We start from the raw sequence: 115,343 nt of genomic DNA on the forward strand, positions 1-115,343 counted from the left end.
TGGTTCTCGAAGTTCGAGTAGGTGTGGACCACGTACCATTTCATCGCCATTACAGCTTCCCCCACACGGCCGGCAGCCACTCCACCATCAGGTTGTAGGCGGCGGTGTCGATGCAGAAGAGGATGACGGCGGCGACCAGCGAGGCCACGACGACGGCCATGGTCGACGCCTTGGTCTCCGACCAGGTCGGCCAGGTGACCTTCATCAACTCCGAAGCCACATCGATGGACAGCGCGTGGGTGCGCGGGTGGAAGTACGCGCCCACCGCCAGCCCCACGGCCAGTGCGTAGCTCACCAGCGTGGACACCTTCCAGTCCAGGCCCTCAAGAAGGACCGGGTCGCTCCAACCGAAACGGCCCCACAGCAGCCCGAGCAGACGCTCCAGGAAGAGGGCCAGGACGATGCCGGCGAGAAGGTAGAAGATGACCACGAGCCGCTTCGGATCCATCGCCGAGCGGTTAGCCTGCTGGCTGGCCTCTGATGCCGTCGCCATGGTGCCTCACGAGGTACTGCGGATGCGAATTCGCGGGACTGCGGAAACACAGGAACCCCCGGCACCTCCTGGTACCGGGGGCCCCGCGACTACTGAGAGTTGGCAGGCCAGGAGGGATTCGAACCCCCAACACGCGGATTTGGAGACCGCTGCTCTACCGTTGGAGCTACTGGCCTAAAACCTTCTCTGAACTACCGACCTAGACCTTGCCTTCTTTGTGGTCCTGGTGCTTGCGGCAACGAGGGCAGAACTTGCTCAGCTCGAGCTTGTCCTGGCTCTTCCGCTTGTTCTTCGTGGTCGTGTAGTTCCGCTCTTTGCAAATAGTGCACTCGAGCGAAATGATGGAACGATTGCCCTTCGGCATGACCTACCTCACCAGATACGAGAAGGGAAGGCTACTACAACGCAGCCCTCCCCTCGAAGAAATCGGGACAGTGTGCCCGGCGGCCTTGCGGCCAGCCCGACACTACTCGACGACTTCCGCCACGACGCCGGCGCCCACCGTGCGGCCACCCTCGCGAACCGCGAAGCGCAGCTCCTTCTCCATCGCCACCGGGGTGATGAGCTCCACCTCGATCGCGATGTTGTCGCCCGGCATCACCATCTCGACGTTGTCCGGCAGCTTCACCGAGCCCGTCACGTCCGTGGTGCGGAAGTAGAACTGCGGACGGTAACCCTTGAAGAACGGGGTGTGGCGGCCGCCCTCTTCCTTCGACAGCACGTAGATCTGCGCCTTGAACTTGGTGTGCGGGGTGATGCTGCCCGGCTTCGCCAGCACCTGGCCGCGCTCCATGTCCTCACGCTTCAGACCACGCACCAGCGCGCCGATGTTGTCGCCCGCCATGCCCTGGTCCAGCAGCTTGCGGAACATCTCCACGCCCGTGACGACCGTCTTCTGCGTCGGACGCAGACCGACGACTTCCACTTCCTCGCCGACCTTGATGATTCCGCGCTCCACGCGGCCCGTGGCCACCGTGCCGCGGCCGGAGATGGAGAACACGTCTTCCACCGGCATCAGGAAGGGCTTGTCCGTGGCGCGCGCGGGCGTCGGGATGTAGCTGTCCACCGCCTCCATCAGCTTCAGGATGGCCGGCTCGCCGATGTCGCTGGTGTCACCCTCGAGCGCCTTGAGCGCCGAGCCGGGGACGATGGGGATGTCGTCGCCAGGGAACTCGTACTTCTTCAGCAGGTCCCGGACTTCCATCTCCACGAGCTCGCGCAGCTCGGGGTCGTCCAGCATGTCCACCTTGTTCAGGAAGACCACGATGTACGGAACGCCGACCTGGCGCGCCAGCAGGATGTGCTCGCGCGTCTGCGGCATCGGGCCGTCCGCCGCCGAGACCACCAGGATGGCGCCGTCCATCTGCGCCGCGCCCGTGATCATGTTCTTCACGTAGTCGGCGTGACCCGGGCAGTCGACGTGGGCGTAGTGCCGGTTCGACGTCTGGTACTCCACGTGCGCGGTGGAGATGGTGATACCGCGCTCACGCTCCTCCGGCGCCTTGTCGATCTGATCGTACGCCAGGAAGGTGGCGCCGCCCGTCTTCGCCAGCACCTTGGTGATGGCGGCCGTCAGCGACGTCTTGCCGTGGTCCACGTGTCCGATCGTGCCGATGTTCACGTGGGGCTTGTTACGCTCGAACTTCTCCTTGGCCATGACACTCCTCAAAAAATAAATGGAGCCCTGAACCAGGATTGAACTGGTGACCTCATCCTTACCAAGGATGCGCTCTGCCAACTGAGCTATCAGGGCTTGGCGATGCTGTGACTACAACATTTGGAGCGGGAAATGGGATTCGAACCCACGACATTCAGCTTGGAAGGCTGACGCTCTACCAACTGAGCTATTCCCGCAATTGCCGAGTGGAGGGAGATGGATTCGAACCATCGAAGGCGTAGAGCCGGCAGATTTACAGTCTGCTCCCTTTGGCCGCTTGGGTATCCCTCCGGATATTCACTTGTCCTACTACATCCCGGGCCCTCATCCGCGGCCCCGTCCTACCTGGCCGGCGGCGGGATTTGAACCCGCGACCTACTGATTACAAATCAGTTGCTCTACCAGCTGAGCTACACCGGCACTCATCCGGTACTGCGACTGCCGCCCTACCCCACGACCTCGGCTCCGTCAACCACCCGTCACCGCCCTGAGAGGGGCGCCCTTCTAAGATTCCCATCCGCCCAAGTCAAGGAGATTGATCCTGAACTTCAACTACCGGCGGCTGGGAGCCGTGCCCCGCTGACGGGCGACCTCGTATAACAGAATACCGGCGGAAACGGATGCATTCAGTGAACCCACCTGACCCGTCATGGGAATCCGGAGCCGGAAGTCGCAGTGCTTGAGCACGCCCTCCCGGACACCGGCCCCTTCCGCGCCCACCACGAGCGCCAGGGGCCCGTCCAGCCGGGCGCTCCACATGGGCTCCGTGGCGTCGACATCCGCCGCGGCGACCCAGAGGCCCGCCTCCTTCAGCTCCTCGAGCGAGCGGGAGACGTTCACCACGCGCGCGATGCGGCTGTGCTCCACCGCTCCGGCCGAGGCCTTGGCCACCGTTCCCGTGACCTGCACCGCCCGGTCCTTGGCAATCACCACCCCGTGAGCGCCCAGGGCGTCCGCGGACCGGATGATGGCCCCCAGGTTGTGCGGGTCCTGGATTCCGTCCAGCACCACCACCAGCGGGGGCTCCCCGCGGGCCTTCGCCGCGTCGAGGATGTCCTCCACCTCGCAGTACTTGAAGCCGCGCAGCTCCACCACGACGCCCTGGTGCACGCCGCCATCCGCCAGGGAGGCCAGCCGCTCGCGGGTGACCTTCTCCACGCGAATGCCCGACTCACGGGCCCGACTGAGCAGCTCCCCCGCCGCGCGGGCGCCGAGCTGCCCTTCCACCAGGAACAGGCGCTCGACCTCGTCCGGCCGGGCGCGCAGCGCCTCCAGGACGGGGTTCACCCCGTAGACGAAGCGGGAGGCCTCTCCTCCACCCCGCTCCGCCCTGCTGGCACGGGGGGACGCCACATCATTCCCGCGCTCGCCGCGGCCACCCTTGGAAGAACGCTCAGACATGGGGACTCAGAGAACCTCGACAGGAAGAGAGAAGGTCTTCTGCTGACGGGCGCAGATCTTCTCCGTGCAGATGAAGAAAACGAGCTTGGCGTCCAAGGAGCCCTTCCCCGCCGACGCGGTCGTGAAGGGGACCACGAAGCGGGGATCCGCGAAGGCCTGACCTTCCGCCTTCTTGGCCACCGAGTCGGACAGCACCAGCTTCTCCTTCGCCGGCGTCAGCAGGGTGCCCTTCACCTCGAGCCGCAGCGGCGCCTCGTCGGAGACATGCGCGCCCTCCTTCGACTTGATGGTCAGGACGAAGGACCCCGTCTCTCCTGCCTTGACCTGGGCCGAGGTGCCCTCGGTGGAGACCTCATACAGCGAGGCGGGATCCACATCCGCGGCCAGTACGGGCGCGGCGTAGGTCACGACCGCCATCAGGGCAGCCAGGGGCGAAAGGCGTCGACGGTGAAGCATGGGCATCTCCAGGAAACGAGGGCTGCGTATCACGCTTGAGACGGGGGCTGCCGTCTTTCTCTTCACGTGCTGCCTTCACCCGTCCGGCTCCGGCGCCCTGGGCCCTTCCGCTCCACGGGTGCTGGGGCCACCGCGGCGGGCAGCGGCAGGCCCGTCGGAGGAGACAGGTCCGGAACCGACACGGGCGGAGCGCCAGCCACGAGCGCTTCCGCGCGAGCGATGATGAGCGACGCCAGGTCCACGCCCGTCGCCGCCTCCATCTCAGGAAGCGCGGGCGAGCTGTTCACCTCGAAGACCTTGGGCTGCCCCTGCACGTCCAACAGGTCCACCGCGGCCACTTCGAGCCCGATGAGCCGAGTGGCCTTCTCGGCGGTTGCCCGCTGAGCGGCGGACAGCTCGTGGACCTCCAAGCGGGCGCCCTTGATGAGGGTGTGCGCCAGTCGCCCCGGGCGTGGCCGCCGGCGAACCGCGGCCACGGCCTGGCCGCCGACGACGAGCACTCGGACGTCGAGCCCCGAGCTCTTCACATACTCCTGCATGACGAGGTTGTGCCCCAGCCCCAATACGGCTTCGAGGGCCGCCTCCAGGGACTGGAGGCTCTCGCAGACCATGACGCCGTGCTTCTCCTGTCCCTGCAGCAGCTTGACCAGGACCGGCACCCCACCGAGCAAGCCCACCATCTCCTTCAGGTGCGCCGCATCCCGGGCCATGACCGTCCCCGGAATGTCGATGCCGTGCGCGGAGAGCAACTGCAGCGAACGCATCTTGTTACGCGACTGGGCGATGGACTGCGCGTTGTTGACGAGCGGTATCCGCGCGAGCCCGAACTGGTTCACCACGGCCAGGCCGTAGGTGTTGATGGACTGGGCGATGCGAGGGAGCACGACGTCCGTGGGGGCCAGCTTCTTGCGCCCGTAGTAGAGCGTGGCGCTGCGCCCATCCAGGTGCATCTGCACGCGGAGTGGGTTGAGGACCCGCACCCGGTGCCCTCTGGCGCGCGCCACCTCGACAAGTCGTCGGGTCGACGGAATGGAAGCGGAGCGCGAGAGGATGGTGGCTTTCATGAGCGGGGCGGCCGTTCCGGGGAGCGAGGGACCTATAATCCTCGCCCCGCGCCGGGTAAAGCCGCCCCGCGTACCGCAGGGCTACCGCTGACGGATGGCCCGCACTTCAATCTTCACCGGCGACTCCGGCGTGGAGTTGAGGATGCGCTGGCACGTCTCCCCCGTGAAGAGCACGCCCGCCTCCTCAAACGACCAGGTGCTGTCGCTGGACGTGGTGCGCACACCGTCGACATAGACCACGAGCAGCTTGGGGTCGGACGGGCGCTGGGGCCCTTCCAGCGGGATCAGGCAAGGCTCCGGGTTGACGACCGCCTTGCTGATGTCCTCGAGCGCCTGGGCCAGCTCGGCCTGGTTGGCGGCCTGGAAGAAGGCGCGGTTGCACAAGCCCGTGGTCGGATTGCACGTATCGTCCGCGCCGCAGGAGTTCTGCGCGTCACACTGCCGCGCGAACCCACCCGCGCGGGCCATGGCGTTCAGCACCGCCGGACCATCCCCCGTCGCCGTCTCCGAGCCGAACCCAATCACGATGGTCTTGACGCCCCGGTCCGCCAGCGCCCGGACTTCCGCCACGGAGGCGTCCTCGTCCAGGCAGCCATTCTGGAGGTAGCCACCCCGGCAACCGTTGCCCGCGATGGTGCACTTGCACCGCTCGATGTCCGTCCCTTGGTTGGCGTTATTGGCGTTGCAGTTCGGAAGGCCGTCCGTCAGCAGAATGACGAAGTTCGCCCGGTCGGGATCCACGAGGCCCGCCTGCTCACGCACGAACCGCAGGCTTCCACTCGTCGGAGTGCCACCCACGGGCTGGCCAGGACCGCCATTGGGGATCTGCTGCAACAGGGTGTTGATCTCGTTGGCGTGAGCCAGCAGCGAATCATCGTCCTCTTGCGCAGGCAGCGTCTTGAGGAGCGCGCTGGGCGTCGACTCGCGGCACAAATCCGCGACCCCGGATCCTCCACGGGTCTCAGGATAGGTCGTCAGCGCGAAGCGCACGAACGGACCACTGTTCCTGAGGAAGTCAGGCACCACGGCCTGCAACGCGGTCCAACGCGTGGGGCAGATGTCGACGTTGCAGACAGCGTCGTAGCCACAGGGAACCATGGAGCCTTCGAACTCCACGTCGCACGACGGCCCCGGATTCACGGGGAGCGTCATCGACCCCGAGGTATCCACCAACATCATGATGTTGGGCTTGCTCCGGCGGGCGTTGATGACCTCCTCGACCGTCGTCTGCGCGATGGCCAGCGGCTCCACTGGCTCGAAGTCATAGGTCTGACAGGCCAGGACCACGGCGCCGACAGAGAGCGCACTCAGGAGGGGCAGCTTGGAGCGCATAGGCAGTGAATTCCTTCTGCTACTGGGGGACGCGGGGCTTCCCGCGTGGCCGGGGTTCTCCAATGGGGGGTACGGCGTGACGACAGGTTACCGCGTCATTCCGGCCGGGCGCTACAGCATCCACTGAGTGATTCCGCGCCGTTTGGATGCCACTGCGACGTTACAGCCAGGGCTGACGCCATGAGCGGAGCAGGAGGCAGTCAGGCACGGAGAACGTGGGACCGGCGCCCACCCCCTACAGGGTGAGGATGCGTGCCCCATCGGTCAGTCGCCACAGCGAGGCCATGCCCATGACCTCGTCCAAGGTGCCCGACAGGGCCTCGGGTTCGAAGCCGCAGATGCGCACCGTGGTGTCACAGGCGATCAGCCTCGCGCCCAGCGAGCGCGCTTCCTCCAACATCCTCGCCGGTGCCAACACCCCGAGTGACTCGGCGCGCGTGGACTCCTCCTGCTCGCGCTCGGTCGCAGGCTCGCCGTAGGCGCCCCGCACGAGCAGCCGCAACGCATCGAAGGCGAAGACGAAGTACACCTCGTCTCCCATCGCCGCGGCGGTGATGCCCATGGTGGCGGCTTGGAATGCTGGCTCGTACGTCGCGTGCTGTAGGAAGAAGAAGACCCGACCTGACATGACGCGGCGACCATAACGGGGTTCCCGTCCAGCCGCGGCACCGATGACGTATAAACCGTGTCGTCCCCTCCCTTTCCGGGAAGCCCCCCATGACGACCTCCCCTCCCCCACGTCCTGGCTCCGTTCCCTCGCGCTTTCGCCGTCGCCCCCATTGCCGGCCCGCGATGCTCTGCGCGGTGCTGCTCGCGAGCTCCGGAGGACTGGCGCGGATGCACACGACTCCCACGTCGGAGCCCCCCATCACGACCGGGGCGCCCTCTCCGGGCAGCGACGTTCAGGCCCAGGTGCTGGCGCTCCTGGAGGATCCGAGAAACGCCGCGTCGCCCGAGGCCGAGTGGAAACGCTTGGGCCCCGCGGCGGTCCCTGTCCTGTCCGAGCTCGTCATGAACCCGTCCGCGCCCCCCTACCGCCGGACGCGGGCCGTGTCCTCCCTGGCCCTGGTGGATCCCACCGGCGCGGCGATGCCACTTCAAAAGGTGCTCGAGGACGCGAAGGCCCCCGCCGAGGTGCGCGCGAGCGCGGCTGGCGCACTGGGCCTCTGCCTGGGGCTGGATGCCATCCCCACGCTCATCTCCCGGTTGGAGGATCGGGAATCGGAAGTCCGAGAAGCCGTCGCCGTCGCCCTGGGCCGGCTGGGCGGCAAGGAGGCTCGGCAGGCATTGGAGGACCGGCTGCCCTTGGAGGAACGCGCCCTGGTCCGGGAGGCCCTCCAACGAGGACTCACACTCGTCGAGCCCTGAGGCACGAGGGGCCCGCTGACTCCGGGCTCGCGTCGGCCCGGGGCTTCCATTAGATGGAGGCCATGCGTCCCACTGTCCTCCTCTTCGACATCGATGGAACCCTCGTGACCACTGGCGGCGCGGGGCGCCGCTCCATGGAAGCCGCCTTCGAGAAGCTGCACGGCCGCCGGGATGCGTGCGACTCGTTCGCCATGTCGGGAATGACCGACCGGGCCATCGTCCGCAAGGCCATGCAGATCATCGGCGTGGAGGACTCCACCGAGGCCATCGACGCGGTCATCCATGCGTATGTCACCCACCTCGCCGAAGAGGTGCACAAGGTCGATGATCAGCGCTACCGCGTCTTCCCGGGCATGCGTGAGGCCGTGCTGGAAGCCCGCTCCCGACAGGGGTTCGCGGTGGGCCTCGGGACGGGCAACGTCCGGACAGGCGCCCGCGTGAAGCTGGAGCGCGTGAGCATCTACGACCAGTTCGGCTTCGGCGGCTTCGGCTGCGACAACGAGGACCGCACCGAGCTGATTCGCTGCGGCGCCAAGGCGGGCGCCGCCCAACTGGGCGTTCCCATGGAGGAGTGCCGGGTCGTCATCATCGGGGATACGCCCAAGGACGTGCATGCGGCCCTGGGCATCGGCGCCGAATGCATCGGCGTGGGCACCGGCACCTTCAAAATCGAGGCGCTCATCGAAGCAGGCGCCACGGCCGCCTTCCCCGATTTCTCGCACCCCGACGCGATGGCGACGCTGCTCGGCGGGCGCTGAGGCCCCTGCCCGGCCGCTCGGTGTCTTCCGCCGGGTGTGCTATCTCCCGCCGCCCTTCCGAGGAGCCGCCGCATGTCGTCGACGCTCGAATCGTACGAGCTCATCCGCTTCGCCGAAGCCTTCGAGGCTCGCCTCGCCACCGCGGGGGAGATGCTCACCAGCCGCCCCGGGCTCGACCCCGAAAAGGGGTGGCTCACCACCGCGCTGGAACTGGTGCGCACCGCGCGGGCCCCGACCGAGGGCGTGCTCGACCGCGTGAAGGACCTGCCCGAACTGGAGGAGGCCCGTGAGGAATACGCGTTCCACCAGCAAGGGCTCTGGGTCGATGCCCTCGAGAAGCTGCACGCTGGCATCACCTTCACCGCCAGCAGCCGCGCGCCCGTCATCGAGGCGCTCTTCCCTCACCTGAAGTTCCCACAACTGCGCCGCGCGCCCCGTGAGGCCGTGCTCGAGTACGCGACGTCCTACGAGCGGCGAACGAAGAGCGCGTATGTGACGCGCATCGTCGCCCGGGACGACTTCGCGCTCGTGCGGCCCGTCATGGAACAGGTGCTGGTGGCCCATAACGCGTGGCGGACGAGCCATGAACCCGGACCGCTGACGCTGGAGCAGGAGGGCCTGCTTCGCGAGGAGTTGGTGAGCCTGGGCCGGAAGCTCGAACAGTCGCTACGGCAGGCGCGGCTTCTGGCGGAGGCCGCGCTCGTGCCCGTGCCCACCGTCTACGAGGCCGCGGGCCTGCACCTCAAGCCCAAGCGTCGCGCGGGACGGGGGCTGTCGCTCGCCGATGACGCGCTGGCTGGCTTCGATGACGCCGGGGACTCCATGGAGCCCACCGAGGCGGAGCTGGCTGAGGTCGCGGCGCTGGATGCGGGAGGTGACGTCGCGCCCCCGGCGGGCACCGCGTTGGGAGAAACGACCACGGCCGCCACGGCGTCCGGTGACGGACGCAGTCCCGAAAGTGCGCAGCAGGAGGCCGCTGGGACAGCCAGCCCGGCTCCAGCCGAGGCCTCATCCGAGAAGGGCGACGGCGCCGCCACCGCGACGGAAGGCGTCACCGGGGCGGAAGCCTCCGCGACCACCAGTCCCGAGGCGGCTGCGCCCACCACGGAGGGCGGAGCACCGAGCCCTCAGACCGAGACTTCTGCTTCGCCCCGGGACAGCGCCGTGGAGGCGCATGACGGCGCGGAGGCAGCCCCCAAGGCGCCTGCGTCGCGCGCCGGGCGCCGGGGACGCAAGAAGGCGGAAGCGCCCGAGCCCGTTGCTCCCGAGGCCGCGCCCTCCCCAGGAGAGGACGGCGCGCCTCGCGCCAGCACGAAGGGCGATGCCGGGGCGGACGACAGCTCTGGAACGCATGCAGGTACTGCGCAGGCGTCCCACGCCAGCCCTCAGGGCGATGCCGGGGCGGACGACCGCACGGGAACGCGTGCTGGTACGGCACAGTCGTCCCGCGCCAGCCTCCAGGGCGATGCCGGGGCGGACGACCGCGCGCGAACGCGTGCTGGTACGGCACAGGCGTCCCGCGCCAGCCCCCAGGGCGATGCCGAGGCGGACGGCAGCACAGGAACGCGTGCTGGTACGGCGCAGTCGTCCCACGCCAGCCCCCAGGGCGATGCCGGGGCGGACGACCGCACGGGAACGCGTGCTGGTGAGGCGCAGGCGCCCCGCGTTCGAAAGAAGAAGGGCGCCTCGCCGTCCTCATCCACGACCGAGTCAACGTAGAGGACACCTGGCCATGGCGGACGTCGCGCTTCCCATCGATCCCCTGCTGCCGGACATCGTCTCTACCCTGCGTGGCGCGCGTTCGCTCGTGCTGGAAGCGCCCCCTGGCGCGGGGAAGACGACGCGTGTGCCTCGCGCGCTCGTCGAGGCGGGGCTCGGAAACGGGAAGGAGATCATCGTCCTCCAGCCCCGCCGGCTCCCCACCCGGCTCGCCGCCCAGCGCGTGTCCGAGGAACTCGGCGAACGCGTGGGCGAATCCGTCGGCTACCAGGTCCGTTTCGAGGATGTCCGCAGCGCGAAGACACGCCTCTCCTTCGTCACCGAAGGCGTGCTCGGCCGCCGCCTGCTCACCGACCCGAAGCTCCGGGACGTGGGCATCGTCGTCCTCGACGAGTTCCACGAACGACACCTCTCCGCTGACATCTCCCTGGCCCTCCTGCGCCGACTCCAGGAGACGGCCCGGCCCGACCTCAAGGTCGTCGTCATGTCCGCGACGCTGGAGGCCGAGCCCATCCGGGCCTACCTCGGCGGGTGCCCTTCCCTTCGTTCGGAGGGCCGCCGCTTCGACGTCAGCGTGGAGTACCTGCCCGCGCCCGATGACCGGTACCTGGACCAACAGGTGCTCTCCGGCCTCAAGCGCGTCTTCACCCAGGGCGTGGACGGCGACGTGCTCGTCTTCCTCCCCGGCGCCGGAGAAATCCGCCGCACCCGCGACGCCTGCGCCGAGTTCGCCGAGCGCCACGGCGCCGACGTGCTCCCGCTGCACGGCGACCTGTCTCCCGCCGAGCAGGATCGCGCCGTCCGCCGCAGCACAAGGCGGAAGATCATCCTCTCCACCAACGTCGCGGAGACCTCCGTCACCATCGACGGCGTGGCCGTGGTCATCGACGCGGGTCTCGCTCGCGTGGCGTCGCACTCGCCCTGGTCCGGCCTGCCCACCCTCAAGCTGTCCAAGGTGAGCCGCGCCTCCGCCATCCAGCGCGCGGGCCGCGCCGGCCGTACGCGCGCCGGCCACTGCCTGCGCCTGTACACCCAGCACGACTTCGACGGACGACCCGAACAGGACGCTCCGGAGATTCGCCGCATGGACCTGGCGGAGACCGTGCTCTCCCTGCGCGCCTCCGGCATCACCGACCTGGGCGCCTTCCCCTTCTTCGAACCCCCACCGCCCGCGTCTCTCGATGCCGCGGAGACCCTGCTGCGACGGCTGGGCGCCGTGGACGCCAAGGGGCGCGTCACCGACGTCGGGGAGCGGCTCCTGCGCTTCCCAGTCCACCCCCGCCAGGCGCGAATCATCGTCGAGGGTGAGCGCCGGGGCGTGGGCGCGGAATCCGCCGTGCTCGCCGCGCTCATGGGCGAGCGCGACATCCGCCGCGAGGCCCGCGCCAACCTGGGCCAGGGAGGCCGCCCGGCAGCGGTCGTCAGTGGCCCCTCCGACCTGCTGGAGCTGTTCGAACGCTTTCGCGAAGCCGAGCGCACCGGGTTCGCCTCGGGCCGCATGCACTCGCTCTCGCTGGAAGCCGGGGCTGTGCAGTCCGTGGACCGGGTCCAGAAGCAACTGCGGCGCGCCGTGCGCTCCCAGGGTGAACGCCCCCGCCGCCCCGAGGACGTGGAACAAGCGCTGATGCTCAGCGTGCTCGCGGGCTACCCGGACCGCGTCGCCCGCCGGCGTCGCCCGCGCGCCCCCGAGCTGCTGATGTTCGGCGGCGGCACCGCCACCCTCTCCGAGGTCAGCGTCGTCCAGGACGCCGACCTCATGATTGCCGCGGACGCGGAGGAACGGCCCGGCAAAGGGGCCGTGGTGCGGCTCGCCAGCGCGGTGGAGCCGGAGTGGCTGCTCGACCTCTACCCGGAGACGCTCGAGGAGGTGGACACCCTCCAATGGAACGCCGAGGCCCGGCGCGTGGAGCGACTCACCCGCTTGTCCTACGGCAACCTGGTCCTGGAAGAGACGCGCGCCCCCGCCCCCGCCTCCGAGGCCGCCGCGCGGGTCCTCGTGGAAGCAGCGCTGGCCGCGGGACCTGGGAAGTTCGCGGATCCCGAAGCGCTGGAGCAGTGGCGCACGCGCGTGGCCCTGCTGGCGGAGGCCTTCCCCGAGGCGAAGTTCCCCGCCGTCGATGACACCTTCCTGCGCGACGCCTTGGCCTCGCTGTGCTCGGACGCGCGCAGCTTCAAGGACCTGGAAGGCGTGTCGCTGCTGGACGCGCTCTACGCGCGGCTCACCTCCGAGCAGCAACGCCTGCTGGCCTCGCATGCGCCGGAGCGCGTGACGCTGCCGGGAGGCCGGGGCGTCAAGGTCCACTACGAGCCGGGCAAGCCGCCCTGGGTGGAGTCACGCCTGCAGGACTTCTTCGGAATGGCGCAGGGGCCCAACGTGTGCGCGGGCCGCGTCCCGCTGGTGCTGCACCTGCTGGCGCCGAACATGCGGGCCGTGCAGGTGACGACCGACCTCGCGGGCTTCTGGGAGCGGCACTACCCCGCCATCCGCAAGGAGCTGTGCCGCAAGTACCCTCGCCATTCGTGGCCGGAGGATCCGCGGCATGCCCAGCCGCCCGCCCCCCGGCCTCCACGGCGGTGACGCCCGTCAGAAGCGCTTGTGCATCTCCAGGTGCTCCATGCCGGCTTCCTCGAAGACGCCGCCGACCGCCTGGTAGCCGTGCTTCTTGTAGAACTCGAGCGCGTAGAGCTGCGCGTGCAGCATGATGCCGTTGACACCGCGCCGCTTCGCCTCTTCCTCCAGCGTCGTCAGCAGCATGGAGCCCACGCGCGCCTTGCGGTGTGACTGGAGCACCGCCATGCGACCAATCTGGCCCCACGTGCCTTCCTGATTCGCCGGAGCCTGCGGCAGCATCACCAGCCGCCCGGTGCCAATGGCGTGACCGCCCTGGTTGGCGATGACGTGGTAGGCGTGCGCGTCCTCGGCGTCGCGCTCGATGCCCTCGGGAACCGCCTGTTCCTCGATGAACACCACCTCGCGGATGGCGAGCGCCTGCATGAGCTCCGCCTCGTTCTGGATCGGAGTGATGGAGACGGGCGCGGATGTGTCCGTGGGAGAAGCCATGTCGCGGGCAAGGTACACAAAAGCCCGCGAGGTCAACAGGCGGAAAAAGCACCGTGGCGGGCCGGGATTCCGCTCTCAGGCCCCACCTGCCCGCCGAGGGTGGCTGGCTGCCCGGCAGGCGCCAGGCCCGTGCTAGGCTGGCGCCCGCCATGCGCTTCAATCGACTGCTCGCACTCGTCCTGACCTTGTCGGCCCTGCCTGCTTTCGCCCAGCCGGAGGTCTTCTTCGGCAACGGCCAGGCTCCCGTCTTCCGTGAGGAGGACCTGGACAAGCGTTTCAGCCGGTCGAAGTTGAACCAGGGGCTGAAGCTGGGCACCCAGGACGCCGGGTGCGCCCAGGTGCTGGGGGCCATGCTCACCCTGCTCGGGGAGACCGGCGTGTTCCTCCACAAGCGGGATGAGAACTTCATGCTGGACCCCGTGCTGGTGAACGCCCTCAACACCCAACTCGTCAATCAGCGCTTTCCCGGCAACGCCTTCCTGGTCGCCATGGTCCGGCGCGTGCTCATCGACCGGAAGCTGCCCCAGGACTGGCTCATCACGGCGCAGGCCCTGGCCCCGTACTACCCCGCCATCGACATGGGCCGGCTGCGCTTCCTGGCCAATGGCGTGCAGCCCCTGGACAGCTTCCTGCTCACCCTGCCCGCCCTGCGTGAGCGCTACGACCAGGAAGTGAAGCGCGCCACCTCCGTGGGTGCCTCCACCGCCGAGGCCCTGTTCCGCGAGAACTACCTGGACCACGAAGTCGCCTTCAGCACGCTGGAGCTGGTGGACGTGAAGCTCGAGAAGCCGAAGAAGAAGCGCCTCAAGAAGGGCGAGGAGCCCGAGGAGCCCTACACGTTGGCTCGCCTCGTCTGGGTGGAGCCCGAGGAGCCGAAGACGGAGCGCTTCGAGTTCGCCTTCGGCAAGCCCAGCAAGCGCGCGCGCGTGGAGATCTCCGCGAAGCTCCAGGAGACGCAGTTCACCGACCTCAACAAGCTGCTCAAGGGCTCGCGCGTCATCGTTCGGGGCCGCTTCTGGGAGTACAAGAAGGAACTGGCGACCATCGAGCTCCGCGACGCGCTGCTCTTCCCCGAGCGGGACTGGACGAAGACACCCGCCCTGGTGGACCCGTCCGCCGTGGTTTCGTGCCCCATGGCGGTCAACGACCTGACGGGTCTGGCCCCCATCCAGCCCGGCGCCTTCGGCAAGCAGCGCTGACCCCATCCCACGGCTGGACGCCCATCCATCCGTGGATACCGCGCCGGCGGTGCTCCCCTGGCGCGGAGGGCGCGCACCACCGCCTCCGCCCCTGGCATGCCCCCTGCTTTGCGCCCCGTGCCCAACGCACGAGGGATGCCATGAAGGTCGACGCTCAGGAGCCCGCCACCGGGGCCAGACAGGCGAAGCCGTCACCCGACGGAGAACGGTTCAAGAAGACACTGGAAGAGACGCAGCCCCGCGATGCCCCCAAGGCACCGCGCCGCGTGCCCGTGGGCTTGCCAGGAGCCGCGCGCCTCCGGCCCACCCCGGCCGCGACCGGCGTGGCCCGCGCGGCCGGGCCTGTCATGGCGCCCCAACGCGGCGCCATCTCCAGCCCCGAGAGCCTGGGGCGCCAGCGACACGCGATGCATGTGGAGGTTCAACGGCTGGGGGCCGTCCGGAGCGAGGCGCAGACGCAGGGACAGGAGCGCACCGAGCACCGCCTCCATGACCTCATCGCCCGCGAGCTGGCGAAGGACTCCCGCGCCACGGCGGCCCCCACCCCGCCGGAACCCCGCGCGACACATGGACCGCCGCAGCCCGAGCCGCAACGTCCCGCGAATGAGGCGCCCCACCGCGAGGGGGGCCTCTCCGGCGTGGGTGCCATGGCGGGAAGCGGCGCCTCCAGCGAGCACGTCCACGCCCCCACGCGCGCCGAGGCGGCGCTGGCGCTCATCGAGCGCATCGACGTCTTCGTGAAGTCCCAACGCCCCGCGCTCAGCATGAGCCTGCGCGGCCACCTGGACGCCACCGTGGAAGTCGAACGAACGGGTCCACGCGAAGTCGCCCTGCGCATCCAGGGCCGGCGGGGGCCCGTGGCCGCCGAGGAGCTCGGCAGGCTGCGCGATGCCCTGGAAGCCCGGGGCCTGAAGCTCAGCGCGCTGCGCACGGACTAGCGCCCCCGCAACGGCGAAGGCCCTCCCGCCACGTGGGCGAAAGGGCCTTCGGGGACACGCGCGCCGCGAGCGGTCTACTTGCCCGGCGCCACATCCAGGAGGGAGCGCTTGCCCTCCTTCTCCTTGAAGTCCTCGGCCTCGGGCAGCGCGGCCTTCTTCTCCGCGATGTTGGGCCACTTCGTGGAGAAGTCGGCGTTCAGCGCCTTGTACTCCTGCCACTGCGCCGGGAGTTCCGTCTCGGGGAAGATGGCCTTGGTGGGACACACGGGCTCGCAAGCGCCGCAGTCGATGCACTCATCCGGGTGGATGACCAGGAAGTTGGCACCTTCGTAGAAGCAGTTGACCGGGCACACCTCGACACAGTCGGTGTACTTGCACTTGATGCAAGGGTCGGCGACGACGTAGGCCATTGAAAAGTCTCCTCTCGGTAGAAACCAGGCGCGTCCGTGGGCGCGCAGAGTAGTGGTTCGAGCTGGCGATGGCACCCTGAATCTGTGCCCGGCCATCGCCGGCGGCGGGGGTCAGCCCAACAAGCCCTGGGCCCGCAGCAACTCGGCCACGAGGATGGCGCCTCGCGCGGCCCCCATCTTGGTGTTGTGGGACACCAGGACGTACTTGAAGCCGTTCTCCAGGACGCCGTCCTCGCGGATGCGGCCCACGGTGGTGGCCATACCGCCATGCGTGTCCCGGTCCAAACGGGGCTGGGGTCGGAAGGGATCGTCCAGCACCTCAATCCACCGCGGTGCGGCGGATGGCAGCTTCCGGGCCAGCTCGGCGCCCTGCCACTCACGCAGGGCCTGGGTCACCTCGGCCACGGTGGCCTTCTTCTCCAGCGAGACGAAGACGGACTCGGTGTGGCCCTCCATCACCGCCACGCGGGTGCAGGTGCAGGACACCCGGATATCGTGCGGCGTGAGACCTTCTCCACCCGGGCGGAGCGCACCCAGAATCTTCTTCGTCTCCACCTCGACCTTGTGCTCCTCCTTGGGAATGTAGGGGATGACGTTGTCGAGGATGTCCATGCCGATGACGCCCGGCGAGCGCCCCGCGCCGGACATGGCCTGCAGGCTGGTCATCAGCACCGCCTTGACGCCGAAGCGCTCCACCAGCGGCGCCAGGGTCACCGCCAGGCCCGTGGTGGTGCAGTTGGGGATGGGCACGACGTAGCCCTTCCACCCGCGGCGGCGCTGCTGCTCCCGGATGAGCGGGGCGTGCGCGGCGTTGACGGGGGGAATCAGCAGCGGAACGTCGTCCTCGTAGCGGAACGCGCTGGCGGCGGAGAAGACGGGGATGTCCTTGGCCAGCTTCGGCTCCAGCTCCCGCGCCACGTCCGCCTCCACGGCGGAGAACACCAGGTCGTAGTCCTTGGCCTCGAGCGCGTCCCCGGCCACCACCTTCATGCCGGCGATTCCAGCGGGCAGCGGCTCCGGAACGAACCACGCCGTCATGCCACTCGCCGTTTTCAAGGCCTCCGCGTACGTCTTGCCCGCCGAGCGAGGCGAGGCCGCGAGGCCCGTCAGCTCGATGAAGGGATGGTCCTTGAGGGCCGCGATGAATTGCTGTCCGGCGAGTCCAGTGGCACCGATGAGTGCCGCGCGAAGCCTGGCCATGGGGGCGTTTCTCCAGTCTCCAGAGGAGGAGGTAGTCGCCCGCTCCCATACACCCTTTCACGACGCACCGCATCCGCCCGGAAGTCAGCGGGGCATCGCGGCGACGGGTGCCCGGTGATGGCGCTCCGTGGGAAAGCCGCCCGTCACCCACGCCAGCAGTCCGCCTTCGAGGCAGACGGCCTCGCGCCCTTTCATCCGGAGCAACCGGCAGACGCGGCGGGTGTCCCTGCTGTCCGGCGAACAGCCACACAGGACGATGAGTTCATCGTCCGGAAGCATGTGGTGATCACGGGCAATCTCCGAGGCCGTCATCCGCAAGGCTCCAGGGATGTGCAGGTCATAACGCTCCCAATCGGCAGCGTCCCGACAGTCGAGGACGAGCACTTCGTCGTCCCCCAGACGCATGTACAGCTCGGCACAGACGATGATGGGCTCCACGGCGACCTCCGCGGGGTCTTCTCGGGTAACCCGGAGCCCCAACGGCCTCTTCCGTGGCGCCTCCCCGCCTGCCCCCCGCGTGAAGGACAAGGCGGCGTGCCGCACCGCGCCTTCGCGCTCAGAGTCCGAGCTGCTTGGCGATGATTTCGTTCATCACCTCACTGGTGCCCCCGCCGATGGGCCCCAGCCGCGCGTCGCGCCAGTGGCGCTGGATGTCGTACTCCATCATGTAGCCCGCACCGCCGTGGAGCTGGAGGCACTCGTCCGCCACGTGGCAGCACGTCTCGGTAGCCACCTTCTTCGCCATGGACGTCTGGGCCACGGCCCACTCCCCCGCCACGTGCAGCCGCAGCGCGTGGTACGTGAGCTGACGCGCGGACTCGCGCGCGGTGAAGAGGTCCGCCAGCTTGTGGCGCACCACCTGGAACTGGTGGAGCGACTGGCCGAACGCGCGCCGCGACTTCACGTGCGCCAGCACCGTCTCCAGCATGTCCTCCATGGCGCCCACCGCCCCCAGGGCGAGAGACAGGCGCTCCCACTGGAAGTTGCCCATGATTTGAGCGAAGCCCTGCCCCTCCACGCCGAGCAGGTTCTCCACGGGCACGCGGCAGTCCTCGAAGAACAGCTCCGCCGTGTCCGACGCGCGCCAGCCCAGCTTGTCCAGCTTGCGCCCCACGGAGAAGCCCGGCGTGCCCTTCTCCACCACCAGCATGGACAGGCCCTTGTGGCCGGCGGACGGGTCCGTCTTCACCGCCACCACCACGAAGTCCGCGCGCACGCCGTTGGTGATGTACGTCTTGGAGCCATTCACGACGAAGTGGTCCCCGTCGCGCCGCGCGGTGGTGCGAAGACCCGCCACGTCCGAGCCAGCGTCGGGCTCGGTGATGCCCAGCGCGCCAATCTTCTCGCCGGCAATCGCGGGGGCCAGCCAGCGGCGCTTCTGCGCGTCCGTGCCGAACAGGTGGATGGGGCCGGTGGAGATGGTGAACTGCGCGCCCAGTCCCGCGGACACACCGCCCGAGCCGCAGCGGCCCAGCTCCTCCAGGAGCACCGCCTCATAGAGCTCGCCCGCGGCCGAGCCCCCGTACTCCACCGGGTACTTCAGGCCGAGGAAGCCCAGCTCACCAAACCGGGTGAAGAGCTCCCGGGGGAACGCCTCCTGGGCCTCCCAGTCCCTCACGTGGGGGAGAATTTCCTTCTCCACCACCGCACGCACCGTGCGGCGAAACGCGTCATGCTCTTCCAGGTACAGCCCGTGGCCGTGAAGCATCGTTCGAGCACCTCGTCTGCCCGGCGGCCGGAAGGCACACCCGGGGTGGAACCTTTTCGTGCCGCCATGGTAACGGGACGCTCGCAGCCCAGACAGCCGTTGCATCCTTGACCGCGCGGGGGCGGGCTGCGTATAAGCCGACCCCATCCTCTCGGCGCCATAGCCAAGTGGTAAGGCAAAGGTCTGCAAAACCTTCATTCCCCGGTTCGAATCCGGGTGGCGCCTCAAAGAACCAAGGCCCGGTGCGGAGCTGATTCCGCATCGGGCCTTGTGCTTTTCAGGGGTTCGCGGGGCCGGTCAGCAGCCCAGTTGCACCGCGCCGATGTCGGGCGCGGCGCCGCAGAAGGGCATGCCGATGTCCACGCCCGCCCCCTGCGCCATGGGCCCCGGCGAGAAGGCCGCGCCCAGGTCCGCGGGGCCGGTGCGGGAGGTGGTGTCCCCCGTGGCGGCCTGGTACGCCGCCAGGTCCATGGCGACGCCGGCCTGCTTGAACTGGGCACCGGCCGGGAAGAGGTTGTTGCCCATGTTCATGCCCGGGGCCATGGGGCCCATGTTCACCGCGACGGGCGCCTCCGCGAAGATGTTGTTCTTCACCACCGGGGACTCGGTGGGCCCGCCGGTGCCGTGGCCGATGATGAGCGCCGTGGCCGCGCGTGACACCGTGTTGTTGACCACCGTGGTGCCCTTCGAATTCTCCAGGCGGATGGCCGTGCCCTCTCCCCCGCCCGCCTCGGTGATGTCGTGCACGCGGTTGCGGCGGATGACGACGCCGTTGGGCATGGCACCGTCGTGGTTGCCACCCACCGCGATGCCCTTGGCACCGTCGTAGATTTCGTTGTCCTCCACCAGGATGTTGCTCGCCGAGTAGTGGATGACGACGACGTCGCCCCGGGCCGTGGAGCTCGGGAGGAACTGGTGCATCCGGTTGTTGCGGAGGGTCACCCCGTAGCACGTCTTGATGTCCACGGCGTTCTCACGGTTGGCGTAGAAGTGGTTGTTCTCGATGAGCAGGTCCTCGGCGGGAGGCAGGCCGCTGAAGCCCTCGGGACCGAGGCACTGCACGGAGTCCCCCGAGACGTCGTGGATGTCGTTGTTGCGCACGGTGACGTTCCGCGACGTGGGCTGCACGACGACGCCGTGGGAGTCCTCGTTGCCCGTCGTCTTCACGAAGTCGTGGATGTGGTTGTTCTCGATGGTGGGACCGGTGGCGTTGTTGAACGTCGTCACCGCGCCGCCGCCCGTGCCGCCGTGCAGGTCCGAGTTGACGAGCATCGAGCCCGTGACGTCGCCCTCGAACGTGACGGCGAAGGGCGTCTGGCCCTCCATGTCGATTTCGAAGCCGTCGATGATCCAATGAGGCTGGCGCACCTGCACCAGGCCGTGCTCGCCCGGGCCCAGGACGATGCGCGGGCTGCCTTCTCCCTGGAGCGTGATCTTCGCGTCGGCGGTGCCGGGCTTCGCGGCGTCACCGATGATGATGCGCTCCGCATACGTGCCGGCGAGCACCCGGATGAGCTCCCCAGGGCTGGCCAGGCCGACGGCCTTGTTGATGGTGCGCAGCGGCTGCGCGGCGCTGCCGTCGCCGTCGTCATTGCCAGCCGTGCTCACGACCCACTCGCGCGTATAGATGGGCGGCGCCTCGGGCACGGACATCGCCGTGGCGGTGACGGCCGGCTGCGGAGACGGGTCCTCGATGTTCGCGTGGTCCGAATGGTCCGGCAGCGCGGCCACGGGCGTGCCCGCCACCGCCTGCACGCCCACGGGGGGGCGCGTGGAGAGGGCACGCACGGGCGTGGGAGATTCCGCGGAGCCAGGCGCCGCGGGCCGAGGTGCCGGGGACTGGCTGGACGGGGGCACGGTCGCTCCGCCACTGTCGGAGCCAGAGCAGGCCGTCCCGCCCAGAAGGAGCAGACACGCGGCCAGGTACGACAGCTTCAGGCAGTTGCCAGGTCGAATTTTCATGAGCAGGACCAACGCCGGAAGCGGGGTCCTGTATTCATCCCTGTGCGTCACGACACGTACCGGCCGGACGGCCCGGCGAGCGTACGGTGAACGGCTCGTGACAGCTCGGAGGTGCGACAGTACGGTGTCGCCCCCCGTGCTCCACGCCGTCCGATTCGTCATCGCCGCTGTCCTGATTTCCGCCTGCGCGGCCCCGCAGCCCGCGACGGACGTCCCTCGTGCATCCGCGGTGGGACAGCCCAGCGTGCAAGTCACCGAGGCCTCGCGTCGCGCGGCCGGCGAGGGCGTAGGTGACACGGCCACGGAGGAAGATGACGCAGCGGAGCGCCCCGCCCGAACCGGCGCATCTAGCTCCACCACGACGGAGGGCGGCGACGCCGCGGAGCGCCCCACCCGATCCGGCACATCGGGTTTGGACTCGGTGGACGACGCCGCTGCCCGCTCGCGGCCAGCCGAGAACACCGTGGGAGCCGTCAGCGCCAGCACGGGTTCGGGCACGTCCGCTCCAGGGCGGAATGCCACGTCCTCCGCGGACACCACCCCTTCGGTGGAGGATCCGCTCGCGCAGGGCATCCCCACCCCGGGCGACCTCAAGCGCCTGGACTTCCGTGGCGGCGAGCCCCGCGTCCCCGTCCGGCTGATGGAAGGCCGCCGCGAAGTCATCTTCTCCCCGCGCGGTCGGATGCGGCTGCGCTTCGGCGGCCCCGGGGACAAGGTGCTCGACGCCGCGGCGGGTACGCGCTGGATGGTGCGCGTCACGCAAGGCGCCCCCGCCGTGTTGTCCGCCCGGGTGCAGCTTGCCGAGTTCCGCATCGCGGACCGCGCGGGCATGCAGGCGGCGCTGGAGTCCTGGCGCGCGAAGGGGCTCGCGGTGCGCCCCCAGGTGCTGGGCACCGTCTACGGAATCGCGGGCAAGGTCATCGACAACCGGCGCACCCTTCTGCTCCTCGACGAGGTCTTCACGCCCGAGGCGGCGGGCCGCAAGCAGACGGAGCTGCTGCGGAGCCACGGCGCCCAGACGATGCTCTTCGAGGAGGTCCGAACCCCGGCCAGCGCCATCCTGGAGGTCCGCGACGAATCAGGCGGCGTGGTGGGCATGGCCCAGGACCGGCTGGACGCGGAGACCCCCGACGGCGCGGGCTTCGACGTGCGTCAGGTGGAGTTCGGCGTCGGCTACGACTTCCATGGCTTCGAGGACCGCACCTTCCGAGGCGCACTCCAGCTCGTCGTGGACCGCGCCGGCCTGCTCGCCGTGGTCAACGTGGTGCCACTGGAAGACCTGCTGAAAGGGCTCGTGCCCGCGGAAATCTTCGCCCGCGCGCACACGGAGGCCCTCAAGGCCCAGGCCGTCACCGCGCGCGGCGAGGTGCTGGCCAAGGTGGGCATCAAGCACCTGGCGGACCCCTACCTCCTGTGCTCCGAGCAGCACTGCGCCGTCTACCGGGGCCGCACCGGCGAGGCGGCCAGCACCACGGCCGCGGTGCTGGCCACGCGCGGCGAGGGGCTCTTCAACGACGAGGGCCGCCTGGTGGACTCCGTCTACAGCGCCGTCTGCGGTGGGCACACCGAGGACAATGATGTCGTGTGGGGTGGGCCCCCGGACCCCAGCCTCCGCGGCCGGCCGGACGTCATCGGCCCCGTGGGCAACCCTCCCCTCCCCGCCAACCTGGAGCGCTGGCTGACAACGAGCAACCTGCCTGCCGCCTGCCGCCTGTCCAGCTTCGCGCAGCCCAGCAAGTTCCGCTGGGAGAAGCGCTTCACCGCCGAACAGGTGGACGCGCGACTGAAGAAGCTGGGCGTGGGGCGTGTCCAGGCGCTCGCGTTGACGGACCGGGGCGTCTCCGGCCGGGCGAGCGTTTTGTCGGTTTCTGGCGACAAAGGGGCCACCCAGGTCCGGGGCGAGCTCAACATCCGCCGCCTCTTCGGCATGCTCAACAGCAGCATGGCCGTGGTGGAGGCCGAGCGGGACGCCGAGGGGCGGCTCACCGGCTGGCTTTTCCGTGGCGGTGGGTGGGGCCACGGCGTAGGAATGTGCCAGACAGGCGCCATCGGCCGGGCGGAGGCCGGGCAGCGCTACCAGGACATCCTCCGTCACTACTTCAACGGTGCAGAGGTCGCCCCCATCTACTGAAGGCGGAAGAGGGGTTATCCTTCAAACCGGTGCACGGCTCGCGAATCGACGACCCACTTCACCTGTTCAGTCGCGAACGCGACGGGACTAGTCAGCCCGTCCGGAGGTTTATCATCCCGCCGTGAGCACGGGTTCACCTAACAACTGGCGTCGCCGGAGGCGGCAAGGGTCATCGGCGGGGCGCTTCGCCGCGGCGGTGGCGGTTGCCCTCCTGCTCCATGCCGTCTACGTGGGCACCCTGCTCCTGACGAGCTCGCTCCAGGGCGAGCCGGTGGCGCGCAAGGCCGCGACGCGGCCCACGTCGGTCGCCGTGCGTCCGCTCACCGCCGACCAGTGGGCGCAGAACCGCGGCAAGGCGTCCCCCCAGACGAAGCCGCAGACGACCGACCGGCCTCGCGCGCAGGAGAAGAAGCCCGAGGAGAAGAAGCCGGACGAGACGCCCAAGGGCCAGGTCGTGGACGTGGCGCCGGGCAACAACGAGGTGGACCCGAACGCCAAGTACCTCGCGGAGAGCAACAACCGCGTGAAGAAGGAGACGCGCTCGCGCGAGCAGACGCCCTTCTACCGGAACGCCATGCCCCAGCGGACGGCGCCGCAGAACCAGGAGGGGCAGAACACGGACGCGCAGGCGCCCCGCCTGTCCGGCAACAACGGCATGGGCAACGATGACCGCCCCCTGGCCCAGGGTGGCCAGAAGCCCGCGTTCGAGATTCCCGACGCCCGCCGGAAGAACGAAGTGGCCATGCGGACGGACCCGACGTCGCCGGGGCCGGGCGTGGAAGTGAACAATCAGAACGAGAGCGACGAGGTGGTGGGCAACTCGAAGCGCCTCAACATCCAGCCGGGTTCGGGCGGAGAAGAGGCCGGCTCGGCGGGCCGCGCGGGTTCGCCGGGGCTGGCATCCCTGATGCCGTCGCGCGCCGTCATGGACAAGGTCCTGGGCGCCGCGCCCAACGACCACCTGCAGGACGCCGCCGAGGGCGACCAGACGCTCCTCAACACGCGCGAGTGGAAGTACGCCAGCTTCTTCAACCGCGTGAAGCAGAGCGTGGGCATGCACTGGAACCCCAACGAGCAGCTTCGCCGCAGGGACCCCACCGGCGGCATCTACACGGGGCGGGACCGGTACACGCTGCTGGAAATCACGCTGGACGAGCGCGGCCAGGTGACGGACATCCAGGTGGAGAAGAGCAGCGGGCTCGACTTCCTGGACCTGGAGGCGGTGTCATCCTTCAAGCGCGCGCAGCCCTTCCCCAACCCACCGGCGGGCCTGCTGTCGAACGACTCCAAGGTGAAGTTCCAGTTCGGCTTCTTCATGGAGATGGGGGGCGGCCCCCGGATGCGGCTGTTCCGCCAACCCAACTGAGCGCTCCGCGCGCTTCTCCACGCCCCACCCCACAGCCTCTCGCGGCCGGGCGCGCTTCCCACTACGGTGCCACGCCGTGGAAGCGACGCTCACCGACAGAAACCTCGCGCAGCAGGAGCGGAGCCGGAAGGTCCGCAACGTGCTGCTTGGCATCCTCGTGGCCAACTGGGTGGTGGCCAGCGCCAAGCTGGTTTTCGGCATGCTCAGCCAGTCCGCGGCGGTGACGGCGGACGGGCTGCACTCGTTCATCGACGGCGGCTCCAACGTCCTGGGCCTGGTGGCCATGGGCGTCGCCTCGCGGCCCGCGGACGAGGACCACCCCTATGGCCACGGCAAGTTCGAGGCGCTGGCCTCGCTGGGCATTGGCGCGATGATTGGCGTGGGCATGTTGGAGCTGGGGCGCATGGCGCTCGACTCGGTGCTCAACGACAAGCACCCGCAGGTGACGGGCACCATGGCGGCGGTGATGGCCTGCACCCTGGTGGTGAACATGGTGGTGACGCGGGTGGAGCGCCACTACGGGCGCAAGTACAAGAGCGCCCTGCTGCTGGCGGACGCGAGCCACACGATGTCCGACGTCTACGTCACCCTGGCCGTGCTGGGCTCCCTGGCGCTGGTGTGGCTGGGCTACCCGCGCGCGGACGGACTCATCGCGCTGGCCGTCATGGTGTTCGTGGCCTGGGTGGCCTACGGCATCGTCAAGCAGGCGGTGGGCATCCTCTCCGACACCGCCCGGTTGGACCCGGAGGCGGTGAAGCAGCACACGCTGGGCGTCCCGGGCGTGCGCTCCTGCCGCGACGTGCGCAGCCGCGGCATGGAGGAGAGCGTCTACGTGGACCTCAAAATCGAGGTGGACCCGCAGCTCACCACCGCGCAGGCCCACGAGCTGGCGGACCTCGTGGAACGAACGCTCCAGGCCGCCTATCCGCAGGTGGTGGACGTGGTGGTCCACGTCGAGCCCGACCGCGCCGCGGTGGCCACGACGGCGTGACGACAAAGGCCGCCTCCCCTCACAGGGAGACGGCCTTCGTCACCTCCGAAGCGAAGCGCCGCTTCAGGCCGTGGCGGCCGTGGGCTCCGGCGTCATGTAGTCCTCGGTCGGCGGGCACGAGCAGACCAGCTTGCGGTCGCCGAGCACGCTGTTGAGGCGGCCCACGGAGGGCCAGAACTTGTTCTCACGCACCCACGGCGTGGGGAACACAGCCTGCTCCCGCGAGTACGGGTGGTTCCACTCCGGCGCGGTGACGACGCGCGAGGTGTGCGGCGCGTGCTTCAGGACGTTGTTGTCCTTGGGCATGCGGCCCTCCTCGATGTCGCGAATCTCCTGGCGGATGGCGATCATCGCGTCGCAGAAACGGTCCAGCTCCGCCTTGGACTCGCTCTCCGTGGGCTCGATCATCAGCGTGCCCGCCACCGGGAAGGACACCGTGGGCGCGTGGAAGCCGTAGTCCATGAGGCGCTTGGCGACGTCCTCCACTTCGACGCCCGCCGTCTTCTTCAGCGGCCGCAGGTCGACGATGCACTCGTGCGCCACCTTGCCGCGCTTGCCCCGATACAGCACCGGGTAGTGCGGCTGCAGGCGCTCGGCGATGTAGTTGGCGCTGAGGATGGCCACCTTGGTGGCGTGCGTGAGGCCCTCACCGCCCATCATCGCGATGTACATCCACGAGATGAGCAGGATGCTGGCGCTGCCCCACGGCGCGGCGGAGATGGCGCCAATGGCCTCCGAGCCGCCCGTGTTGATGACCGGGTGTCCCGGCAGGAACTTCACCAGGTGGCTGGCCACGCAGATGGGGCCCATGCCCGGGCCGCCACCGCCGTGCGGGATGCAGAACGTCTTGTGCAGGTTGATGTGGCACACGTCCGCGCCAATGAGGCCCGGCGCCGTGAGGCCCACCTGCGCGTTGAGGTTCGCGCCGTCCATGTACACCTGGCCGCCGCGCTCGTGGACGATGGAGCAGATTTCGCGAATCTCCTCCTCGAACACGCCGTGCGTGGACGGGTACGTCACCATCAGCGCGGCGAGCGCGTCCTTGTGCGTCTCCGCCTTGGCGCGCAAATCCTCCAGGTCGATGTTGCCGTTCTCATCGCACCTGGTGACGACCACCTTGTAGCCCGCCATCACCGCCGAGGCCGGGTTGGTGCCGTGCGCGGAGGACGGAATCAGGCACACGTCCCGGTGCCCCTGCCCGCGGTTCTGGTGGTACGCGCGGATGACGAGCAGGCCGGCGTACTCGCCCTGGCTGCCCGCGTTGGGCTGGAGCGAGCAACCCGCGAAGCCCGTCACCTGCGTCAGCATCTGCTCCAGCTGCTCGAAGATGACCTTGTAGCCGGCCGCCTGCGAGGTGGGCGCGAACGGGTGCAACCGGCCGAACTGCGGCCACGTCACCGGAATCATCTCCGCGGTGGCGTTGAGCTTCATGGTGCAGCTGCCCAGCGGAATCATCGAGTGCGTGAGGGACAGGTCCTTCGCCTCGAGCCGCCGGATGTAGCGCAGCATCTCCGTCTCGGAGTGGTAGCTGTTGAAGACGGCGTGCGAGAGGAACTCACTGGTGCGGCGCAGCTCCGGCGCCACCGAGCTCTCCACGCCCTCCCCCGCCAGGTCCGCCAGCGACGGCGGCGCACAGGACTTGCCGGTGCCCAGGATGAAGGCGCCCAGGATGTCTTCCACGTCGGAGGCCTTGGTCGTCTCGTCCAGCGCCACGCCCAGCGTCTTCTCGTCGATGCGGCGGAAGTTCATCCGCGCCGCCTCGGCCGCGCCCAGCACCGCGCGCACGTGCGGGGCCGTCAGCTCCACGCGCAGCGTGTCGAAGTACTGCTCGTGCTTCACCTTGAGGCCCAGCTTCGTCAGGCCCCGGGCCAGCAGCACCGTGAGGCCGTGCACGCGCTCGGCGATGGACTTCAGGCCCTTGGGCCCGTGGTAGACGGCGTACATGCTGGCGATGACGGCCAGCAGCACCTGCGCGGTGCAGATGTTGCTCGTCGCCTTCTCGCGGCGGATGTGCTGCTCGCGCGTCTGCAGCGCCATGCGCAGCGCGCGGCGGCCCTGCGCGTCCTCGGACACGCCGATGATGCGGCCCGGCATGACGCGCGTGTAGGCGCTCTTGGTGGCGAAGTAGCCGGCGTGCGGGCCGCCGTAGCCCATGGGCACGCCGAAGCGCTGGGCGCTGCCCACCGCCACGTCCGCGCCGAACTCGCCCGGCGGCGTCAGCAGCGTGAGGCTCAGCAGGTCCGCGGCCACCACGAGCAGGCCGCCCGCGGCGTGCACCTGCTCCGCGAAGGCGCGGTAGTCATGCACCGCGCCGTCGGTGGCCGGGTACTGCACCAGCGCGCCCACGAACTTCTTCGAGCCCAGGTCCACGGTGCGGTGGTCGCCCACCACCACTTCCACGCCCAGCGGCTGGGCGCGCGTGCGCACCACGTCCACCGTCTGCGGATGGCAGGCCTCGGAGACGAAGAAGGCGGCGGCGCCGTCATCACCCTTGACGTGCAGCGCCAGCGCCATCGCCTCGGCGGCGGCGGTGCCTTCGTCGAGCAGGGAGGCGTTGGCCACCTCCAGGCCCGTCAGGTCCATGACCACCGTCTGGAAGTTGAGCAGGGCTTCCAGCCGGCCCTGCGCAATCTCCGCCTGGTAGGGCGTGTACTGGGTGTACCAGCCCGGGTTCTGGAAGATGTTGCGGAGGATGACGTTCGGCGTGTGCGTGTCGTGGTAGCCCATGCCGATGTAGGACCGGAACACCTGGTTCTTCGCGGCGATGGACTCCAGGGCCGACAACAGCTCGTGCTCGCCCCGCGCCGAAAGGAGCTTCAAGGGCTCCTTGGCGCGGATGGCGGGCGGGACGGCCTGGTCGATGAAGGCATCGAGCGAGTCCACGCCCAGCGCGGACAGCAACTGCTTCAGCTCGGTGTCATCCGGACCGATGTGACGGCCGGCAAACGGCTCCTGATACTTCCAGTTCAAGGACATGGCGTTGTGGCTCGCGGGCGAGTCGTGAGTCGTGAAGTCGAGGACCGTCCCTAACAGCCGGTCCCCGCCGCTTCACTCTCAGGCGTTCTTGAGCAGCTCGGTGTAGGCGGCGGCATCCAGGAGGCCGTCCACCTGCTTGGGGTCCGACAGCTCGATCTCCAGCAGCCAGCCATCCCCGTACGGCTCCATGTTGATGTCCTCCGGCGATTCCGACAGCTCGTCGTTCACCTTCACCACCGTGCCCGACACGGGGGAGAACAGCTCGGACACCGCCTTCACGGATTCAATGGTGCCCACCGCGTCGCCCTTGGACACCTTGGCGCCCACCTTGGGCAGCTCCACATAGACGACGTCGCCCAGGGACGTCTGGGCGTGGTCGGTGACACCCACCACCACCACCTTGCCCTGAACGCGGGCCCACTCGTGATCTTCGGTGTACTTCAGGTCGCCAGGAACGTTGGCCATGTCGGTGCTCCAGTCTGTGGAACGAGGATGCTTCAGGGCTTCTTGTAGAAAGGCGTCTTGACCACCACCGCGGGCACGGCGCGTCCGCGGATGTCCACGTCGAACGTCGAACCCTCCGCGGCCAGCTCGGCGGGCACGTAGCCGATGCCGATGGCCTTGTTCACGGAAGGCCCCTTGGTGCCGCTGGTGACCTCGCCCACCCGCGCGCCGTCCTTGAGGATGGCGTAGCCATGGCGGGGGATGCCGTTGCCGGTGAGCTCGAAGCCCACCAGCTTGCGCTTCAGGCCCGCGGCCTTCTGGGCCACCAGCGCTTCCTTGCCAATGAAGGCGGCCTTGTCGAGCTTGACGATCCACCCCAGGCCCGCCTCGAGCGCGGTGTGCTGGTCGTCGATGTCGTTGCCGTACAGCGCGTACTTCATCTCCGTGCGGAGGCTGTCGCGCGCGCCCAGGCCGCAGGGCTTCACGCCATCCTGCTGGCCTTCGGTGAGCAGCGCGTCCCACAGCGCCACCGCGTCCTTCGCGGGGCAGTACAGCTCGAAGCCGTCCTCGCCGGTGTAGCCGGTGCGGGAGATGATGCTGGGGATGCCGGCGACCTCGCCCTCCGCGAAGCGGTAGGTGCCAATCTTCGACACGTCCGTCTTCGTCAGGCGCTGCACCAGGCTGGCGGCCTTGGGGCCCTGCACGGCGATCTGCGCGAAGTCGTCGCTCCGGTCCACGGGCGTCACGCCCTGGGCGTGCGCCTTCATCCACGCGAAGTCCTTCTCGCGGTTGCTGGAGTTGACGCAGATGAGGATGCGCTCGGGGCTGAAGCGGTAGGCGACCACGTCGTCAACGAAGGTGCCCCGCTCGTCGAGCAGGCCCGCGTAGACGGCCTGCCCGTCCGCGATGCGAGCGAGGTCATTGGAGATGAGTCCGTTGACCGTCTCCAGGGCGCCCGGGCCGGTGAACTCCACCTCGCCCATGTGCGAGACGTCGAACAAGCCCACAGCGGTGCGCACGGTCTCATGCTCGTCGATGATGCCGCTGTACTGGACGGGCATGTCCCAGCCAGCGAAGTCGACCATCCTGGCCCCCAGCTTGCGGTGAGCCTCGTTGAGGGGCGTTTGCCGGGCCATCTTCTTCTCCTGGAGGGGTGTGGAAAACGGCGCGGACTATAGCCGCGAGACTTGCCCGATCAAGGACGACGCAGAGCGTCTACACTGGGGGCGACATGAAGATTCGTAATCGGTTGAATCCCTCGGACCCGTGCTTCTCCTTCGAGTTCTTTCCGCCCCGAACGGAGGAAGGTGAGGCCAACCTGCTCAAGGCCCTGGAGGACCTGGCGGCCCTGCAGCCCGGGTTCGTCTCGGTGACCGAGGGCGCGGGAGGGAGCACGCGCTCCAAGACGGTGGAGCTGGTGCTGCGCATCAAGCAGGAGACGGGCATCGAGGCCATGGCGCACCTCACCTGCGGGGGGCACCGCCCGGACGAGCTGCGCGCCGTGCTGGAGAAGCTGAAGGACGCCAAGGTCGACAACATCCTGGTGCTGCGCGGCGACCCGCCGAAGGGCCAGACGCACTTCGAGCCCCAGCCCGGCGGGTTCCGCTACGCGTCGGAGATGACGCGATTCATCCGAGAAGAGGATTTCAACTTCTGCCTGGGGGGAGCGTGTTATCCGGAGGGCCACGTGGAGACGCCCTCGCGTGACGACGACCTGCGTCATCTCAAGGCCAAGGTGGATGCGGGCCTGGACTTCGTGGTGACGCAGCTCTTCTTCGACAACGCGTTCTACTTCGACTTCGTGGAGCGGGCGCGCCGCGCGGGCATCAACGTCCCCATCGTCCCCGGCATCATGCCCATCACCAACTATGAGCAGATCCAACGATTCACGCGCCTGTGCGGAGCCACCGTGCCCATGCGCCTGGCGTTGCAGCTCGAGCGGGTGAAGGACCAACCCGAAGCCATGGCCCAGCTCGGCGTGGCCCATGCGACGGTGCAGTGCATGGAGCTGCTGTCCCGGGGCGTGCCCGGCATCCATTTCTATACGCTCAACAAGTCCCCGGCGACGCGGATGATTGTGAGCGCACTGCGAGCCCGCTCATGAGTGGTCCTGGACTGCACCTCCCCAAAGACGATCCCCGCAACAAGGTCCTCAACCTCATCCGGCCGCCCGCCTTCTTCCTGCTGTGCACGGGTGTGCTCAACGTCATCTACAACATCGCGGGTTTCGTACTCGCGGCGCTGAAGGTGACGTCGCCCTTCGTCCCCGCGGGCGCGGAGGCCTCCACGCTGGAGCTGTCGCCCACGCTGGCGCTGATGCTGCTGGTGGGCATCCTCTGCGGCGTGTTGTCCGCGTGGGGCGCCATCAGCGCGCTCAACCTGCGGGGCTACGGCCTGGCCACGGTGGGCGGCATCACCGCGCTCTACATCCTGTCCCCCGGCTGCGTGATTGGCGTGCCGGTGGCCGTGTGGATGCTGTTCACGCTGCGCCGCGATGGCGTGCGTGAAGCCTTCTCCATGGGCTGAGCGTTCAAAACGCAGCGGTTGGTCTGCGTACCAGCCGCGAGCAATTGATGTTCAGGCCACACCGCCCGCGGGTACGTGTTCACGCATCCGCGGCGTGTTTTCCCCTCTGGCGAAGCACCCGCTCTGTTCACCAATGGGGCCCGTCCTGCCCCGGGGTTGCAGCCGTGCGGGCTTTCACCCTTTCTTGCTTTCCCTCACTTTCGTAGCCATACGAGGGGCGCCAGGACCGGGCGCCTCCTCCCAGCATGGGAGTGGCCATGATTGCGCTTGAGGTCGAGCGGGGAACGCCTGAACCTTTGACGGAGCTGGCTCGGCGTCTGGGCCGCGCGGAGGAGAAGGACCGTGCCCGGGGGATGTTCTTCCTGGGGGCGCTCGACGTGGTTCGCAAGGAGGCGGGTGAAGCCGCCGCGGCACGCTGTCTGGCGGCCTCACGTGAGCGCGCCTTCGTGCCCTTCTTCCTGTACCCCATCACCAGCTTCCTGCGGCTGTCGTACAGCGCCGCGGGGCTGCTGGCGCCCCGGCTGGGTGGCTTCGAGGCCGCCATGCGGACCATGGGGACGCGCTCCGCCCAGGACTTCCTGAGCACCGTCGTGGGCCGCAGCTTCCTGGCGCTCGCCGGGGGGTGCCCCAAGCGGCTGGTCAGCAACCTGCCCTCCGGCTACAGCACCGCCGTCAACTACGGCGAGCGCGACGTGGCGTGGCTGGGCGAACGGCAGGGTCGCCTCAGCATGTTCCGGGACTTCATGCCGCACAGCTACCACGAGGGCGTGGTGCGGGCCGCGCTGGACGCAATTGGCGCCCGCGACCCGCACGTCCACGGACGCGCCACCAGCCTGCTGGACAGCGAGTACGTGGTGTCCTGGGGCTAGACGGCCACCTCGGCGCCGGGGCTGTTCGAGGGAAGGCAGAGGGTGAAGCTGCTGCCCTCCCCTTCCCGGCTCTCCACGCGCAACGTGCCGCCGTGCTGGCGCACCGTGCTGGCCACCACCGACAGGCCCAGCCCCGTGCCCGCCGGCTTCGTGGAGAAGAGCGGCTCGAAGATGCGCTCCTGCATGGACTCGGGAATGCCCATGCCGTTGTCGGAGACGCGCAGGATGAAGGCACCACCTCCGCCATCCTCCGCGCTCACCTCCACGCGGCCCACGCGGCCCTGCGGCATCGCCTCCACCGCGTTCTGCACCAGGTTGATGAGCACCTTGCGCAACAGCTCCCGGTCCACCCAGGGCGGGTCCATGCCGGGCGGCACGTTGTTGTGGATGTGCACGCCCTCGCGGCGAGGCACCACGTCCAGCACCTCCTCCATCAACGCATGGAGGGAGCAGGGCCGCAGCTCCAGGGGGCGCTCACGCGCGAAGTCCAACAGCTCCGAGGAGATGCGCGAGCACACCGCCAGCTCGCGCTCGATGATTTCCAGGAAGCGTTGCAGCCGCTGGTCCGCCAGCGTCACGTCCAGCTTGCGCAGATGGCGGACCACCACCGCGTTGGCGGTGCGCGCGGCGGCCAGCGGGTTGCGCAGCTCGTGGCCCACCGTCGCCGTCATGCGCCCCACCGCCGCCAGCTTCTCCACGCGGGCCGCCTGCTCCCGGTACGTGCTCATCTCGCGCCGCGCGCGCGCCAGGGCATGCTCATGGTCCACGCGCTCGTTCGCGTACGCGCCCTCCAGCAGCACCTGCTGCACCGCCACGCGCCGCATCTCCCGCAGCGTCTCGCGGCACGCAATCACCAGCACGCCGTTGACGAACACCATCCAGAACGCGTGCTCCAGGAAGCGCCACCAAGCCGGGTTGGCCACGCCGAAAATCGACTCCGGCCACCAGATGCCCCGCAGGACATGCTCCAGCACCGCGGTGACGGTCGCCGTCGCCATCACCGCCGGGTCCCGGTAGAAGGCCAGGAAGGCCAGCGAGCCGAAGACGTAGAAGTGCGTCTCGATGCGCCCGCCCGTCAGGTGGATGAAGAGCGCGGCCCACAGCATCTGCGCCACCGCCACCACGTGACGGGTCGCCAGCTCGCCAGGCCGCACCCGCACCAGCACCAGCGGGAACGCGGACAACAGCCCACCCAACACCACCGCCACCTGCAGGTGCGGATGCACTTCGCGCGAAGCGCCCTGCCAGGCGAAGGGCGACAACACCGCCGCCACCGCGATGGCCACCAACCATTGGCCCACCATCAACACGGCGAAGCGTGCGTCCACCCTCCGGTGCACGGACTCCAGGTGCTCGGCCAACAGCGCCTCCACCCGAGCCTCCAATGCTCCGGTCTCGCCACCGCGCAGCACGCTGTCGGAAGTCTCCGCTGACACGGTACCCTCCGTCCGCACGTCCTCCACGCGTGTATGGCCGAATCGCCCTCGAAACACAGGCGCGCCCACATCCTGCTCAATCATTGCGTGACTCACCCCGGCCATACCGGCCCCCCCCGGATGAGTCGCCATCCTAACCCCTCACATACCCCTGGCAATCCAAACTTGTCGGAATAAGCGGACTGTTCCGACAGAAACATGCAACTTGCCCCTGGGGCCTGTTGATGACGGAGTGAAACACACCGTCACGGTTTCCTTTCCATCAACAGGGATTGAACAAGGTTTGAACACACCGAGCGGATGTCACGGAGCGGGCATCGCGACCATCATCATCTGCTCCGCTGGAGACAGAGACACCCGCACCGGTTGGCAGTTGGGCGGCAGGAGCGTGCCCGAGTCCGACACCGGCGCACCTTGAACAGGCGCCGCACTCACACACACCTGGTAGGCACCGGGTGCGATGTTGGCGAAGCGCGCGGGCTCGGTGAGTGTCAGCGTCTGCACCTGCGTGGGTGCCCCGGCGCCACCTTGCGCCTCCTGTGCGAGAAGGATGGCGCGCGCCGCCGCCGCGCTGGTGCCCGCCTGAGAGGGTTGCGCCTGGACCACCAGCGTCACCTCGCCTCGCGGCAGCTCCAGGTCCACGCGTGCCGTCTCGCCAGGGCGGATGATGGCGCTCGCGCGCTCCACCTGCTGCCCCGCGCCGGAGTCCACCACCGCGAGCACCGTGTACGTGCCCGGCGCGAGGCTGCCGAATTGGAAGCTGCCATCCGTTCCCGTGCTGCCGCTGGTGCCACCCGCCGCCGCGCCGGGGCTGGTGACGAGCACGAGAACGCCGCTGACGGGCACGGCGCCTCGCCGCACCGTGCCCTCGAGCTGGCCCACCGCGGCGAGCGAGAGGTCCTGCGTCCGGTCCTGCACGCCTTCCTCCACGCGCACGGACGCCGAGCGGCCCTCGATGGCGTGCTCCGCGCCCAGTTGCAACGCGGAGATGGACAGCCCCTCCAACACGTAGCGGCCCTCGCCGTCCGTGTTCACGCGTTGCAGGCCGTGCTCCAGCTCCGCCGCCCCGCCCACCACCACGCTGCTGCCGCGCAGTTGCTGTGAGACGGTGACGATGGCGCCGGGGACGGGCGCGCCTCCCGCGCCCAGCACCCGGCCGGTGAGCCTGCGCCCCCTCGACAGCGCGATGGCGCCCATCGGCGTGTCCTGGTCCTCCGCCACCTTCACGCCAGGCAGCGCCTTCGTGAGGAAGCCCGTGCCCGAGACGAACACCGTGTACTCGCCCGCCGGGATGTCCGTGAGCTGGAAGCGGCCATCCCCGCCCCCGAACGACGTGCCGGAGCCGCCGCGCAGCGTGACGGTGAACGCGGCGGGCGTGGCGCCATCCTCCAGGCGAACCTGTCCGGACAGGCTGCCACCCCGGCGCAGCTTGAGGACGACCTCGGGGCCGCCCGTCTCCGCCTGGGTGGCCGTGCCGAGCCATGCCACGCGTTGATGGACGGGAGTGCCGGGCGCCGCCGCGCGCAACTGGTAGGTGCCTTGTACGAGTCCACGCAGCTCGAAGCGTCCGCCGGGGTCCGCCACCGTGACGTGCTTTCCGCGCAGCGTGCCCTCCACGCGGTCCCGAAGCCGGGAGCCGAGCGGCTCCGCCATCACGACGGCCTCCCCCACCGCTTCTCCGCTGGCGAACTCCACGCGGCCCCGCACCACACCCGTCGCGTCCAGCACCAGCTCCACGTCGGCGCCCGCGCCGTCCTGGGCAAGGTCGACATAGCGGGTGGACGAGGAGGCGCCATCATGCACGGCGGCGACGGCGACCCGGCGCCTGGGCAGGTCCTCCAGATGGAAATCACCGCGCACGCCCACCGACGCCTGTCGCGCCACCGTGCGGCCCAGGCCTTCATCCAGGACCACGCGCACCACCGCGCCAGGAACAGGAGCACCATGGCCATCCACCACGGTGCCTGACAGCCGGGCCGCGTCCCCGAGCGTCACCACGACGCCGTCCACAGGCTGGGCGCCCGCCACGCGCACGGAAGCGGATGCTCCCGGGGCGTTGCGAGAACCCGACGCCGAGAAGCGATAGAGCCCCGGCTCCAGGCTGTCGAAGCGCCAGCGGCCTTCCGCGTCCGCCACCACGCCATCCCACCGGGCATCCGTCAGGGGCAACATCGAACCCGCCTGGGGCACCGGGGTGATGCGCGCACCTGGAACAGGCGCTCCCCGCGAGTCCACCACCGTGCCCGAAACCGCCGCGCCCGCCGCCAGCTCCACCGTGAGCGGCTGCGGCACCGCGGACGCGGCCCCCACGCTCACGAAGCGCCACACGGGCGCATACCCCGGCGCAGCCACCCTCAACGTGTGACGTCCGGCGGGCAGCGCCTGCACCAGCGCGCGGCCCGAGCCATCCGTGTCCGCGGTGCGCGGCTGGGGAACTCGCACCTCCACCCGGGCACCCGGGAGCGGCTTGCGCGAGCCCTGCTCCACCACATCCACCTGGAGGGTGGCGGCCGGCAGCAGGTGCAGGACCAGGGGCTCCGTGCCCTCGCGCAGCCAGAAGGAGACGGGGCCCGCCATCGCCGACGCGTGAAAGGCCTCAATCTGGAAGGCCCGGGAGGGCAGCCCCGTGAAGAGGAAGGTTCCATCCTGCCCCGTCTGGACCGGACTCACCGACGCCGAATCCAGACGAACAAGCGCCCCGGCCACGGGCAACTCCTGCGCGTCCAGCACCAGCCCCTGGAGCCGCAACGTCCCCGTGGCATCCGCGTCCGGCACCACCTGCAAGGCCACGGCTTCCGCGGGCCCGCCCCCGCCTCCGCGAGCCCCAGCGGCCGGAGCACGCTCGGTCCGCACCTCCACGCGCGCGGCGGAAGGGGGCCCCGCTGAAGGCGCCTGAGAAGGCGCCGGCGTGGAGAGGCTCCGCCCCACGAGGAAGCATACGACGACGACGACCACACCCAGGGCCCACGGCAGGAATCGCTTCATCACGTCTCTGAGTCGGGAGCGAGGAACATGAAGCGACAGGCGCGCGCCGTGCCGGGGGGCACCGCGCGCGCCTGTCAGCCACAACGACTAGTTGTCGAACGTCGCGTCGGTCAGCGCCTTCGCGGCGGCGACGGTGCCGGTCGCGGCCACGCCACCATCGTCGATGATGTAGAGGTAGACCTCATCCGGGGTGATGATGATGATCACGTCGCGGGCGTCCTGCGTCGCGACGGGGGCCTTGGGCGCGGCGACCGCGGGCATCGAGTAGGACATGCCGGCGAGACCCGCGACCAGACCGAGCAGACCAATACGAGCAAGCATCTTCTTCATGTGACGACTCCGAGTTGTGGGTTGCGTGGGCATGACGGCAGGGCCCGGCCCAAAGCCGGTCCTGACGTCATGAGCCCCGGCTGGCCTCAGGCCAGTGGGGTTTCGGGGGGCTGTTCCTGGAACGCCTGGGCCGCTTCTGGCACCGGAGACTGCTTCCCCGCCGGGAACCAGCGACTCCGCATGCGAAGCAGCCATCTCCCGAAGGCGCGGTACTCGTCATCGTCGACGAGCGCCAGGTCCACGGATGCCATGAAGAGGGAGAAGGTGATGAGGCCCAGGAACAGCGCGATGCCAAGGTGGAAGGTCAATCCCAGCACCACCGCCACCAGACGGGTGTACCGGTTCAAGAAGAGCAGGAAGGGAAACGCGACCTGGAAGGCCACCGTCCCATGCGTCAGGAGCGTCACCACCACGGCGTTCTGATAGAGCAATTCAGAGAAGCCCGGCCAGACGAACTGGCCACTCCGGAAGGCATGATAGATGGCCGTCCCGTCCTGCCAGACTTCACCCTGGACCTTGTAGAGGCCCGCCACGCCATAGACGAGGCTGATTTGCAGGGCGAAGGCCAGGATGGCCGCGTTGTGGCACATCCCGCGCAACCGGCCCCAAGCCGTGTCGGCCGCTGACACCCCACCCGCCGCGCGGCGCCTGGCATCCACCGAGAACCACGCGCCCACGTCCGCGAACATCGCGTAGACGAGCACCAGGTGGATGAGATTGTCACCCCCATCCCAGATGCCCGGGAAGCGCTGGTGCAGGGACCAGAAGAAGACGTACGTCAGCGGCGTGGTGATGCGGGTGCGCCACCCCCAGAGCCACAGCAACGAGACAAGCAATCCCAGGTGGTAGCAGACCTCGAACCACACCAGCGAGCGGTGCCAGCCATACACCGACAACAGCGAGGCGTTCGCCGCGAAGGTGTCCCAAGGCCACATCCCCTCCGGGCCGAACAAGTATCGGCGCTGGGCATGGTTCACCAGATACTGGATGACCATGGCGACGCCCGCGCAAATGCGGAACAAGCTGGCCCCGATGAGGAAACGGGGCCGGCTCACGCGCGCGACAATCCCATCCCAGGCACCCGCGGGCGCCTGGTTTTCATTGGACAGGGGTGGACTCACAGCGTCTCCGTGACCTCGAATGGCTGCCAGGGCAGGTCCGCGTAGGACGTTTCACCCGCTTCCTCGGGCTCCATCCGCCGCGAGAAGGGAGGCGCCTTCCGGGTCGCCACGCGAACACCCACCTCGACGACTTTCTCACCGGGATACAGACGGGTACATGCCGCCGAGGCCACCCGCGCCAACAGCCGAGTGCCATTCTCCCGGCGTTTGTTTCGCTCTCGCTCCACATTCGCGACCGCATCGCGATAGGCAGCCGTGTCGTCGGGTTTGGCCAGCAGGCGGCGCACGGCCTCGTCGTCCGGCGCCTGCAACATGGAAAGGCCAGCCATCTGGGCCCGGTCCAGGCGGTCCGCCGGTGTGAGACGATAACTGCGCTTCAACTCACGAAGCGGCTGGGTGATATCGACATACCCGTGCTCCTGACGCCCTCGCTGCCCATCCTCCGTGCGGCACGACACCAGCAGCCAGCGAGACTGCGCCAACACGGTGGGCGCGAACAGCGTCCAGCGCTGCGTGAAGAAGGGCTCCATGTAGCCCTTCACGGGCTCAATCACGCGCAACTTCAGAGGTGTTATCGGCGTCAGGTACGCCAGGGTGATTCCGAAGTGCACCGCGACGAGCAGTGCCAGTCCAATGGGTGCGGCGCGAATGAACCACGGAGCCAGGAGACGCCTGCGCTTGTCAGCCAATGCCGCACCTCCCGCAAGGGGTTGCACGCGTTGTGACTGCGAAGTGTCACTTGTACAGTTTCCAATAAACCGGAGTCAACCGCACCCCAGAAAAATCTGACTTGGTTGCATTGTGCGTCCACCGGGTCAACCTCAACTCACGGCGCACTTGAGCAGCCTTTGTAACATGGGCTGCAACAACGCCTGCCCGCGCAACGCCTCACGCCACCGCGAGGGGATGCCTTCCACGCCGTGAATCAACCCGGCGATGCCCCCCGCCACCGCCGCCGTGGTGTCCGTGTCCCGGCCGAGCCGTACGGCGGACTTCACCACCTGCTCGTAGGTGGTGCCTCCGGCGACGCATTGCCACGCGGAACGCAAGCAGTCGACGACATAACCCGTGCCTGTTCCCCGGATGCCTTCCCAGCCGGGAGGCAAGACATGTGTCTCCAGCTCACTCCGCGCTTCGGTGCCCTCCGGATACAGCGCACCGAAGGTGGTCAGTGCCTCCGCCCAAGGGTTCGGGGCGTCGTCCAGGATGCGGCGCGCCCAGAGACAATACAGCGCGCAGCAGACCTGCGAGCGCAGGTGCCCATGCGTGACACGCGACTGCGTCATCGCATCCGACGCCAGCTCCGCGTCGCTGCCCGCGTGCCAGAGGGCCAATGGCAACACGCGCATCAATGACCCATTGCCGTTGTCTCGCTCGCCCTTGGGGCCCGCCTGGAGCGCGGGCGTCCCGGCGTGGAGGTCCATGAGCGCCGTGCGCGTCTGGATGCCCACGTCGAACACCTGGCCATCCACCGCGAGGTAACCCCACTCCATCCAGTTCACCAGGCGCCGTCCCAGGTCCTCAGGGTCCAGACGTCCCTGGTAGAGGAGCGAGTCGAGCAGACACAGCGCATGCGCGCCGTCGTCGGACCAGGTGCCCGGCGGCACACCGTCATGCGCGCGCGGAAAGCCCTTGGGGGGTTGGAAGTCGAGCTGCTCGGGCGAGGGAATCCGCTCCGGGGCATGGAACTCATACGGCACCCCCAGCGCGTCTCCCACGAGCAGTCCGTAGATGCCCCCCACAATCCGCTCTTCACGCGTCGGCATGGTGTGCCCTCCCCCAGTGGAAACCGCCACCGTAGGACAGTCTCGCTGAATACGTACAGCCGGCGGACGCCGGGGCGAACACTCGCAGCCGCAACGAAATTGCGCCTGGGAGGCGGCGCATGCAGGCTCACGAGCGCGTCCCTTCGCCCAGGAGTCCCCATGTCGTCCGTGTCGCCCCTCGCCCAGCCCGAGGCCTGGAACCTCGTAGCCCCCGAGTACGTGCGCGAGCTGATGCCCACCTTCGAGACCTTCTCCCGGGACGCGCTCATCCGGGCCGGCGTGGTCCAGGGGATGCGGGTAGTGGACGTGGCCGCGGGGCCCGGGACGCTCGCGCTGCTCGCCGCGCGCAACGGCGCCCAGGTGACGGCCTTGGACTTCGCGCCCGAGATGATCTCCGCCCTGCGCGCCCGCGCCGCCGAGGCCCAGCCGCCCGTGGAGGTCCTGGAGGGCGACGGCATGGCCCTGCCCTTCGAGGAGCACTCGTTCGACGCGGCCTTCTCCATGTTCGGGCTGATGTTCTTCCCGGACCGCGAGCGGGGCTTCCGGGAGCTCCACCGCGTGCTGAAGCCCGGTGGACGCGCGGTCATCTCGAGCTGGACGCCGTTCGACCGTTCACCGGAGCTGCGCGCCGTCTACTCGCCGTTGTGGGAGGCCTTCGGCGTTCCGCCTCCGTCGGTCTCGCCGGCGCCCCTGTCCGACGCGGCCTCCTGTGAAAGCGAGATGACCCAGGGCGGCTTCTGCGACGTCTCCGTCCACGAAGTCCAGGGCCACATCGACTATCCGTCCACCGCGGCCATGGTGGATGCGACGACGCGCTCCAGCGCGCCCGTGGTGCTGGCCAGCAAGGCGATGGGCGAGAAGTGGGAGCCGCTGCTCTGGTCCATGCACGAGCGCGCCCTGTCGGAGCTGGGCGCGGGCCCCAGCGCGTCACCCTCACCGCCTACCTGACGGTCGGCGCGCGCAAGTAGCGCGGCCTCCGTCAGCGAAGGGTGCGCTCGGCCGCCTCGAGCGTGTTGCGCATCAACATCGCGATGGTCATGGGCCCCACCCCGCCGGGCACCGGGGTGATGTACGCGGCGCGCTCGGCGGCCGGGGCGAACTCCACGTCCCCCACCAGCTTGCCGTCCGGCTTGCGATTCATCCCCACGTCGATGACCACGGCGCCGGGTTTGATCCACGCGCCCTTCACCAGCTCGGCCACGCCCACCGCGACCACCAGGATGTCCGCGCCCTCCACCTCGCGGCGCAGGTCGCTCTTGCTGTGGCAGATGGTCACCGTGGCGTTCTTCTGGAGCAGCATCAGCGCCATGGGCTTGCCCACGATGTTGCTGCGGCCCACCACCACGGCCCGCTTGCCCGCGGGCTCACAGCCAATCTCCTCCAAGAGCCGCATCACGCCAAAAGGCGTACACGCGCGGGTGGCGGGCCGCCCCAGCAGCAGGTTTCCCGCGTTGAGCGGGTGGAAGCCGTCCGCGTCCTTCTCCGGCTTCACGGCGGAGATGATGACGTCCGGGTCGATGTGCCGGGGCAGCGGGAGCTGCACCAGGATGCCGTGCACCGCCGGGTCCTCGTTGAGCTGGTGGATGAGCTTCAGCAGCGCGTCCTGGGTGATGTCCTCGGCTGGGTGGAGCTCCCAGGAGTTGAAGCCCACCTCCTCGGCGGCCTTCTTCTTCCCGTTGACGTAGACCTTGGAGGCGGGGTCCTCCCCCACGCGCACCACGGCCAGCCCCGGCGTCAGGCCGTGCTCGCGCTGGAGCCGGTCCACCGCCGCCTTGACCTCCGCACGCACGCGCGCGGCGACTGCCTTGCCATCCATCAACTGGGCCATAAGGCATGGCACTCTATGCGAAACTCCCCCGCCGGAAAGGGAGCGGAACCTCGGTCATGGGTGCAGGAACAGTACTTGGAGGGATGTTGGGGCTGATGGCGGGCCTGCTCGTGGGCAGCCCGTGGGCCATCGTCCTGTTCCTCATCGCGGGCGGCTTCGCGGGGCGCTACTACGACTCCCTGAACGCGATGCCGCCGCAGGACCCGGAGGCCCTGTCCGACTTCACGCCCGCGTACCTGCCCTACGACGACACGGACACGGACATACGCCCGGCACGGCGGGAAGAACCCTACGAACAGCTCGCCAGTGACTTGTGCGCCGTCTTCGTGGAGGTGGCGCATGCCGACGGAGAGGTCCGCCGCGACGAGGTCAAGGTGGTGCGCCGGTACTTCCAGAAGACGCTGGGCTACGGGCCCGAGGCGCTGGAGGTCGTCCGGGGCCACCTGAAGACCTTCCTGGCCCGCCCGCCCGACCTGGACGCCGCGGTCAGCGCCTGTGAAGCGCAACTGCCCGCCTCCGAGCGGCACCGGCTGCTCGACACGCTGTACGAGCTGGCGCTCGCGGACGGCGGCATGCAGCGCTCCGAGCGCGAGGTGCTGCGCCGCGTGGCCGAGGGCCTGGGCATCTCCGAGGCGGACGAGCACGCCATCATCTCCAGCCACCTGGGCGCGAGCGACGAGCACTACGCCGCCCTGGGCCTGACGCCCGACGCGACGGACGTGGAGGTGAAACGCGCCTTCCGACAGCTCGCCGCCGAGTTCCATCCCGACAAAGCCGCCCACCTGGGCCGTCAGGCCGCCGAGCAGGCGGCCCGTCGCTTCCAGGAAGTCCGCGACGCGTACGAAGAGATTCGGCGCCTGCGCGGCCTGTAACACCGGGTTACATCCCCACAGACGCCCACGACGAGGACAGACCTCCAGCCATGAGCCAGCAGCGCAACGGCCCCAAGAAGAAGGAACCGGCGTTCGCCAACAACCCCTTCAAGTCCGCCATCCAGACGATGAAGGACGAGGAGAAGAAGGCGGCGCAGGAGAAGGCCGCCACGCAGGCCGCCCAGCGCAAGGCCGCGGCGCCCCCGCCCCGGGCCGCGAAGGCCCCGAAGGTCCGCGAGGAGGACGACGCCTCCCTCTTCTTCTCCGCCATGGACGGCGTGCAACAAATCACCAACCGGGGCGAGGCCCCCGCCCCCAACCCCCGCCTGCCGGAAATCATCGACGAGAACGCGGAGGCGCTGGCGCAGCTCTCCGAGCTGGTCGCCGGCCAGGGGGACTTCGACTTCACCGGCTCGGATGAGTTCCTCGAGGGCGCGGGCCCTGGCGTCGACCGGAACCTGCTGCGCGCGCTGCGCCGCGGAGACTTCGCCATCCAGGGACAGTTGGACCTGCACGGGAAGACGCAGGTGGAGGCCCGCGACGCGCTGGAGCGTTTCCTCGACGACAGCCGCCGCGCGAAGAAGCGCTGCGTGCTGGTGGTTCACGGCCGCGGTTTGAATTCCAAGGACCAGATTCCGGTGCTGAAGGAGCGGCTCAAGGGCTGGCTGTCCGAGAAGCGGATTGGCCGGAGGGTGCTGGCGTTCGCTACCGCACGTCCCCAGGACGGCGGCACCGGCGCGGTGTACGTCCTGCTCCGGCGGTAGCCTTTACGCGCGCCCGGCACTGTGCATACATGCCGCCATGGCACGCGATCTGATCGACCTGCATATCCACGTGGGTGGCGCGGTGGCGCCCCACATCCTCTGGTCCATCGCCCACCAGCAGGGCTTCAAGCTCCCGGTCAAGAACTACTTCGACTTCGTGGAGCTCATCACCTCTCGTCCGGGCAAGGTGGGCAGCCTGGACGACTACCTGAAGATTCTCCACACCTGGACGGAGAAGATTCAGTCCTCGCCCAGCGCGATCGAGCGCTCCGTCTACGAGGTCATCGGCAAGGAGTACCGCGGCAGCCGCGTGACGCAGATGGAGCTGCGCTTCAACCCGATGAAGCGCAACCTCAACTCAGAGCTGGACCTGGACCACATCATCCACGCCGCGCTGCGCGGCATGGACCGCGCGGTGCTGGAGTACGGCGTGAAGATGGGGCTCATCTTCTGCCTGGCGCGTGAGTTCGACCACCGGCTCAACAGCATCATCGTGGACAAGGCCATCAAGTACCGCACGCGCGGCGTGTACGGCATCGACCTGGCCGGCACCGAGACGAACGCCATGGAGCTGCGGCCGGAGGTCGTCTCCCAGTACGAGGAGCTCTTCTCGCGCGCCCGCCGCGCCGGGCTCAAGTGCACGGTGCACACCGGCGAGACGCGCGGCACCGGCGCCGAGGGCGTCATGTCGGTGGTGGAGAAGCTCCAGCCGCACCGCATCGGCCACGGCATCCGCGCCGCCTACGACGAGCACGCGATGAAGGTGCTGCGCGAGCGCGACATCGTCCTGGAGCTGTGCCCCACGTCCAACCTGCACACCAAGGCCGTGGAGGGCGTGGAGGAGCTGCGCCACATCGTCCGCACCTTCTGGGACCGCAAGGTGAAGTTCACCATCAACACGGACGGCCCCTACCTGCTGGAGACGGACATGCGGCGGGAGATCGACATCATCGAGCAGAACGGCATCCTCACGCCCGAGCAGGTGGATCAGACGCTCGCCTGGGCCCGTGAAGCCTCGTTCATCCCGGCCTGAGTCCGCCCATGTACGGACTCACCCGTTCGCTGCTCTTCCAGATGTCCGCCGAGCGCGCGCACCGGCTCGGCATGGCGGGGCTCCATTACCTGGGCCGCTCGCGGGACTTGTGTGAGTCCCTGCGGGAGAAGGCCCTGGAAGGGGCCCCGCCCAACCTGGCCGTGGAGGTGGCGGGCCTGCGCTTCGCCCACCCCGTGGCGCTGGCCGCGGGCCTGGACAAGGACGCCGAGGCCGTGGACGGACTCTTCGCCTGCGGCTTCTCCGCGGTGGAGATTGGCACCCTCACGCCCCGGCCCCAGCCCGGCAACCCCAGCCCCCGCTTGTTCCGCCTGCCGGAGCACCGTGCCGTCATCAACCGCATGGGCTTCAACAACCACGGCGCCGCCCAGGCCGCCACGCGGCTGCGGATGCAGACGTGGCGCCCCGGCCCGCTGGGGGTGAACATCGGCAAGAACAAGGACACGCCGCTGGATCAGGCCGTGGAGGACTACGTGGCCTGCGTGGACGCGCTGGCGGCGCTGGGGGACTACGTGGTGGTCAACGCCTCGTCCCCCAACACGCCGGGCCTGCGCAAGCTGCAGGAGCCCGAGCAGCTCACGCAGTTGCTGGGCGCGGTGCAGGAGCGCCTGGCCTCCGTGGCCCCGGGCAAGCCGCTGTTCCTCAAGATTGCCCCGGACCTCACGCCCGAGGCCGTGGACGAGGTGGTGGACGTCGCGCGGGCCTGCAAGCTCGCGGGGCTCATCGCCACCAACACCACGCTGGCCCGCCCCTTCGAGCACCCCCTGGCGAAGGAGGCCGGGGGCCTGTCCGGCGCGCCGGTGCGGGAGCCCGCCAACGCCGTCATCCGCCGGGCGTACCTCCGCGGCGACGGCGCGCTCCCCATCATCGGCGTGGGCGGCGTCTTCACCGCCCAGGACGTCTACGAGAAGCTGCGCGCGGGCGCGTCCGTGGTGCAGGTGTACACGGGGTTCATCTACGAGGGGCCCGGCATGGTGGGGCACATCCTCCCCGCCCTGGCCACGCTGCTCGCTCGAGACGGGTTCAAACAGGTCCGCGACGCGATTGGCGCCGAACACCGGGGCGCCGCCTGACGCATCGAGTCAAATCGCGGACAAAAAATGAGCGCTCGCCGGCGCCTTGGAGTTTCACCGGCGAGCGCCCCGGGCCCAGTGCTTGACGGGCCTCGAAAGCTATGGCTGCACGGAGAGCGAGCCGCTGACCGTGCTGACTTCGACTGACTGGGTGCCCGCGCCGTAAGTCTTTTCGCGGCGCCCCAGCATCGCGGCGCTGTCGTTGAAACGACCGCTGACCGAACTGAATTCCAATCTCGCGTCCGCCTTGGCCGGCAGCTTCAGCCGGACATCCCCGCCCACCGAGGACACAGAAGTAGTCACGATTTTCCGTGGTGCCAGTGTCACGCTGCCTTCCACCGTGCTGACGTCCAACCGCCCCTCGGAACCGTTGACTTCCACACGGCCACCGACGGTCGCCACCTCCTGCGCCCCCGCCACCCCGTTCACCGTCACCGGGCCTCCCACCGTCGCCACTTCCAGACGCGTCCCCCGGGGCACCTTCACCGTGAACCGGACCGGCTGCATCTTCTGACGGCAGGTCTGCATTCCTTCTTCACACGGACCGCAACAAACCCGCGCTCGGATGTCGTCTCCTGTTTGGACGACCTCCACTTCCACTTCGTTCCGAGATTTCTCCAGGCCTTCCCTAACAACCTCGAAAATCACGTCATTCCCGTCTACCCCATCTACGCGCACCGCGCCATCAACATTGGCGATGTGGACAGCAGGCGTACCATCCGTTCCGAACTTCCACGTCTGGGAGGCGGGCGCGGCGGCGAGGACAAGCAGCAGGGGCAGGACCATGACGGAGCTCCGGGAGAGGTAGGATTCACCCCGCCCTACGCCCTGGCCCCACCCTCATTGCGCCCAGCGAGGACGCAGTATCCACACCGCTCTGACATGACTCAGGCGTCGGTACCCCGCACGATGCGTTGGTACAGCGCGTCATGGCGGCGGACCATCTTCTCCAATGACAGCTCACGCGCGACGAAGTCCCGCGCGGCCTTGCCCATCTCTCTCGCCTTCTCGGGATTCGAGAGCAATTGGCGGAAGGCCTGAGCGAGCTGTGCGGGGCGCTCGGGGTCCACCACCAGGCCCCGCTCGCCGTCGCGGACGAGGTCGGTGTTGCCACCCACCCGTGTCACCACCATGGGGAGCCCCGCGGCCATGCCCTCCATGACGGCGTTGGACATGCCCTCCGCGGTGGAACAGAGGACGCCGAAGTTCGCCCGCGCGTAGATGGCGGGCACGTCCGTGCGGTGTCGCAGGAAGTGAACGATGTCGCGCACCCCCAGCTCCCCCGCGAGCTTCTCCAGGCCGGGGCGGCGCTCGCCGTCGCCCACGAGGAAGGCATGCAGCTTCACGCCCTCGTGGCGCAGCATCGCCAGGGCGAGCAGCAGGTCCTCCTGCCGCTTCACCGGGTGGCTCATGTTGGCCACGTGGACCACCACTGGCGCGCCGCCCGTCTCGGGCAGGGGGCCGCGCAGGCCCTCGCGCCGGCGCGACTCGAAGCGCGGCAAATCCAGGCCGTTGTGGATGACGGAGACGCGCGAGGCGGGCAGACCCTCCTCGGTGATGAGCTGGTTGCGGATGGCCTCCGCGTTGCCAATCACGTGGTCCGCCATGCGCGTCAGCCGCGAGTGCACGGCGCGCCGCGCCCGCCCCTGCCAATGCGACAGGTCCAACCGGCCGACGATGACCTTGGTGCCCGCAAGCTTCGCGGCCGGCACGGCCACCATCGTCGAATAGAAGTCGTGCACATGCACCAGCTCCACCCGGTGCTGCCGGAGCCAGCGCGCCATGCGGTACACCTGATACGCCGTGTTCGCCTGCACCACGGAGCCCTTGAGCGGGAAGGCCGCGGGCGCGTGCCCCAGCTTCCACACCGCGCCAATGAGCGGCCCCGAGTCATCCAGCACGGACACCTGCAACCGGTAGCTGGGGGGCAGCCCCCGCAGCAGCTCCAACACCTGCACCTCGGTCCCTCCAATGTGGAAAGACCGGGTGAACTGAACCAGGCGAAGGGGCTCTTGCCCCATCCGCGCTTCCTCACGCCGCATGTCCGGACCCCTCCCACGTCGCCACCACCGGCTCGCGAGGAGCCGGAACCCGTTGCATGTCCGCCGCGGCTTCCGTCGCCCGCGCGATGCGGTGCGCCGCCGCCGCCAAACCAAAGAGCACGTAGCAGTGCGCGGACAGGATGTAGCCGGAGAACAAGTCACACACGAGATAGCCCGCCACCGACGCGGACAGCGCCCGCGCCAGCCAGCCAATCTCCTTGTCTCGCGACGCCTCGAAGGCCCCGCCCGCCGCGCCGCCCGCGAACACCATGAAGAACGCCAGTCCCACCCAGCCCAGCTCGCCAATCACATCCAGGAAGATGTTGTGCGCCACGTACGCGCGGCGCGCCTCGGGCGGCGCGTACATGGGCCACGCGTAGCGGAAGCTGCCCGCGCCCACGCCCAACAGCGGCTTGTCCAGGCTGATGCGGCTGGCCACCTGCCACGCGTAGACGCGGCCCATGGCGGACGCATCCTCGTGGAACTCGGCCACCGTCTCGTTGCGCTGCCAGAAGCTCTGCGGCGCGAAGACGAGCAGGCCCAGCACGAAGAGCGAGCCCACGACGATGGACTGGATGCGGCGCTTCTCACGGATGGCCCACAAGCCCATGGCCACCGACAAACCAATGAAGCCACCGCGCGAGTGGGAGACGACGATGGCCGCCACCGCGAGGCCCGCCGCCACCAGACACGCCAGCCGCCACACCCAGGCGCTGCCCTTGCGCGCCACGAAGGCCACGGCCAGCGGCACCACCAGGGCCAGATTCATGGCCATGTGGTTGGGGTCCGCGTAGACGCCCACCCAGCGCGCGCGGAAGCCTTCCACCAGGTCCTCGCCCACCAGGTACCAGTTGATGGCGCCAATGGACGTCACCACCGACGCGAGCACCATGGCCCCGCACACCACCGCCAGCCGGCGGCCCGTGGTGATGACGTTGACGAACGTGATGTAGATGGCCGTCAGCTTCAACAGCTCGACGCCCGTGGTCGTCGTGACCTCCGGATTCACGGACCAGCCGACGGAGGCCACCGCCAATGTCGAAAAGGCGATGAGCGACAGGCCGCGCGAGCCGTCCACATACAGCGGCTCCGCCCGGCCCAACCTGCGAATCACCATGAGCCCCGCCGCCACGCCAGACGTCACCAGCGCGAGGCGAAGCGGCGCGAGCGCCGGAATCCACTCACCCGGAACCGCGTACATCACCGCCGCGAAGGCGGTCAGCGCATAGAAGGCCCACACGTCACGGCGCTGCCCCTGCTCTCCCAGCACCATTCACTCCACCTCCCGGCAGTTGCGTCGCGCACCAATACGCGTGCCTGGGCGAAAGCAGAGGACATGCCAGGGGCCCCATCGGGCAAAGCCCTGAATCTTCTAAGACGGGACGGCCTCGCCTGGCTGGCGGGCCGCCCGGGACTGAAATTCCTACGGGATGGGGGCGGACTCCATCGGAAGGATCGCCGAGGCCACCGGCTCCAGCCGGCCGTCCTGGAGCCACGCCGTTCCCAGTTCCTCCAGGAGCCGGGACAGCGTCACCCCCACCAGCCGGTGCAGCTCCGCGTGGGCCTCGGGGGGCACCACGGGCTCCAGCCCCTTCCGGGCGCGCTCGGCCGCGGAGTCACGCACGCGCGGTGCGTCCGGGGTGCCCTCGAAGAGGCGCTGGCCCAGCTCCACCACGCGGCCCAGCGGGACCGGGCGTGGATCAGCGCGCTCCTCCAACACCGCCATGGCCACCACCGCGGCGAAGAGCCGCTCCACGCCCAGCGTCTCCAGGGACACACCGAAGCGCGCCAACGCCTCCCGGGCCGCGTCGTCGTTGCCGCCCAGGGCGCCGCGCAGCAAGGGAATCTGCGCCTCCGCGCGGGCCAGCAGCGCCTCGCTGGCGGCCAGCTCGCGACGGGAGCGGAACGGCACCGGCTCCGCGCCCTCCACGCGCAGCGCCCGCCGGGGCCGCTTCTGCCGCAGCGCCACGATGGCGGCGGCCTCCTCCGGCAGCACCATCAGCACGCCCTCCAGCAGGGCCCCCGGCAGCTTCATCAGCCGGTCCGCGCGGAACTTGAGCTGGAGCGTCAGGGAGAAGCCCGTCTGGAAGATGCGCCGCATGGGCGTGTCCCGCAGGACGTCCGTGGCGCGCTCCGTGTCCGCGCCCGTCAGGTGCTCGAGCCCCAGCGACAGGTAGTCGCGCACCGTCTCGCTGGCGCGGCGGATGGCGTCCAGGTCTCCGGGGTCCGCCAGGTCCGCCACCAGCGCGGCGCTGGCCACCTCGCGCAGCTCGTCCTCCGCGTTCAGGGCCTCCATCAACGTCAGCCCCCGGAAGGCCGCTTCCAGGTAGTCCACGTGGCCTGACTGCGGCACCAGTCCGGGGCGCGCAGCGGCCGTGGGCGAAGGCGCCACGTCCATGCGGCTGAAGAGCGCCACGGCGTCCTCCAGTGACGGGAAGCCCAGGTCCGCGAGCCGGCCGCGGCGGAACTGGTACGCCGTCTCCTCCATCTCACTGGGCAGCTCCCAGCGCACCGCCTCCAGCAGGCGCACCGCCTCGAAGGGGTTCTCCGCCAGGAGGTCGTTGAGGAGCATCCGGACGGCGGACATCTCCACGCCCTCCACCTTGATTTCAATGAGGTAGCGCCCCTCGGGCGTCTCCATCGTCACGCCCGGCGGGTTGACGTCCGGGTTCTCCTCCAGGTCATGCACCTCGACGAACTCGCGCAGGAGGTACTCCACCACCTCCAGGTCCACCGCGTGCAGCTTGCGCAGGAACTCGGCCGTGTCATCCACCCCGCCCCGCGCCGCGCGCAGCCAGGTGAGGACGGCGTGTGAGTCCAGCTTGTCGCGCTGCCAGCCGCCCAGGTCCACGAAGGCGCGGAACTGCCCGGGCGACGCGAGCTGCACCAGCTCCGTCGCGTCCGCCAGCCCCAGCTCCTGGATGGTGACGTAGAGGTCCTCGGCCGGCATCGAGCGGACCAGCGCCCGTGCCTCCGCGACATCCAGGAGGGCGTCCACGCGCTGACGCGGGGACAGCCTCATCAACCGCTGACGCAGCTCCCGTGGGGCGAGCTGCACGTCCTTGCCATTTCCGTTCTCGGACACGGCGCGGTCCCTACCACAGCGACCCCCGGCCCGGGAGGGGAACCCCACCCCAAGCGGCCGTTACCCGATGGAGCCCTGCCCCGTCAGACGCGGGTGGACTTGCCGAAGGTGTCGAGCAGCGCGCCCCAGACCTCGTCCACGCCCAGCTTCTCCGTGGAGGAGAACGGGAGGATGACCTCCAGGGGGACGTCCATGGCCTTGGAGAGCTCAATCATGCGGGGCTTGCGGCGGGCCTTGGTGAGCCGGTCCACCTTGGTGGCCACCACCAGCACGCGGCGCTTGTGGGCATGGAGGTAGTCCAGCGTCGCCAGGTCGTCCGGCGTGGGGCCCACCTCCGAGTCGATGATGCTGACCACGGCCTCCAGGCGGTGCCGCTTCTCCAGGTAGGTGGTGATCATCTTCTCCCACTGGGCCTTGTCCGACTTGCTGGCCTTGGCGAAGCCATAGCCGGGCAGGTCCGCCAGGCGGAGCTGGTGGCGGATGCCGCCGCGCTCCAGCTCCACGTCGAAGAAGTTCAGCGTCCGGGTGCGCCCCGGCGTGTTGGACACACGCACCAGCTTCCTGCGGCCGGTGAGCGCGTTGATCATGGAGGACTTGCCCACGTTGGAGCGGCCGACGAAGGCCACCTCCGCCGTGTGGTCCGTCGGGTAGCCCTTGGGCTCCACGGCGGTGGTGACGAAGCGGGCGTCAATGAGCTTGATCACAACGTCATTTCTTGACCGACGGATCCGTCCCGGCGGCGCGGCGGGCGCGCTCGGCGGACCAGTGGTCGATGGCCTTGAGCGACTCCTTGAAGTCGAACGGCCGTAGGGAGGGCGACGAGGCGTCGTGGCAGGAGCGGCACTGCTTCTCCGACGGGTCCACCAGACCCACCAGGCGCGCCAGCTCCGAGTCCTTCATCACGTACTCGGGTGAGTAGTACTGGCCCCCGCCGTGGCACGTTTCACAGGTGACATTCACGGTCGCCTGGGTGACCTGCTCCGGTGAATGGCAGGACAGACAGCGCCCGTCCTTCTTCTGCTGCTCGGTCAGCGAGCTCTCCGCCCGGGCATGCTTCGACTGCATCCAGGCGTCGTACGCCTCCGGGTGGCAGCCCTTGCAGCTATCCGGGCCTACGAAGTCCGCGCCCCCGGCCGCCCCAGCGGCGGCCAGCACGAGAAGGGAGAGAATCCTGATGCCAGGAACGCGCATGTCCGCCGGAGTAGCAGAGCCCCCCGGACGGGGCAAGGCGTCTCGTGGTTGAATGACCGGCAGAAACTTCCGTCGGGCTAGAGGGGTTGCTAGAGCCATGCCCGCCCGTACCACCAGGGAGGAGCCGTAATGCGCATCCTGACCGTCCTTGCCGTGCTCACACTCGCCGTGCCCGCCGCCGCCAAGCCCTGGCAGGGAATCGAGCCGGGTGTGTCCAAGCGCGACGACATCATCAAGAAGTTCGGCGAGCCGTCGCGCACCGTCCGGCAGGACGGCAAGGAGGTCATCGCCTATCTGGCCAAGGAGGCCATCAAGGGCACCACCCAGGCCCAGTTCAAGGTGGATCCGGAGACGCAGCTCATCGAGCGCATCGACGTGTTCCCCGGCCCCGTCATCGACAAGGAGACGGTGGAGAACAGCTACGGCCCCGCCTGCCCCTCCGGCGCCGCGCCCGCCACGCCCTGCTACCTGAAGAAGCTGACGGACGACTTCCGCACCTACTTCCTCTACCCGCGCCTGGGCCTGGCCATCTTCTTCAACGAGGACGGCAAGACGGTTCAGTCGTTGACGTTCACCACGCAGAAGGCCGCGAAGTAGGCACGCGTCCGTGCACGTCTTTGGCCTGACGGGAGGCATCGCCTCCGGGAAGAGCACCGTCACCCGCGTCCTCCGGGAGCTGGGCGCGGTGGTGCTGGACGCGGACGTGATTGCCCGCGAGGTGGTGGAGCCCGGCACGCCGGGCCTCGCCGCGGTGGCCGCGCGCTTTCCGGGCGTCGTGGGCGCGGACGGCCGGTTGGACCGGGCGAAGCTGGGCGCGCGCGTCTTCGCCGACCCCGCCGAGCGCGCCGCGCTCAACGACATCACCCACCCGCTGGTGCGCCAGGCCTTCATGGACAAGCTCCAGGCGCTGGAGGCCCAGGGCGTGGCGCACGTCGTCTACGACGTCCCGCTCCTCATCGAGAGCGGCATGCACGCCTGGATGGAGGGCGTGGCGGTGGTGTGGGTCCCCCGGGAGGTCCAGAAGGCCCGGCTGATGTCGCGGGATGGCCTGGATGACGCCGCCGCCGAGAGCCGGCTGGCCGCCCAGCTTCCCCTGGATGACAAGCGCGCGCACGCCACCTGGGTCATCGACAACAGCGGTGGACAGGACGCCACCCGGGCCCAGGTGGAAACGATGTGGCGCGCCATGCTCGCGCGCGGCTGAGCGCCGGGTATGCTGCGCGCCGCATGAGCGAGACGCGCAAGAAGTCCACGGCCGGGACGTACTTCCTCACCGGCTACCCCGGGTTCATCGGCAAGCGGCTGGTGGAACACATCGCCCGCGAGGACCCCAAGGGGCACATCTACGCGCTGGTACAGCCCAAGTCCTTCAAGGAGGCGCAGCAGCACGCGGCCCGCGTGAAGGGCGCCAAGGTGGAGCTGCTCACCGGCGACGTGGTGGACATGCACCTGGGCCTGTCCGGCGAGGAGTATCAGCGCCTCTGCGAGCGGGTGACGGACATCTTCCACCTGGCGGCGGTGGCCCAGTTGGGCGTGGCCAAGGAGACCGCGTGGCGGGTGAACGTGGACGGCACCCGCAACATGCTGGAGCTGGCCCGGGACTGCGGGAAGCTGTCGCGCTTCAGCTACTTCTCCACCTGCTACGTGTCCGGCGACCGCGTGGGCGTCATCGCCGAGGACGAGCTGGACCGGGGCCAGGCCTTCCGCAACGCCTACGAGGAGACGAAGTTCCAGGCGGAGCGGCTGGTGCAGCGCGCGGGCGCCACCCTGCCCATCACCGTCTTCCGTCCGTCCAGCGTGGTGGGTGATTCGCGCACGGGCGAAATCGACCGCTTCGAGGGGCCCTACTACCTGGGCATCCTGCTGGTGACGTCCCCGCTGGTGGTCCCCCTCCCCCTGCCGGGCAACGGCGTGGCGCCGCTGAACGTGGTGCCGGTGGACTTCGTGGTGGAGGCCGTGTGGCGCCTGTCCAAGGACGCGCGCGCCCAGGGCAGCACCTTCCACCTGGTGGACCCCAACCCGATGAGCGCGCGGCGCGTGTACGAGCTCATCGCGGAGAAGTCGAACAAGAAGCTGCCGCGCTTCAACCTCTCCGCCCGGGCCGCGGACGTCATGCTGCGGCTGCCATTGCTGGAGAAGCTGGCCCGCCCGCAGCGCGCCGCCATCAGCTACGTCAACCACCTGGCCATCTACAACTGCCACAACACGCTGGAGCTGCTGGACGGCACCGGGGTGCGCTGCCCTCCCCTGGCGTCCTATCTGGACCAGCTCGTGGCCTACGTGCGGGAGCAGTACCGCAAGCGCCGCGAGGGTTCGGAAGAGGACGACCCGTTGGATCAGGGAATCGCGAGGGACGCGGAGGGTCACTGAGTCCGCGCGGCGCAGCCGTGGTAAATCCAGGGCTCCATGCCACGCACCTACCAGCCAGGCGACACGTTCACGCACGTCCGCGAGTGCGACCGGTACCGGCCGATTTATTACGCGGGCGCATCCGGGGACTACAACCCCATCCACATCGACCCGGAGGCGGGCGCCGCCGCCGGGCTCAACGGCAACATCCTCCAGGGGCTGTGCACCCTGGGCTGGGTGGTGGAGGCCATTGCCGGCTTCGTCGAGGATCCGGGGCGGGTGCGCCGGGTCAAGGCGCGCTTCTCGCGCCCCGTGCGGCCCGAGGACACCATCACGTTCCAGGGCCGCGTCACCCGTGTGCAGGACGGCCGTCTCACCGCGGACATCTCCGCCACCAACCAGCGCGGCGAGGACGTCCTGAAGGGCGCCATCGTCGAAGCCTCCATCGAGTAACGCCCATGGCCCTCGACAAGCGCTTCATCGGCCGCGAATACGGCCCCTACCGCTACACCCTTGGCGAAGAGAAGATGCGCGAGTTCACCCTCGCGCTCGGCGGCGCGAAGCCCGGCGCCGGCACGCCGGGAGAGCCGCCCGCCCACGTCAGCCCGCTGCTCCACGACGCGCAGGCCGCGAAGGCGGGGCCGCATGGGGGCCTCATCGCCTTCCCCAGCTTCGCCGTCGTCTTCGCCATCCGCCCCTTCAGCGCCGCTATCGCCGACCCGGAGCTGAACATCAACATGCAGATGGTGGTGCACGGCGAGCAGGATTTGGAGTTCCTGGACGTGATGCGCCCCGGTGACGTGATGACGACCACGGGCCGCATCGCGGACCTCTACGAGCGGGCCCGCATGGGCTTCGTCATCGTCACCAGCGAGTCGCGCAACCAGCACGGCACCCTCGTGGTGAAGGGGACGTGGACGGCCATCGTCCGCGGCTAGCCGTCACTTCGGGGCGATGACGCCTTCGTCGAGCAACTGAGCGAGGATGCGCGCGGTATCCAGCCGCGTCATCCCCGACAGCGAGAAGAGGTCCTCGTAGCTCACCGTGCCGTCAATCTGGGCCAGCACGAAGCCAGCGCGGTGGTCCAGGTTGAGCCAGATGATGTCGTCCGGCTGGAGCCGCACGGCGGGCACCCGTCCCAGGTCGCCCAGCTTGTTCTCCAGCCGCGACATCAACATCTGCTCGCTGCGCACCCGCAGCGCCTCCACCCGCGAGTCCGTGGGCGCCAGCTCCTTGGCCTTGAAGAGCAGGTCCACCGCGCCGGAGTGGTCGTCCAGCTCCAGCAGGTCCGCCGCTCCACGCAAGAGCAGGTCCAGCTCGCTCTCCACCGCGGGGAGACCGAACTCCTGCGTGTTCCCCTCCGGGACGCCGTACTCGTCGGTGTCGCCTGACGGGGTGACGACGGGCTCCTCGAAGTCGAGGTCCACGTCGCGCGCCAGCAACTCCATCACATCCGCGGGCGCGCCATCGGATGCGACGGGCAGCACCACCGGCGAGGCCTTGTTGTCACCGTCCTGCGGCCCCCCCTGCCCGTCCGCCCAGGCGCCCCAGTCCCCCTCCAGCACCGGCGCCACGGGCAGGTCCGCGGCCGTGGGCATCAGGCGTCCGGGCAGCGGCTCGGACTCGGGCGGCCGTTGGAAGGGCGAGGTCGTTCCCCGCGAAGCGGCACCCGAGGCCGCGGCCAGGTATTCACGCGCGCGAGCGTTGGCGGGGTCCAGCTCCAGCGCGCGCTCGAAGAGGCGCTGAGCGCCTTGCGAGTCGCCGCTGAGACGCAACCACAACCCGGCCTCGATGAGCTGGTTCGCGCGCTGGGTGCTCATCTACCGCCCCGTGCCACTGACCGCGGGCCCCTTGAGCTGCGTCAGGCACCCGGTGAGCAACTCACACGCCCGAGCCAGCGCCGCCACGTCCTCGCCGGCGCGGACCGCGCGCGCGTGCTCCAGCACCTGCTCCGCGCGAGGCATGACATCCGGCGCCAACCCACCCCCGCCCGGGAGCAGCCGCGCCCGCGTCAGCGCATCCACCACGTCGCGCGCCAGCGAATCCAGCTCCACCCGCCGCGTCTTCAGTTCGTCCGACGCGCGGGCCGCGAGCAGGTACTCGCGCTGCTCGTCCATGATGCGCTGGAGTTCCTCTTCCGTGAGGCCGCTGGACGCGGTGACGGTGATGGACTGGCGCAGCCCCGTCTCGCGGTCCTTCGCGTGGACGGAGACGATGCCCTCCGCGTTGATGTCGAACGTGACGTCAATCTCCACCTGGCCCCGAGGCGCCTCGCGCAGGCCGGTGAGGACGAACTCGCCCAGCAGCTCGTTCTGGTGCGCCAGGTCGTGCTCGCCCTGGAGCACCATGATCTTCACCACGCGCTGGAAGTCCTTCGACGTGGCGAAGACCTCCGTGGCGGAGGTGGGCACCGTGGTGTTCTTGGGGATGAGCCGGCGCACCGACCCACCGGCAATGGCCACGCCCAGGCTCTGCGGCGTCACGTCCAGGAGCAGCAGCTCGTGCTCCGGCTGCACCAGCGCGTACGCCTGAATCGCGGCGCCCAGGGCGACGACTTCATCCGGGTGCACGCCCTTGCAGGGCTCGCGGCGGAAGTAGCCGCGCACGGCCTCGACGATTTTGGGCATGCGCGACATGCCACCGACGAGGATGACCTCCTTGAGCTCGGAGGCGCGCACACCCGCCTCGCCCAGCACCTCGGTGGTGATGCCCACCACCCGCTCGGCCAAATCGGACGTCAGGTCGTCCAGCTTCTCGCGGCTCAGCGTGGACTGAAGATGGAGCGCGGCGCCGCCACCGGGCGGCGTGCAGATGAAGGGCAGGTTGAGCGCCGCCTCCTTCACGCTGGACAGCTCCACCTTGGCCTTCTCCGCCGCGTCCTTGAGCCGCTGCAACGCCATGCGGTCCTTGCGCAGGTCGATGCCGTGCTCCTTCGCGAAGCCGAAGACGAGCCACTCGATGATGCGGTTGTCCCAGTCCTCGCCGCCCAGGTACGTGTCGCCGCCGGTGCCCACCACGTCGAAGACGCCCTGGGAAATCTCCAGCACGGACACGTCGAAGGTGCCGCCGCCCAGGTCCAGCACCGCCACGCGTCCGTTCACCGTGCGGCCGAAGCCGTAGGCCAGCGCCGCCGCCGTGGGCTCGTTGATGATGCGCAGCACGTCCAGCCCGGCGATGCGGCCCGCGTCCTTGGTCGCCTGTCGCTGGGCGTCGTTGAAGTAGGCCGGCACGGTGATGACGGCCTTGCTGACGGGCCGGCCGAAGTGCGCCTCCGCGTCTGACTTCAGCTCCTGGAGGATCATGGCGCTGATCTCCGGAACCGACAGGTCCTTGCCCCCCATGCGGATGCGCAAGTCGTCGTGCTGCCCCGCGACGACCTCGTAGGGCAGCGAGCGCAGCGCGTCCTGCACCTCGTGCGAGGAGAACTTCCGGCCGATGAGCCGCTTGGCGGCGTACACCGTCTCCTGGGGATTGGTGATGGCCTGACGCTTGGCGATGCCGCCCACCAGGCGCTTGCCATTCTTCGCCATGGCGAGGACGGAGGGCGTGAGGCCCTGCCCCGTGCGGTTCTTGATGACCACGGGTTGGCCGTCCTGGACGGTGGCGACGATGCTGTTCGTCGTTCCCAGGTCGATGCCAATGAGAGGTTCGGGCTCAGCCATGGGGCAGCGTACTCACTCCTAGAACGTCCAGCGCAGCTTCTTCAGCGCGGCCTTCGCATCGGCGTTGTCCGGGGCCAGCTTCGCCGCGTCCTCGAAGGCTCGCTTGGCGAGTTTCTTCGATCCCGCGTCCAACAGCACCTTTCCCAACGTCAGATGGTGCTCCACCCGGGTGTCGTCCAGCTCCACGGCACGTTGCGCCAACCCGCGGATCTCCGCGGCATCCTGCCCCAGCAACTGACCCAGGCGGGCGGCCCGCCAGGCGGCCTCGGCGTTCTGGTCGTCCAGCGAGCAGGCGAGCCGGTAGGCGGCCATCGCCCCCAGGCTGTCGCCGTGCTGCTCCAGGCCGAGCCCTCGCATCACCTCGGCGCCCGAACGTTGCGCGTCGTGGGCCCGCCGCGCCTTTACCAGGAGGGTGGCGACTTCCCGGTTCTTCGGGTCAAGGCTCTGGAGCTGGTGGAAGTCGTGGTAGGCGCGTTCCCAATCTCCGCTCGCGATGGCGGCCTTGCCCCGCGCCAGCAGCTCCGCCAGCCGCCCCGTGCGGGCCAGGTAGGGATGACGTGCCAGCCGGGCCTGCCGCTCCGCGCGGCGAGCCTCGGACTCCACCGGATCGGCGGACGGCAAGGCCGGCGCTGGGACGCTGGCGGCGGGCGCGGGACGCGACACGGGCGATGACGACGGGCGCGACACGGGCGCCGGCGCGGCCACGTGATGGACGGGCGGCGGCTCCGGCGTCAGCAGGTGCTGCGTGGGCGCTGACGCGGCGGGAGGCGGCGCGGCGGGAGGCGGCGGCGCGGCGGCCTTCTCCGCCTGGGCCAGCGCGGGATGTCCCCGCAGGTAGGCTTCACGCTTGTCCGGCTGGAGGAGCACGTTGTGCGCGTCCGTGAGGCGCCGGAAGATGCGCTCCATGCGGGCGCGGAAGCTGCCCAGGTTCTTCCCGAAGTAGCGGTCCGGATGGAAGCGGCGCGAGGCGTTGTAATACGCCTGCTTCACCTCCGCCGCCGGAGCCCCCGGCTTCAGCCCCAGCACGGCGAAGTGGTCCATGCTGTCCAGCGAGCGCTCCAGCTCGATGATTTCCTTCTTCCGCTCCGGCTCGAGATCCACGTCCTCGGCCATCGCCGCGTCCAACGTGGGCGCGGGCGCGCCCCGGGGCACCACCCGAGCGGGGACGATGGCGCCCTTGGCGCGCAAGGACAGCAGCACGGCGATGGTGCGAGGCTCGCCCAGCCTGGAGCGCGCCAGGACCTGGTCGATGCGCTCCACGCGCCCGACGAGTTGCAACACCGCGCCCTCCTCCGCCGAAAGCTGGAGGCGCGCCGTGTCCAGTTGGGGAACCGTGGCGATGTGATCCGTCAGGGCCCCCAGCCCGACGATCGTGTTTGGCGCACTCACAGTGACGGTCCGAGGAAAGACTTCCGGAGTTTCCAGCGTAGGGGTTCCGGACGCAGGGCGTCAAACGTCCGTGAACCCATCGTGCGAGCAGAGATGGACGGCCAGGCCGTCAGTTGGCGGCGAGCACGCGCTCGAGGATGGACAGGCCCTCATCCAGCTCGCGCACCGTGACGATGAAGGGCGGCGCGAAGCGGAGGGTCCGATCGCCCGCGGCGTTCACGAGCAGGCCCTCCCCACGCAGTTGGGCGATGACGGGCGCGACGTCGCGGTCCAGCTCCACGCCCAGCAGCAGACCCTGGCCCCGTACGGCATGGATGCGGCCCGCGGGCAGGCGCGCCTGGAGCTCCCTCGCCCGGGCCTGGAAGTGCGCGCCCTTCTCCTGGACCTCGTCCAGGAGGCCGGGACGCCGGAGGATGCGCACCACCGCGTTGGCGGCGGCGGCGGCCACGGGGTTGCCTCCGAAGGTGGACCCGTGGGTGCCCGGCGTGAGACTCGCGCCCAGTGCCTCCTTGCAGAGCATGGCGCCAATGGGCAGGCCGTTGCCCAGCGCCTTGGCCACGCTGATGCCGTCCGGAACGAAGCCGTCGTGCATGAAGCCAAACGGCTTGCCGGTGCGGCCCATGCCCGTCTGAACCTCGTCCACGAGGAGCAGCAGGCCCAGCTCGTCACACAGCGCGCGCAGGGCCTTGAGGAAGCCCGGAGGCGCCAGGCGCACCCCGCCCTCGCCCTGGATGGGCTCCACGAGGATGGCCGCGGTCGCCGGGCCCACCGCCTTGCGCACGGCCTCCACGTCCCCGTAGGGCACGTGGGTGAAGCCGGCGGGCAGCGGCTCGAAGCCCTTGTGGTACTTCGCCTGCCCGGTGGCGGTGACGGTGGCCAGGGTGCGGCCGTGGAAGCTGCTGTCGAAGGTGATGACCTCGAAGCGCTCCGGCGTGCCGCGGTCCTTCATCACCTTGCGCGTCAGCTTGAGCAGCGCCTCGTTCGCCTCCGCACCCGAGTTGCAGAAGAACACGCGCTCCAGGCCCGACCACTCGGTGAGCTGCGCGGCCAGGTCGATCTGCGGCTGCGAATAGAACGCGTTGGAGACGTGCCACAGCGAGTCGAGCTGCGCCTTCGCGGCGGCCACCACGTCCGGGTGACAGTGCCCCAGCGCGCACGTGGCGATGCCCCCAATCAAATCCAGGTACTCGCGGCCTTCCGTATCCCAGACACGAGTGCCCTGCCCCCGCGCCAGCACGAACGGCGGCTGCTTGTAGTTCTGCAGCAGGTGGCGCTTCGCCTTCTGGATGAGGGCGTCGGTGGCGGAATCGGACGATGCGGAGGGGGACAACTCGGATTGCGACAAGGCAGTCATCCTTCGTGCGGTGCTGTGCCCCTCCGCATATAGCGCGCTACAGGATGTAGCGCGACAGGTCCTCGTCCTGGACGATGGCGGCCAGGCGCTCACGCACGTAAGCGGCGTCCACCTGGAAATCCCGGGGTCCCATCTCACTGGCCGAGAAGGACACCTCGTCCAGCAGTCGCTCCAGGATGGTGTGCAGCCGCCGGGCGCCAATGTTCGCCGTGCGCTCGTTGGCCTGCTGGGCGATGCGCGCCAGCTCCGTCACCGCATCGTCCGTGAAGGACAGACGCACACCTTCGGTGCCAAGCAGCGCCGTGTACTGTCGCAGGAGTGAATTCTTCGGCTCCCGGAGGATTCGCACCAGATCCTCACCGGTGAGGGGCTCCAGCTCCACGCGGATGGGGAAGCGGCCCTGGAGTTCGGGAATCAGGTCGCTGGGCTTGGAGACGTGGAAGGCGCCCGCGGCGATGAAGAGCATGTGGTCCGTCTTCACCACGCCGTACTTGGTGTTGACAGACGAGCCTTCCACGATGGGCAGGATGTCCCGCTGGACGCCCTCTCGGGACACGTCCGGGCCGCCGCCGCCCTTCCCGCCGCCATCGCGGCTGGCGATCTTGTCGATTTCGTCGATGAAGATGATGCCGTTCATCTCCGCGCGGATGACGGCCTCTCGCTGGACGCGGTCGGGGTCCACCAGCTTGGCGGCCTCTTCCTTGCGCAGAAGCTGGAGCGCCTCGGGCACGCGCACGCGGCGGCGGCGCGTCTTGTTCATGCCCGGCATGTTCTTGAAGAGGTCCTGGAGGTTGACGCCAATCTCCTCCATGCCCTGGCCGGAGAAGTTGCGCATGAACGTGGGCGAGGACTCCGCGGTCTCCACCTCGACCTCGACGTCATCCAGCGTGCCGGCGCGGAGCTGAGCGCGGAACTTCTCGCGGGCGCTGTCGCTGGCGCGCTGGGCCGGCGGAGGCGGCGGCGGAGCGAAGCCAAACGGCGGCGTCGCGGTGGACGTCTTCCCGCCGCCCTGCATCAGCTCCATGAGGCGGTCCTCGGCCTGCTCCTCGGCGCGAGGGCCGACCTTCTCGGTCTCCTCCTCGCGAACCAGCGCGATGGCGGCCTCGACGAGGTCGCGAATCATGGATTCGACATCGCGGCCGACGTAGCCGACCTCGGTGAACTTGGAGGCCTCCACCTTGACGAAGGGGGCCTGGGCCAGCTTCGCCAGCCGGCGGGCGATCTCCGTCTTCCCCACGCCGGTGGGCCCAATCATGATGATGTTCTTGGGGTGGATTTCGTCGCGCAGGTCATCGGTCACCTGCTGGCGGCGCCACCGGTTGCGCAGGGCGATGGCGACGGCGCGCTTGGCGGCGTTCTGCCCGACGATGTAACGGTCCAGCTCGCTGACGACCTCGCGAGGCGTGAAAGCGGACAACTTGCGCGATTCGGCCACGGGGTGTGTCTCCTAGAGCTCTTCGATGGAGATGTTGGCGTTGGTGTAGATGTCGATTTCACCCGCGATGGTGAGCGCCTGGTGGACCACGTCGCGAGCGGAGAGCTGGGTGTGCGCCATGAGGGCGCGCGCGGCGGCGAAGGCGTAGGGGCCACCGCTGCCCACGGCGGCGATGCCGTAGTCGGGCTCGATGACGTCGCCGGCGCCGGAGAGGATGAAGGTCTTCTCCTTGTCCGCGACGATGAGGAGCGCCTCCAGCCTGCGGAGGAAGCGGTCGGTGCGCCAGTCCTTGCCCAGCTCCACGCAGGCGCGGGCCATGTTCTTCTGGTGCTCCTTGAGCTTGGCCTCGAAGCGCTCGAAGAGGGTGAAGGCGTCCGCGGTGCTGCCCGCGAACCCCGCGAGCACCTGGCCCTCACCCAACCGGCGAACCTTCTTCGCCGTGTTCTTCATCACGGTCTTTTCGAGGGAGACCTGGCCGTCGCTGGCGATGGCGACCTTGCCGTCGCGCCGCACACAGAGAATGGTGGTGCCGTGGAACATAGGACCCCGGGTTTAACAAGCCGGGGTCCTCGTTTCCAAGGAACAGTGACTGCTTGTCTGCTCCCGTACCGTTTCGTGCACGACGGGGTGCAGCACGACGTCATCCGTCATGCCCCTGGCGCGGCTCCCGGCGCCTCAGCAGTGCCGGCAGCGACCACTGCACGACGCCGTGCACGATGACCAGTCCCGCGAGAAGCGGGAGGAAGCGGTCCAGGGATAGCGCCGTTCGAATCGCGCAGAACAGGAGGTAGCCAATCAGGGCGACCACCGGCACGCCCGAGGCCATCCGTGGCTGATGTCTCGTGCGCCAGAACAGGACGACGGTGGACACGTCACAGAGAAGGCCCAGTCCCAGAAAGCCCCAGGCCAGCACGTTGGCGATGAAGGTGAACCAAGCGGCCACGCCCCCTCCGTCTCCCAAGATTACTGACGAAGAATCGGCTCTTCGTAGTCGATGTTATCGCGTCCCTTCTCGGCCTGGAGGTAAGCCTGGACATCGCTGAGGCTGACTGACGCGGGAATACTCACCGCAAGCAGTCGATATCGGGGGGCGGACTCCGTAGAGCATCCCAATCCCACGAGGAATTCTCGGACTCTTTGCATACAATCAAGCTCGAAGAAGTAGACCCTGACGAGGGAGTACTCCGAGCGTTGCAACACTGACTCAAACCAATGACACCCGTCTTCCAATCGCGTCGAGACGACATCACCCAGCGTCGCCTCACGTGCAAAGAACGGCGTGTTATCAATGGTCACGCCGGGACTCGCAGGATCCACAATCGCCCATACTGACTCGACAGATGCAGGAGGATAGTCGTCCTCATCTGGGTACAACTGAAAGAACACTTTCAGCAAAGAGTCGTCGTCTATCATCAGCCAACCCATCCCATCACGCCCGCGGATGCGCGGAGTCGTAGACCTGCTGGAGCTGTTCCCACGTCACCTGCGTATACCGCTGCGTGGTGGACAGGCTCGAGTGGCCCAGCAGCTCCTGGATGCTGCGGATGTCCGCGCCGCCGCCCAGCAGGTGCGTGGCGAAGGAGTGACGCATGGCGTGCGGGCTCACCTTCCGCGTCAGCGCGCACTTGAGCACGTACGTGTCCAGGTGCCGCGCGATGCTTCGCGGCGTCAGGCGCCCACCCCGGAAGTTGAGGAACATCGCCTCGGGCGCTTGGTCCTTGCGAATCACAGCCAGCAGCTCCCCGCGCCGCGCCAGATATGCCTCCAGCGCGCGGATGGACTGCGCATTCACCGGCACGAGCCGCTCCTTGCTGCCCTTGCCCATCACCCGGACGATGCGCCCGCTCCGGTCGATGTCCAACGTGTCCAACCCGCACAGCTCGCTGATACGCAGACCGCCGCCGTAGAGCAGCTCCAGGATCGCCCTGTCCCGCAGCCCGAGCACCGTCTTCAGGTCGGGCATGTCCAGGATGGCGAAGACCTCCTCCACCGGCAGCACCTTGGGCAGCGCCTTGGGCAACTTCGGGCTCTTCACCAGCTTCGCCGGGCTCGCGGGCAGCAGCTTCTGCCGCACGAGGTACTTGTAGAAGGACTTGATGCTGGCCAGCCGCCGCGCCCTGCTCGCGGGCTCGTGGTCCGTGCTCAACGTGCCCAGGTAGCCGCGAATCGCCGCGTGCGTCCCGGCCAGGAGCGACAGCTTCATTCGCTCCACCAGGTACCGCTCGAAGTCGACGAGGTCGATGAGGTAGTTGCGCACCGTGTGCGGGGACGAGCCCTTCTCGTCCTCCAGGTGGGAGCGGAACTTCTCCAGCAGCGGCGACAGGCTCGTCATGGAGACGAGCCTACGGGCCGGAGATTTCCTGGCAAGATTCGCGGTGGCCCTACGGCGCCTTGGCGGGCACCGCGGCGGGTACGATGACCGCCGGAACCTGCTCGGCCTTCGACGGGAGCACCGCCAGGCAAGTGTCCTGAGACAGCCAGCCCGCGTGGCAGAACCACGTCAGGAGCGGAATCCGGACCTGCCAGAGCAGTACGAAAATCACCGCCAGCGTGACGGCGAGCTTCGTCCAGCCCGACGCTTCTTCCGACTCGTCGTCGTCCTGCTGGCGGGCCAGCGCCGAGCGCACCATGTCCAGCCGGTCCACGCGCGCGTGCGACGGCAGCTTCGGGCGCCGCGTCACCAGCGAGGACAGCTCCTTCGTCAGCATCAGCCGGTCGTTCAACGCCCAGCCAGAGCCCTCCAGCAGCAACGCCAGGTTGCGCCGGCGCAGCTTCAACCAACCCAGCAGACCCGCGGGCGCCATCACCACGATGGCGATCAACGTCGCCGCGGAGATGAGGTCCACCAGCGTCAGCGACTTCACCTGCGACATGATGAACGCGAAGGACGAACCCAGGGCCGCCGCGGCGACACCACCGGCCGCCACGATTCCCGCGAGCCCCGCCCCGCCGCCACCTGACGCCGCCGGAGCAGCAGCAGCGGGCGGCGGCGCCACCTGGGGCGCATTCGCGGCGTTCGTGTAGCCCGTCTCCAGCGTCGTATCGAAGGTCTTCTCCCCCGCCGACGCCAACCCCTCCACCTTCTTGGTGATGAAGTCGCCAATGCGCGCGAAGGGCATGGTCATCGCCTCCCACAGCGACACGGGCTGGCGGACCACGTGCGTCACCGTGGCATCACTTTCGACACCATCCACGTCGTAGAACACGCCCCGCTTGCCCACCGTGAGGTCCGTGCTCCGCCCGCTCGTCACCGGCACCGCCACTTCGTAGCCCGGCGTCCCGTCCTTCGGCGCCACCTGGACGTAGAGGATGCACGTCGTCCCGGTCGCCGTCAGCGTGGAGTGCGCGGCCCGGTTCGTCACCAGCACCGACAGCGTGTACTTGCGCCCGCCCAGGATGAGCGTGCCCTTCTCCACCAGCGCCAGGCGCTTGGGCATGTAGAGGCTGGGCATGCTGATGAAGTTGTTGGCGAACAGCAGCAACCAGCGCTGGTAGAGCACCAGTCGCTCCAGTTCAACAATGGCATCCAGCGTGGGCTTGAGCGCGAGGTCCGCCGCGCTCGCCGCGTCGATGGCGTCCAGGTCCGCGTCAGACACGTTGGGGAACGTGTCCATCAGCTTGCGCACCGGGTTCGCGTCATGCTGCGTCTGCCACGCCAGCACGCCATCCGCCTTCGCGAGCAGCTCACGCCACGCCGAGTCCGTCAGCCGCTGCGTATCCCCCGTCATCGGCGTGGCGACGTCCTTCCGGAACGCCTCCAGCCGCTCGTACGCGGGGCCCCGCAGCAGGCGGGACCACTCCAACGCACCCGAGGCCTCCGGCGGCGCGATGGGCAAATCCCCCGCCGCCTTCCCCAGCGCCGCCACGTCTCCCAGCGCGCCTTCCACCCGCTCCGCGCGCAGGCGCAGGCTGGCCGCCGCCTCGGGCTGCGCGGCCACCAGCCGGCACTGCACGAAGTACGCGTCCAGCAGCGGCGCCACCTCGCGCACGCGCTTCGCCGTCTCCAGGCTGACGTCGCCCCAGACGAAGGCCGCGCCCTGCTTCTCCCGGTGCGCCAGCAGCGCCGCGCGCTCCTCGCGGAAGCGCTTCACCAGCGTCGAATCCACGCCCGCCTTGCCCGCCCGGTTCGTCAGCGCGGGGAAGGCGGCCATCAGCTCCTTCGCCAGGGGCCGCAACGGCTCCGGGAGGTGCTCGGGCGCGACGATACCATCGCCGTTCTGCCCGGACTCCCGCAGGGCCTTCTCACTGTCGCGGACCTGCTTCAGCGAAATCCGCCCCGCGTCGTCGGCCTTCAGCGTCCGGAGAATCCGGTCCGCCGCGTCGCGCAGGGGCTTCGCCTCGTCGCTGAGCGCGCCCAGCTCCAACACGTCGCTGGAGGCATCCGCGCCGCTGCGGTCCTTGAGCTGACGTGCGGCCCAGTCCACCGCGCCGCGGACCTCGGCCACGCGGATGCGGCCGTTGCGGTCCGCGTCCATCAGCGTCAGCAGCCGAGGGTCACAACTGAGGCCCTCGAGCGGACACGCCGTGGCAATCCACTGCGTTTCGGGAATGCGGACCGCCTCCACGAGCACGTCGAAGGAGGGAATGTCCACCTGGAGCGAGCCGCCGTAGCGGCGATAGATGAGCGAAGCCATACGGGCGGCGGAAGTAAGCACACCGCCCAGCGAATCGCACGATCCCCAACAATCTAAAAACTAAGGCGTTGCGGGGATGCTGTAGACGCCCGCCTTGGGGCCCTGGGTGATGGCGTAGACGGCCAGTGAGTCATTCTCACCACCGAAGGACACCGGCACCTGGACGCCCTGGTCCAGCGTCTTCTTCGCCTGCGTCTTCACGTCGTACACGGCCACGTCATAGGTGTCCGAGTCCATGCGGGCATACGTCACCAGCAGCCGCTGCCCGTCCGTGGAGACCTTGTAGCTGAAGATGCCCTGCAGCCACGTCTTGGGGGCCTCGGCCTGCTTGGGCAGGTCCAACGCCATGAAGTCACAGGAGCGCCCGTTCCGGATGCAGTTGGAGCGGAACACCACCTGGCTGTTCCCCGGCGTGAAGCCATACCCGAAGACACCCTGTTGCACCTTCGAGGCCTTCTCCTCTCCCAAGGCGTAGAGCATCAGGTCCACGGAGTACGCGGGCTTGAGGATGCGTGACAGGAACGCGACGTGGCGCCCATCCGCCCCCCAGACGAAGTTGGGCACGCGGCCGCCCACCTGCTTCGTCGCCCCGTCCGGCAACGCGGCCACCGACATCAACCCCGCGTTGGCCGTCGAGTCGTACTTCTCCAGGAAGCCCACCGCCTGCGAGTCCGGCGAGAAGGCCAGCTTCTCCACCTGCACGCCCAGCTTGCGCCCCGCGCCGCCCGACGCCGGGCCCAGGTGCAGGTCCCCCGGCACGTTGGGCTTGCCGTTCTCCGTGCGCGCCAGCCACTTGCTGTCCGGCGAGAAACCAAACACCCCCGACGCCACCGCCAGCCGCTTCGCCTTCAGCTCCGGCAGCTCGGCCAGGTGCAAGTCATACAGCCCCGGCACCGACTCGCTGCGCACCTGGAACGCCACGCGCTGGCCGTCCGGCGAGACTTCGTAGTCCCCCACCTGGTCGGAGATCTTGAGGGGCGCGGCGTCGGGCTTCTCCACCGACACCGCCGCCAGCCCGCCCGCCGCGGACAGCCGGCGCTTGAAGAGCAGCGTCTTCCCATCCGGGGTGAACTGGGCCGTGCTGACCTCCGCCGCCACGTCCGTGAAGGGCCCCGACGGCAGCGCGCCCAGCTTCAGCTTGCCCCCATCCACGTACGCCAGCTTCGTCCCGTCCGGGCTGGGCAGCATGTAGCTGACCGCCGTGCCCAGCACCGTGGGCGCCGCCTTCGCGTCGCCCAGGGCCACCACGTTCAACACGCCCGACTGCGTCGCCGGGCTGTAATCCGCCAGGAAGAGCACGTGTTTGGAGCCCGGCGCCGTGAGCTGCCCGCCGGGGACGTTCGTCACGCCCTCCCCCAGCTTGCGCGGCTCGCCGCCCGCCACCGGCACGGCGTACAGCTCGCCCAGCACCATCTGCGGCGGGATGCCGTCCATGCGGGGCTTCTGCCCGTTGGCGATGTACGTGGCGAAGTGGCCATCCGGCGTCACCCGCAGGTCCGTCACTCGGCCCGAGGCGAGCAGCGTCCCCTGCCCCGCTCCGGGCGCTCCCGGCGGGGGCGGCTTCTCCGCTGTCGCGGCGGCCTTGGTGCGGCGCACTCCCGGCGCCTCCGAGCCCCCGTTCTCGCCCTGCTTGCAGCCCGTGCCGGCCATCACCAGCGAGGCCAGCAGGCCCACGGTCCAAAGACGCCCCTGCCGCATCATGCGCTCCTCTGCTCCCGGTGCTCGGGGCTGCCCGCTGCCGGGACGCCCGCGTGTGGCAGCCATGCCGCCAGGTCCTGCTTCGCCCGCGCCGAATACGCCGCGCGCTTCTCCGCCTTCTTCATGCGGCCGGTGATGGGCGGGAAGATGCCGAAGATGATGTTGGAGGGCTGGTGCGGGTAGTCCGGTGGATGCGCCTCCCCCGTCACGTGCCGCAAGAGCGCGCCCATGGCCGTGGTGGCCGGCGGCGGAACCCACTCCGTCCCCGTCAGCTTCGCATGCAGCGCCAACGCCACCAGGTATCCACATGCCGCGCTCTCCACGTAACCCTCCACGCCGGAGACCTGGCCCGCGAAGTAGAGCCGGGGCTCCGTCTTCAGCGACAAGTCCTTCGACAACAGCCGGGGCGAGTCGATGAAGGTGTTTCGGTGGATCTGCCCCATCCGGAGGAATTCCGCCTGCTGAAGTCCGGGGATGAAGTTCGCGAAGATGCGCTTTTGTTCACCCCAGGTCAGCCGCGTCTGGAAGCCCACCATGTTCCATGACGTGCCGCCCACGTCCTCCATGCGGAGCTGCACCACCGCGTAGGGGTCCTGCCCCGTGCGCGGGTCTCTCAGCCCCACCGGCTTCATGGGCCCGTAGGCCAGGGTGTCGTCGCCGCGCTCGGCCATCACTTCGATGGGCAGACACCCTTCGAAGTACTTGGGTTCCTCGAAAGCGTGCGGCACCACCTTCTGGCCCGCCTTCAGCTCGGCGATGAAGCGGTGGTACTCGTCCTTCGTCATCGGCAGGTTGAGGTAGTCGTCCCCGCCGCCCTTGCCGTAGCGGCTCTGGCGGAACGCCACGTTCATGTCGATGGAGTCCGCGGACAGGATGGGCGCGATGGCGTCGTAGAAGTAGAGCTTGGTGCCCACGTGGCGCTCCAGCTCCCGCGTCAGCGCGTCCGACGTGAGCGGCCCCGACGCAATCACCACCGGGCCTTCGTCGGGCAGGCGCTCCACTTCACCGGCGACCAGCTCCACGCCCGGATGGCTCAGCAGCGACTGCGTGATGGCCCCCGAGAAGCCATCGCGCTCCACCGCCAGCGCGTCACCGGCGGGCACCCGGTTCGCGTCCGCGGCGCTCAGCACCACCGAGCCCAGGGCGCGCAGCTCCGCGTGCAGCAGGCCAATGGCGCTCTCCGGGTTGTCCGAGCGCAGCGAGTTGCTGCACACCAGCTCCGCCAGCGCGTCCGACTTATGCGCCGGCGAACGCTTGTGGGGCTTCATCTCGCGCAGCACCACCGGCACCCCGCGGCGGGCGAGCTGGTAGGCGCACTCGGTTCCCGCCAGACCTCCGCCAATCACCGTCACCCGCTGCTTTTGATCCGACATCCGCATCCTCCCGGCCCGCGCGCGCGGGGCCGTCCCACCTCTGTTAGCAGGACTGACACGCCCTGTCCCAGCGTCGATTCAGCCGTGCACCAGGCCACGCCTCCGCTCGGGGCCCGCGCCTGCCCGGCCGCTCAGCAGGCCGCCGCCATCCCCGTCTGGAAGGCGCGGTTTCCCTACCTGGGTTGAACCCCTACGTTTCTCGCGTTCGCCGCTCGGGGGCGGCCTGCATCCGGGCGAGCGCCAAATGAACTCGAAGACTGGGAGTACCGAAGCCATGGCCACCCGACGAATCCAGGACCTGAACCGGATCCGCGAACTCCTGCAGCGCCGGCGCCGGGAAATCCTCAGCGCCAACGAGGGTGCGCACCGCGAGCTCACCGCCCTGAAGAACCAGGAGCGCGACCCCGAGTACGAGGAGAACGCCCAGTCCGAGCTCGCTGACTACACCCTGTCCAGCCTGATGGAGGCGCAGCGGCGGGAGATCATGCTCATCGACGCCGCGCTGCGCCGCATGGAGATGAACGTCTTCGGCGAGTGCGTGGACTGCGGCTTCGAGATTCCCATTGAACGCCTGGAGGCCCTGCCCTTCGCCATCCGCTGCGAAGAGGACGCCAGCATCCACGAGCTGGAGACGCGCGGCGGCCCCATGGCCAGCCCGTCCCTCTGAGGGACCACCGGGTACGCGCTCCCGGTGCCGCCCCGGGAGCGTGCTACTCGCCGTCCTTCTGCAGCACCACGAACCGGTAGTTCTCCAGCTCGTTCTGCCCGGCCGTGTAGAGCACCGTGAGCAGCATGTCGTAGGGAATCTTCTTGTCCGCGATGACGGAGAGTTCCCCGCTGAAGGGCGCCGACGGGTTGCGCGCGGCGATGTACTTCAGCTTCTCCACTTCCTTCTTCAACTGCGCGTCCAGCGGCAGCACCAGCCGGCCCTGAAGCAGGTCCGCGGGGAACTGGCCGTTCTGCAGCCGCAGGACTTCCCGCTCGCCCACCAGGACGTTCTTGGGGGTGATCGTGACGGCCACCGTGTCGCGGGGCGTCGCGCGCGTGGAGGACACCGGCGGACGCACGTCCTCGGACGCCGTCACCGCCGCGGACGACGACGCGAAGGACTTGAGCAGGAACACCAGGAGGATGGTCATCATGTCCATCATCGCGGTGATGTTCAGCTCCTTGATCTCCCCCGCCGCCTCACGCTCCTTGCGCTTCTTGCGCGCCAGCGCCCGGCGGAAGCTCAGCCGCGCCACCGTCTCCGCGTCGGGCGTGTCCAGCGCGGGTGTCGTCGGCTCGGCCATGGCTAGATGGCTCCCAGCGTGACGTCCGGGAACAGCAGCCGGCGCTCGCGGCCCTGCGTCTCGCGGATGGCGTCCAGCGTCTGCGTCAGCGTCTCGTAGGGGACGTCCGGGTCCGCGCCCACGATGACCTTCGTCTCCTGCGGGAAGGCGGATTTGATCTCCACCATCTTCGCGTTGAGCGCGCCGAAGTCGTGCGCCCCATCCGCCTTCACCGGGATGGTGGGCGCGCCGGCCTCCCCGAGGATGGCGTTCTCACTGCTGACGAAGTGCCCCTTCTTCGAGATGAGCACCGACAGCGTCAGCTTGGGCCCGTCGTCCGGGTTCTCCTGCGCCATGCCCGTCGTCGGTCCGCCGTAGGCGGGGGCGTTGACGTTGATGATGCCGAACGTCGCCAGCCCGGTGATGGACAGCAGCATGAAGATGATGAGGTTCATGAGGATGTCGAGGTACGGGACGATGTTCAGCTCGCCCGTCTCTTCTTCCTCGCGGACCTTCAGCTTGCGCCGGGAGTAGTGGAACGCCATGGCCGCGTGCCCTCGCGCCTTACGACGCGCGCGCTTCGAGCTCCGTGGTGCCCGGATCCACCGAGCCGCGGCGCGACAGCAGGTTCTCCAGCTTGAGCGCGTTCAGCTCCAGGCCCTCCACCATGCTCTTCGCGTACGACGTGAGGAACAGGTGGAACACGATGCAGATGACCGCGATGGAGAGCGCGAAGGCGGTGTTGTTCATCGCCTTGGAGATACCGTCCGACAGCAGCACCTGCTTCTGCTCCGCCGGCACGTTGCCCAGCGCCTGGAAGGTGCCGATGAGACCGAAGATGGTGCCCACCAGCCCCACCAGCGTGGCGATGTTCGCCAGGGACCACAGCCAGGGGATGCGCTTGGACACGTGGGGGCTGTACTCGACGATGGCCTCTTCCACCGCCTTGGAGACCTCAACCTCGCCGCGGTTGGCGTTCACCAGGCCCGCGCGGACCACCTTGGCCAGCGGCGCGTTGGGCGCCATGCCGCACACCTTCACGGCGCGGTCCAGGTTGCCGCTGCGCACCAGCTTGGCGATCTGCTCCATGAAGGGCGGCGCGTTGAGGTTGTAGCGGAACACGAGCGTGACGACCCGCTCCAGCGCCACCGCCAGCGAGCACGCCAGCCAGAACAGGTTCACGAACATGAACGGTCCGCCATCCTTGAAGAACTTGATGACGGAGTCCGTGACGCCCATCTTGCCGCCTTCCGTGGCCGCGAAGGTCACGTTCAGCAGCAGCTCGCTCACCGAGGGAATCATTGCGCCCAGAGTCCTTTCGACGCCCGCCCCCCGGGGGGCGCCCGTCCGGAAGCGGGCACCCGCTCGACGTTCCCCGGGGAGGGAGCAGCCTGGACTTGTAGGGCGGGCCCGCCAAGGCTGTCAAGCCGAGGACGGGCCATGCCCATGTAACTACTGGGCTTTCAAGCAGCCGAGGAGGCCTCGGGCGACCCACCCGGGCCGCCTGGCTGCTCGGTGATTTCGCGCCGGTAGTCGCACTCCTTGTTGGGGCACGCCACGTACGGGCCGTCCCGCTTGGAGAACTTCTGCAGCAGGTAGGGCGAGGCGCAGGTGGGGCACGGCTCGGCCAGCGGCCGGTCCCACGCGGCGAACTTGCAGTCCGGGTAGCGGTTGCAGCCGAAGAAGATCTTCCCTCGTCCGCTGCGGCGCTCCGTCAGGTAGCCCTCCTTGCACTCCGGGCACGACACGCCAATGGAGATGGGCTTGGACGTCTTGCAGTCCGGGTAGCCCGAGCAGGCGAGGAAGCGACCGAAGCGGCCCCGCTTGATGACCATGGGCTTGGTGCACTTCTCGCAAACCTCGTCGGTGGTCTCCTCCTCCACCATGACGATCTTGCCTTCGGCGTCGCGCTTGAAGTCCTTCGTGTTCTTGCAGTCCGGGTAGTTCGAGCACGCGAGGAAGTGCCCCATCTTCCCGAACTTGATGACGAAGAGGTTGCCGCACTTCTCGCAGGGGATGTCCGTCTTGATCTCCTCCCGCTTGACGTCGCGCATCTCCGCTTCGGCCTTCTCGAGCGTCTCCTTGAAGGGCCCGTAGAAGTCGTGCAGCACCGACTTCCAGTTGGCGCCGCCCTCGGAGATCTGGTCGAGCTTCTCCTCCATCGTCGCCGTGAAGGTGACGTCCAGTTCGTGGGGAAGTGCTTGACCAGCATCTCGTTGGTCATGTTCCCCAGGTCCGTGGGACGGAAGCGGCCCTCCAGCTTCTCCACGTACTTCTTGTCCTGGATGGTGGAGAGAATGGCGGCGTAGGTGGACGGACGGCCAATGCCCCGCTCTTCCAGCTCCTTCACCAGCGTGGCCTCGCTGAAGCGCGGGGGCGGCTGGGTGAAGTGCTGCTCGTGGAGCAGCTTCTGGAGGTTCAGCGCGTCGCCATCGTTGAGCACCGGCAGCTCGCCCACGGCGTCAGCCGCCTCGGCGTTCTCGTCACCGGCGGCCTTGGCCTTCTCCTTCTCCGCCTCTTCCTCCGGCGTCAGGCCGGCGCCGTACACCGCCAGGTAGCCGGCGAACTTCAGCGTGCTGCCGGAGGCGCGGAAGGTGGCCCGGCCCGCGGCGATGTCCGCGCTCGTCTGATCGTAGACGGCGGGCTTCATCTGACACGCGACGAAGCGGTTATAGATGAGCTCGTAGAGGCGATACATGTCCTCCTCGCCCATCGCCTCGAAGAAGGGCTTCACCCGCTCCGGCGGATACTCCAAGGACGTGGGCCGGATGGCCTCGTGCGCGTCCTGGGCGCTCTTCTTGCTGCGGTACACCACGGGCTCGTCGGGCAGGAACTCCTTGCCGTACTTGCCGTCGATGAACTCGCGCACCTGCTTCACCGCATCGTCGGACAGACGCGTGGAGTCCGTACGCATGTACGTGATGAGCGCCGTCTGGCCCTCGTCCCCCAGCGGCACGCCTTCGTAGAGGCGCTGCGCCAGCGTCATCGTCTTCTTCGCGGTGAAGGACAGCCGGTTGGCCGCCTCCTGCTGCAGCTTGGAGGTGATGAACGGCGCGGGCGCGTTGCGGCGGCGCTCGCGGCGGTCCACCTTGGCCACCACGAAGTTGGCCGTCTGCAGCTCGGCGACCAGGTTCTCCGTGAAGACGCGCTCCTTCAGCTCCACCTTCTTGCCGTCCAGCTTGGACAGCTTGGCCTTGAACGGCGGCGGACCGGAGGGGCCCTCCAGCAGCGCGTCCAGCGTCCAGTACTCCACGGGGACGAAGGCCTTGATTTCGTCCTCGCGCTCCACGATGAGCCGCACCGCCACGGACTGGACGCGGCCGGCGGACAGGCCCCGGCGCACCTTCTTCCAGAGCAGCGGGGAGATTTGATACCCCACCAGCCGGTCGAGGATGCGGCGCGTCTGCTGCGAGTCGTAGTTGTCCTGGTTGAGCTGGCGCGGCTGCGCGATGGCTTCCTGGATGGCCTTCTTGGTGATTTCGTTGAAGGTCACCCGGAGCGCGTCGGGGTGCGCGAGCTCCTCCTTGATGTGCCACGCAATGGCCTCGCCCTCGCGGTCGGGGTCCGTGGCCAGGAAGACGCGGTCGGCCGACTTCGCCATCTTCTTGAGCTCGTTGAGCACCTTCTCCTTGCCCTTGATGACCGTGTACTCGGGCTGGAAGTCGTGCTCCACGTCGACGCCCATCTTGCTCTTGGGCAAGTCCTTCACGTGGCCCACGGACGCCTTCACCGTGTAGCCGGAGCCCAGGTACTTCTTGATGGTCTTCGCCTTGGCGGGAGACTCCACGACGACCAGGTAGTGCGGGCCCTTGCCGCGCGGCGTGGCCTCCTCCTCCGCGTCGGCCTCGACGGTGGGGAGCTCGTCGTCATCGCCCTTCTTGGCGCGGCCGCGGGCCGCCGTCTTCTTCTTCGCGGCGGTCTTCTTCTTGGCCGCAGGCTTCTTCTTTGCGGCGGCCTTCTTGGCGGCGGCCTTCTTGACGGGCGCCTTCTCCTCGGCCGCCTCAGTCTCTTCCACCTTCTTCTTCGTCCGCGTGGCCATGACTCTCCTACCTAGATTCTTTCGTACAGCCTGCCCGGGTGCTGGATGACCAGCCCCGTCAACTCCAACTCCACCAGCGCGCCAACGAGCGCGGCCGGTGAAAGGGTGCTGCCGATCAGCACCTCATCGAAACTCCGGGGAACCCGGTCCAACATCGCGAAGGTCCCCTTCGCTTCCGCCGAGAGCGCCTCCCACGAGCCCAGTGCCCCTGGGAGTGGAACCGCCGCGAGCGGATCCACTTTCAGCACCCTCCACACATCTTCCGGCGCCAGGCACGCTGTCGCATGCCCGTCCCGCAGCAGCGTGTTGCAGCCGAACGCCGCCTCCTGCCGCACGTCGCCCGGCATCGCGAGCACCGGCCGCCCCTGCGCCCGCCCCGCCTCCGCCGTGTAGAGACTCCCCGACTTCTTCCCCGCCCGCATCACCAGGACCGCGTCCGATGCCCCGGAGATGAGCCGGTTGCGGCGCGGGAAAGTCGTGGTGCTTGCCCGCACGCCGGGAGGCAGCTCGCTGAAGAACATGCCCCCTCTGTCCAGGAAGTGAGGGAGCAGGCGGGCTTGCGCCGTGTCGAACGCATCCAGGGCGGAACCCAGGAAGGCCCACGTCTCTCCCCGCGCGTCCAGGGCGCCCCAATGGCAGGCCTGGTCCACCCCCGCCGCCGCCCCCGACACCACGCCCACCCCGGCCTCCGCCACCCGCCGGGCGAAGCGCCTCGCCAGGGGCAGGAAGCCCTGATCCGGGTGCCGGCTGCCCACCATGGCCAGCCGCCGCCGAGGCATCCCCGGCGAGCCCCGGTAGAAGAGCAGCGGGGGCGCGTCCAGCACCTCGACCAGCCGCTCCGGATAGGCCCGCTGGCCCGCGAAGGCCACGCCCATGCCCGAGGCCCGGCACGCAGACAGGACCCGGTCCGCCAGCGGCGCGAGGCGCTCCACGGTGGCCAGCCGGCGGCGCACCTGTGGTGAAACCGGCGCTTGGGACACCCAGTCTCGTACAGGAGTCGCGACCAAGGGGGAGAGGCTTCCGTCAGCGAACGCGCGCAGGGCGGCCAGCGTCCTCGGCCCCAGGCCGGGAACGGCCCAGAGCGCGAGGCATGCCTGCTGCTCCGCCGTGAGGCTGTCCGTCTCAGCGTCCGCCATACCCGTCCCCCGCTCGATACCCACCTATATAGAAGGTGGGGCCGCTGGGAGGGGCGCGACACATAAACACCGGACCGCCACCGGTCAAGCACTCAGCCCCTCCGTATGAGGGGCCGGATGCACTTTTCCTGCCGCCGCTCAGCGGCTGGCGGAGGTCGACGAGCCCGGCGACATGTGGGCGCGGTCGCCCGGAACGAGCTCTTCCAGCGAGCGGGTCATGAGGCAATTGGACGTGCGCTCCTTCACCTCGGTCACCATGCACGCGCCGATGTTCCGCCACGGATAGGCCTGCTCCTGCTTGGACGGCTTGCGCACGTCGTGGCCCAGCACGTGGCGCGAGGGGTCGCCCTTGCGGAGGATGTTGAAGGTGTTGCCCAGCTCCACGCCGTCCGCGCTGCCCTTGTCCACGACGATGCTGTGGTTCTCGCCCAGGATGGTGAGGTACGGCACCAGCGCGGTGATGACGGTGCCATCCACCTGCTTGGAGTTCGGCTTCGCCGTCACCTGCTCGGTGAGGCGCTCGCCCATGGGGCCCACCAGGTCACCGCGCTCGATGCCGTCCCAGGTGTCCATGATCTGCGCGGTGACGATGCCGTCGCCCACGCGCTGCACGCGCAGGGTGCCCACGAAGTCGGTGAGGTAGCCCAACTGACGCCCCGTCGCCGGGTGCTTCACCGCCTGGGTGGTGTGGAAGACGACGTAGCGGTCCCCCACCTTCACGTCACCCTTCCGCTTGAAGCGCACGTAGACGCTGTCCGGGAAGGACAGCATCACCGCGTTGGAGGGCGAGCCGTCGATGCGGCCAGCCTCGTCCAGCTCGCGCTGGGTGACGAAGCCCTGCGTCGTCACGGGGACGGACTTGGCCACGTCGAAGCCAATCTTGCCCGTCACGGTGACCTGGTTGTTGTTGGAGGCGAACTCCGTGGGCGCCGTCACGTCGCCCTCGTCCACCACCATCTCCGTCACCCGCGCGGGGACCTCTTCCCCACCGGAGAAGAAGCGGACCTGGTTGCCGGGGTAGATCCAGTGCGGGTTGGCGATCTCCGGGTTGTAGGACCAGACCTTGGGCCAGTACCAGGGGCTGCCCAGGTAGCGCTGGGACAGGTCCCAGAGCGTGTCACCCGACTCGACGGAGTGGACCGTGCCCGGGGAGCTCTCGCGGCCCTGCGGCGCGCCCGGAGGAAGGGCGACGGAGGTGGGCCGAGAGGACTCGGGGACCTCATCCATCACCTCGGCGCCGTCCATCTCTCCGCCAAGGTCCTGCTCCTCCTCGTTCTCCTGCTGGGCGTGCGCGGCCGGCGCGACGGCGAGGCTCAACATCAGCGAGGTGAGGATCCGGGAGCGCATCGCGAGACGTCCTTTCAAAAGAAGCTTCACTGGGGGAGCGCGGCGAGCCGCTGTTCCGCCTGGGTAGCAGCCGCCGTCCCCGGGAACTGGGTGACGACGCGGGTATAGAGCACCTTGGCATCCGCGGCCTGGTTGAGCCGCATCCGGCACTCGGCGAGCCGGAGCATGCCGTCCAGCATGGCGTCCCCGGCGGGATAGCTGTCGATGAGCCGCTGGAACGTCTTGGCGGCCTGCTTGAAGTCGTTGAGGCCGATCTGCCCGAGCCCGCTGAAGTACAGCGCGTTGTCGGCCCGGGGGTGGCGCGGGTTCGCCTGGGCGAAGCGCGCCAGCCGCTCCACCCCGCCCTCCACGTTGCCGGTGCGGAGCATCGACACGCCCTGGTCGAACTCCAGCTCCAGCAGGTCGGGGTCCTTCTCCTCCCCCGCGGAGTCGTCGCTCGACGCCACCATGGTGGCGGCCCCGCTCGCGCTCCCCGAAGAAGCGTCGTCGGCGACGGGGCTGATGAACATCTCCATCTGCTCGTCGTCCGGCTCCGTCACCGCGACGGCGGTGGGCAGCCGCGGCGCGGGATCATGCCGCGGCTTGAGCTTCACCACCGCCAGTTCGGGCGTGGCGTCCAGCGCCACCGCGGGCGCGGCCTCCACCTTCACCGGGATGGGCCGGGCGGCGCCGCTGTCGCTCGCGCTCCCCGCGCGGGCCACGGTGTCATGGGCCTCCAGGCGCTCCACCCGCTCCTTGAGCCGCTCCTGCGAAGCGCGCAACGTGCGCAGCTCGGCCCTCAGCGCGCCCAGCTCCGCTTCAGCGGGGGCGGTGGTGGCACAAGCGCACAGCGCGCAGAGGGGCGCGGCGGCGAGCAGACGGAAGATGACGGAGCGCGCGGGCACGGGCCTTTTTCAGCAGAGGGGTCCCCCCGAGGATAGGAAGGCCCGTCGGAGAGCGTCAAGAAATCGGCCCCCCACACCGGGTGGCTAGAAGCGGTGTACCACGTAATTGAGGTGGCGCCCCGTGCGCCCCGCGTCCCGCCGGTGGGAGAAGAACCGCGTCGCGTCACACGCGGTACACGCCTGTAGCACGTCCACGTGCGCGGCCTTCAGCCCCGCCCGCTCCAGGGACAGCCGCACCGCCCGCGTCAAATCCAGGTGCGCCCGGGCCCCCTTCGTCACCACCACCTCCGGCCCGAAACGCGCGCGGAAGCGCTGTCCCAGCTCATCCGACACCTCGTAGCAACAGGCCTGTATCGCCGGCCCCACCGCCGCCAGCAGCCGCTCCGGCCGGCCCCCCCGCGCCACCAGCAGCTCCACGGCGCGCGCGCTGATGTCCGCGTCCGTGCCCCGCCACCCGGAGTGCACCGCGGCCACGCGCCGCCCGTCCGGGTCCACCAACAGCACCGGCACGCAATCCGCCGTGCCCACCGCCACCCAGTGCTCGGGCGTCTGCGTCCACAGCCCGTCCGCCTCGCCCTCCGTGGGCCGCAGCCCCGCGTCCCCTTCCCCGCCCCGGGCCTCCTGCACGCGGTCCCCATGCACCTGGGACACCCGGCTCAACGCCCCGAGCGCCGCGCCCGCGGCCTCCGCCAGACGCCGGTGGTTCTCTTCCACGCGCGCCCGTTCATCCCCCACGGAGAAGCCCAGGTTGAGCGACGCAAAGGGGCCCTCGGACACGCCGCCCGCGCGGGTGGTGAAGCCGTGTGGCACGGGCAACAACGAGGACGTGAGGAACTCGGTCGACATGGAATCTCCAGGAATCCACCTCGCTGACGCATCAGGAGGTGATCCAGCGTCAGCGCAATCGTAGGATGTTTCACCGCTTCGTTTGACAGGTCGTGTCAGCCAACTGACAATTCGTGGCCTCCCGCTGCGCTCGAGAGCCGCGAGCATCCACATGCCCCTGGGTCCCGACACCATTGGTCGCAAGTTGCTGTGGAGCATCGCCCTGCCGGGCCTGCTCGTGGCACTGCTGGGTGTTGGCCACTTCTGGCGTGAGGCGCGGGTCTCCGTGCAGGACGCGACGCAGGTGGAGTCCCTGGCGCTCGCGGAGTTCGTCGCCTCCACCTTCACGCTTCCGCAGGCGCGAGGCACCCCGGCCCACAGCGCCGTCACGGAGGTGATGCGCTCCGACACGCGGCTGTTCCGCTCCGTGGAGGACGTGCGGGTGCTGACGCCCGACGGGCGCATCCTCTGGTCTCGCCGCGCGGGGGAAGAGGGCTCGGTGCATCCGGAGGCCGCGCGCCTCACCGCCCCTGGCCCCGAGCGCGCGCGCTCCGTGGCGCAGATGACCGAGGTGATTCGCCCCCTGGGCGGTCCCGAGTGCGCGGGCTGTCACACGGGCAGCGAGGTCCCCGGCGCGAGCATCCTCCAGCTCCGCATGACGGAGCCCGAGCTGCACCAGCAGCTCTCCACGGTGTTCGGCGCGGCGCTTGGCTCCATGGGGCTGTTCGTGGTGATGCTCGCGGCCCTCACCGGGCTGGGGCTGCACTTCGTGCTCACCCGGCCCTTGCGCAAGCTGAGCGCGGCCATGCGGCGCGCGGAGGCCGGCGACTTGCTGGTGCGCGCGGAGGCGCGGGGCTCGGACGAGCTGGCGCAGCTTGGCGCGGCCTTCAACCAGATGCTGGCGCGGCTCACGTCGATGAAGGCGGAGGAGATCGACACCCACCGCGACCTGGAGCTGGTGAAGGAGAAGCTGGCGCTCAAGGACGAGCTGGAGGACCGCCTCAAGGAGCTGTCGCTGCTGTTCGACGTGGCGCGCTCGCTCAACGCCACGCTGGAGCTGGACGAGTTGCTGGACGCCGTCACCCGGCAAGTGACGGAGCGGCTGCACATCCCCGAGTTCTCCATCATGTTGATGAACCCGGACGGCGTGCTCGAAATCAAGCACGCGTGGCCGGAGGGCCGGGGCGCCGAGGGGCTCACCTTCGCCCTGGGCGAAGGCGCCTGTGGCCGCGCCGCGGAGACGCGCAAGGCGGTGTACCTGCCGGACACGTCGGACCGCTCCAGCGTGTTCGCCAAGCCGGACCTGGTGAAGGGTGGGCTGAACACCGGCGCGCTGCTGGCCGCGCCCATGGTGCACATGGAGACGCTGCTGGGCGTGATGAACTTCCAGCGCCCCGAGGTGGCCAGCTTCTCCGCGGAGGAAATCGAGCTGCTCACCGCGGTGGCGGACGTGGTGGCCACGGCGGTGAAGAACGCCCGGCTCCACGCGGAGACGGTGAAGCTCACCATGACGGACCCGCTCACCGGCGTGCCCAACCGGCGGCACCTGTTCCAGCGCATGGAGCTGGAGCTGGCGCGCGCCAACCGCTTCGGGACGCCGCTGGCGCTGCTCATGGTGGACGTGGACCACTTCAAGCGCATCAACGACCTGGCCGGACACCGCGTGGGTGACGAGTCCCTGCGCCGCGTGTGCGACGTGCTGCGGCTGCGCGTGCGCAAGGTGGACACCCTGGCCCGCTACGGCGGCGAGGAGTTCGTGCTGCTGCTGCCGCAGACCACCAAGGCGGAGGCCATGGAGGTCGCCGAGAAGCTGCGCCGCGCGGTGGCGGAGTCGGTGGCGCTGGCCCAGCCAGGGCTGCCCGGCAACCACATCACCGTGTCCGTCGGTGTGTCGCACTACCCCTCGGACGCCAACGCCCAGGAAGAGCTGGTGGACTGCGCGGACGCGGCGCTCTACTTCAGCAAGCGCACGGGCCGCAACCGCAGCACGCTGTATGAAGCCGGCATGGAGCTGCACCCGGGCCGCGAGCGCGGTCCCCACTCCCCCGCCAGCGCCACCGAGCCCCCCACCGTCTCCGCGCCCAAGCCGCCGAGCGGTCTCGCCAAGGCGTAGTCTCCGACGCCGCTTCAGCGGCTCACCAGCGACTGCACCAGGGGCAGCATCAGCTCCGCCCACTCCGAGTAGCCCTCGTCCGAGGGATGGAACCCGTCGCTGGAGAAGAAGTGCGGGCTGTGCGGAATCATCGCCTTGCTGGCGGTGAAGAGGTCCACCAGGTGCAACCCGTGCGCGTGGGCCACCTCGGCGATGGCGGCGTTGAAGGGCTCGATGCGGCCTTCGTACAGGGCCGCGGGCACCATCTTCGCCACCGGCGCGAGCGCCAGGTCCACGAGGTTCACCACCACCAGCGGCGCCCCGGTCTGCTTCAGGCGCCGGGCGATGCGGTCCAGGTCGTCCTGGAAGTCCTCCAGCGGCGTGCCGCGCCAGACGTCGTTGGTGCCAATGCCCAACGTCACCAGCGTGGGCTGCGAGGCCACGGCGCGCTTCACCTGTCCGGTGAAGACGTCTCGGATGCGCGCCCCGCTCTGCCCCAAGTTGGTGAGGCCCACGGCCAGGCCCGCCGCGCGCAGCCGGGACGCCAGGCGGTCGGGATAGCCGCCTCGCGAGGCGCCCACGCCCACCGCCGTGCTGTCACCCAGCGCCACGTAGTTGACGCTCATCCGCCGCGCTCCAGTCGCGGGCTCACGGCACCCGCAGGGCCCTCAGATTGCGCGCGCCACCGGGCGCTGTCACGCGCAACAGCAAGGTGCTCCCAGACGCGGCGCCCTTGATGATGCGGGCCAGGGCATCCGCGTTCTCCACCTTCTTGCGGTTGGCCTCGATGACCACCATGCCGGGCTCCAGTTGCGCGCGGTCCGCCGGCGAGCCGGGCACCACGTCGGTGATGAGCGCCCCGCTGCTGTCCGTGAAGCCGGCCTGCTGGGCCGTGCGCGCATCCAGGTTCTGGAGGCTGACGCCCACGCGCCGCGAGCTCTCCTGCTGGTCGTCCGGCTTCTGCTTCGCGGAGGCCACGCCCTCCAGGTCCGGCCGCGTGCCCAACGCCACCTTCACGTCCTGCTTCTTGCCGTCGCGAAAGAGCGTCAGCGTGGAGGTGCTGCCGGGCCGCTTGAGCGCCACGGTGCGCGTCAGCTCGCCGCTGGACGTCACGGTCCTCCCGTCGATGGCGATGACGACGTCATCCTGCTTGAGCCCCGCCTTCGAGGCCGGCGAGGACGGCATGATTTGCGTGAGGATGGCGCCCTCGTTCACGGGAAGCTTGAGCGCGCTCGCCAGGTCCCGCGTCAGGTCCTGGATGCCCACGCCGAGCCACGCGCGCGTGACGGAGCCTTCCTTCTGCAACTGCGGCAGCAGCGAGCTGATGAGGTTGCTGGGCACCGCGAAGCCGATGCCCGAGCCCCCGCCCACGATGGCGGTGTTGATGCCCACCACCTGGCCCCGCATGTCGAAGAGCGGGCCGCCGGAGTTGCCGGGGTTGATGGCCGCGTCCGTCTGAAGGAACTCGTCGTACTGGCTGGCGCCAATCTCGCGCGCCCGCGCGGAGACGATGCCCAGGCTGACGCTGGAGGCGAGCCCGAACGGGTTGCCAATGGCCACCACCCAGTCGCCCACGCGCAGCGCATCCGAGTTGCCCAGCTTCACCGTGGGCAGCCCTTCCACCTTCTCCTTCAACCGCACCAGCGCCACGTCGGTGAGCGGGTCGCGCCCCACGACTTCGCCGCTGAAGCTGCGCCCGTCATTTAGACGGATGGTGATGGTGACCGCGTCCTCCACCACGTGGTTGTTGGTGAGAATCAGGCCCTTGGGGTCGATGATGAAACCGGACCCCGCGCCTTGCCGGAGCGGCTCACGGCGCTGGCTGCCGCCCTCCCGTCCGCCGCCGAAGAAGCGGTCAAAGAGCGGGTTGTCCTCCATCCCCCGAGGCATGCCGCTGCCCCGGGCCTGCACGTCCACGTTGACGACGGCGGACTTCACCGACTCCACCAGCGGGGCCAGGGACGGGAGTGTCTGGGCCTCTCGCGTCGCGGGCTGGAGCACGTTGTCCGGCCCCTGCTGCGGCGTGGCCGCCGGGGCCGGCCTCGACGCGGGCGCCTGGGCAACGGCGGCGGAGGGCAACGCGACCAGGAGCGCGGCGACGAGCGCCTTCCGGAACGACACGGTCGAACGGTTCATATGCACTCCAAGCTAGATCCGAAGTGCCGCCCCGCAAGCCCAACTGCCTGTCGTGGCGGGAAGAAGACACACCCACCCCTCCCCTCCTCCCTGGGTCCTCAGGCAGGCTGATAGAGGCGGTAGTCCAGCTCTGGATAGAGGTTGTCGCGGCTCTCGACGTGGGTGAGCCAGCCCTCGTCCACGCTGCCACCGCGAAGCTGCTCGTGCAGGCGCTGGAACCGCAGGAGGTGCTCGCGCGTGCGGCGCTGCGCGTACTCCACCATGGTGCCCGTCTTCATGATGAAGGCCCAATCCGAGGACTGCGCGAGCAGCAGCTCCCGCGCGGCCTGGTTGAGCGCGCGGCGTTGCAGCTCGCCCGCATCCGGGAAGTCCCGCGCGAGCGCCACCATCTGCTTCGCGCTGTGCGTGAGGTGGCGGTAGATCCAATCGTTGCTGCCGTCCAGCCACATGCCCGCGTACCCCCCCGCGCCCCACGAGGACAGCGGCGGCGTCGCCACCTGATTCTCCGGGTGCTCCCGCAGGTCATCCGACGGCGTCACCAGCTTGAAGGTCTTCTGGTCGTACGCGGCCTTGCGGATGAAGAAGTCGAGGAACTGCGGCCCCTCGAACCACCAGTGACCGAAGAGTTCGGCGTCGTAGGGCGCGACCACGACAGGCGCTCGGCCCCCAAGGCGTGCGGCGAGGTCTTCAATCTGCCGTTCGCGGTTGAACAGGAAGTTGCCCGCGTGGACGGCGGCGCGCTCACGCGCGGCCCGAGGGTCATACGGGCGCTTGTCGTCCGTCTTGCCGGTGATGCGGAAGTACTTGAAGCCCGTGTTCTTGCGTTCACCGGTGGGCTGGATGAACGGGCGGATGTAGTCCAGGTCCAGGTCCCAGCCGATGTCCCGGTAGAACTCGCGGTAGTCCGGGTCGCCCGGGTAGCCGTGCTCGGTGCTCCACACCTGCTGGCTGCTCTCTGGATCCCTCGCGTACGCGGCCACGCCGGCCTCGGTGAAGACCGGGGCGTAGGGCCCGTGCAGCGGCCGGGGCACCGCGTCCGTCAGGCCGTGCGTGTCCACGAAGAAGTACCGGATGCGCTCGTTGGCGAGCAGGCGCTCCAGGCCCGGGTAGTAACCGCACTCGGCCAGCCAGATGCCCGCGGGGTCCTTGCCGAAGTGCTGGCGGTAGTGATTCGCCGCCACCGTCACCTGGGCCCGGACGGCCTCCGGCACCTGATGCATCAACGGCAGGAAGCCGTGGGTGGCGTTGCACGTGAGGATGTCCAGATGGCCCGCGTCCTGGAGACGGCGGAACGCGCTGACCAGGTCGCGCCGGTAGCGGTCGTGGAACATGCCTCGCAGGGACTCGAAGTGGTCCCGATAGAAGTGGGCAATGGGCCCGAACGTGGCGTCATGGCGCGTGCGGTGGACTTCCCGCGCGCCCAGCTCGCAGAGCAGGTCCAGCCGCCGTGCGTAACGCTCCATCAGGAGCTCGTCTCGAAGCATGGAGACGAGCGTCGGAGACAGCGTCATCGCCAGCCGGAACGGGACGCCGTCCTCCGCCAGCTTGTCGAAGACCTGGAGCAGCGGGAGGTACGTCTCGGAGATGGCTTCGTAGAGCCAGTCCTCCTCGAGGAAGTCCTCGTGCTCGGGGTGCCGGACGAAGGGGAGGTGCGCATGGAGAACCAACGCGAGGGAGCCCTGGCTCATGGTCGTTCGAAGTCTCCGTGCAGGTTCATGAACGGCGGCCGCCCGTTGGCGGCTTGCCAGGAAGTGGCTCCGACACCTCGGTCGACGACCCTGCCTCCGTGTGTTGCGGACGTGAGACTCGGGCCGAAGACGCTGGCACCTCGAAGTAGCGGTGGTTCTCGCTGTCGTCCGAGGCACCTGACCGTGTGTCTTCAGGCCGTGAAGTCACGCGCTTCCGCGACGGTGGAGGCACCTCGAAGTAACGGTGGTTCTCCTCCTCGGAAGGAGCAGGTGCATCGTGGGCAGGCGACGGTGCTTCGGAGCGCCGCGGGTGTGTCTCCGCGAATCTCGGTTCGGTGGCATCCCGCTCCCGGTCCCCTGCCGCGTCATCGACCGGCTGGCTGCCAACGGCGCCTGCTGCGCGAGGCGTCGACTGAGATGACCACGTCGCGGCCTCGGGAGTGCGTCCGGGGGCCTCTTGATAGTGCTGCTCGGATGCACCTGACGCACGCTCGGGCGTCTCGAGATAACGGAGGTCCGAAGCGCCTGGAGACGTGGCCAGATAACCCTGGTCCGAAGCGCCCGAGGCACGTGGGACATGGCCCAAGTAAGGATGGTCCTCGTACCGCTGGTCCGAAGCCCCCGATGCGCGTGGGACATGGCCCAGGTATGGCGAGCCCGCCACGCTGGAGGGATGGTCCAGGTACCGCTGGTCCGAAGCGCCCGAGGCGCCCGGACCGTGTCCCAGTTGGGGCTGAGCCGCGCTGGCCTGGTAGCGCAAGTCGGACGCGCCCGGCATGCCTCTGACGTCCAGGTACCGGTGCGGCGCGCCCGTGCTCACGGCTTGCCCCGAGACGCTCCCCTGCGCCTGATGACGCAAGTCGGACGCGCCCGGCATGCCACGAACATCCAGGTATCCCTGCGGCGAGCGCTCGGCCGCGAATTGTCCCGTCGCGCCGTCCTGGTACCGAAGGTCCGAGGCGCCAGGAATGCCTCTCACGTCCAGATAGCGATGCGGCAACCGCACAGGGGCCCCTTCATGAGCACGAGGCACCACCGCGCCCGCCCCAGGACGCGGAGCCCCTTCCGCGTAACGCAGGTCCGAAGCCCCCGGCACGCCCCGCACGTCCAGGTAGGCGCGCGAAGCGGACGGAGGGACACCCGCCGCCGAGCGCTCAGTGCTCTCGACATAGCGTTGGTCCGAGGCTCCCGGCGCTCGGCTCAGCGTCTCCAGGTAACGAGGAACCGGCGACGTCACGGCCCCCTGCGCCACACGCTCCGTTCGAGGCGCCGCATCCGCGAGATACCGCATGTCCGAAGCCCCGAGCGCACGCGCTTCCGCCGCCGCATAGCGCTGGTCAGAAGCCCCGTGCGCGCGTTCAGACGCGCCCACGTAGCGCTGGTCCGATGCGCCCGGTGCTCGCTCGACGCCTTCCAGATGCGCGTCGTCCCGCGCGCCACCGCTGCGTTCGCGATGGACCTCGGGCACGTCGAACGCACCTCCGCTTCCAGGCAGATTCACCCGCCTCCAGGAGATGTATTCGCGCTCCTCGTCCGGCAACGCCCGCGCGGCGGGCACTGACGGGGGAGCCTCCACCACGGGCGGCACGCGAAGAAACCGCACCGTCAGGTCCGTGGACACGCCCATGGGGGGCAGCGTCACGCGGTTGCTCGATGCGCCGATGCGCCGGCTCCGCCCGTCCCTCCCAATGAAATGGGCCTCCACGCGGTACGTCCCACCCGGTGCCAGCCCCTGGACGTAGAAGCCCGGCGCCTCCAACACGAAGGCCTCTTCCCGGATGACGTGTTCACCATCGAACACACGCAGCACGGGCCGAGGAGCATCCAGGCCGTCTTCCGCCCGGAGCCGGGCGCCCAGGCTGAAGTCCCAGGACACGAAGAGCGTGTGGGGATCCCGTGGCAACAGCAACACCGTGTCGTCTTGGTAGCCCGCGGGCAGCGCCCCCAGCCCCTCGGATTCCTCTTCCACGGGGGCCTGCGCCGTCGCGGGCGCGGGCTCCACCAGGTGGTGATGACGCGCCTCGTCCTCACCGGCCACGCGCGCGACGAAGAACCCCTCCACCACGGGCTCGGCGGCGTGCTGAACCGGCTTGGGACTCGCAACCGGGGCCGCCTCTTCCTTCGGCTTCGGCTCGACCGGTCGCGTATAGGACGAGACCACGGGCGTGACGGGCTCACGCGGGCGCTCCACACGGGGCTTCGGAGGGAAGTTCACCACCGTCGCGGGTCTGGCGGGCGGCTTGCTCCCCGGTTTCTCGGAGGCCCGCTTGGCGGCCACCCGCTTGGGCGCGGACACCCGCCCCTGCCCCGGAGCCGGCGCCTCTTTCGCCTCCACGCCAGACGCGGCCTTGGACGACCTGGCCGTCTGGGTGGCGGGGGCGGCATGAGGCGCCTTGGAATCAGGGGCCTTGGAGGCGGCCTTCGGAGCCGCGAGCTTTCCCGGCACCCGGATGCCCGCGAGCCTGGCGAGCTTCGCCAGCGCGGGGACGTAGGCCGCCAGGGCGGCGAGCAACTCCTCCTTCCGCATCCGGCTGTAACCGGTCCCCAGGTGCTTCCGGGCCAACTCCCTGAGGTAGCCGACCGTTACGCTCTTGAGGTCTTCCATGGGCAAGCAGGCCTTTAGGTCGCGGGTCGTAGAGGGTCAACGTGCCAGCATTTCATGTGTTCTTCGCCCGACCCCCCTTCTTCGACCAACACCCGATGACACTCCGGGGGCGGCTAGGTATCCTGCCCACGCTTGAGCGACCTGCCCAGACTGCTCCTGTGCAGTTTCGACGTCATCCCCGGTCCGTCGGGTTCGTCCCGACGTGTGACCGAATACTTGAAGGCGTTGCCGGATCGCTTCTCCGTGGTGGTGCTGTCGGCGAAGACGCCGGACCACTCCCACATCGAGAAGTACCAGGGCGCTCGACTGCTGCGCGTCCCGGTAGGCTCGGGGGACCTGGCATCCCGCATCCAGGCCTTCGAACGGGCCGTGCGCCGGCAACTCGAGAGCGAGGACTACGCGCTCGCCCACTTCACGGACCCCTTCGGCGGATACGCCTTGTGCGAGCTGAAGGGGGACTACGGGTATCGCCTCATCTATGAGGCGCAGACATTCCCTTCGCAGGAGCTGCGCTACACCCACCCCCAGACGGAGGGGGACCGGCGCTTCCTGTCCAAGGTCCGCCGGCAGGAGCTGTTCTGCCTGATGAACGCGGACCTCGTCGTCACCGGCTCGGAGACGACGCGTGGGTACATCCAGTCGCTCGGCGCCAGCGAGGACCAGGTCCGGGTGCTCCCCGCACCGGTGGACCTCGGCCCGTATACGCCCGACGTGCTGGGCGTGCCCGACGGCAAGCCCCTGCGGATGATGTACCTGGGCAGCCAGGTGGGATGGCAGGGCCTGTCCACGCTGCTGCGCGCGGTGGCGCTGGCGGCTCGGCAGGAAGAGGTGCGCCTCACCGTGGTGGGCGCGAAGCACCCGGACTGGCAGCCGCATCTGGATGACCTGGTGAAGGAGCTGGGCCTGGGAGACCGGGTGGAGTTCCAGCCGCCCGTGCACCATGACGACCTGGCCAAGGTGCTCGCGCTCGCGGACGTGGGCGTGCTCCCCATGGATGATGTGGAGCGCAATCGCGTGCAGGGTGGCCCGCTGGCGAAGGTGTCGGAGTACCTGGCCGCTGGCCGGCCCGTCATCGCCGCGGACCTGCCGGTGACGCGCGAGCTGGTCCCCGAAAGCGCCGCGCTGTTCTTCCCACCCGGCAACAGCCAGGCGCTGGCCGACCGCATCGTCGAGCTGGCACGCAATGTTCCACGAAGGCTGTCCCTGGGCCGCGCGGGACGGGCGCACGCGGAGGAGGCGCTCGACGCGGGACTCATCCGCGGGAAGCTGCTGGACCTGTACGACTCGCTGCTGGAGAAGCGGTCGGAGCCGGTCTCCACCACGAGCGAGGACGACCTCCCCGCGCCGACCACGGTCACGGGGACGCCCACGAACCGGCTGGCGGCGTTGCTGCCTCCCGAGCCCGCCCCCACCGTGTCCCCTGTCGCGAAGGCGAAGGGACCGGACGCGAAGAAGGACGTGGCTCCGGCGAAGCCCTCGGTGAAGGAGGACCTGCCGCTCGTCAGGGGCGAGGTGCTCGATGAGGGGCTCGACACCCGGCTCATCAAGACGGAGTTGGAGACGAATCCCATCGAGCCTCCCGTGGTGATGGGCGCGCCCCTGCGGGAGGCGCCGGCCGCGAGCGGCTCAGGTCGGGAGAGCGAAGCGGCGGAACGGAAGGACGCTGCGGCGGAGACCGCGCAGGCGCATGAGCAGGACGCGGCCGACGACGAGGACTCCGAAGAGTCGCTTCCCATCGTCCATGCGACGGAGATCGAGCCCGACGAGGAGCCGCCGCCACCGACGCCCGTGGTGAAGGTCCCGCCCCCGCCGGGGCGAAGCGCGTCGGCGTCGAGCTCCGACACGGATGAAGTGTCATCGACGATGCCCAACAGCCGGGTGCCGCCGCTCTCGGAACGAGGCATATCGGCGACGAGTCTCGACACGGACGAAGTGTCGGCGACGACGCCCAGCAACAGGTTCCCGCCGCTTCTGGGACGCGGCCCCTCGGCGTCGGGCGCGGATGAGGGTGGAGCATCGGCGTCGACACCTGTCGTCAAGGTGCCTCCGCCTCCGGGACGGAGCCCCTCTGCGTCCACCCCGGATGGGAATGACGCGTCTTCCGCGACGCCTGTCGTCAAGGCGCCCGCGCCGTTGGGCCGGAGTACATCGGACGCCAGCGACATGTCCTCGGCGACGCCCGTCGTCAAAGCCCCCGCGTCCCTGAATCGGAGCGCGGAGGACTCCAGTGACACGTCCTCGGCGACGCCTGTCGTCAAAGCACCTGCGTCCCTGGGTCGCGGCGCATCGGACTCCCATGACACGTCGTCCGCGACGCCTGTCGTCAAGGCGCCTGCGTCCCTGAATCGGAGCGCATCGGACGCCAACGACACGTCGTCTGCGACGCCTGTCGTCAAAGCCCCCGCATCTCTGAATCGGAGCGCGGACGACTCAAGCGACGCGTCCTCGGCGACGCCCGTCGTCAAGGCGCCTGCATCATTGGCGTCGGAGACGACTGACGCCGCGGCGGCCACGCCGGTCGTCAAGGCCCCTTCCCCGCTCGGCCGCAGCACGTCATCGCCTGGCGACGACGACGCCCACTCTCCGTACACGCCCATCGTCAAGGCGCGCGCGGTGGACGACGAATCGCCCGAGGCGCCCACGCCGACGCCCGTCGTCCGGAATCCCGTGCACGGCGACCGCTACGAACCGCCCACGCACACGCCCGTGGCGCGGACTCCGTTCGAAACTGAACGGGACGAGCCCCCGGCCCCGACCCCCATCATCCGCGTGCCCACGGAGCTGCTGCGTGAGCTCCTCCCCACGCGCTCCTCCCACAGCCGCGGCGCCACCAGCCGCCCCGAGGAGTTCCCCACCCCCACGCCCATCGTCCCCGCCCCATCGCCGCTCGCCAGCCGGAGCATCACCTCCCGGATGGAGACGCCCGTGGGCCGCATCGCGTCGCTGCCTCACCAGCCGCGGACCACGACGGGCTCCGACCTCGAACGGCCTCCGCCCGTGCTAAAGCCCAGCCCGGGAGCCTCGGAGGCGGACCGCCTGCCGCCCATCCGGGGAGGTACGCCCACCGCGTCACCGGAGCGCCCGCCCCCGACACTCCGTCCGGGCGCCGCATCCTCCGAAGCGGACCGGCCGCCAGCGCTTCCGCCTCGCGCGGCCACTCCGCCTCCGGTCCCCCGGCAGCGTCCGCCCAGGCTCCAGTCCGTGGACGGACCGCCCCGTCTCGCGCCGGTGGAGTCTCCGTCGCTGAAGATGTCCGCGCCGATCGCCGGCGGCCACCACGACGAGCCCGAGGAAATCTCCGAGGACGAAGCCGAGGCCATCGACGACGCGGACACCGACAACCCATCCCGCGCGCGGCCCCAGCCCGACGAGCCCGACGAAATCAGCAGCGACGAGGTGGAGGAAGCGGAGATTTCCGCCACCAATGCAGCGCAGCTCATCGACGCGGACGACGCCATCGAGGAAGCCGAGGCCGAAGCGGCCCCGGACCCCGATGAGGGCCCCGCACCGGAGCCCGTGCCCTCGGCGCTGAACCCGTGGTTCGCCCAGCTCGCGCACGGGTACTGTCCCCCCGACGGAATCCGCTTCGACCGGCATACTCCGCCCACGACGTTCCCCGGCCGGGACGACACCACGAACCCCGCGCACCCGGCGCCCTCGGGCCGTCCGGAAGGTATCTCCCGCGACAAAAGCTCGTGAGGCAGCCAACCGAGCTGATCCTGGAAACTTTCCAAGGGTCGCGCCCGCCCGATAGGATGTTCCGGTTTTCACAGCACTTTTTCCGGGACAAAGGGCTTCATGGAGCGTCGGGTCCTCATCGTTGAGAGCGAGCATGATTTGGCGCTCAGCATGGCCTCCGTGCTCAAGGGCGCGGGTTACCAGACCACCCTGGCGGAGACGTCGGCTGACGCGCAGCGTGAGCTGGAGAAGCGGCGGCCAGATCTGGTCGTCCTCCGCGCGGAATTGAGTGATCAGTCCGGCTTCGTCCTCTGCGGCAACATCAAGAAGGGCAAGTGGGGTCAGAACCTCAAGGTGCTGCTCATTTCCTCCACCAGCGGCGTGGATGGACTGGCACAGCATCGTCAGACGCCGCAGGCGGCGGACGGCTATCTCGCCTTCCCGTTCGGCCCGGACGACCTCGCCACCTTGAGCCGCGGCATCGTTCCTCCTGGAATGGAGGACGCCGCCGGATTGGAGGATTCGACGCCGCGTGAAGCGCCGCCGCCCATGCCCTCCTCGGCCAAGGGCCCCGCGGGTGGCCCGCCGAAGCTGCCCAAGCGCGAGCGCCGCAGCGCCATGACGGAAGAGGACCGCGCGTTCCTCGACCGCGCCTTCCAGTCCATCGCGGACCGCAAGGCGGAGCTGCTCGCCGACTCCCGCCAGCTCAAGCGCCCGCCGCCGCGGCGCGAGCTGATGGGCACGCCCGAAGGCAAGATTCAAATCCTCCGCGACGAGCTGAAGACGCGCGAGGCCCAGCTCGCCCGCCTCTCCGAAATCTGGAGCGTGCGCGAGCGCGAGCTGCTCTCCGGCGAGGACCGGCTCCACGAGAAGGACGTGGAGCTCCAGGGCCTGAAGATGCAGGTGGACGACCTGCTCCGCCGCTTCAACGAGGCCCAGCAGGCCACCATCCAGAAGGAGCGCGAGCACGGCGCCACCGTCGATGACCTGCTCCTCCAGAAGTTCTCCGCGGAGAAGGACCTCATCGAGGTCGTCGCCTCCAAGGAGAAGGACATCAACCTCCTGCGCCGCGAAGTCTCTCGCGCCGAGGAGGAGCTGTCCCGCCGCGCCGGTGAGCTGGAGCACGGCCGCAACGAGTACGACAAGCTGGAGAAGCACCTCGGCGTCGTCACGCTCGAGTTCGAGGTCAAGGAGCAGAAGCTCCAGGACACCCTCCTCGCGAACGAAGGCGAAATCGCCCGGCTGACGAAGCGCGGCGATGACTTCGAAGCCGAGCTCAGCCGCACCGTCAGCGAGCGCGACCAGCGCTTCGCCGAGCTGGACGGTGAAATCCAGGCGCTGCAGGAGCGCCTGCAGCAGACGGAGCAGGAGCGCGACAGCACCGTGCGCGGCCTGGAGGCCCGTGCCACCCGCGCCGAGCAGCATGGCGCCCAGGCCGACGCGGAAATCCACCGGCTGAACGCCGAGCGCGACGCGCTGGACGCGAAGCTCAGCCAGCAGATCTCCGACCTGGAGACCGACCTCGCGCGGACCACGAGCGAGCGCGACCAGCTCCGCCTGGACAAGGATGCCCAGGAGGCCGAGCTCACCCAGCGCATCGAGGACCGCGACGCGAAGCTCGCGACGCTGGACCGCGAGCTGGCGGAGACCATCGCCCGGAACGAGCACACCGAGGCGGAGCTCAACGCCAACATCCAGCAGCAACTGGAGCGCATCGGTGAACTCGAGGGCGAGGTCGAGGCCGTCAAGACGCACCTGGAGGACCGCGAGAACGAACTGACCGCGGAGCTCCAGGCGCTGGGCCAGGCCAAGGACGAGCTGGAGACGGACCTCAACGACCGGCTCCACTCCCTCAACCAGGCGAAGGACGCGCTGGAAGCGGACCTCTCCCGCCAGTTGGAGGAGCTGCGCTCCGCCAAGGCCGAGATGGAGGCGGACCTCACCGGTCAGATTCAGGCGCTCACCTCCCAGTTGGAGGAGACGCAGCGGCAGCTCGACGATTCGCAGCGGACCGGCGAGCAGCTCTCCGCGCGCGTCGCGATGCTGGAGGACACCATCTCCCAGCGCGATGCCACCATCGAATCCCTCCAGGGGGATGTGGCCGCGCGCGACCAGCGCATCTCCGAGCTGAGCGGTGACCTGGAGGCCACCAGCCAGACGCTCGCGCAGACGCAGCAGACGCTGGGCCAGACGGAGCAGCAGCTCGCCGACACGCAGAACACCCTCGCCAGCACCGAAGGCACACTGGCGGAGACACGCGGCGAGCTGGAGGCCACCAGCCAGACGCTCGCGCAGACGCAGCAGACCCTGGCCCAGACCGAGGGCACGCTGGCGGAGACGCGCGGCGAACTCGACGCCACCAGCCAGACGCTCGCGCAGACGCAGCAGACCCTGGCCCAGACCGAGGACACGCTGGCGCAGACGCGCGGCGAACTGGACGCCACCAGCCAGACGCTGACGCAGACGCAGCAGACCCTGGCCCAGACCGAGGACGCGCTCGCGCAGACGCGCGGCGAGCTGGACGCCACCAGCCAGACGCTCGCGCAGACCGAGCAGCAGCTCGCCGACACGCAGAACACGCTCGCCAGCACCGAAGGCACGCTGGCGGAGACGCGCGGCGAGCTCGACGCCACCAGCCAGACGCTGGCCCAGACGCAGCAGACGCTGGCGCAGACCGAGGACACGCTCGCGCAGACGCGCGGCGAACTCGACGCCACCAGCCAGACGCTGGCGCAGACCCAGCAGACCCTGGCCCAGACCGAGGACGCGCTCGCGCAGACGCGCGGCGAACTGGACGCCACCAGCCAGACGCTCGCGCAGACCGAGCAGCAGCTCGCCGACACGCAAAACACCCTCGCCAGCACCGAGGGCACCCTGGCGGAGACGCGCGGCGAGCTGGAGGCCACCAGCCAGACGCTGGCGGACACGCAGGCCCGCCTCGCGGACACCGAGGGCGCGCTGGCGCAGACGACCCACGAGCGCGACCAGCGCATCGTGGAGCTGGCGGACCTGGGCGCGGCCAAGGACGCGCTGGAGCAGGACCTCACCGGCCAGATTGGCCAGCTCCGCAGCGAGCTGTCCGAGACGCAGGGGAACTACGAGGCCGAGCGGGCCGCCCACGAGAAGCTTGCGGCCGAGACGAGCGCGCACATCGGCGACCTCACCAGCGAGCGCGACGGTCTGCGCTCCGAGCTGGAGGCCACCAGCGCGACGTTGGACCAGACGCAGGGCCAGCTCACCGCCACCCGTGACGCCCTGGCGCGTGAACAGCACGCGCATCAGGAGAGCCAGCGGGCCGCCGCCAGCGCCCAGGCCGCGCTGGAAGGTCAGCTCGCCGAGGCGTACGCCCACGAAGAGGACCTGGGCGAGCACCTCACCGTCACCAAGCACGAGCTGGGGACGCGCGTCGCCGAGGTGACGCAGCTCACCGCCACGCTGGCCCAGACGGAGAATGCCCGGGCGAGCCTGGAGGAGCGGCTGCACACGCTCACCGTGGAGTCGCAGCGCCGCGAGGAGCTGCTCCAGAACGACCTGACGCAGAAGGGCACCGAGCTGTCGGACACGCTCCGCAAGCTCACCCACGTGACGCAGGAGAAGATGCGTCAGGCCGAGGTGCTCAACCGCGAGGTGGCCACCCGCACCGAGCAGCTCAAGGCGATGGACGCCAAGCTCCAGGCGCAGGCCAACGAGGCCCAGAAGCAGGCCGAGGGACTGGGCCAGCAGATCGCCGGGCTCAACGAGCAGTTGGACCAGGGCCGCAAGGCGCTGGCCGGACGCGAGGAACAGCTCCGCGCCGCGGGCACCGCGCAGCAGAAGCTCACCACCGAGCGGGACGGGCTCGCCGGGCAGCTCCAGCAGGCGGAGGCCAAGGCCCAGCAGCAGGCGCAGCAGACGGCCCAGGAGCGCGCCGACGCCAAGAAGGCGACGGACGAACTGGCCGCGAAGCTGGCCAAGGCCGAGCAGCGCATCGCGCAGCTCATGCAGGACACCCAGAACCTCGCGGCCGACGCCGACGCCAAGGCGAAGGACCTGCAGGGCCAGCTCACCACGCGGGCGAAGAAGATTCAGGACCTGGAGCTGGCGCTGGAGAACGCGCAGGGCGCCAAGGGCCGCGCGGAGAAGGAGCTCAACGCCAAGGTGACCGCCGCCGAGGGCAAGGCCCACGAAGCCGTCACCCGGCTGGCCACCGCGCAGAAGGAGCGCAAGGACCTGGAGGCGCGGCACCTGCGGGAGCAGGAGGAGCTCACCGCCAAGCAGAAGGCGGAGCTGGAGCGCCGCGACGCCATCAAGGCCCAGGAGGTCGCCCGCCTGCAGCAGTCCGTGCAGGAGAAGAGCAAGGCCCTCAAGGTCGCCGAGCTGGAGCTGGCCCGCTACAAGAGCAAGTCCGCCACCGCGCCCGCCGCGAAGGCCGCGGCGGCCAAGCCCGCCCCCTCCGAGGAGGACGAGCTGGCCACGAAGCCGCAGCTCAACCAGGTCATCCCGCCCGCGGCCCAGGCTCCGGCGAAGAAGCCCGCTGCCAAGGCCGCCGCCCCCGCCGCGAAGAAGGCCGCGGCCCCTGCGCCCGCGCAGCCCTCGCCCCCGCTGGGCGAGGACTCCGAGGCGACGGACCGGACACTGCTCATCCAGTTGCCCACCGTGAAGGAAGACGACGACTGGACGGCCCTGGTCGACGAGCTGGACAAGTAGCCCACGCTGTCTTCTGGGATTCCGGCACCCCGCCGGAATCCCGGCGGGCACCCGCCTCAAAAAGCACGCGACCCGCTCGAGGGCCCCTGACATCCGTGCCCTAGCAGGGCATGCGGTTCAGGCCTTCGGCGGGTCGTTGCGCATCCAACATCCGGCGGTGTTCGCCGGGCTCACAGGGCGGCGCGGGCCTCGCGGACCAGCTCCTTGAAATGGAGCGTGGAGACGACGTCGCGGAAGGAGACCCCACGGCCTCCACTCTCGGCCTCCGCCTGGGCCCTGCGCCAACTGCTTCGGAACGTCCGAAAAGAGACATAGGCCAGGAGCAGCGGGAACCCGCCGGGGAGCAGGATGACCGCCACCATCATCACCATCCGCAACCACGCCCACACCATGACCGCTGACCTCACTGAGTCTTGAGTTACGGCGAAGAGATGCACGGCGTGTGCCCACGGTGCGCAGAAAATTTCCCACTGCATTTCCGCAGGGTTGGCGGGCAACGAGGCGGACGGGCCGCGGTGCTGGTGCCGGAACCCTGGCATTTTTGCCGCAGTGGCTTGGAGGCCCTCGGTTAAGTTCACCGCGTGAGCACCCCTTCGACGGTTGAGAGCCACGCCTTCACCAGCGTGGAGGACGCGGAGCAGCGCCTGGAACAGGTGGGCTACCTGTCCTCGCCGGAAATCGCCACGGCGGCCTTCCTGGCGGACCGGATGAACAAACCCATCCTGGTGGAAGGCCCCGCCGGCGTCGGCAAGACGGAGCTGGCCAAGGCGCTGGCCCAGGCGCTGGGCCGCGAGTTCATCCGGCTCCAGTGTTACGAGGGGCTCGACGAGGCGAAGGCCCTCTATGAGTGGGAGTACGCCAAGCAGTTGCTCTACACCCAGCTCCTCAAGGACAAGATTGGGGACATGGTGCAGGGCACCACCACGTTGGCGGAGGCGGCGGACCGGCTGGCCTCCAGCGACGCGGTGTTCTTCTCCGAGCGCTTCCTCCTGCCCCGCCCCGTGCTGCGCGCCCAGCTTTCGGAGCGCCCCGCCCTGCTGCTGGTGGACGAAATCGACAAGGCGGACCCGGAGTTCGAGGCCTTCCTGCTGGAGGTGCTGTCCGACAACGCCGTCACCATCCCCGAGCTGGGCACCTTCCGCGCGAAGCACATCCCCCGCGTGCTGCTCACCTCCAACGCCGCGCGCGAGCTGTCCGACGCGCTCAAGCGCCGCTGCCTGCACCTGCACATCGACTTCCCGGACCGCGAGCGCGAGCTGCGCATCGTCCGCTCGCGGCTCCCCCAAGTCCCCCAGGTCCTGGCCGAGCAGGTGGTGGAGGCCGTCGCCGCCATCCGCACCTTGGACTTGAAGAAGGCACCTTCCATCAGCGAGACGCTGGACTGGGCCCAGAGCCTGGCCCTGCTGAACGCCGACCAGCTCACCGCGGACGTGGTGGCCTCCACGCTCAACCTCGTCCTCAAATACGAAGGCGATATCGAGAAGGCGAAGTCCAACCTCTCGCAAATCGCCCAGGCCTGACGGGCCCCATAACCGCGTGCTGCTGAAGGAACGCTTCCAAATCACCCGCCCGCTCGAGGAGATGGAGCTCGTCCTCGTGCGCGCGGCCATGGCCCGCACCGCGCTGCTCGACCCGCGGGAGGAAGCCATCCTGCGCACCGCGCTGTCCCTGGCGCGGCTCTACAAGGTGCGGCACGGCGCGCTGGACGTGGGCGTGGGCGCGCTGCTCACGCCTTTCCGCGAAGAAGTGGAGCGCCGTTTGCGCCCCGTTCTCCTGGGGCCGTACCCGCCCACGCGCGACCGGCTGATGCCGCACGTGAAGGATCTGCGCCAACACGCGGCGAAGGCGCGCGACGCGGTGGCGCAGCGCCTGCGCGGGCGCGTTCCGGTGGAAGCGCTGGACCGGGAAATCCGTCAGAAGGAATTGGTGCTCGTCACCGGCGGCGGCGGCGGGACGGCCTACGTGTACCTGGGTGTGATGAGCCTGCTCGACGAGCACGGGCTGGAGCCGCGCCTGCTGGCCGGCACGTCCATGGGCGCCATCCTCGCCATCATGCGCTCGCGGCTGCCGCGCTTCGACCCCACGGACATGATCAACATCGTCCGGGGCCTCTCCTTCCGGAAGCTCTTCCGCTTCATCTCCACGGAGAGCCGCTACGGCCTGCCCGCGGCGCTGCGGCTCTTCCTCCGCGCGGGGCTGGGCCGGTTCTTCGGCGCGGGGCCGGAGAGCAGCGGCATGCGGTTGAAGGATTTGCCGGTGCCCACGCTCATCGCGGTGGGCGGCATCCGCCGCGGCATGCTGCCCAGGCCGCTGGAGTATTACGAGCGCCTGTTGGGAACCAGCCCACTGGGTCTGCTCAACCCCGCCGGTGTCGCCCTGCGCATCCAGGCCGCCATGGGCGCCATGGCGGAGCTCTTCACCCGTCCCGAAATCACCGCCCGCCTCTACCTGGGCGCCGACGAGACCACCGGCGACTTCGACGCGCTCGACGCCGCGGGCTTCTCCTCCGCGCTCCCCGGCGTCATCCACTACGACGTGCTGCGCGAGGACCCGGCGATGCACACGTTGGTGGAAGGATTGATGGGCCAACACGGCGTGGCCCGCTTCATCGACGGAGGCCTGGTGGACAACCTGCCCGCGAAGGCGGCCTGGAAGGCAGTGGCCCGGGGACGCATCGGCACGCGCAACGCCTTCATCCTCGCGCTGGACGGCTTCGCGCCCCGCTTTACAACGCCCTTCTGGCTGCCCCTCCAGCGGTTGGCCGCGATGACGGTGGCGCCCAATCTGCCCTATACGCACCACGTCAAACGCTTCCCCCGAACACTGTCGCCCATCGAGGTCGTCCCCTCAGTGGAATTGGCCTCGAAGGCGCTACACTTCGGGCGAAAGGCACTGGCGGAGGACATCCCGTTCCTCCGCCGGATGCTCGCCCCCCTGCCACCGGTCCTGTAACCCGGTGGCCGGAACGACAAACTCGCTTTGACCTCATAGCGGTGGCTGGCTAGAAGGCCCGGGCGGTCCCACACCTCAAACATCCAGGCGAAGGAACATCGAATGAGCTCGACCTCGAGTAGTGGAGTGCGCGCCGAGCAAATCTGGCTCGACGGCCGACTGATGAAGTGGGACGAGGGCCACGTGCATCTGATGACGCACGCCTTGCACTACGGCCTGGGCGTCTTCGAGGGCATCCGCGCGTACAAGACGCATGATGGACGGCTCGCCGTCTTCCGGCTGCGTGAGCACATCCGCCGGCTGCTCGACTCGGCGCACATCATCATGCTGAAGATTCCGTACACCGAGGACGAGCTCTTCGACGCGTGCGTGAATCTGCTGCGCGCCCAGAAGGACCTGTTCGCCAACGGCGCCTACCTGCGGCCCGTGGCCTTCATGGGCGATGGCGCCATGGGCCTGGGCGCGGTGAACCCCACCCGCACGGCCGTGACGGCCTGGGATTGGGGCGCGTACCTGGGTGACAAGGGCATGAAGGAGGGCATCCGCGCCAAGGTGAGCTCGTACACGCGCATGCACGTGAACGTGAACATGGTGCGCGGCAAGATCACCGGCCAGTACGTCAACTCCATCCTCGCCAAGCGCGAGGCGGTGATGGCGGGCTACGACGAGGCCATCCTCCTGGACATCAGCGGCTTCGTGGCCGAGGCGTCCGGCGAGAACATCTTCCAGGTGAACAAGAAGGGCATCATCAAGACGCCCCCGCTGTCCTGCCCCATCCTGGATGGCATCACCCGCGACACGGTGCTGCACATCCTCCGCGACAGCGGCCGCACGGTGGAGGAGGTCACCTTCACCCGCGACGCGCTCTACATCACCAACGAGATCTTCTTCTGCGGCACGGCGGCGGAAATCACGCCCGTGCGCGAGGTGGACAACCGTCAGGTGGCGGACGGCAAGCCCGGCCCCGTCACCCGGTACGTGCAGGACATGTACTTCCGCATCGTGCGCGGCGAAGAGCCGAAGTACGCGCACTGGCTCACGTACGTCTGAGCCACCCCCGCCCCCTCTTTCGCGTCGAAGGAGGGGGCGCCGGGCGCCGGCGGTCTCCCGCCCGCCCCTCGGGCCGCCCCTGGAATGACGCCACGTCTCGTGAACGGGCCCGCGCTGAATGGGCTAGAACGGGGCTCGATGGCTCCTCCCGCTGGCTACGCCTACGACGACAATCCGTTCAAGCTCGAGAACCCATCCATCCTCGACATCGCTCCGTCGGAGCCGAAGTCCGTGGAGGACACGGGGCTCAAGATGGGCATGCTGTCCGACATCGCCCTGAAGTACCTCTATTACACGGGCACGGGCACGGGCATGGGCATCGCGGACGAGATGCGCCTGCCCTGGCCGGGCGTCATCGAGCACGTGGTGGACTTCGTCGCCACCGAGAAGCTGGTGGACCTGCGCGGCGGCAAGGGCTTTGGCCGCGCGTCGGTGGAGTTCATCCTGTCGGAGAAGGGCCGCGAGTACGCGCGCGACGCGCTCACGCGCAACACGTACGTGGGCCCCGCGCCGGTGCCCATCGAGCAGTACAACGCCATCATCAGCAGCCAGACGGAGGAGACGCCCGTCGTCAGCCAGGACGAGCTGGTGATGGCGCTCAGCCACCTCACCGTCCCCGCGGAGCTGATGGACAAGCTGGGCCCCGCGGTGAACTCCGGGCGCTCGCTGTTCCTCTACGGCTCGCCGGGCAACGGCAAGACGAGCCTCGCCGAGGCCGTGTCGAACATGTTCGGCGGCGAGGTGTACGTCCCCCACTGCCTGGAGATTGGCAATCAGATCATCCAGGTCTACGACCGGCTCATCCACACGCAGGTGTCGCTGGAGGTCGGCCGGGACTCCTCGGGCCGCCGGCAGACCTTCGAGATGGACAACCGGTGGATGCTCTGCCGCCGGCCCTCCGTCGTCGTGGGCGGCGAGCTGACGCTGGCCATGCTGGACCTCATCTATTCGGAGAGCACCCGCTTCTACGAAGCGCCGTTCCAGGTGAAGGCCAACGGCGGCATGCTCCTCATCGACGACTTCGGCCGCCAGAAGGTCCACCCCACCGACCTGCTCAACCGCTGGATTGTCCCCCTGGAGAAGCGGGTGGACTTCCTCACCCTCCACACGGGCAAGAAGTTCGAAATCCCCTTCGACCAGCTCCTCGTCTTCTCCACCAACCTGGACCCCAAGGAGCTGGTGGACGAGGCCTTCCTGCGCCGCATCAAGTACAAAATCGAGGTCGGAAATCCCGATGAAGAGGCTTACCGGGAAATCTTCAGTCGCGTCTGCGAGGCAGCGGGAATCCCGTATGTTGACCAGGCCGTGACGTACCTCATCGAGCACTACTACAAACCCCGGAGCATGGAGCTCCGCTCGTGCCATCCTCGGGACCTGGTGAGCCTCATCCGGGACGCGGCACGCTACCGGCAGATACCGCCGGCACTCTCAAAAGACCTCCTCGACCAGGCGTGCGAGGTGTTCCTTGTCAATCTGTGATGATTTCGTTGTTACAACCGCGCGGAATTTCTAGAATCCACGCGCCGTTGTACCGCTCGGCCGCATGCTTCGAGTACCGCCCGCGGCGGACCCGTAGCGAGAAGGAGCCGTAGTCCGTGAAGGAACGCTACCAGGACATCGACGAGAAGAACGAGGCGCTGCGCGGGTACCTCGACATCTACAAGGACAAGCCGGACGCGCGCGAGTTTGTCGACAAGCTCGAGATGTCGTGGATCTACCACGACGCCGCGCTGGAAGGAGTCGTCTACACCCATCAGGAGCTGATGGCGGCGCTCTTCCCGCATCGCACCAGCGCGGAAGCCTCGATGATTCCGGTCGTGCTCGAGATCCGGAACCACAAGGCCGTCTGCGACTTCATCCGCGAGGAGGCGGCGGGCGCCAGGAAGCAGGCGCAAATCACGCTGACCACCATCAAGCGGATGCACGACCTGTTCCTGGGCAACACGCCCGAGGCCCAGACGGAGCGCGCGCGCATGGAGCGGCGAGAGCGCACCGAGAAGGAGCTGGCCAAGGAGCGCGACAGGTCCGGGCTGCGCAAGGACATGCCGCTGCACCGCACGTACTTCCACGACATCGCCCAGCCCGCGAAGATCCAGGGCGAGCTGGAGAAGCTCGTGGACTACACGGGCAGCGCCGAGTTCCGCGAGTTCCACCCCATCAAGCAGGCGGCCACGGTCCAGCACAAGTTCGTGCAGGTCTTCCCCTTCACCGAGCACAGCGGGAAGGTGGGGCGCATGTGCAGCAACCTCATCCTGCTGCGCAACGGCTACATGCCCGCCGTCATCCACTCCATCGACCGGCAGCGCTACTACGAGTCCTTCCGGGCTCCGTCGTCCGCGTTCCGCTCGGTGCTGATGGACGCGATGGAGAACTCGCTCGACAACGGCGTGAAGTACTTCCGTGACCTGAGCCGCAAGTACAAGGCGCTGAACGGCTGACCCGCGCGCGGGCCCGCGCACGGCCCCCATCCGGGGTCGTGCGGAGGCCCCATCCGGGGGATGCCCCGCCCATCCAGGTGAGCCCGCGCTGGCCCGACGAGGGAGCGCGCAGGCTCACGGTCCTCCCGTCCCTCGTGAAGGATTCGGGGTCCGTCGACACCATTGGTGTGTTGGCAACAGACCCCGGATTCTCGAATCCCAGGACGGGAGGAAGTAAGAAGAATACCCATGCCCGTGACACAGTCCTTCAACAGCCGCCGCGGAACCGGAAACTCGGGAGGCGAGCTGACGGAGCCTCCGCCAGAGCGACTGGCCCACCTTCCGGCGCGTGACAAGCTGGAGCGGCTGCTGCAGGTGGCGCGCGGCCACGAGAAGGCCCTCATCCTCACGCACGACAACCCGGACCCGGACTCGTTGGCGGCGGCGGTGGCGCTTGCCCACCTGCTGGAGCGCAAGGCGGGCCTGAAGGCGCGGGTGGGCTACGGCGGCATCATCGGGCGCGCGGAGAACATCGCCTTCGTGCGCGTGCTGCGCCTGCCCATCTCCCACGTGTCGGAGATCGACTTCGACGAGTACGACCTCTTCGGTCTCGTGGACACGCAGCCGAAGGTGGGCAACCACTCGCTGCCCGCGAAGCTGGAAGCGCACCTGGTGGTGGACCACCACCCCCTGCGCCAGGAGAGCCTGGAGGCCCCCTTCGCGGACGTGGGCGGAGACTTTGGCGCCACGTCCACCATGCTGGTGGAGTACCTGCGCGCCGCGCGGATGGAACCGTCCGTGGAGGTGGCCACCGCGCTCTTCTACGGCATCAAGGCGGACACGCGGGACTTGGGCCGGGAGACGACGCCCGTCGACGTGGACAGCTACCTGTGGCTGTTCCCACGGATGGACAAGACGCTGCTGGCGCAGATTGAGCACCCCGAGCTGCCCGCGCGGTACTTCCAGCTCTACCACACGGCCTATGAGCGGGCGAAGGTGTACGGGACGGCCATCGTCACCGACCTGGAGGAGGTCTACTCCCCGGACATGGTGGCGGAGGTGGCCGAGCGGTTGATGTTCCTCGAAGGCATGAAGTGGTCGCTGGCCTTCGGCACCTACCGCAACCAGTTGTTCCTCAGCTTGCGCGTGAAGGACCGGCGGATGAACGCGGGGCGCCTCATCCGCGAAATCTGCGAGGACTACGGGGGCTCGTCCGGTGGCCACGGCAGCATGGCCGGCGCGCGGCTGCCGCTGTCGGGCAAGCTGGCGCAGCGCAAGGCCCTGAAGCGCGAGCTGGTGTCCAAGTTCCTCGAGGCCTTCGGCGTCGCGGACGAGCGGCCCGTGTCGCTGCTGTACGCGCAGGACTCGTGACGTACTGGGACTACAACGCGACGGCGCCGGTGCGTCCGGAGGTGGCCTCGCTGTTGGCGCGGGCCTTCTCCCAGGGCGGCTTCGGCAACGCCTCCAGCGTGCACCAGGAGGGCCGCGCGGCCCGGGCGCGGCTGGACGCGGCGCGGGCGAAGGTGGCCCGCGTGCTCGGCTGCGAGCCCAAGGAGGTCAGCTTCACGGGCTCGGGGAGCGAGGCGAACGCGCTCGCGCTCGTGGGGGCGTGGCAGGAGCGGCCCCATCCGGAGCGGCGGCGCATCGTCACGTCCGCCATCGAGCACCCCGCCCTGATGGCCACGGTGGCGCAGTTGGAACACGCGGGCGCGCACGTCGTCCGACTCACACCGGGCGCGGACGGCCGCGTGCGCGAGTCGGACGTCCTGGCGGCGCTGACGCCGGACACCGCGCTGTGCTCCCTGCAGTGGGCCAACAACGAGACGGGCGTCCTGCAGCCCGCGCGGGAGGTCGCGCGCGCGTGCCGGGAGCGCGGCATCTTGTTCCACACGGACGCGGTGCAGGCGGCGGGCAAGGTGCCCATGACGTCGCGCGAGGTGGACGCCGATTTGCTGTCCCTGTCCGCGCACAAGTTCGGCGGGCCCCCGGGCGTGGGCGTGCTGATGGTGCGCAAGGGCGTGGACGTGCGCGCACTGACGCCGGGACACCAGGAAGGTGGGCGCCGGGGCGGCACGCAGAACGTGCCCTACGCGGAGGCGCTGGCCCTGGCCCTGGAGCTGGCGGTGGCGGAGTTGCCGGAGACGTCCGCGCGCGTGGGCGCGCTGCGGGACGCCTTCGAGCGCGAGGTCTTGGGCGCCCTTCCCGGCGTGCACGTGAATGGCGGCGACGCGCCGCGCGTGCCCAACACGAGCAACCTGCGCTTCGACGACGTCGAGGGCGAGGCCCTGCTCATCGCGTTGGATTTGGACGGCATCTGCGTGTCTTCCGGCGCCGCGTGTGCGTCCGGAACCCTGACGCCGTCGCACGTGCTCCGCGCCATGGGCCTGTCGCCCGCGCAGGCCCGTGGCAGCCTTCGCTTCAGCCTGGGCCCGGCCACGACGGAAGCGGACGTGGCGCGCGTGGTGAGCGCGCTTCGCCAGCACGTGCCCGGGGTCCGCGCGCTGGCGGGCTAGAACACCGAGCGATGGCCCAGGGGCAGGCGGAAGTGGAAGGTCGAGCCCTGCCCCATCACCGACTTCGCCGACAACGAGCCCCCGTGCAGCTTCGCCAGTGACGAGGCGATGTAGAGCCCCAGGCCGTGGCCTTGCGCCGGGTCGTCGTCCGCCCTGCGGAAGCGGTCGAAGACGGTGGGCAGCACGCCGGCGGGAATGCCGGCGCCCCAATCCCGGACGTGGATGTCGGCCAGCCCTGGGTGCAGGGAGAGCCCTATCTCCACCCGCCGCCCCGCGGCGCCATACTTCACCGCGTTGGACAGCAGGTTGTTGAGCACCTGCCGCACCCGCTCCGAATCGAAGGGCAGCAGCACGGGCTCCGCCGCGCCCACCAGCAGGAACTCCATCCCCGGCTCCAGCTCGCGCCACTCCTGGATGAGGTCCTGGAGGAAGTGGGCGAGGTCTTCCCGGATGGGCCGCAGCTCCACCTTGCCTTCCGACAGGCGTGAGGCGTCCAGGATGGACGTGATGAGGTGGTTCATCCGGTCCAACTGACGCAGGACAGCCTCGGACGAACGGACTTCGTCGTCCGCGCCCCGCTTCTCCACCTTGCGCAGCAGCATCTGGGCATTGAGCCGCGCCGAGGCGAGCGGCGTCTTCAGCTCATGGGCCACCCAGGTGAGCACCTCTTCTCGGGCCAGGGCGGGCGTCTTCGGCGCGGTGCCCGCGGGCTTCATTTCGACGACGACGGGCGCCGCCATGGGGGGGCGCGCGCGCAGGGTGCTGATGATGGCTTCCTCGAAGGCGGCCAGGTCCACCGGCTTGGCCAGGAACAGGTCCGCCTCTTCCCGGCCCGTCGGCCGCGCCGCGCTCAGCAACAAAAAGGGAACCGCGAGCAGGGCGGGGTCGGCCCGCATGGCGCGCAGCAACTCCATGCCCGTCCTGCGCGGCATCATGTGGTCACTGACCACCAGGTCGGGCGTCTCCGCCCGCGCCAGCATCAAGGCCTGGTCCCCATTGTGGGCACGGATGGCGCGGTAGCCGAGCGACTCCACCACCTCGGCGAAGACCTCGAGCAGCGCCTCTTCGTCCTCCGCGATGAGGATGCGGGTCATTCCGAAGCCCCGATGCTCGTCCCGAGCGGCCGCGCCTGCCCTGTCAGCAGCCCCTCCGCGGAGCGCAGCGTCGCCAAGACCTTCACACCCGCATCCGCGATCTGGAACTCACGCAGGTCATTGTCGTACGCGCTGTCACGCATCTTGAGCACGGACAGGATGCGGTGGATGCGCCCACGCAACTCCACGTAGCGGAGCAGGAGCAGGTTCTCTCCCAGGGTGGCCACCGGCGCGTCACTGAAGTCGAGCTCCGTGCCAGCAATCTTGGAGACCTCCCGCGTGTAGAGCGTCGTCACCCCCAACCGGCGCAGTCTTTCCGCGAGCGCGGCCAGGAAGAGCGGCCTGCGCTCCGGCTCAACGATGGACTGTTCAAGCATCGTGAGCCCATCGAGCACCAGCCGCTTCACCCCCCGGCGAAGGACCTCCTGAAGGACGCGGTCCATCACCAGGTCTGCCTCCTGCTCCACGGGCGGGATGTAGAGGTAGGTGACGGTGCCCTCCTCCACGAAGCGCTCCACGTCCAGTTGGATTCGCCGCGCCCGGGCCGCGAGCGACGCGACGGAGTCATGGAAGGAGACGAAGAGGGCGGGCTCCCCACGCCGCGCGCCATCCACCGCGAAGTGCGCGGCCAGCAGCGTCTTCCCAATGCCCATGCTGCCCGCGAGCAGCGTGGCGCTGGTACGCGGCAGGCCACCGGACATCAGCGAGTCCAGCTCTGGCAGGCCGAAGCTCGCGCGGTCCGAGGGTGGCTGGGAATCCACACCGGGGGGCTCCAGCGCCTCCAGCCGCGGGATGAACGACACCCCCTCCCCATTGATGCGCATCAGGTGCGCTCCCGGGATGTGCGGCCGCCCGCGCAGCTTGACGACCTCCACGCGGCGCATGCGGCGGGCGCCCTGCTTCGACGCGGACAGCGAGACGATGCCATCCACCGTGGTGGCTTCGGGGAGCGTCAGCAGCTTCTCCAGGGGATACTCGGTGGTGAAGAGGCCGATGCAGTCCGCCGCGGCCAGGCCAATGCCCAGCTCATAGAGGAACTCCCGCAGGCGCGCCTCGTCCTGCCACAGGTCCCGGATGGCGCGCAGCCCGTCGATGAAGAGCAGCTTCGCGCCCCGCCTGCGCACCGTCTGGACGATGAGGTCCCGCGTCTCCCGGGCGCCTTGCTTGAGCGAGGAGTAGACGCTCATCACGAAGAGCTTCTCGCCCAGCAGCTCTTCCTTGAAGAAGTCGAAGTTCGCCAGCTCGCCCACGAGCTTGTCGTGGGGCTCGGACGTGACGGTGGCCAGCACCACGGGCAGGCCCCGCGCCGCGGCGAGGAAGGCCAACTGGCTGCACAGCACCGTCTTTCCGCTGCCAGGGTCGCCGGCGACGATGAGGGACTGCCGCCGGGGGATGCCGCCTCCCAGCAAGGTGTCAAAGCTCGGGATGCCCGTTTCGAAGAGCGACCACGCCCTGGGAGTCATGCAGGATTCATCTTCTGGCGGAAGGAACGGATGGACCCGCGCCACTCGACCGCCGGAAGGAGCGTGCGTAGGAACACTTCGAGCGCGCTCCTCCTCTTTGACCTAACAATCCAAGTGTCGAAGGCCAAGCGTTGGCACCGGACATCCGAGCCACCCCCTGGGGCAAATGCTCGCTGGCCGACAGGCGTGGCGTCCCGTTCACGGACTACCAGGATTGCTCCGGGAGCGACTGCTCGCGGACGTCTTCGTCGGGCTGGCCGTAACCGGGCATCCCGTCCTCCCGGGCTTCATCCGCGTGGGAGGTGCGTCTGCGCTCCGGCGCCCCGCCCTTTGGCTCGGGTGCCTCCTGCGCTGGCTGCTTCTGCTCGGGTTTCTGCGCCATCTTCCTGCCTCCTTCCGCGCGGACACACCGCGGCAACGGAGGAGAAGTTCGTCATCGTCCTGGAAGGTGGGCAGGGCCTGGCGGACCTGGCGACAGCGTGCCCGCTCCCCTACCCCGTGCGCGAGCCAGGTGTCGGCGGCGCGCCGTTGGGCGTGGAGCCCGTGGGCGTGGAAACGGCGGGCACTTCGTCACTCGCGCCGAAGAGGCCGCGCACCACCGCGGCGATGGCCAGCGGCGTCCCCACGCGCTCGTCGTAGTGCGGGGTCAGCGCCAGGGCGAAGTCCTCGGCCGTCAAGAACCGGTCCTCGGGCCGCTCCGCGAACGCGCGGGCCACCACGGCTTCCAGCGCCTCGGGGACGTCGGGACGCAGCTCACGCAGCGGCCGGTACTGCCGCGAACGGATGGCGCTGAAGACGGCATCCGGCGTGGCCCCGGTGAAGGGCCGCTCCAACGTCAACAGCTCGTAGAGCACCACCGTGGCCGCCCACAGGTCGGCCTCCGGACTCACCTCACCGAGCAATGACTCCGGGGACAGGTAGTACGGCTTGCCCAGCACGTCGCCGCCCTGGAGCTTGCCGTCCACCAGCACGCGCGACACGCCGAAGTCGCCCAGCTTGATTTCCCCCACGCGGGAGATGAACAGGTTCGACGGCGACACGTCACAGTGGACGATGCCCAGCCGCTCGCCCTGGGGCCCCGTGGCCGAGTGCGCGTACGCCAGCGCCTCCAACAGCACCTTGCCCAGGTACACCGCGAAGTCGAGCGGCAGCGGAATGCCCCGCACCTTGCAGCGACGGAGGATCTGCCCCAGGTCGCGGCCGTCCACCAACTCCATCACGATGAAGTAGATGCCCTCCAACTCGCCGGCATCCAGCACCGTGACGATGTTGGGGTGGTGCAACTGCTTGGACAGTTGCGCCTCGCGCGCGAACAGGGACACCGATTCAGGATCCCGCGTCAGCGCGGGCAGCAGCCGCTTCAGGGCCACCGTCCAGCCTTCACGCGCGCCCGCGAGCACCCGGGCGCGGTACACCTCCGCCATGCCGCCCTTTCCCAGGACGGAGAGGACCTCGTAGTTGCCGAAGACCCGCATGGGCTTCTGCGGCGGAGGCGACTGGCTCACGGCGTCGAGTTTCCGGCCCCCGCCGGAGCGCGAACCGGACCCCGCTTCCGGGCCCGCTGTTGCTGCATGAGTGAGTCGAGGTCCTTGATGTCCTCCCGCAGCGCCTGCTCCGGAGCGGCCTCGGAGGTCCGGCCCGCCGGCGTCCAGCCCATCTCGAACGCCTTGCGCAGCGCCTCGCGGGCACGCACGCGGTTGCCCTCGCGGTGGTACGCGTAGGCCAGCCAGAACTGGACGTCCGCGCGCGCCAGGCCGCGGCCCGCCTCCAGCGTCCGCACCGCGCGGCCCACGTCGTTGAGCGCGAGCTGACTGGCGCCCAGCCCCACCACGGCGGACGCGTTGCGAGGATCCCGCTCCAGCGCCAGCTCGAAGTGCCGCTGCGCCACCGCCGCGTTCCCCGACGCCAACTGCCGCTGCCCCTCCTCCAAGGGAGGAACCTCGCCCTGCCGGCCCAGCCCCGCGGCCACCTGCGCCGCCGAGGACCCCGCCCCGTCGGACAGCGCCACCGCCGACGCCGGACGCACGGGCGGCTCGGTCGCATCCGCCTCATGGGACAGGGGGCGCAAGAGCAGGAACGCGTCGTTCTTCAGCGAGGGCGAGCGGCACCCGTCCTTGAGCCGGAAGAGCGCCGTCATGGCCCCGTCTTCCGGGTTGAACACGACCAACGCCGACTGATGGACGCGCGGCTCGCACTGCGGCCCGACCTGGCAGAGCAACAACTGGCCCACCAGGACGTTGTCCTGGAACTCGCCAGAGAGCACCTCCGTGTCGGGTTCGAAGCCGCAGGGGCCGCCCGTCGCGGTGCCGGTCAGCCGGTCTCCCTGCACGCGCATGGACACGGCGCCATAGCCGTCCCCTTGATAGGAACTGGACACCGTGGGCGGTCCCGCCCACGCGAGGCCGGAGGCAACGGAAAGAACCGTCGCAAGACCCTTGTTCAATAGCGAGGGCGGCATATGTGGGTGGATTCGGGCTCTTTCCATCATAGAGGTCCCGTGCCTGCCTTGTAAACGCGCGAGGATGCCTTGACCCCGCCGCCCCCCATCCTTATCATTTCCAAAGACTCTGGCGGGTTTTCCCAATAGATTCGAGGACTTGGGGAGTTTTGTAGATTTATTCAAGGGCTGTCCCCTGCGGGGCGCGTGATGCTCGGCAGAAATTCGAACCGATACGTCCATTCCGGGGTCCGTTTCGGTCTCCATGTGCAAGCCCTCCCCTCTCACGGGGGATGAGGGAAGCCTGCGGAGACATGATTTCGGTCCCCACCTGGCTTTCAGAGGGTTCAATGGACGCCGGGCACACGGCCATGCTGCGGGGGACTTTTTCTGTGGAGCGGCGTCGGTGAGCGAGACGGTGGTGGAAGAGGCGGCGGCGAGGAAGCAGACCCTACGCGAAGAGCTCACGGCTCGCCGGAAGGCGATGACGCCGGACCTCATCGATACGCGGGGTCTCAAGGTTCAGTCTCGGTTCCTGGCAGCGCCGTATTATCAGAAGGCGCGGACGGTGGCGTTGTATGCCCCCATTCGGGGAGAAGTGCCTACCCGGGATATCCTGATCGCGGCGTTGCAAGACGGAAAGATCGTCTGCTACCCGCTCTCACATGTTCACGGGCGGATTCTTTCCTTCCGTGCCATCAAGTCGGAAAGCGAGCTGGAACCGGGGCGGCTGGGGGTGCGAGAGCCCACCAACTCCGCGGACCTCATCGCGGTGGACCAGATTGACCTCTTCGTGGTGCCGGGCCTGGGGTTCACCCGGGAAGGCAAGCGGCTGGGGCGCGGGGGCGGTTACTACGACGCCACCCTTCGCGCGGCCAGTCAGCGCAGTCGGCGGGTGGGCCTGGCCTTCAATGACCAGGTCGTCCCGGTGCTGCCCACGACGGGGGATGACGTCGACATGGACCTGGTCGTAACGGAGTCTGAGTCCCTGCGCGGCCTGTACCGCGACTGGGACTTCCTCGATACGTGAAAGTCCTCTTCATGGGGGACGTGGTGGGCCGCCCGGGTCTCCAGGCGGTCCGCACGCTCCTTCCGAGGGTCCGCGCGCAACATGGCGTGGACGTGGTGGTCGCCAACGCGGAGAACAGCGACCAGGGCTCGGGAATCACTTCAGAGACGGCCCACTACCTGCTCGACAGCGGCGTCCAGTTGCTGACGAGCGGTAACCATTTCTACTCCAAGAAGGCCATCCTCCCCTGGGTGAAGGAGCATCCGGACCTGTTGCTGCGTCCGGCCAACTACCCCAAGGGAACACCGGGCAAGGGCCACACCGTGGTGAAGCTCCCGGATGGCCGCGCCCTGGGTGTCATCAACCTGGAAGGGCGCGTCTACATGCGCACCGAGGCCAGTCCCTTCGAAGTGGTGGAGGGGTTGGTGGAGGAGCTGCGTCAGCAGACGCCCTGCATCCTGGTGGACATGCACTGCGAGGCCTCCAGCGAGAAGAACGCCATGGGCTTCCACCTGGACGGCCGCGTCTCGGTGGTGGTGGGCACGCACACGCACGTGCAGACCGCGGACGAGCGCGTCCTGCCGGGCGGGACGGCGTTCATCACCGACGTGGGCATGTGCGGGCCGTTGGACTCCGTCATCGGCATGAAGAAGGAGTCGTCGCTGGCGCGCTTCCTGGGCAAGACGGCGCCCTACGAGGTGGCCGAGCGGCTGGTGTACCTCCAGGGCATCGTGGCGGACATCGACGACGCCACGGGCCGGGCGCGGAGCATCCACCGCGTGCGGGAGCACCTGCCGGGCACCTGAAACAGCCTCGCGGAAGTGCGTCCACGGCCGACGCACTTCGGGTAGCTTGCGGCGCCATGAATCCGGACGCGCTGCGCAAGGCGACCCCCGAGGAGCAGTTCGAAGAAGTGACCCGTGGCACGGTGGACCTCCACTCGGCCGAAGACCTGAAGAAGAAGCTTCGGTATTCGTATGACACGGGCAAGCCGCTCATCATCAAGGCGGGCTTCGACCCGAGCCGGCCGGACCTGCACCTGGGCCACTCGCTGCTCCTGACGCGCATGCGGCGCTTCCAGGAGTTCGGCCACACGGTGGTGTTCCTCATCGGCGACTTCACCGGGTTGATTGGCGACCCCACGGGCCGCAACGCCACGCGCCCGGCGCTGACGCGCGACGAGGTGAAGGCCAACGCGGAGACCTACAAGAAGCAGGTCTTCAAGGTGTTGGACGAGGCGAAGACGCAGGTGCGCTTCAACTCCTCCTGGCTGGACACGCTGGGGACGGAGGGGATGATTCGCCTGGCCTCGCGCTACTCGGTGCAGCGCATGCTGGAGCGCGACGACTTCAAGAAGCGCTTCCGCGGCGAGGTCTCCATCTCCATCCACGAGTTCCTCTACCCGCTCCTGCAGGGCTACGACTCCGTGGTGCTGAAGGCGGACGTGGAGCTGGGCGCCACGGATCAGCTCTTCAACCTGCTGGTGGGCCGTCAGTTGATGAAGGAGGACGGCATCGCGCCCCAGGTCATCATGACGGGGCCCATCCTCGAAGGGCTCGACGCGAAGCTGGTGGAGGGGAAGATCGCCGGCGCGAAGATGTCCAAGAGCCTGGACAACTACGTGGGCATCGACGAGCCGGCGAACATCATCTTCGGCAAGCTGATGAGCATCACCGATGACTTGATGTGGCGCTACTACGAGCTGCTCTCCTCGAAGACCGTCGGGGAGCTGGCGGAGATGCGCGCCCAGGTGGAGTCCGGCGCGCTGCACCCGAAGACGGCGAAGGTCGCCTTCGCGCAGGAGATGACGGCGCGCTTCCACGGCGCGGAGGCCGGGACGAAGGCCGCCGAGGACTTCGAGAAGCGCTTCGCGAAGAAGGAGCTGTCCACGGACGAGCTCCCCCTGGTGGAGCTGTCCCTGGGCGGCGCGGAGAAGATGCCGGTGACGAAGCTCCTGCCGGAGACGAAGCTGGTGGCCTCCGCCACCGAGGCGCGCAAGCTGATGGCGCAGGGCGGCGTGCGCATCAACGGAGAGAAGGTGCAGGACGCCAAGGCGGAGCTGGGCGCCGGCGAGTACACGGTGCAGGTGGGCAAGCTGAAGGCGGCCCGCGTGAAGCTGGGTTGAATGCCCGGCCGCTGACGGCCGTCGCAGGCGCAGGACGTGCCCCCGTGCCCCTCGCTCCGAGGGGCACCGCGGGGACTGCTGTACACTCCCGTGCGCCATGCGTCTTTCCCTCCCCTGCCTCGCATTGTTGTTGGGTGCCTCGCTGCCGGCCCTCGCGGCCCGGGGCGTCTTCGTGTCCGACGTCGCGGTGGACGCCGTCGAGCAGCCCGAGTCCCCCAAGGTCGTCTTCACAGTGGAGGCCGGGAAGCCCTACCCGCTGCTGAAGAAGGGCGGGCCCCAGCGTGCCTGGTGCAAGCTGCAAGGCGGGTCGGCCGAGGGATGGGTGGTGTGTGATGGCGCGCCGGAGTCCACCGCGCCCGCCAGGCCCAGCGCCGCGGCGCTGGTGGCGGCGGACCGAGCGCAGCGGGAACGGGGCCTCGCGGGCGGTGGCGGCGCGCGGACGGAAGGGGCCGGTGGTGGGAATCAGGTGGTGCTGCGGGGGCCCGCGGGCAGCGCCGCCGCGCGGGCCTCGGTGACGGGGCGAAACGATGGCGCGCATGACGAGGAGCAGGCCGGCTCCGTGAGCGCCGTCGGCTGGAAGCCGGCCACGGGCTGCGCCACGACGTGTGACAGCGCGCCTCTCTTCGCGAAGGCCCCGGCGCTGTCGGCCATGGACCGCGAGGTGCTGGACCTGTGCCCTGCGCGCCCGGACGCCAGCGTGAGCGAGGGCGACGTGCGGCGCTTCGTCACCCGTTACTACGACGACGCGCGCGTCCAGCGGGCGCTGTCGGTGGCGGGACGTCCCGGCGCGAAGCAGGCCAACATCGACTGGCTCACGAGCCTGTGGGTGAGCACCGGGCCGCGCAACGCCTTCACGCACGTCTTCTGCGGGGATGACTGGCAGCGAGGCCCCATTGGCGGGCTGCACTTCCTGCCGCGTTATGCGCAGCTCGAGGCGGAAGGACGCCTCTGCTACCAAGGCCCGGCGCGCGGTAACGCGGCCTTGAAGGGCGACGCGTATCTCATCCGCTTCAAGGGCGTGGCGCCCTGGTCCTGTGGGGAGAAGCGCATCGGCAGCTTCTCCCGCTCACCTGACGCGGTGGAACTGATGGCCATTGGCACGCGTGCCTTCGCCCGGTGCTGCGCGCGCGGCGGGGCCAAGAAGGAAGGCGGCGTGTACTCCGCGGCCGACCTGGGTGGGACGAACTGGCGCGTGTGGTGCAGCACGCGCAACGGCACCTACGGCATCGCCACGCTCCACCCCACGGACGACAAAGCCACCTGCGGCGAGTGAGCATAGGCCTCCTGAGCGCCCCTACGGTTCGAGGTACTTCTTCTCCCGGTACTTCAACCGGACAGCCTCGGTCTGCCCATTTCGCAAGGGGTCCTGGAAAACGCAGATTGAGCTGGGGCGGTCCGGGCACAGTCGCGGCACCATCCTCCGCCAGACAAGGTCAATCAGGGAGTTGCTCATACTCGATGACGCGAAACTTCCGTCGCGAATGTTAATGAATCGCGACAACGCCAACGTGGTTATCCACGACGTGGTCGTCTGGGAGATAGGAAATATATCCACCCCATAGCCGTTCACTTGCAGCAGCGGCGTTTCGCCGTAGGCAAATGGACGGACCGGCTGCACACCACTGTTGAGATAGATGTCGACGTTCCGTAACTCCGGCCATCCGGAAAGACCTGAGGCCCCCCCCGCCCCGATTCATCGAGGCCGGAGTCCAGGACCGTGAAGTACCCCACCAGCATCCGATTCGGGAAAGCCGGTGACGGGAAATCGAAGGGAAAGTCCTGAGGGTTAGAGGCGTTGATGGCTGCCTGGGCGGCAAAGACACCGGGCGTATTGAAGAGCGCATCGGCAACCGGCGTATAGGCATTCAGCTTGGCGCGAAGGATGTCATCATGGGGAACGTGCCCGCCGCAAGAAGATGCCCACTGCTGCCGCAACGTCAGCAGGGTTTCTCCCGCGCTCAGGTTCACGAACCGAACGTTGTGCAGGGCCATAACGCGACGGAGTTCGTCCGCGACTTGATGCGACTTCGACGACAGGCGCGCCAGCGACTCTGGCGAACCAGACGCATCACACAAGTCTTCCAGCGCGTACCCATGCATACGAATCAGGTCCATCAACACGATGGGCTGATGCGGATTGGTCTCGATCAGTAAAGACAATACGAAACTTCCGTGCCCGATGTTCCCTACGTCGTAGAAGCCGAAGAGATCGCGAAGGGGCTGAGAGAGCGGGCGCAGAGATTCGGCCGGAACGAAATCTGGTAGAGCGAACGCATCCAACGCGTGGAAGAGCGTCGTGGGCGCGCGCCAGGAAAAAGGGACGGCAGCAACCGTCCCATTTTGGCCGACACGGTAATAGCCCTTGATGCGGTTGTGATAGCGCATCACTCGAGGAGGCAGCGAAGGAAAGTCATCCACGATAAGGATGG

General features: G+C 69.0%; 98 protein-coding genes, 6 tRNA genes, 1 other RNA gene and 1 pseudogene (2 of these 106 cut by a window edge). 39 read left to right on the top strand and 67 right to left on the bottom strand.

Annotated features, from left to right (window positions below; genetic code table 11):
• From nusG to A176_RS19025, 14 genes are all read right to left on the bottom strand, one after another.
• Positions 1-50, bottom strand: the start of a protein-coding gene (nusG, locus tag A176_RS18960; protein WP_002640701.1) for a transcription termination/antitermination protein NusG. 493 nt of this gene lie to the left of the window's left edge; 50 of the gene's 543 nt are visible here — the first part of the coding sequence; it begins with the start codon at positions 48-50; the stop codon falls past the left edge of the window.
• Entirely contained in the window at positions 50-493 is a 444-nt protein-coding gene (gene secE / locus A176_RS18965) for a preprotein translocase subunit SecE (RefSeq protein WP_044891011.1), read from the bottom strand. The genes nusG and secE overlap by 1 nt, the downstream gene beginning before the upstream one ends.
• Positions 494-593: 100 nt before the next feature.
• Positions 594-669: transfer RNA gene (locus A176_RS18970), tRNA-Trp, on the bottom strand.
• 23 nt (positions 670-692) lie between these two features.
• On the bottom strand, positions 693-857 hold the full coding sequence (gene rpmG / locus A176_RS18975; RefSeq protein ID WP_002640703.1) for a 50S ribosomal protein L33: 165 nt from the start codon (positions 855-857) through the stop codon (positions 693-695).
• Positions 858-959: 102 nt separating this feature from the next.
• Positions 960-2,150 (bottom strand): elongation factor Tu, encoded by a 1,191-nt coding sequence (gene tuf / locus A176_RS18980; protein ID WP_049872326.1) that lies wholly within the window; start codon positions 2,148-2,150, stop codon positions 960-962.
• 20 nt (positions 2,151-2,170) lie between these two features.
• Positions 2,171-2,246, bottom strand: a tRNA-Thr gene (locus A176_RS18985).
• A 25-nt stretch (positions 2,247-2,271) separates the two neighbouring features.
• A tRNA-Gly gene (locus A176_RS18990) sits at positions 2,272-2,347 on the bottom strand.
• 10 nt (positions 2,348-2,357) lie between these two features.
• Positions 2,358-2,441: transfer RNA gene (locus A176_RS18995), tRNA-Tyr, on the bottom strand.
• A gap of 56 nt (positions 2,442-2,497) precedes the next feature.
• Positions 2,498-2,570 (bottom strand) — tRNA-Thr (locus tag A176_RS19000).
• 132 nt (positions 2,571-2,702) lie between these two features.
• On the bottom strand, positions 2,703-3,551 hold the full coding sequence (rlmB, locus tag A176_RS19005) for a 23S rRNA (guanosine(2251)-2'-O)-methyltransferase RlmB (protein WP_049872336.1): 849 nt from the start codon (positions 3,549-3,551) through the stop codon (positions 2,703-2,705).
• Positions 3,552-3,557: 6 nt separating this feature from the next.
• Positions 3,558-4,007: a hypothetical protein gene (locus tag A176_RS19010; RefSeq protein WP_002639815.1), complete on the bottom strand. Its 450-nt coding sequence runs from the start codon at positions 4,005-4,007 to the stop codon at positions 3,558-3,560.
• Positions 4,008-4,069: 62 nt separating this feature from the next.
• The gene (locus A176_RS19015) at positions 4,070-5,071 is read right to left on the bottom strand and encodes an ATP-grasp domain-containing protein (protein ID WP_002639814.1); all 1,002 of its coding nucleotides are present in this window, start codon (positions 5,069-5,071) and stop codon (positions 4,070-4,072) included.
• A gap of 81 nt (positions 5,072-5,152) precedes the next feature.
• A complete protein-coding gene (cglB, locus tag A176_RS19020; RefSeq protein ID WP_002639813.1) occupies positions 5,153-6,403 on the bottom strand; it encodes an adventurous gliding motility lipoprotein CglB in 1,251 nt (416 codons plus the stop codon).
• 235 nt (positions 6,404-6,638) lie between these two features.
• Positions 6,639-7,031 (bottom strand): DsrE family protein, encoded by a 393-nt coding sequence (locus tag A176_RS19025; RefSeq protein WP_044891041.1) that lies wholly within the window; start codon positions 7,029-7,031, stop codon positions 6,639-6,641.
• Between the two features lie 89 nt (positions 7,032-7,120).
• Between A176_RS19025 and A176_RS19030 the strand changes: the two genes are divergently transcribed.
• From A176_RS19030 to hrpB, 4 genes are all read left to right on the top strand, one after another.
• Positions 7,121-7,771, top strand: coding sequence for a HEAT repeat domain-containing protein (locus A176_RS19030; protein WP_044891042.1), 651 nt, complete (start codon positions 7,121-7,123; stop codon positions 7,769-7,771).
• A gap of 53 nt (positions 7,772-7,824) precedes the next feature.
• The gene (locus tag A176_RS19035; protein WP_021781611.1) at positions 7,825-8,529 is read left to right on the top strand and encodes an HAD family hydrolase; all 705 of its coding nucleotides are present in this window, start codon (positions 7,825-7,827) and stop codon (positions 8,527-8,529) included.
• Between the two features lie 72 nt (positions 8,530-8,601).
• On the top strand, positions 8,602-10,248 hold the full coding sequence (locus A176_RS19040) for a hypothetical protein (protein ID WP_002639809.1): 1,647 nt from the start codon (positions 8,602-8,604) through the stop codon (positions 10,246-10,248).
• 13 nt (positions 10,249-10,261) lie between these two features.
• On the top strand, positions 10,262-12,826 hold the full coding sequence (gene hrpB / locus A176_RS19045; RefSeq protein ID WP_002639808.1) for an ATP-dependent helicase HrpB: 2,565 nt from the start codon (positions 10,262-10,264) through the stop codon (positions 12,824-12,826).
• Positions 12,827-12,832: 6 nt separating this feature from the next.
• Here the strand turns inward: hrpB and A176_RS19050 are convergent, their stop codons facing one another.
• The gene (locus tag A176_RS19050) at positions 12,833-13,309 is read right to left on the bottom strand and encodes a GNAT family N-acetyltransferase (RefSeq protein ID WP_002639807.1); all 477 of its coding nucleotides are present in this window, start codon (positions 13,307-13,309) and stop codon (positions 12,833-12,835) included.
• A 149-nt stretch (positions 13,310-13,458) separates the two neighbouring features.
• Between A176_RS19050 and A176_RS19055 the strand changes: the two genes are divergently transcribed.
• Together A176_RS19055 and A176_RS19060 are read left to right on the top strand one after the other, a co-directional pair.
• Positions 13,459-14,508 carry a hypothetical protein gene (locus tag A176_RS19055; protein ID WP_002639806.1) on the top strand — a complete coding sequence of 350 codons (1,050 nt, stop codon included), beginning with the start codon at positions 13,459-13,461 and terminating at the stop codon, positions 14,506-14,508.
• 140 nt (positions 14,509-14,648) lie between these two features.
• On the top strand, positions 14,649-15,446 hold the full coding sequence (locus A176_RS19060) for a hypothetical protein (RefSeq protein WP_002639805.1): 798 nt from the start codon (positions 14,649-14,651) through the stop codon (positions 15,444-15,446).
• Between the two features lie 74 nt (positions 15,447-15,520).
• Here the strand turns inward: A176_RS19060 and fdxA are convergent, their stop codons facing one another.
• The 4 genes from fdxA to A176_RS19080 all read right to left on the bottom strand — a co-directional run bounded on the left by fdxA (position 15,521) and on the right by A176_RS19080 (position 18,764).
• Positions 15,521-15,856 (bottom strand): ferredoxin FdxA, encoded by a 336-nt coding sequence (gene fdxA / locus A176_RS19065; RefSeq protein ID WP_002639804.1) that lies wholly within the window; start codon positions 15,854-15,856, stop codon positions 15,521-15,523.
• A gap of 111 nt (positions 15,857-15,967) precedes the next feature.
• Positions 15,968-17,056, bottom strand: coding sequence for an aspartate-semialdehyde dehydrogenase (gene asd / locus A176_RS19070; RefSeq protein ID WP_002639803.1), 1,089 nt, complete (start codon positions 17,054-17,056; stop codon positions 15,968-15,970).
• A gap of 84 nt (positions 17,057-17,140) precedes the next feature.
• A complete protein-coding gene (locus tag A176_RS19075; RefSeq protein ID WP_002639802.1) occupies positions 17,141-17,494 on the bottom strand; it encodes a rhodanese-like domain-containing protein in 354 nt (117 codons plus the stop codon).
• A gap of 118 nt (positions 17,495-17,612) precedes the next feature.
• Positions 17,613-18,764: an acyl-CoA dehydrogenase family protein gene (locus tag A176_RS19080; RefSeq protein WP_002639801.1), complete on the bottom strand. Its 1,152-nt coding sequence runs from the start codon at positions 18,762-18,764 to the stop codon at positions 17,613-17,615.
• Between the two features lie 153 nt (positions 18,765-18,917).
• Between A176_RS19080 and A176_RS19085 the strand changes: the two genes are divergently transcribed.
• Positions 18,918-18,989 (top strand) — tRNA-Cys (locus A176_RS19085).
• 72 nt (positions 18,990-19,061) lie between these two features.
• Here A176_RS19085 and A176_RS19090 read toward each other — a convergent pair.
• Positions 19,062-20,726 (bottom strand): right-handed parallel beta-helix repeat-containing protein, encoded by a 1,665-nt coding sequence (locus A176_RS19090; protein WP_044891061.1) that lies wholly within the window; start codon positions 20,724-20,726, stop codon positions 19,062-19,064.
• A gap of 97 nt (positions 20,727-20,823) precedes the next feature.
• On the opposite strand from A176_RS19090, the gene A176_RS19095 reads away from it, so the two are divergent.
• The 3 genes from A176_RS19095 (at position 20,824) to A176_RS19105 (ending at position 25,214) form a co-directional block, all read left to right on the top strand.
• Positions 20,824-22,857: a SpoIID/LytB domain-containing protein gene (locus A176_RS19095; RefSeq protein WP_044891044.1), complete on the top strand. Its 2,034-nt coding sequence runs from the start codon at positions 20,824-20,826 to the stop codon at positions 22,855-22,857.
• Positions 22,858-22,978: 121 nt separating this feature from the next.
• Positions 22,979-24,223, top strand: a complete 1,245-nt coding sequence (locus tag A176_RS19100) for a TonB family protein (RefSeq protein WP_002639798.1) — start codon at positions 22,979-22,981, stop codon at positions 24,221-24,223.
• 76 nt (positions 24,224-24,299) lie between these two features.
• Positions 24,300-25,214 carry a cation diffusion facilitator family transporter gene (locus A176_RS19105; RefSeq protein WP_002639797.1) on the top strand — a complete coding sequence of 305 codons (915 nt, stop codon included), beginning with the start codon at positions 24,300-24,302 and terminating at the stop codon, positions 25,212-25,214.
• A gap of 63 nt (positions 25,215-25,277) precedes the next feature.
• On the opposite strand, the gene gcvP is transcribed toward A176_RS19105, so the two are convergent.
• From gcvP to gcvT, 3 genes are all read right to left on the bottom strand, one after another.
• Positions 25,278-28,190, bottom strand: coding sequence for an aminomethyl-transferring glycine dehydrogenase (gcvP, locus tag A176_RS19110; protein ID WP_002639796.1), 2,913 nt, complete (start codon positions 28,188-28,190; stop codon positions 25,278-25,280).
• 78 nt (positions 28,191-28,268) lie between these two features.
• The gene (gcvH, locus tag A176_RS19115) at positions 28,269-28,655 is read right to left on the bottom strand and encodes a glycine cleavage system protein GcvH (RefSeq protein ID WP_002639795.1); all 387 of its coding nucleotides are present in this window, start codon (positions 28,653-28,655) and stop codon (positions 28,269-28,271) included.
• 32 nt (positions 28,656-28,687) lie between these two features.
• Complete coding sequence (gcvT, locus tag A176_RS19120; RefSeq protein ID WP_002639794.1) at positions 28,688-29,770, bottom strand: glycine cleavage system aminomethyltransferase GcvT; 1,083 nt, start codon at positions 29,768-29,770, stop codon at positions 28,688-28,690.
• A gap of 95 nt (positions 29,771-29,865) precedes the next feature.
• On the opposite strand from gcvT, the gene metF reads away from it, so the two are divergent.
• From metF to A176_RS19135, 3 genes are all read left to right on the top strand, one after another.
• On the top strand, positions 29,866-30,738 hold the full coding sequence (metF, locus tag A176_RS19125) for a methylenetetrahydrofolate reductase [NAD(P)H] (RefSeq protein ID WP_002639793.1): 873 nt from the start codon (positions 29,866-29,868) through the stop codon (positions 30,736-30,738).
• Positions 30,735-31,160, top strand: a complete 426-nt coding sequence (locus A176_RS19130) for a hypothetical protein (protein WP_002639792.1) — start codon at positions 30,735-30,737, stop codon at positions 31,158-31,160. The genes metF and A176_RS19130 overlap by 4 nt, the downstream gene beginning before the upstream one ends.
• 257 nt (positions 31,161-31,417) lie before the next feature.
• Positions 31,418-32,029, top strand: coding sequence for a DUF2378 family protein (locus tag A176_RS19135; protein WP_002639791.1), 612 nt, complete (start codon positions 31,418-31,420; stop codon positions 32,027-32,029).
• Here A176_RS19135 and A176_RS19140 read toward each other — a convergent pair.
• The 6 genes from A176_RS19140 to A176_RS19165 form a co-directional block, all read right to left on the bottom strand.
• Entirely contained in the window at positions 32,026-33,549 is a 1,524-nt protein-coding gene (locus tag A176_RS19140; protein ID WP_002639790.1) for a sensor histidine kinase, read from the bottom strand. The two genes, A176_RS19135 and A176_RS19140, sit on opposite strands and share 4 nt — an antisense overlap.
• A gap of 219 nt (positions 33,550-33,768) precedes the next feature.
• Positions 33,769-36,450, bottom strand: a complete 2,682-nt coding sequence (locus tag A176_RS19145) for a carboxypeptidase-like regulatory domain-containing protein (RefSeq protein WP_002639789.1) — start codon at positions 36,448-36,450, stop codon at positions 33,769-33,771.
• An 87-nt stretch (positions 36,451-36,537) separates the two neighbouring features.
• Positions 36,538-36,780 carry a hypothetical protein gene (locus A176_RS19150; protein WP_002639788.1) on the bottom strand — a complete coding sequence of 81 codons (243 nt, stop codon included), beginning with the start codon at positions 36,778-36,780 and terminating at the stop codon, positions 36,538-36,540.
• An 86-nt stretch (positions 36,781-36,866) separates the two neighbouring features.
• A complete protein-coding gene (locus A176_RS19155) occupies positions 36,867-37,835 on the bottom strand; it encodes an HTTM domain-containing protein (protein WP_144429572.1) in 969 nt (322 codons plus the stop codon).
• Between the two features lie 62 nt (positions 37,836-37,897).
• On the bottom strand, positions 37,898-38,590 hold the full coding sequence (locus tag A176_RS19160) for a DUF5819 family protein (protein ID WP_044891046.1): 693 nt from the start codon (positions 38,588-38,590) through the stop codon (positions 37,898-37,900).
• Positions 38,591-38,722: 132 nt separating this feature from the next.
• Positions 38,723-39,667, bottom strand: a complete 945-nt coding sequence (locus A176_RS19165; RefSeq protein ID WP_002639785.1) for an ADP-ribosylglycohydrolase family protein — start codon at positions 39,665-39,667, stop codon at positions 38,723-38,725.
• Between the two features lie 159 nt (positions 39,668-39,826).
• Here A176_RS19165 and A176_RS19170 point away from each other — a divergent pair, with 159 nt between their 5' ends.
• Complete coding sequence (locus tag A176_RS19170; protein WP_226993923.1) at positions 39,827-40,615, top strand: class I SAM-dependent methyltransferase; 789 nt, start codon at positions 39,827-39,829, stop codon at positions 40,613-40,615.
• A gap of 31 nt (positions 40,616-40,646) precedes the next feature.
• Here the strand turns inward: A176_RS19170 and folD are convergent, their stop codons facing one another.
• Complete coding sequence (gene folD / locus A176_RS19175) at positions 40,647-41,495, bottom strand: bifunctional methylenetetrahydrofolate dehydrogenase/methenyltetrahydrofolate cyclohydrolase FolD (protein WP_002639783.1); 849 nt, start codon at positions 41,493-41,495, stop codon at positions 40,647-40,649.
• A 56-nt stretch (positions 41,496-41,551) separates the two neighbouring features.
• Here folD and A176_RS19180 point away from each other — a divergent pair, with 56 nt between their 5' ends.
• The 4 genes from A176_RS19180 to A176_RS19195 are packed head-to-tail and all read left to right on the top strand — an operon-like array spanning position 41,552 to position 45,255.
• Positions 41,552-42,367, top strand: a complete 816-nt coding sequence (locus A176_RS19180) for a TerB family tellurite resistance protein (RefSeq protein ID WP_002639782.1) — start codon at positions 41,552-41,554, stop codon at positions 42,365-42,367.
• Between the two features lie 50 nt (positions 42,368-42,417).
• Positions 42,418-43,131, top strand: coding sequence for a Smr/MutS family protein (locus tag A176_RS19185; protein WP_002639781.1), 714 nt, complete (start codon positions 42,418-42,420; stop codon positions 43,129-43,131).
• 37 nt (positions 43,132-43,168) lie between these two features.
• The gene (locus A176_RS19190; protein ID WP_044891047.1) at positions 43,169-44,164 is read left to right on the top strand and encodes an amidohydrolase family protein; all 996 of its coding nucleotides are present in this window, start codon (positions 43,169-43,171) and stop codon (positions 44,162-44,164) included.
• Positions 44,165-44,172: 8 nt separating this feature from the next.
• Positions 44,173-45,255, top strand: a complete 1,083-nt coding sequence (locus tag A176_RS19195) for a quinone-dependent dihydroorotate dehydrogenase (RefSeq protein ID WP_002639779.1) — start codon at positions 44,173-44,175, stop codon at positions 45,253-45,255.
• A 99-nt stretch (positions 45,256-45,354) separates the two neighbouring features.
• Here the strand turns inward: A176_RS19195 and A176_RS40040 are convergent, their stop codons facing one another.
• From A176_RS40040 to A176_RS19225, 6 genes are all read right to left on the bottom strand, one after another.
• Entirely contained in the window at positions 45,355-46,041 is a 687-nt protein-coding gene (locus tag A176_RS40040) for a DUF4097 family beta strand repeat-containing protein (RefSeq protein ID WP_226993924.1), read from the bottom strand.
• A gap of 101 nt (positions 46,042-46,142) precedes the next feature.
• A complete protein-coding gene (exoK, locus tag A176_RS19205) occupies positions 46,143-47,297 on the bottom strand; it encodes a spore coat polysaccharide biosynthesis glycosyltransferase ExoK (protein WP_002639777.1) in 1,155 nt (384 codons plus the stop codon).
• Positions 47,287-48,570 carry a spore coat polysaccharide polymerase ExoJ gene (gene exoJ, locus A176_RS19210; RefSeq protein WP_044891048.1) on the bottom strand — a complete coding sequence of 428 codons (1,284 nt, stop codon included), beginning with the start codon at positions 48,568-48,570 and terminating at the stop codon, positions 47,287-47,289. The genes exoK and exoJ overlap by 11 nt, the downstream gene beginning before the upstream one ends.
• Positions 48,571-48,720: 150 nt before the next feature.
• Positions 48,721-50,382, bottom strand: a complete 1,662-nt coding sequence (locus tag A176_RS19215) for a DUF6178 family protein (protein ID WP_002639775.1) — start codon at positions 50,380-50,382, stop codon at positions 48,721-48,723.
• Positions 50,383-50,465: 83 nt separating this feature from the next.
• The gene (gene yihA / locus A176_RS19220; protein ID WP_002639774.1) at positions 50,466-51,086 is read right to left on the bottom strand and encodes a ribosome biogenesis GTP-binding protein YihA/YsxC; all 621 of its coding nucleotides are present in this window, start codon (positions 51,084-51,086) and stop codon (positions 50,466-50,468) included.
• A gap of 4 nt (positions 51,087-51,090) precedes the next feature.
• A complete protein-coding gene (locus A176_RS19225; protein WP_002639773.1) occupies positions 51,091-51,537 on the bottom strand; it encodes a cytochrome c3 family protein in 447 nt (148 codons plus the stop codon).
• Between the two features lie 165 nt (positions 51,538-51,702).
• Here A176_RS19225 and A176_RS19230 point away from each other — a divergent pair, with 165 nt between their 5' ends.
• Genes A176_RS19230 through A176_RS19250 form a run of 5 tightly spaced genes read left to right on the top strand, consistent with a single transcriptional unit; the run spans position 51,703 to position 54,860 of the window.
• Positions 51,703-52,170, top strand: a complete 468-nt coding sequence (locus A176_RS19230) for a hypothetical protein (protein ID WP_002639772.1) — start codon at positions 51,703-51,705, stop codon at positions 52,168-52,170.
• Positions 52,171-52,180: 10 nt separating this feature from the next.
• On the top strand, positions 52,181-52,777 hold the full coding sequence (gene coaE / locus A176_RS19235; protein ID WP_002639771.1) for a dephospho-CoA kinase: 597 nt from the start codon (positions 52,181-52,183) through the stop codon (positions 52,775-52,777).
• A 23-nt stretch (positions 52,778-52,800) separates the two neighbouring features.
• Positions 52,801-53,943, top strand: coding sequence for an SDR family oxidoreductase (locus A176_RS19240; RefSeq protein WP_002639770.1), 1,143 nt, complete (start codon positions 52,801-52,803; stop codon positions 53,941-53,943).
• A 36-nt stretch (positions 53,944-53,979) separates the two neighbouring features.
• On the top strand, positions 53,980-54,375 hold the full coding sequence (locus tag A176_RS19245) for a MaoC family dehydratase (RefSeq protein WP_002639769.1): 396 nt from the start codon (positions 53,980-53,982) through the stop codon (positions 54,373-54,375).
• Between the two features lie 5 nt (positions 54,376-54,380).
• Positions 54,381-54,860 carry an FAS1-like dehydratase domain-containing protein gene (locus A176_RS19250; protein WP_002639768.1) on the top strand — a complete coding sequence of 160 codons (480 nt, stop codon included), beginning with the start codon at positions 54,381-54,383 and terminating at the stop codon, positions 54,858-54,860.
• A 3-nt stretch (positions 54,861-54,863) separates the two neighbouring features.
• Here the strand turns inward: A176_RS19250 and A176_RS19255 are convergent, their stop codons facing one another.
• The 12 genes from A176_RS19255 to trmFO all read right to left on the bottom strand — a co-directional run bounded on the left by A176_RS19255 (position 54,864) and on the right by trmFO (position 69,467).
• On the bottom strand, positions 54,864-55,742 hold the full coding sequence (locus tag A176_RS19255) for a tetratricopeptide repeat protein (protein WP_002639767.1): 879 nt from the start codon (positions 55,740-55,742) through the stop codon (positions 54,864-54,866).
• Positions 55,743-57,584, bottom strand: coding sequence for a molecular chaperone DnaK (gene dnaK / locus A176_RS19260; RefSeq protein ID WP_002639766.1), 1,842 nt, complete (start codon positions 57,582-57,584; stop codon positions 55,743-55,745).
• 18 nt (positions 57,585-57,602) lie between these two features.
• The gene (locus A176_RS19265) at positions 57,603-58,973 is read right to left on the bottom strand and encodes a J domain-containing protein (protein ID WP_002639765.1); all 1,371 of its coding nucleotides are present in this window, start codon (positions 58,971-58,973) and stop codon (positions 57,603-57,605) included.
• A gap of 109 nt (positions 58,974-59,082) precedes the next feature.
• The gene (locus tag A176_RS19270; protein ID WP_044891051.1) at positions 59,083-60,327 is read right to left on the bottom strand and encodes an aspartate aminotransferase family protein; all 1,245 of its coding nucleotides are present in this window, start codon (positions 60,325-60,327) and stop codon (positions 59,083-59,085) included.
• A 37-nt stretch (positions 60,328-60,364) separates the two neighbouring features.
• Positions 60,365-61,762, bottom strand: coding sequence for an ATP-dependent protease ATPase subunit HslU (hslU, locus tag A176_RS19275; RefSeq protein WP_002639763.1), 1,398 nt, complete (start codon positions 61,760-61,762; stop codon positions 60,365-60,367).
• 12 nt (positions 61,763-61,774) lie between these two features.
• Complete coding sequence (hslV, locus tag A176_RS19280) at positions 61,775-62,302, bottom strand: ATP-dependent protease subunit HslV (protein ID WP_002639762.1); 528 nt, start codon at positions 62,300-62,302, stop codon at positions 61,775-61,777.
• A gap of 100 nt (positions 62,303-62,402) precedes the next feature.
• Entirely contained in the window at positions 62,403-62,705 is a 303-nt protein-coding gene (locus A176_RS19285; RefSeq protein WP_002639761.1) for a hypothetical protein, read from the bottom strand.
• Positions 62,706-62,725: 20 nt separating this feature from the next.
• Positions 62,726-63,175 (bottom strand): DUF4265 domain-containing protein, encoded by a 450-nt coding sequence (locus tag A176_RS19290; protein WP_226993925.1) that lies wholly within the window; start codon positions 63,173-63,175, stop codon positions 62,726-62,728.
• A gap of 16 nt (positions 63,176-63,191) precedes the next feature.
• Positions 63,192-64,094: a tyrosine recombinase XerC gene (locus A176_RS19295; protein WP_002639760.1), complete on the bottom strand. Its 903-nt coding sequence runs from the start codon at positions 64,092-64,094 to the stop codon at positions 63,192-63,194.
• A gap of 49 nt (positions 64,095-64,143) precedes the next feature.
• On the bottom strand, positions 64,144-66,396 hold the full coding sequence (locus A176_RS19300) for a hypothetical protein (RefSeq protein ID WP_002639759.1): 2,253 nt from the start codon (positions 66,394-66,396) through the stop codon (positions 64,144-64,146).
• A gap of 60 nt (positions 66,397-66,456) precedes the next feature.
• Complete coding sequence (locus A176_RS19305; protein WP_002639758.1) at positions 66,457-68,094, bottom strand: TolB-like translocation protein; 1,638 nt, start codon at positions 68,092-68,094, stop codon at positions 66,457-66,459.
• The gene (gene trmFO / locus A176_RS19310; RefSeq protein WP_002639757.1) at positions 68,094-69,467 is read right to left on the bottom strand and encodes a methylenetetrahydrofolate--tRNA-(uracil(54)-C(5))-methyltransferase (FADH(2)-oxidizing) TrmFO; all 1,374 of its coding nucleotides are present in this window, start codon (positions 69,465-69,467) and stop codon (positions 68,094-68,096) included. Before trmFO ends, A176_RS19305 begins: the two co-directional genes overlap by 1 nt.
• Before the next feature lie 274 nt (positions 69,468-69,741).
• Between trmFO and A176_RS19315 the strand changes: the two genes are divergently transcribed.
• On the top strand, positions 69,742-70,134 hold the full coding sequence (locus A176_RS19315) for a TraR/DksA family transcriptional regulator (protein WP_002639756.1): 393 nt from the start codon (positions 69,742-69,744) through the stop codon (positions 70,132-70,134).
• 43 nt (positions 70,135-70,177) lie between these two features.
• On the opposite strand, the gene A176_RS19320 is transcribed toward A176_RS19315, so the two are convergent.
• From A176_RS19320 to pgeF, 8 genes and pseudogenes are all read right to left on the bottom strand, one after another.
• Positions 70,178-70,759 carry an ExbD/TolR family protein gene (locus A176_RS19320; protein ID WP_002639755.1) on the bottom strand — a complete coding sequence of 194 codons (582 nt, stop codon included), beginning with the start codon at positions 70,757-70,759 and terminating at the stop codon, positions 70,178-70,180.
• Between the two features lie 2 nt (positions 70,760-70,761).
• Positions 70,762-71,283 (bottom strand): ExbD/TolR family protein, encoded by a 522-nt coding sequence (locus A176_RS19325; RefSeq protein ID WP_002639754.1) that lies wholly within the window; start codon positions 71,281-71,283, stop codon positions 70,762-70,764.
• A 19-nt stretch (positions 71,284-71,302) separates the two neighbouring features.
• Positions 71,303-72,040, bottom strand: coding sequence for a MotA/TolQ/ExbB proton channel family protein (locus tag A176_RS19330; RefSeq protein WP_002639753.1), 738 nt, complete (start codon positions 72,038-72,040; stop codon positions 71,303-71,305).
• Positions 72,041-72,201: 161 nt separating this feature from the next.
• Positions 72,202-74,777: pseudogene (gene topA / locus A176_RS19335) on the bottom strand (type I DNA topoisomerase).
• 11 nt (positions 74,778-74,788) lie between these two features.
• Entirely contained in the window at positions 74,789-75,913 is a 1,125-nt protein-coding gene (locus A176_RS19340; RefSeq protein ID WP_002639751.1) for a DNA-processing protein DprA, read from the bottom strand.
• A gap of 138 nt (positions 75,914-76,051) precedes the next feature.
• Positions 76,052-77,260 carry a LysM peptidoglycan-binding domain-containing protein gene (locus tag A176_RS19345; RefSeq protein WP_002639750.1) on the bottom strand — a complete coding sequence of 403 codons (1,209 nt, stop codon included), beginning with the start codon at positions 77,258-77,260 and terminating at the stop codon, positions 76,052-76,054.
• A gap of 26 nt (positions 77,261-77,286) precedes the next feature.
• Entirely contained in the window at positions 77,287-78,144 is an 858-nt protein-coding gene (locus A176_RS19350; RefSeq protein ID WP_002639749.1) for a tetratricopeptide repeat protein, read from the bottom strand.
• An 84-nt stretch (positions 78,145-78,228) separates the two neighbouring features.
• Positions 78,229-78,990 (bottom strand): peptidoglycan editing factor PgeF, encoded by a 762-nt coding sequence (gene pgeF / locus A176_RS19355; RefSeq protein WP_002639748.1) that lies wholly within the window; start codon positions 78,988-78,990, stop codon positions 78,229-78,231.
• Between the two features lie 151 nt (positions 78,991-79,141).
• Between pgeF and A176_RS19360 the strand changes: the two genes are divergently transcribed.
• Positions 79,142-81,082 (top strand): GGDEF domain-containing protein, encoded by a 1,941-nt coding sequence (locus tag A176_RS19360; RefSeq protein WP_002639747.1) that lies wholly within the window; start codon positions 79,142-79,144, stop codon positions 81,080-81,082.
• Positions 81,083-81,096: 14 nt separating this feature from the next.
• Here the strand turns inward: A176_RS19360 and A176_RS19365 are convergent, their stop codons facing one another.
• From A176_RS19365 to A176_RS19380, 4 genes are all read right to left on the bottom strand, one after another.
• A complete protein-coding gene (locus A176_RS19365; RefSeq protein WP_002639746.1) occupies positions 81,097-81,687 on the bottom strand; it encodes an SGNH/GDSL hydrolase family protein in 591 nt (196 codons plus the stop codon).
• Positions 81,688-81,709: 22 nt separating this feature from the next.
• Complete coding sequence (locus A176_RS19370) at positions 81,710-83,197, bottom strand: trypsin-like peptidase domain-containing protein (protein WP_002639745.1); 1,488 nt, start codon at positions 83,195-83,197, stop codon at positions 81,710-81,712.
• A 98-nt stretch (positions 83,198-83,295) separates the two neighbouring features.
• The gene (locus A176_RS19375; protein WP_002639744.1) at positions 83,296-84,885 is read right to left on the bottom strand and encodes a glycoside hydrolase family 57 protein; all 1,590 of its coding nucleotides are present in this window, start codon (positions 84,883-84,885) and stop codon (positions 83,296-83,298) included.
• 25 nt (positions 84,886-84,910) lie between these two features.
• Positions 84,911-87,490, bottom strand: coding sequence for a DUF4912 domain-containing protein (locus tag A176_RS19380; protein ID WP_002639743.1), 2,580 nt, complete (start codon positions 87,488-87,490; stop codon positions 84,911-84,913).
• Positions 87,491-87,664: 174 nt separating this feature from the next.
• Here A176_RS19380 and A176_RS19385 point away from each other — a divergent pair, with 174 nt between their 5' ends.
• Together A176_RS19385 and A176_RS19390 are read left to right on the top strand one after the other, a co-directional pair.
• Positions 87,665-91,189 carry a glycosyltransferase family 4 protein gene (locus A176_RS19385; RefSeq protein ID WP_476704360.1) on the top strand — a complete coding sequence of 1,175 codons (3,525 nt, stop codon included), beginning with the start codon at positions 87,665-87,667 and terminating at the stop codon, positions 91,187-91,189.
• 99 nt (positions 91,190-91,288) lie between these two features.
• Entirely contained in the window at positions 91,289-95,854 is a 4,566-nt protein-coding gene (locus A176_RS19390) for a response regulator (protein ID WP_002639741.1), read from the top strand.
• 170 nt (positions 95,855-96,024) lie between these two features.
• Here the strand turns inward: A176_RS19390 and A176_RS19395 are convergent, their stop codons facing one another.
• Positions 96,025-96,246 carry a hypothetical protein gene (locus A176_RS19395; protein WP_002639740.1) on the bottom strand — a complete coding sequence of 74 codons (222 nt, stop codon included), beginning with the start codon at positions 96,244-96,246 and terminating at the stop codon, positions 96,025-96,027.
• Positions 96,247-96,435: 189 nt separating this feature from the next.
• Between A176_RS19395 and A176_RS19400 the strand changes: the two genes are divergently transcribed.
• The 7 genes from A176_RS19400 to A176_RS19430 all read left to right on the top strand — a co-directional run bounded on the left by A176_RS19400 (position 96,436) and on the right by A176_RS19430 (position 104,786).
• Complete coding sequence (locus tag A176_RS19400) at positions 96,436-97,374, top strand: AAA family ATPase (RefSeq protein ID WP_002639739.1); 939 nt, start codon at positions 96,436-96,438, stop codon at positions 97,372-97,374.
• A 16-nt stretch (positions 97,375-97,390) separates the two neighbouring features.
• Positions 97,391-98,806 (top strand): patatin-like phospholipase family protein, encoded by a 1,416-nt coding sequence (locus A176_RS19405; RefSeq protein ID WP_002639738.1) that lies wholly within the window; start codon positions 97,391-97,393, stop codon positions 98,804-98,806.
• A gap of 102 nt (positions 98,807-98,908) precedes the next feature.
• The gene (locus A176_RS19410) at positions 98,909-99,856 is read left to right on the top strand and encodes a branched-chain amino acid transaminase (RefSeq protein ID WP_044891055.1); all 948 of its coding nucleotides are present in this window, start codon (positions 98,909-98,911) and stop codon (positions 99,854-99,856) included.
• Positions 99,857-99,994: 138 nt separating this feature from the next.
• Positions 99,995-101,335: an AAA family ATPase gene (locus A176_RS19415; protein WP_002639736.1), complete on the top strand. Its 1,341-nt coding sequence runs from the start codon at positions 99,995-99,997 to the stop codon at positions 101,333-101,335.
• 116 nt (positions 101,336-101,451) lie between these two features.
• Entirely contained in the window at positions 101,452-102,294 is an 843-nt protein-coding gene (locus A176_RS19420; protein WP_002639735.1) for a Fic family protein, read from the top strand.
• A gap of 228 nt (positions 102,295-102,522) precedes the next feature.
• Positions 102,523-103,644 carry a DHH family phosphoesterase gene (locus tag A176_RS19425; RefSeq protein ID WP_002639734.1) on the top strand — a complete coding sequence of 374 codons (1,122 nt, stop codon included), beginning with the start codon at positions 102,523-102,525 and terminating at the stop codon, positions 103,642-103,644.
• Positions 103,641-104,786, top strand: a complete 1,146-nt coding sequence (locus tag A176_RS19430; RefSeq protein ID WP_002639733.1) for a cysteine desulfurase family protein — start codon at positions 103,641-103,643, stop codon at positions 104,784-104,786. The genes A176_RS19425 and A176_RS19430 overlap by 4 nt, the downstream gene beginning before the upstream one ends.
• On the opposite strand, the gene A176_RS19435 is transcribed toward A176_RS19430, so the two are convergent.
• From A176_RS19435 to A176_RS19450, 5 genes are all read right to left on the bottom strand, one after another.
• Complete coding sequence (locus tag A176_RS19435; RefSeq protein WP_002639732.1) at positions 104,783-105,880, bottom strand: ATP-binding response regulator; 1,098 nt, start codon at positions 105,878-105,880, stop codon at positions 104,783-104,785. The genes A176_RS19430 and A176_RS19435 overlap by 4 nt on opposite strands.
• The gene (locus tag A176_RS19440) at positions 105,877-107,343 is read right to left on the bottom strand and encodes an ATPase domain-containing protein (RefSeq protein ID WP_002639731.1); all 1,467 of its coding nucleotides are present in this window, start codon (positions 107,341-107,343) and stop codon (positions 105,877-105,879) included. Before A176_RS19440 ends, A176_RS19435 begins: the two co-directional genes overlap by 4 nt.
• A 205-nt stretch (positions 107,344-107,548) precedes the next feature.
• Complete coding sequence (locus tag A176_RS38735) at positions 107,549-107,725, bottom strand: hypothetical protein (protein WP_002639730.1); 177 nt, start codon at positions 107,723-107,725, stop codon at positions 107,549-107,551.
• Positions 107,726-107,834: 109 nt separating this feature from the next.
• Entirely contained in the window at positions 107,835-108,848 is a 1,014-nt protein-coding gene (locus tag A176_RS19445) for a serine/threonine-protein kinase (protein WP_002639729.1), read from the bottom strand.
• The gene (locus tag A176_RS19450) at positions 108,845-109,720 is read right to left on the bottom strand and encodes a tetratricopeptide repeat protein (protein WP_002639728.1); all 876 of its coding nucleotides are present in this window, start codon (positions 109,718-109,720) and stop codon (positions 108,845-108,847) included. Before A176_RS19450 ends, A176_RS19445 begins: the two co-directional genes overlap by 4 nt.
• A 250-nt stretch (positions 109,721-109,970) precedes the next feature.
• On the opposite strand from A176_RS19450, the gene ssrS reads away from it, so the two are divergent.
• From ssrS to A176_RS19470, 5 genes are all read left to right on the top strand, one after another.
• Positions 109,971-110,167: non-coding RNA, 6S RNA (gene ssrS, locus A176_RS37610), on the top strand.
• A gap of 19 nt (positions 110,168-110,186) precedes the next feature.
• Positions 110,187-110,810 (top strand): 5-formyltetrahydrofolate cyclo-ligase, encoded by a 624-nt coding sequence (locus tag A176_RS19455; RefSeq protein ID WP_002639727.1) that lies wholly within the window; start codon positions 110,187-110,189, stop codon positions 110,808-110,810.
• Positions 110,807-111,595 (top strand): TIGR00282 family metallophosphoesterase, encoded by a 789-nt coding sequence (locus A176_RS19460; protein ID WP_002639726.1) that lies wholly within the window; start codon positions 110,807-110,809, stop codon positions 111,593-111,595. Before A176_RS19455 ends, A176_RS19460 begins: the two co-directional genes overlap by 4 nt.
• A 56-nt stretch (positions 111,596-111,651) precedes the next feature.
• The gene (gene tyrS, locus A176_RS19465; RefSeq protein ID WP_002639725.1) at positions 111,652-112,914 is read left to right on the top strand and encodes a tyrosine--tRNA ligase; all 1,263 of its coding nucleotides are present in this window, start codon (positions 111,652-111,654) and stop codon (positions 112,912-112,914) included.
• A gap of 97 nt (positions 112,915-113,011) precedes the next feature.
• Positions 113,012-114,187 carry an EndoU domain-containing protein gene (locus A176_RS19470; RefSeq protein WP_002639724.1) on the top strand — a complete coding sequence of 392 codons (1,176 nt, stop codon included), beginning with the start codon at positions 113,012-113,014 and terminating at the stop codon, positions 114,185-114,187.
• Between the two features lie 293 nt (positions 114,188-114,480).
• On the opposite strand, the gene A176_RS19475 is transcribed toward A176_RS19470, so the two are convergent.
• Positions 114,481-115,343: the 3' portion of a hypothetical protein gene (locus A176_RS19475; protein WP_226993926.1), read on the bottom strand. The gene runs 268 nt beyond the window's last position; 863 of the gene's 1,131 nt are visible here — the last part of the coding sequence; the start codon falls outside the window, past its right edge; it ends in the stop codon at positions 114,481-114,483.

It is taken from the genome of Myxococcus hansupus, assembly GCF_000280925.3.
GTDB lineage: Bacteria > Myxococcota > Myxococcia > Myxococcales > Myxococcaceae > Myxococcus > Myxococcus hansupus.

Coding starts and splice junctions, on each gene's coding strand:
- A176_RS19035 (WP_021781611.1), top strand. CDS start 7,825: ATGGAGGCCATGCGTCCCACTGTCCTCCTCTTCGACATCGATGGAACC.
- hrpB (WP_002639808.1), top strand. CDS start 10,262: ATGGCGGACGTCGCGCTTCCCATCGATCCCCTGCTGCCGGACATCGTC.
- A176_RS19255 (WP_002639767.1), bottom strand. CDS start 55,742: ATGAGCACCCAGCGCGCGAACCAGCTCATCGAGGCCGGGTTGTGGTTG.
- A176_RS19290 (WP_226993925.1), bottom strand. CDS start 63,175: ATGATAGACGACGACTCTTTGCTGAAAGTGTTCTTTCAGTTGTACCCA.
- A176_RS19435 (WP_002639732.1), bottom strand. CDS start 105,880: ATGACCCGCATCCTCATCGCGGAGGACGAAGAGGCGCTGCTCGAGGTC.
- A176_RS19320 (WP_002639755.1), bottom strand. CDS start 70,759: ATGGCCGAGCCGACGACACCCGCGCTGGACACGCCCGACGCGGAGACG.
- A176_RS19025 (WP_044891041.1), bottom strand. CDS start 7,031: ATGTCAGGTCGGGTCTTCTTCTTCCTACAGCACGCGACGTACGAGCCA.
- tyrS (WP_002639725.1), top strand. CDS start 111,652: ATGAATCCGGACGCGCTGCGCAAGGCGACCCCCGAGGAGCAGTTCGAA.
- A176_RS19330 (WP_002639753.1), bottom strand. CDS start 72,040: ATGATTCCCTCGGTGAGCGAGCTGCTGCTGAACGTGACCTTCGCGGCC.
- tuf (WP_049872326.1), bottom strand. CDS start 2,150: ATGGCCAAGGAGAAGTTCGAGCGTAACAAGCCCCACGTGAACATCGGC.
- gcvP (WP_002639796.1), bottom strand. CDS start 28,190: ATGTCCTTGAACTGGAAGTATCAGGAGCCGTTTGCCGGCCGTCACATC.
- A176_RS19055 (WP_002639806.1), top strand. CDS start 13,459: ATGCGCTTCAATCGACTGCTCGCACTCGTCCTGACCTTGTCGGCCCTG.
- A176_RS19375 (WP_002639744.1), bottom strand. CDS start 84,885: ATGAGCCAGGGCTCCCTCGCGTTGGTTCTCCATGCGCACCTCCCCTTC.
- gcvT (WP_002639794.1), bottom strand. CDS start 29,770: ATGGCCCGGCAAACGCCCCTCAACGAGGCTCACCGCAAGCTGGGGGCC.
- A176_RS19470 (WP_002639724.1), top strand. CDS start 113,012: ATGCGTCTTTCCCTCCCCTGCCTCGCATTGTTGTTGGGTGCCTCGCTG.
- rlmB (WP_049872336.1), bottom strand. CDS start 3,551: ATGTCTGAGCGTTCTTCCAAGGGTGGCCGCGGCGAGCGCGGGAATGAT.
- A176_RS19380 (WP_002639743.1), bottom strand. CDS start 87,490: ATGGAAGACCTCAAGAGCGTAACGGTCGGCTACCTCAGGGAGTTGGCC.
- A176_RS19040 (WP_002639809.1), top strand. CDS start 8,602: ATGTCGTCGACGCTCGAATCGTACGAGCTCATCCGCTTCGCCGAAGCC.
- A176_RS19440 (WP_002639731.1), bottom strand. CDS start 107,343: ATGACTCCCAGGGCGTGGTCGCTCTTCGAAACGGGCATCCCGAGCTTT.
- A176_RS19315 (WP_002639756.1), top strand. CDS start 69,742: ATGGCCACCCGACGAATCCAGGACCTGAACCGGATCCGCGAACTCCTG.
- A176_RS19305 (WP_002639758.1), bottom strand. CDS start 68,094: ATGCGGCAGGGGCGTCTTTGGACCGTGGGCCTGCTGGCCTCGCTGGTG.
- A176_RS19180 (WP_002639782.1), top strand. CDS start 41,552: ATGGGTGCAGGAACAGTACTTGGAGGGATGTTGGGGCTGATGGCGGGC.
- A176_RS19245 (WP_002639769.1), top strand. CDS start 53,980: ATGCCACGCACCTACCAGCCAGGCGACACGTTCACGCACGTCCGCGAG.
- A176_RS19360 (WP_002639747.1), top strand. CDS start 79,142: ATGCCCCTGGGTCCCGACACCATTGGTCGCAAGTTGCTGTGGAGCATC.
- A176_RS38735 (WP_002639730.1), bottom strand. CDS start 107,725: ATGGCGCAGAAACCCGAGCAGAAGCAGCCAGCGCAGGAGGCACCCGAG.
- A176_RS19140 (WP_002639790.1), bottom strand. CDS start 33,549: ATGATTGAGCAGGATGTGGGCGCGCCTGTGTTTCGAGGGCGATTCGGC.
- A176_RS19325 (WP_002639754.1), bottom strand. CDS start 71,283: ATGGCGTTCCACTACTCCCGGCGCAAGCTGAAGGTCCGCGAGGAAGAA.
- cglB (WP_002639813.1), bottom strand. CDS start 6,403: ATGCGCTCCAAGCTGCCCCTCCTGAGTGCGCTCTCTGTCGGCGCCGTG.
- A176_RS19415 (WP_002639736.1), top strand. CDS start 99,995: ATGGCTCCTCCCGCTGGCTACGCCTACGACGACAATCCGTTCAAGCTC.
- A176_RS19410 (WP_044891055.1), top strand. CDS start 98,909: ATGAGCTCGACCTCGAGTAGTGGAGTGCGCGCCGAGCAAATCTGGCTC.
- A176_RS19340 (WP_002639751.1), bottom strand. CDS start 75,913: ATGGCGGACGCTGAGACGGACAGCCTCACGGCGGAGCAGCAGGCATGC.
- A176_RS19010 (WP_002639815.1), bottom strand. CDS start 4,007: ATGCTTCACCGTCGACGCCTTTCGCCCCTGGCTGCCCTGATGGCGGTC.
- A176_RS19135 (WP_002639791.1), top strand. CDS start 31,418: ATGATTGCGCTTGAGGTCGAGCGGGGAACGCCTGAACCTTTGACGGAG.
- exoJ (WP_044891048.1), bottom strand. CDS start 48,570: ATGGTGCTGGGAGAGCAGGGGCAGCGCCGTGACGTGTGGGCCTTCTAT.
- A176_RS19190 (WP_044891047.1), top strand. CDS start 43,169: ATGGCACGCGATCTGATCGACCTGCATATCCACGTGGGTGGCGCGGTG.
- A176_RS19270 (WP_044891051.1), bottom strand. CDS start 60,327: ATGACTGCCTTGTCGCAATCCGAGTTGTCCCCCTCCGCATCGTCCGAT.
- gcvH (WP_002639795.1), bottom strand. CDS start 28,655: ATGGCCAACGTTCCTGGCGACCTGAAGTACACCGAAGATCACGAGTGG.
- A176_RS19060 (WP_002639805.1), top strand. CDS start 14,649: ATGAAGGTCGACGCTCAGGAGCCCGCCACCGGGGCCAGACAGGCGAAG.
- A176_RS19240 (WP_002639770.1), top strand. CDS start 52,801: ATGAGCGAGACGCGCAAGAAGTCCACGGCCGGGACGTACTTCCTCACC.
- secE (WP_044891011.1), bottom strand. CDS start 493: ATGGCGACGGCATCAGAGGCCAGCCAGCAGGCTAACCGCTCGGCGATG.
- A176_RS19185 (WP_002639781.1), top strand. CDS start 42,418: ATGAGCCAGCAGCGCAACGGCCCCAAGAAGAAGGAACCGGCGTTCGCC.
- A176_RS19150 (WP_002639788.1), bottom strand. CDS start 36,780: ATGAAGAAGATGCTTGCTCGTATTGGTCTGCTCGGTCTGGTCGCGGGT.
- trmFO (WP_002639757.1), bottom strand. CDS start 69,467: ATGTCGGATCAAAAGCAGCGGGTGACGGTGATTGGCGGAGGTCTGGCG.
- A176_RS19230 (WP_002639772.1), top strand. CDS start 51,703: ATGCGCATCCTGACCGTCCTTGCCGTGCTCACACTCGCCGTGCCCGCC.
- dnaK (WP_002639766.1), bottom strand. CDS start 57,584: ATGGCTGAGCCCGAACCTCTCATTGGCATCGACCTGGGAACGACGAAC.
- A176_RS40040 (WP_226993924.1), bottom strand. CDS start 46,041: ATGGTCCTGCCCCTGCTGCTTGTCCTCGCCGCCGCGCCCGCCTCCCAG.
- A176_RS19395 (WP_002639740.1), bottom strand. CDS start 96,246: ATGGTGTGGGCGTGGTTGCGGATGGTGATGATGGTGGCGGTCATCCTG.
- folD (WP_002639783.1), bottom strand. CDS start 41,495: ATGGCCCAGTTGATGGATGGCAAGGCAGTCGCCGCGCGCGTGCGTGCG.
- A176_RS19165 (WP_002639785.1), bottom strand. CDS start 39,667: ATGCCGACGCGTGAAGAGCGGATTGTGGGGGGCATCTACGGACTGCTC.
- fdxA (WP_002639804.1), bottom strand. CDS start 15,856: ATGGCCTACGTCGTCGCCGACCCTTGCATCAAGTGCAAGTACACCGAC.
- A176_RS19250 (WP_002639768.1), top strand. CDS start 54,381: ATGGCCCTCGACAAGCGCTTCATCGGCCGCGAATACGGCCCCTACCGC.
- pgeF (WP_002639748.1), bottom strand. CDS start 78,990: ATGTCGACCGAGTTCCTCACGTCCTCGTTGTTGCCCGTGCCACACGGC.
- A176_RS19050 (WP_002639807.1), bottom strand. CDS start 13,309: ATGGCTTCTCCCACGGACACATCCGCGCCCGTCTCCATCACTCCGATC.
- A176_RS19130 (WP_002639792.1), top strand. CDS start 30,735: ATGAGTGGTCCTGGACTGCACCTCCCCAAAGACGATCCCCGCAACAAG.
- A176_RS19345 (WP_002639750.1), bottom strand. CDS start 77,260: ATGCGCTCCCGGATCCTCACCTCGCTGATGTTGAGCCTCGCCGTCGCG.
- A176_RS19090 (WP_044891061.1), bottom strand. CDS start 20,726: ATGAAAATTCGACCTGGCAACTGCCTGAAGCTGTCGTACCTGGCCGCG.
- A176_RS19030 (WP_044891042.1), top strand. CDS start 7,121: ATGACGACCTCCCCTCCCCCACGTCCTGGCTCCGTTCCCTCGCGCTTT.
- A176_RS19370 (WP_002639745.1), bottom strand. CDS start 83,197: ATGAACCGTTCGACCGTGTCGTTCCGGAAGGCGCTCGTCGCCGCGCTC.
- A176_RS19390 (WP_002639741.1), top strand. CDS start 91,289: ATGGAGCGTCGGGTCCTCATCGTTGAGAGCGAGCATGATTTGGCGCTC.
- A176_RS19080 (WP_002639801.1), bottom strand. CDS start 18,764: ATGCTTCACGGCCACGGGCTGTACCTGGAAGAGCATGACGCGTTTCGC.
- A176_RS19195 (WP_002639779.1), top strand. CDS start 44,173: ATGTACGGACTCACCCGTTCGCTGCTCTTCCAGATGTCCGCCGAGCGC.
- A176_RS19365 (WP_002639746.1), bottom strand. CDS start 81,687: ATGAGCGTCAACTACGTGGCGCTGGGTGACAGCACGGCGGTGGGCGTG.
- metF (WP_002639793.1), top strand. CDS start 29,866: ATGAAGATTCGTAATCGGTTGAATCCCTCGGACCCGTGCTTCTCCTTC.
- rpmG (WP_002640703.1), bottom strand. CDS start 857: ATGCCGAAGGGCAATCGTTCCATCATTTCGCTCGAGTGCACTATTTGC.
- A176_RS19425 (WP_002639734.1), top strand. CDS start 102,523: ATGCCCGTGACACAGTCCTTCAACAGCCGCCGCGGAACCGGAAACTCG.
- A176_RS19015 (WP_002639814.1), bottom strand. CDS start 5,071: ATGAAAGCCACCATCCTCTCGCGCTCCGCTTCCATTCCGTCGACCCGA.
- asd (WP_002639803.1), bottom strand. CDS start 17,056: ATGGCCAGGCTTCGCGCGGCACTCATCGGTGCCACTGGACTCGCCGGA.
- A176_RS19170 (WP_226993923.1), top strand. CDS start 39,827: ATGTCGTCCGTGTCGCCCCTCGCCCAGCCCGAGGCCTGGAACCTCGTA.
- hslV (WP_002639762.1), bottom strand. CDS start 62,302: ATGTTCCACGGCACCACCATTCTCTGTGTGCGGCGCGACGGCAAGGTC.
- exoK (WP_002639777.1), bottom strand. CDS start 47,297: ATGCGGCGTGAGGAAGCGCGGATGGGGCAAGAGCCCCTTCGCCTGGTT.
- A176_RS19295 (WP_002639760.1), bottom strand. CDS start 64,094: ATGACGAGCCTGTCGCCGCTGCTGGAGAAGTTCCGCTCCCACCTGGAG.
- A176_RS19145 (WP_002639789.1), bottom strand. CDS start 36,450: ATGAAGCGATTCCTGCCGTGGGCCCTGGGTGTGGTCGTCGTCGTCGTA.
- A176_RS19300 (WP_002639759.1), bottom strand. CDS start 66,396: ATGGCTTCGCTCATCTATCGCCGCTACGGCGGCTCGCTCCAGGTGGAC.